This window comes from Nocardia sp. SSK8, assembly GCF_037034205.1.
Classification (GTDB): Bacteria; Actinomycetota; Actinomycetes; order Mycobacteriales; family Mycobacteriaceae; genus Nocardia.
The window spans coordinates 168,738-284,080 of the sequence record NZ_JBAGKD010000005.1 but is presented as its reverse complement, the minus strand read 5'-3'; the positions used below and the strand labels follow the sequence as shown (position 1 = coordinate 284,080).

Genomic DNA, 115,343 nt, shown 5'->3' with positions numbered 1-115,343 from the left:
GGCCCGAAGCAGTGGTCCAGCCCCAGCGCCAGCGCGGCTGTCGCGACGCCTTGACCGCCCAGATCCTTGGCCACCCAATAGCCGATCCAGGCCGAGCGCAGCGCGCCGCGCACGATATTGCCGATCGTCAGCTGACCGCTGAACTGCCCGTCGACCTCGATGACCAACGGGATCATCGCGCCCCGCCGGGCCTCGGCCTTCAGGCTCGTCCACAGCGAGGGCCAGTTGGACGCGTGATTGCGCGCCTCCCAGCTGCCCCGGCCGGTCGGCTCCCAGCGCTCCAGATGGTCGCGGTCGCGCAGCCGGATGCGGCTCCAGGCCGCGGCATCGCGAAAACGCACCGGGCGCAACGTCACCTGGCCACCGGCCACGATCAGCGGGCCGAGCCGGGCGGGCCATCCGGGATGCTGACCGGCCCGGAACACGTTCATCGACTCCACGGTTCAGCCGCGCTGCGCCAGGAACGCGACCCGCACCTCGTCACCGGTGCGGAAATCGGTGTCGTCGGGTTCCACCACGATCAAGCTGTTAGCTTCGGCCAGGGTCGCCAGCAGGTGCGAGGACCCGCTGTTGCCGTTGCCCAGCGGCTGCACCAGGTAGTCGCCGGTGGCCTCGTCGCGCAGCAGCTGCGCGCGCAGATAGCCCTTGCGGCCCGGCATCGAGGACACCGGAGTGATGGTGCGCGCGTTGACGATCCGGCGCATCGGCTGACGACGGCCCAGCGCGATCCGGATCAGCGGACGCACCATCACCTCGAACACCACCAGCGCGCTCACCGGATTCGACGGCAGCAGGAAGGTGGGCACCTCGTCGCGGCCGAGTCGTCCGAAGCCCTGCACCGAACCGGGATGCATGGCCACCCGGTCGACCTCGAGCTCGCCGAGCCCGTCGAGCGCCTCGCGCACCTGCTCGGAGGCCCAGCCACCGACCGCGCCCGCGATCACGACGACCTCCGAGCGCACCAGCTGGCCCTCGACCACATCGCGCAGCCTGCGCGGATCGGCGCTGACGATGCCGACGCGGTTCACATCGGCGCCCGCGTCGCGCGCGGCGGCGGCCAGCGCGTAGGAGTTCACGTCATAGACCTGGCCGGGGCCGGGGGTGCGATCGATATCGATCAGTTCGCCGCCGATGGAGATCACCGACAGCCGGGGTCGTGGGTGCACGAGCACCTTGTCCTGGCCGACGGCGGCCAGCAGGCCCACCTGGGCGGCGCCGATGATGGTGCCCGCGCGCACGGCGACGTCACCGGGCTGCACGTCGTCACCGACGCGGCGCACGTAGTCGCCGGAGCGGACCGGCTCGAACACCTTGATCCGCGCGCGGCCGCCGTCGGTGAAGTCCAGCGGCAGCACCGCGTCGGCGAGGGTGGGCAGGGGGGCGCCGGTGTCGACGCGCACGGTCTGGCGCGGCTGCAACCGGATGGGCTGGCGCGAACCGGCCACCACCTCGCCGACCACCGGCAGGGTGAGGTCGATGAGCTCGCCCTCTTCGTCGCGGACATCGGTGCCCGCGGCGGTGACATCGACACTGCGTACCGCGTAACCGTCGACCGCGGCCTGATCGAAGCCGGGCAGCGGACGTTCGGTGACCACGTCCTCCGCGCACAGCAGTCCCTGGGCCTCGGAAATCGCCACCCGGACCGGCCGGGGCGCGACCGCTGCCGCGGTGACCTTGATCAGCTGATCCTCAACCGAGCGCAATCATGCTCCTGTGTTGTTCGGGTCCCACTCCGGGCTGAGCCGGAAATTCAGCCACTCGCGCAGCTGCGGGCCGTATTCCTCCCGCTCGAGGGCGAAATCCACGGCAGCTCGAAGATAACCGCCCGGGTTGCCCAAATCGTGGCGCGACCCACGGTGGACCACCACGTGGACCGGGTGTCCCTCGGCGATCAGCAGCGCGATGGCGTCGGTGATCTGCAGTTCTCCGCCCGCGCCGGGCTCGATGCGGCGCAGTGCGTCGAAGATCACGCGGTCGAGCAGGTAGCGGCCCGCGGCGGCCAGGGTGGAGGGGGCATCGGCCAGCGCGGGCTTCTCGACCATGCCGCGCACGCGCAGCACGTCGGCCTCGGCGCCGTCGTCGAGGGTCTCCACGTCGAACACGCCGTAGGCGCTGACCTGGTCCTTGGGCACGTCGATGGCGCACAGCACCGAGCCGCCGCGCTCGCGCCGGACCCGGCTCATCGTCTCGAGCACCCCGCACGGGAGCACCAGGTCGTCGGGCAGCAGCACCGCGACGGCGTCCTCGTCGGCGTCGAGCACGGCCTCGGCCTGGGCGACGGCATGGCCCAGACCCAGCGGCTCCTCCTGCACGACCGAGGTGACATCGAGCAGCGCGGGCGCCTTGCGGACCTTCTCCAGCAGCGCGAACTTGCCGCGCTCGGCCAGCGTGCTCTCCAGCACCAGGTCCTCGACGAAGTGCGCGACCACGCCGTCCTTGCCGGGCGAGGTGACGATCACCAGCCGGTCGGCGCCGGATTCGGCGGCCTCGGCGGCGACCAGCTCGATGCCGGGGGTGTCGACCACCGGCAGCAATTCCTTGGGCACCGTCTTGGTGGCAGGCAGAAACCGCGTTCCGAGCCCGGCGGCCGGCACCACCGCGGTGCGGAATCCGGAGGTCTTGTCTGTCATGCGCATACCCTATCCATTCTTGTGCCGTCCGATCGCCGACGTCGCGGCGATCCGGCGTCGGCAAGAGCTTAGGGTGGTCGCTGTGGAGATGCCCGGTGAGCGCACCAAATATGCGTGGCGGACCCGGATCCTGGCCGACCGTGCCCAGCTCGGAGCCACCGAACACGCCGCGGAGGCGGCCGCGCTCGCCGCGCTCACGCCCACTCTGGCCGGGGCGGACGCGGTGGTGTGCGCCTACGTGCCGATCCGCGGCGAACCCGGCGATCTGCGCATGCTCGACGCGCTGCGGGCCGCCGACGCCACGGTGTTGCTGCCGGTCACCGGCGAGCCAGGACCGCTGAGCTGGGCGCGCTACGAGGGCCCCGATTCCCTGCGCGAGGCCCGCTACGGCCTGCTCGAACCGACCACGGCGACGCTGCCGCCGCCGACGGTGGCCGAGGCCACGACGATCCTGGTGCCCGCGCTGGCGGTGGACCGGCGCGGCGTGCGGCTCGGGCGCGGCGCGGGCTACTACGACCGCACCCTCGGGGCGGCGCGGGCGGGCACCCGGCTGATCGCGGTGGTGCGGGATACTGAACTGGTGGACCGGCTGCCGGAGGAACCGCACGACCGCCGGATGGGGTGGGCGCTGACGCCGCACGGCGGGTTGTGCGCACTGCGGCCGTGAGCGCCCTGTTCGACCGGAATGAAAAGGCGATTCGCGACGTTGGCAGTGTCGGCGGTAGAGTGCTAGATCGACGAGACTTGCGGAGGATCCTGTGCCAACTTATTCGTACGCGTGCACCGAGTGTGACAACCGCTTCGACATCGTTCAGTCCTTCTCCGACGACACACTGACGGAATGCCCGCAGTGCTCCGGGAAGCTGCGGAAGCTGTTCAACTCGGTCGGCATCGTCTTCAAGGGCAGCGGTTTCTACCGCACCGACAGCCGGGGTGGCGCGTCCACCGCCAGCGAGCCAGCCAAGTCCACCGCCGACAGCAACGGCAGCAGTAGCTCCGCCGCGTCGAGCGCGGGCACCAGCTCCGCACCGGCCGCCGCCAGCTGATTTCCCGGTTGTCCACAGCCCCGTAGTTATCCACAGGCGGGGCTTTCGGCGGCTTTCCCGGCAGTGCCGATCCCTAGGCTTCGGGCATGACTCGCAGCCTCGCCGATCTCGGCCGTGCCAGCTCCTGGCGCCTCGCCCTCGGTAGCCGCCCCGCCTGGGCCGATGCCCTGCTCGTGCGCCGCGTGCTCGCCGCCCTGCTGGCCGTCACCGCGCTGGCGCTGTTCGTGCGCGGCGACCCCGGTGCCCAGCGGCACCCGGTGGTGGTGGCCGCGCGCGATCTCGCGCCGGGCAGGCTGCTCACCGCCGAGGATCTGCGCCTCGACCAGCACGAATCCCGCTCGCTGCCCGGCGGCGCGGTCGGCGAGACCACCGCCCTGCTCGGCGCCACTCTCACCGGCGCGATGCGCGCGGGCGAGACCTTCACCGATCTGCGGGTGATCGGGCCGCGCCTGGCCGCCGCCGCGGCGGGCAGCGCCGACGCGCGGATCGTGCCCATCCGGCTGGCCGATCCAGCGGTGGCCGAGGTGTTGCGCGCGGGTGACCGGGTCGATGTGGTGGGCGTGGAGGACGCGGGCGCCCCCGGTGCCGCGCGGCCCGCCCGCACCCTGGCCACCGACGCCGCCGTGCTGCTGGTCACCGCGACCGGGGAGCGCCGCTCGGGCGCCGAGCGGGTGGTCCTGGTGGCGCTGGCGAACGAATACGCCGCCGCGGTGGCCGGTGCGTCGCTGCGTACGGCGCTCACCGTCGTCTTACATTGAGAGCGGCCGGGGTCGACCGGCCACACACGCGCGGAAGTTCGCGAGAAATTTGCCGCTGCTGTCGTTAGCATCAGTCAAAAGACCAGCACGACCGTTTCGCATCATTCGACTATGGAGCGCAGCGCCCCCGGCCGGCTCCGGTACGAAGGAGACATCGGCAATGCTCAAAGGGTTCAAAGACTTCCTGCTCCGCGGCAATGTGGTCGATCTGGCCGTCGCGGTGGTCCTCGGTACGGCGTTCGTCGCGATCGTCACCGCGTTCACCGACGGGATCATCAATCCGTTGCTGGCCATGTTCGGCGGGGTCGACGAGCCGGGCTGGGGAATCCAGCTCGACCCGGACAAACCGGCGACCTTCATCGCGATCGGCCCCATCGTCACCGCGGCGATCAACTTCCTGATGATCGCCGTCATCCTGTACTTCGTGCTGGTGCTCCCGGCGACCATGGCCAAGAAGCGGTTCTCCAAGGCCGACGAGAAGCTCACCGAGAACGAGCTGCTCATCCAGATCCGCGACCTGCTCGCCGCCGACCGCGGCGCCGCCTCCAATGGCAAGCACAGCTTCGCGACCGAGCCCGAGCCGAGTGCCGACGGCAAACAAGGACACTGAATTCCCCACGCGCACAGCGGGTTCCGGGGCCTGATCGCCGTGGCGACCAGGCCCCGGACGTTCGCTCAGCCGAGGCTGAACGGCTGACCCCACAGCGTGACCCAGCTGATCACGTTGTCGGTCTCGACCTCCACGCTCACGAACGAGCGGGCCTGGGCGTAGCCACCGCAGCCAGACAGGCCGATGGTCTCGTCGGCCCAGGTCACCGAGCCGGAACCGCCCTGGAAGGCATTGCGGGTCTTGTGGGACTCGTTGCCGTAGTCGTCGGCCATCTCGAGGTCGAGGACATAGAAGGACTTGGACTGGCCGGGGCCCAGGGTGAGCGCGCCACCGCCCAGGCCGACCGCGCTGTCGGCGTCGAAGCCGCCCTCGGTGGACGGACCGCCGCCCGCGATATTGACCTGGCAGCCGACGGTGTAGCCGGGGAAGATCTTGCCGCCGCCCCCACCCGACACCGTCACCTGGGCGCTGCCCGAGACCCACGCGTTGCGGTGCACGGGGGTCGATCCCATGGACGGATTGATGTTCGCGGATTCCCCGACCATGCTGATGTCGACGACGGTGCCGTCGGACAGGGTTTTGGTGATGTGGCCGCCCGGCAGCGGAATGAAGGTGTCGGCGTGCGCCGCACCCGTGGAGAACAGGCCCAGCGCCACACTGGCCGCGGCGGCGAGACCGGCGGCCCGCGCCGCACCGGCGAATTTGATCGTCACAGTTGACCCCTCGAGGGTGAATTCGGTTGAGCTAGCGAGAATGTGGTGACTCGGCCGTACTCAGCCGATGCTGAACGGCATGCCGTAGAGGGTCGTCTTCGAGTAGTGGTCACCGATGATCTCGACGACCGTGTACGACCGTGCCTGGGCATAGCCCGCGCACCCCTGGATCTGGATCTCGGCGTCCTGGTAGTCGACCGAGTAGACACCGGGCTTCAGGATGTCCTTGGAGCTGATCTGGACGAAGCCCACCTCGCCGGGCCCGAGATTCAGGCCGATCGATGCCTCACCGAGCGGACCGTCCATGGTGTCCACGCCGACCGCGGCCTGCGCGCTGATCGCCTCGTCGCCGATGCTCACCTGGCAGCCGACGATGTAGCCCGTATTCAGCTGGGACGCACCATGGGTCGAGGAATTGTTGGAACCGGAGCGGTTGGACGGCCCGTTCCACGGACCCACCTCGCCCTCCGGGGTGACCTGCACATCGGCGCGCGCGGTGCCCGAGACCCAGACCACGCGGCCCGCGCCGTTGGCGGCCATCGACGGGGAGATCAGGGCATGCTCGCCGGTGCGGCTCACCGTGACGCCGGGGCCGCTCTTCTCGCCGTCCGGCAACGGCACGAAGGTATCCGCGTGGGCAGCACCGGTCGACAACAGGCCGATCGTCACGGCCACCGCGGCGCTCGCGCCCCAGGCGCCGCGACGCGTTCGGTTGGTGCGGTTCTCGCTCATTCTTCCCCTCGAGGTGTACGCAAAAGCCGACCTCGACCATCGAGGTCGATATCTGTGTGTTGCGCCCGGTCCCAGCTGGGGTGTGCCACAGGGCAATCACCGCTGGCAACAGAGGAGAGCTCTGCCGGGAGGTCGATCGAGAAAGCTGAAAGCCGCCACAAACATAATGAGCCGACCGGCCGATGTCCAGCGCTATCCGGTTGAAAAGACAACAAAACGGGCCGGTCGCTCGCGCGACCGGCCCGTGATGTGTTCGGGATAGGCGAATCAGCCGAGGCTGAAAGGCTGACCCCACAGCGTGACCCAGCTGATCACATTGTCGGTTTCCACCTCGACGCTGACGAAGGCACGCGCCTGGGCGTAGCCCGCGCAGCCGGACAGGCCGATGGTCTCGTCGGACCAGGTCACCGAGCCGGAGCCGCCCTGGAACTTGTTCGACTTGCCGTGCGACTCCGAGCCGTAGTCGTCGGCCTTCTCGATGTCGAGCACGTAGAACGAGGAGGACTGGCCGGGGCCCAGCGAAAGCTCGCCGCCGGTGTTCACGCCCGCGTCGACATTGCCTTCCCAGTCGCTGCCCAGATCGCCACCGCCGGAGACACCGCCGCCGGAGATGTTGACCTGGCAACCCACGGTGTAGCCGGGGAAGATCTTGCCCGAGCCACCGTCGGAGACGGTGACCTGCGCGGAGCCGGAGACCCAGGCGTTGCGGTGCACGGGGGTGGCACCCATCGACGGGCTGATGTTGGCCGACTCGCCGACCAGGCTGATGTCGACGACGGTGCCGTCGGAGAGGACCTTGGTGATGTGTCCGCCCGGCAGCGGAACGAAGGTGTCGGCGTTGGCCGCACCCGCGGAGAACAGGCCGACGGCCACGGTGGCCGCCGCGCCCACGCCGGCCAGCTTGGCCAGGTTCTTACGGTTGATCATTGATTTCATCCCTCGGGGAGTGAGTTCGCCGTAGCGAGAAGAAGATTCGTACCGATTCGACAGACTCAGCCGATGCTGAACGGCATCCCGTAGAGGGTGGTCTTCGAGTAGTGGTCGCCGATGATCTCGACCACGGTGTACGCCCGGGCCTGCGCGTAACCGGCGCAGCCCTGGATCTCGATCTCCGCGTCCTGGTAGTCGATGGCGTAGGTGCCCGCCTTCAGGATGTCCTTCGAGCTGATCTGGACGAACTTGACCTCGCCCGGGCCCAGGTTGACGCCGATCGAGCCACCCGCGGTCACGCCACCGGTGCTGATCCCGCCGGACACACCGGCGCCGATCGCGTCGTCGGCGATGCTCACCTGGCATCCGACGATGTAGCCGGTGTTCAGCTGGGAGGTGCCGTGGGTGGAGGAGTTGTTGGATCCGGGGCGGCCCGACGGACCGTTCCAGGGGCCGACCTCGCCCTCGGGGGTGTTGGCGACCTCGGCGATCGCGGTGCCCGAGACCCAGACCACGCGACCCGCGCCGTTGGCGGCCATCGACGGGGAGATCAGGGCGTGTTCGGCGGTGCGGGTGATGGTCACTCCGGCAGGGCTGACCTTCTGACCGTCCGGCAACGGTACGAAGGTATCGGCGTTGGCGGCACCGGTCGACAGCAGGCCGAAGGCCACGGCGGCCGCGGCAGCGCCGACGCTCGCGGCGCGGGCGCCACGACGCACACCAGTGGTGCGGTTCTCGCTCATACTTCCCCTCATCAGGTGTCTAACAGCCGGTCTCGACTTTCGAGACCGAACGGGTGGACCTCACAGGCCCAGCTCAGTGTGTCGCCCCTTTGTTGCCGTTGCGTAACCAACTGTTATTTCGGCGATACAGCAGGGGTCGGTGTGGCGGAACCCGAGCCAGGGTTCCATCGGGTGGTTCGACGCACGGAGACGGGTACTGCGGGGGCCGGTAGTGATGGCTCGATGGCGAACATTAAACGCCGCAGAGACGATGCGCCAATGCATGAGTTCATATATTTCTTCGTGACCGGGCCCACAGGTGCGTACATCGCCACATGCTTTGACGTGCATTTATGCATCGGACCCCGGGAGCGTCAAGCGGGGTCGACGAGACTCCACCGAAAGGGACAAAGGGGGCTTATACGACAAAAGACCACGCTTTCGCGTGGTCTCGGGGAATTCGTCACCGCTTCGCAATCACGGCGAATAGCGCAATTCGGTGCGGTTTATTACCGCCCGGTTAACGATGATAACGGAACGGTCACCCGTGGTGCGGGGGCACCTGCCTGCGGAGCCATTCATCGTTGTCGCGAACGGATTCCTCGCCGCGTTCGTCGCCGGTGGTGTCGGGCAGCACGTCACCGAAGATGCGGGCCAGCCGCAGGGCCTCGGCGGCCTTGCGGCGGGCCGCGTCCTGATCCCGCGGTGACGTGCTGTCCGGGCTCGGCATCGAGCTCACTCGTCCAATCCGGAGAGCTCGCCGATGACCTTGCTGGCGAGCGGGCCCAGCGTCGCCATGCCGTCGCGGACGGCCGCGCGGGTGCCCGGCAGGTTCACCACCAGGGTGCTGCCGGAGATGCCCGCGACACCGCGCGAGAGGCCCGCGTCGAGCGAACCCGCCACGCGGCCGGAGGCCCGCAGCGCCTCGGTGATGCCGGGCAGGTCGCGGTCGAGCACCTGGGTGGTGGCCTCGGGGGTGACATCGCGCGGGGACATGCCCGTGCCGCCCACCGAGATCACCAGGTCGACGCCGCCGATCACGGCGGTGTTGAGCGCGTTGCGGATCTCGACCTCCTCGGCCTGCACGCTCACCGAGGCGTCGACCAGGAAGCCTGCCTCGTTGAGCAGTTCGGTGACGAGCGGGCCGAGCGAATCCACCCCGCCATGCGCCGTCCGATCGTCGACCACAACAACCAGTGCACGCCCTGCCACGGGAGCATCGATGTCCATGCTCATCACCGTAGCGCCTACACACGACAGCGCAGCGCTCGAACGCATCATCGGCCCCCCTCCGCCGCGGCGGCGGTGAGCGTGACCTCGACGGTCTTGCTGTTGCCGCCCTGCTCGTCGGTGTAGGTGACCTTCACCTTGTCGCCGGGCTGATGGGAACGGACCGCGGCGATGAGCGCGTCGCCGGAGTCGATGGGCCGGTCGTCGAGGCGGGTGATCACCGCGCCCGCCGGGATACCCGCCGCGGCGGCGGGGCTGTCGGGGGTCACCTCGAGCACGCGGGCCGCGGTGTCCTGCGGACGCAGCTTGATGCCGATCTGCGCGTAGGTGGCCTGGCCGGTCTTGATCAGTTCGTCGGCCACGCGGCGGGCCTGGTCGACCGGGATCGCGAAACCCAGTCCGATGGAACCGCTCTGGGCGCCCGCCGCCTCGCCGCCGAGGCTGGCGATGGCGGTGTTGATGCCGATCAGCTTGCCCTGGCCGTCGACGAGCGCGCCGCCGGAGTTGCCGGGGTTGATCGCGGCGTCGGTCTGGATCGCGTCGATCACCGGGTTCACCTGGCTCGGGGTGCCCTCACCGCTGGTGGAGACCGGGCGGTTGAGCGCCGAGACGATGCCGGTGGTGACGGTGCCCGCCAGGCCAAGCGGGGACCCGATCGCGATCACCGGCTGACCCACCGCGAGTCCGTCGGAGGTGCCCAGCTCGATCGGGGTGAGCCCGGTCTTGCCGCTGACCTTGATGACGGCCAGGTCGGAGACCGGATCGGCGCCGATCATGGTGGCCGGGGCGGTGCTGCCGTCGCTGAAGACGACCTCCATCCTGGCGCCGCTGCCCGCACCCGCGGCCACGTGGTTGTTGGTGAGGATCAACCCGTCCGAGGAGAGCACCACCCCGGAGCCCTCGCCGGAGGCGCGGTTACCCGCGACCTTGATCATCACGACACTCGGCAGCACCCGCTGGGCCACCGCCTGGGTCGACCCGGCCGGGGCATTGGCGACATTGTTGACCGCGGGCTTGGGCGCCTCGAGCGCATTGGTGACGGTGGCGGAATCCGAACCGGTCGCCAGCACGCCGACGGCGCCACCGATGCCACCGCTGACCAGCGCGATCGCCGTCGCACCGGCGATCAGACCCAGCCGCATCGGCTTACGCGGAGCCACCGGGGCGGGCGCGTAGGGGCTCGGATGACCAGCCTGCACCGTGCCACCGAAGCCCTGCGGCGGAACCGTGTATCCCGGCCCGGTGAAGCCCTGCCCGCCCGGCAAGGGGGCAGTGTGCGCCTGCCCCGCGAAACCGGGGTCGCCCTGCTGCGGAGCCACGTACCCCCGGCCCGTGTGCGGGGCCGTGAAGCCCTGGTCGCCCTGGGGCGGCGCGGTGAACGCCTGCTCGGGTGCCGGGTGGGCGGCGTCCGGGCCCTGCGGCGGCGGGGTGTGCGCACCGGGATGGGCATGATCCGGGCCACCCGCTCCGGCACCGGGCTGGTCAGCGGGTCGCTGCTGGGGATCGTCGGTCATGGTTTCAGTCTCCTCACGCTTGCCGACCAGCTTCGCGACGGCTACTGAGAGGCGCCTGAGATCGCGCTTTCAGTTCGCCGAGACTCCGCGCGCTCACATCTCCGCGGCGTCGTCGGGGACGGCCGGTGCCTCACCGGGCAGCACAATGCGCACCAGCGCGCCGCCGCGCGGGGAGGTGTCCACCGCGATGGTGCCACCGTGCTTGGTGACCACCTGCTTGACGATCGCGAGCCCGAGCCCGGAACCGGGCATCGAACGCGAGGCCGTGGTCCGGTAGAACCGCTCGAAGACCAGCTCGCGCTCCCCCGGCGGGATACCGGGACCGGCGTCGCCGACCGACAGCTCCAGCAGTCCCTCGCCGACCGGGCGCATGACGATGCGGACCTCGGCGTCGGGCGGGCTCCACTTGGCGGCGTTGTCGAGCACGTTGAGCACCGCGCGTTCGAGCCCGGCCTCGTGCCCGTAGACGAACCACGGCCGCAGCTCGGCGGCGAAGGTGATGCCGGTGCCGCGGCGGCGGGCCCGTTCCAGCGCGCGCTCGGCCACCTCGCCCAGATCCACCCGCTCGTAGACGGTTTCGGGGGCGTCCTCGCGGGCCAGGTCGACCAGGTCGCCGACCAGGGTGGACAGCTCCTCGATCTGGGCCACCACATCGGCGCGCAGCTCGGCCATGTCCTCGTCGGGCAGTCGCGGCGCGCCGGGGCGGCCCGAGGCGATGAGCAGTTCCATATTGGTGCGCAGCGAGGTGAGCGGGGTACGCAGCTCGTGACCCGCGTCGGCGACCAGACGGCGCTGGCGGTCCCGGGATTCGGCCAGCGCGCGCAGCATGGTGTTGAAACTCTCGGTGAGCCGGGCCAGTTCGTCGTCGCCGGTGACCGGGATCGGGGTGAGGTCGTCGGTGCGCGCGATGCGTTCGGTGGCGGCGGTGAGCCGGGCGATCGGGCGCAGGCCGGTGCGGCCCACCGCGGTCCCCGCCGCGGCCGCCAGCACCACGCCGCAGGCGCCGACCACGAACAGCAGCCAGGCCAGCCGGTCGAGCACCTCGCGGGTGCGGTAGAGCTTCTGCGAGATGATCAGGGTGGCGCCGCTGTGTGTGCGGGCGGCCAGCACGCGCTGGTCCCCGACGGTGCGCAGCGAGGAGTTGAGCTTGCCGTCGGCCACGGCCAGCTCCTGGGTGCCGACCGGCGGAATGGTCTGCTGGGGCGGCATGTAGGGCTTGTGGTCGGCGTAGATCAGCGCCACGCCGACATCGTTGGAGAACAGCCCGGCCAGCACGATCGACTGGAAGCCGAGGGTCTCGAAGTTGTTGTTGATCATGGTGGCCGCGCGCGCCTCGAGCTGGGCGTCGACATCGTCGTAGAGCGAGCGCGCCACCAGCGCGTAGGCGGCGATGGAGGTGACCGCGACGGCGATCAGCACCACCGAGGCGGCCAGTAACGTCACCCGCCAGCGCAGCGAGACCGAGCGGGTCAGCGGCATCGGCGGACGCATCTCGCTCGCGTCGGGCGGGCGGCGCAGGGCCGCGACCGCAGGCTCCTTGTGTGCCATGTCCGCCGCCTACGGAGGGGTCTCGCGCAGCACGTAACCCACGCCGCGCACGGTGTGGATCAGCCGGGCCTCGCCGTCGGCCTCGGTCTTGCGCCGCAAATAACCGATGTAGACCTCGAGCGCGTTGCCGGAGGTGGGAAAGTCGTAGCCCCACACCTCCTCGAGGATGCGGCCGCGGGTGAGCACCCGGCGTGGATTGGCCATCAGCATCTCCAGCAAGGAGAACTCGGTGCGGGTCAGACTGATCGCGCGATCGCCGCGCGCGACCTCCCGGGTGACCGGATCCAGCGACAGATCGGCGAACACCATCGCCTCCGACGCCTCCCCCGCATCCGGGGTTCGGCGGCGCAGCAGCGCTCGTAAACGCGCCAGCAATTCCTCCAACGCGAATGGCTTCGGCAAATAATCGTCGGCGCCCGCGTCGAGACCGGCCACCCGTTCGGAGACCGAATCGCGCGCGGTCAAAACGAGAATCGGCAGATCGTCGCCGGTGCTGCGCAGCCTGCGGCACACTTCCAGGCCGTCCAGGCGCGGCATCATCACGTCGAGCACGAGAGCATCGGGCCTGGCAGCGGTCACTTTTTCCAGGGCGTCCATGCCGTCCACCGCCAGGTCAACGGTGTAGCCGTTGAAGCTCAGGGACCGGCGCAGTGATTCCCGCACGGCGCGATCGTCGTCGACTACCAGAATGCGCATACGACCAGTTTGCCGTGACCGACTGAGAACGCACTGAGAGGGTACGCCGGGGCGGGTCGCCGACGGGATCGGCAGCAGCCCGGCAGCGAACGTTGGAGCTCTTGACAAAGCCTCGCGAATCGTCTTTGTGGCAGCGCATATTCGGCGAAATTCCAGGGGCATGGCCCGGATTGCCGTTGATCACCCAGCACGGTATCTTTCCTGCGGTATAACAAGACCTCCAGTTGGTTCTGCGCTCGCATCGCTCCGCGACCTCCCCGCGCGGGCCGGAGTCACACGTGGAAGCAGAGGCAACGCACGCGGATGGAACCTGCATCGCGCTCCTGGCAATTCAGCCTGTCCAACTGGTCGGTAACGCGCAAGGTCGGTGTGGTGCTGGTGCTGCCGGTGATGCTGGCGACCGGCTTCGCCGTGCTGCGCATCAACAACGAGCTGCAGACCATGACCCAGCTCAGCGCCGCCACCGAACAGGCCACCGTGCTGCGTCCGGTCGTCAAATTCGCCAACGCGACCGAGCAACTCGCCGTCGCCGCGACCGCCAACTGGGGCGCGATCGCCGACCCGCAGACCGACGCCGCGCTCACCACCTATGACCAGGCCCTCGCCGAGGTCCGCAACGCGCTGAGTTCGGCGCGCATCGATCCCACCGTCGCCGCCGACCTCACCGCCGCCACCGCCGCGGGCACCACCCTGCGCGATATCGTGCGCGGCGGCTCGCCCGCGATGGTCAGCGAGCAGACCGACGAGATCGCCGACCGGATCGGCAACGCGCTGGCCAAGACCCCGGTGGTCGAGGACTTCCTCGTGCAGCGCTACTTCCTGCAGCTGACCGCGCTGCACCAGGCCCGCCGGGTGCTCACCAGGGAACGCACCCTGGTCGTGTCGCCGGAGGCCACCAGCACCGCCAGCGCGCGGGCCAGGATGCTCATCGAGTTGGGCTCCGAGTCCACCATGATCAAGACCTACGGCATGATCCTGCCGGAGAACGCGGGCGCGATGGCCTCACTGCTGGACGCGGTGCAGACCCGGATCAGCGTGTTCAGCCAGAACAACGCCGACCCCACCACCAACGCCGCGGTGCTCAACACCCTGCAGGTCAGCGCCGACACCTACAGCGCCACCATCAACAACCTGCTCGACATGGTCGACCGCACCCTCGACGAGAACACCGCCACCGCCCAGACCGCCGCGCTGCGCGAGACCACCCTGGTACTCGGCATGCTGCTGGCCGGTCTGGCGCTGGCCCTTGCGGTGGCGCGCACGCTGGTGGTACCGGTGCGCAGGCTGCGCCGCGACGCGCTCGAGGTCGCGCACGTGAAGCTGCCCGACGAACTCGCCGTGGTGCGCAGCGGCGGGGCCACCCCCGAGATCGCCCCGGTGGGCGTGCATTCCACCGACGAGGTGGGTCAGCTGGCCCGCGCGGTCGACGAGATCCACGAGCAGGCCCTGAATCTGGCCGCCGACCAGGCCCGCCTGCGGCTGCAGATCGGCAACATGTTCGAGACGCTCTCGCGCCGCAGTCAGTCGCTGGTGGAGCAGCAGCTCGCGCTCATCGAGGAGCTCGAGCACGAGGAGGACAACCCCTCCCGGCTGCAGACACTGTTCCGCCTCGACCACCTCGCCACCCGCATGCGCCGCAACGGCGACAACCTGCTCGTGCTGGCGGGCACCGCGCTGCGCCGCGGGCACCTGCCGCCGGTGCCGCTGTCGGACATGCTGTGGAGCGCGGTCTCCCAGGTGGAGGATTACCAGCGCGTCGAGATCGGCAATGTGCCCGACGGCGTGGTCGCCGGTGAGTCCGCGGTCGATATCGAGCACCTGCTCGCCGAGCTGATCGACAACGCGCTGCGCTACTCCCCGCCGAGCACCTCGGTGGCGGTCATCGTCGGGCGCGCGGTGGACGGCGGCTATCTGATCGAGATCACCGACCGCGGCCTCGGCATGTCGGCCGAGGACCTGCAGACCACCAACGACCGGCTCGCCTCCGGTGGTGAGGTCACCATCGAGACCGCCCGCCGGATGGGTCTTTTCGTGGTCGGCAGGCTGGCCAAGCGGCACACCATCACCGTCAGCCTGCGCCGTACCGCCGGGCAGCCCGCCCAGCCCGGCATCACCGCCAGCGTGCACCTGCCCAGCGCGCTGGTCGCGCCGACGCCCGCGTCCTCGGGGCCGCCGACCGGCCCCAACCCGATCGTGCCGACCGGCCCGAACCCGATCGTGCCCAGCGCGATCGGCCCGCACGCGCTGACCCCCGCCGACATCACCGGCCCCAACCCGATCATCGCCCCCGACCTCGCCGGGCCGAACCCACTGCTCCCCTCGGCCACCGGCCCGAACCCACTGCTTCCGTCGGCCACCGGCCCGAACCCGCTGATCCCGTCGGCCGCCACCGGCCCGCACCCGCTGGTCCCCTCCGCCGCGACCGGCCCGCACCCGCTGGTGCCGTCCGCCGCCACCGGCCCGCATCCGCTGGTCCCCCCGGCCGCCCCCGACGCGCACCCGCTGGTGCCGACCGGCCCGCATCCCCTGGTGCCGACCGGCCCGACGCTGGTCCCCCTGGACGCGAACGCCCCGCGCACCGAAGCCGGTCTGCCGCAGCGCCGTCCGGCCGCGGTGCCGCCGCCCCCGCCCGAACCGGTGGCCGCCGAGTCCGACGAACCCACCGGACTGTGGGCCGAACACGAGCACGACACCGACGACCTGCCCGTCCCGGCGGCCCCCGAGCCCGTCCCGGCGGCCCCCGAGCCCGTCACGCTATCCCCCGAAGCCGTCGCGGCGATCCCCGATCCGGCGCGCGCCCCGCGCGGCACCGGCCTGCCGCAACGCCTGACGGCCCCCGCGCGCCCCGAACCAGAACCCGAACCGCAACCTGTCGAGGACGAGCAGGGCCCCGCGACGAGCACCCGGCTGCAGCCGGTGACCGGCGAGGCGCCCACCCCGATCTACCAGCGGATGGTCTCGGAATGGCTGGTCGAACCCGCCACCGCGAGCGACGAATCCGGCGGCAACGGCGCGTCCTCGTGGAGCGCCCCCGGTGACGACGGCTGGTCGGCGGCGGCCAGCGCGGGCAGCCCGCCGACCTCCTCGCGCACCGTGGGCGGTCTGCCGATCCGTAGACCAGGGGCCCAGCTGGTGCCCGGCGGCCTGTCCCCCGCCGAGGAAGCGGGCGCGCGTGATCCCGAGGAGATCCGCAACAACTTGACCCGACATCTCAGCGGCGTTCGCAGTGGCCGCGCCGAGATCCAGCACAACGACGGAGGCCTCGAATGAGCAACGCGCATCCCACGGACGAGAACCTGAACTGGCTGGTCGCCCGCTTCACCCGGGATGTGCCCGGTGTCTCGCACGCGGTGCTCGTCTCCGCCGACGGCCTGCTGCAGGCCACCAGCCCGCACCTGCCGTCGGATCGCGCCGAGCAGCTGGCCGCGGTGACCGCGGGCCTGGCGAGCCTGTCGATGGGCGCGGCGCACCTGTTCGACGGCGGTAAGGTGATGCAGTCGATCGTGGAGATGCAGCGCGGCTACCTGCTGGTGATGAGCGTCGGAAACGGTTCGCACCTGGCGGTTCTGGCCAACAAGAGCCACGACATCGGCCGCATCGGCTACGAGATGGCGTTGCTCGTCGACCGGGTGGGCTCGGCGGTCACCGCCACCGCCCGCTCCGCGGGCTAGGTGAGATGTCGAGTCCCTACGGATCCGAGAACCGGCCGACCACACGGGTCAGGCCCTATGCCCTGACCTCCGGCCGTACCGAACCCGCGATCGCGCTGCCGCTGGAGGCGGTGATCGAAACGGTCTCCTATACCGCACACTTGGAGTGGCCCGCAGGCGATCTGCGGACCGAAATCGTGCGTCTTGGCACACATCGGCTCTCGGTCGCCGAAATAGCTGCATACCTCGGGCGCCCACTGGGTATGGTCCGGGTGATGATCGGTGATCTCGTAGTAGGCGGGATTCTTCGAGTGCATTCGACGCTGACCGAGCAGGCGAGCTACGACGAACGCCGATCACTGATGGAGAGGACTTTGCGTGGACTCCGTGGCCTCTGATGGCATGCGCCCACCGACACCGGACCAGCGCGTCGCGTCGACGAAGATCGTCGTGGCGGGCGGATTCGGTGCAGGAAAGACCACTTTCGTGGGCGCGGTGTCGGAGATCGTGCCACTGCGCACCGAAGCGATGGTGACCCACTTCTCCGACGGCATCGACGATCTCGCCGAGACGCCGGAGAAGGAAACCACCACCGTCGCGATGGATTTCGGCCGCATCGTGCTGCCGGGCAACCTGGTGCTGTACCTGTTCGGCACCCCGGGCCAGAAGCGCTTCTGGTTCATGTGGGACGACCTGATCCGCGGCGCCATCGGCGCGGTGGTGCTGATCGATACCCGCAGGCTGGAGGACAGTTTCGCGGCCGTCGACTTCTTCGAGGCGCGCGGGCTGCCGTTCCTGATCGCGGTCAACCGCTTCCCCAACGCCCCGCGCTTCCCGATCGCCGAACTGCGCGAGGCGCTCTCGGTGCGCGAGGGCATCCCGATCGTCGACATCGACGCGCGCAATGCCGTCGAGGTCCGTCAGGCACTGGCGGCGGTGACCGAATACGCCATCGCCCAGCTCGAGCCGCAGCAGTTCGAGGGGGCGGGCAGGCGTGGTTGACGCGCTCGCCGCGACCGGGGCCGACGCCTTCGGGCGCGGCGGCGGGGTCGCCTGGCTGGCCCCGGCGCTGTCGGTGCTCGGCGCGCTGGTGGCCTTCGCCTGCGTGCGCCATGCCCGGTACTCGATCAAGTTCCGGCTGCTGTGGCTGACCATGGCGGCGGTCTCGCTCGGCGGGGTCGGGCTGTGGCTGGCCAATTCGGTGGCGCTGCTCGGCGTGCAGGTGCACGACAGTCCGGTGCGCTACAGCGCCGCGATCGGTACCTCGGCGCTGGCCATCGCGGTGGTCGGGGTGCTGGCCGGGCTGCTGATCGGCGGCCGCGCACCGCACCTACCGCGGGTGATCGTCGGCGGGCTGACCATGGGCGTGAGCATCGGGTTGTCGACCTATCTCACTCTGGACGCGCTCACGGTGCAGGGCAGTGTCGACGAATCGCTGGGCCTGATCGGGCTGGCCATGCTGGCCGCGATGGCCCTGTGCACCGCCATGCTGTGGGCGTTCGGAGCGGTGCGGCTGGTCGGGCTGCGGGTGCTGGCCTCGGTACTGTTCGCGCTGGGCGTGGCCGGGGTGTACCACCTCGGGGTCGCGGCCCTGGAGTTCTCGATCGATCCCGGAACGCGCGCGCCCGTCGGGCTGCAGCTGTTCGATCTGGTGTTCCCGATGTTCGTGATCGGGGCGCTGGGATTGACGGTCCCGATCACCGCGGTGCTGGTGGCACCGGACCGGCGCGACGCCGCGTCGACCAGCTAACGTCCGGTTTGCCGGAAAATTTGTGGACGCCCGCCCCATTCGCGAAATCTCGCGCGAGCGACCGGATCCGGCCGGAAAACCGCCCCTGAAGTGGCGATGAGCGGGTTCTCCGTCACCGGAGAACCCGCCCTCGTGCACGAGAGTACATACCCGTCCAGGACTCCGCATCAGGTGTTCCGGAATTCTCTTGTGCCAGAAAACAAACCGCGAGTCCACAATTCACTCGCCAGCAATCACCCGGCAAGCTCGTCGACCGCCTCTCGCCAAGTGGCGTGTGTCACACGGTTAACCGGCCGATTGCCCCGAACCCGCCCAGAGCCCCTGAACAGGCACAACAGGGCGCGGGTAAGACCCCTGGACAAGAAGCCCCTGGTCACGCCCCATCCACGGCGCGTTCGGCCACCACACCGGCCCCGGCGGGACTATCGTCGCGGATGGGCGCTTTCGTCTCGCCCAGCACATCCCCGGGTTCGTCCGAAGGAGTTCGTATGGCCGTCAACGTGGTGCTCGACAAAGTTCTCGACAAGGAATTCGAAAACAAGACGCTCGCGGAGATCCTCGCCGCACCGCCGTCGGCCCTGGCCGGGCTGACCGAGGCGCACGACAAGCAGCTGCTCGAGGCGCTCAAGATCAAGACCATCGCCGACCTGGGCAACAACAAGTTCTTCCAGCTCGCGGCGACGCTGGTCGCCCTCGCCGAACGCGAAGGCTGAGAACTCCAGCCAACAGCAACGGCCTGCCGGGTTTCCCCGGCAGGCCGTTGTGGTGTCGGTTCCCCGATCCGGGTTGTCCCCTCCGAAACGGCTCCTCGACTCCGGTGCGGCGCGTCCCTCAGATCCGCGAAGGGTCGATCAGGCCACGTCGCACGGCATTGACGATACGACGTGGCACCCGGTATTCGACACCCGCCACGGTGACCGGAACCAGCTGCGGCACCGCCGCCTTCCACTGCGAACGCCTGCTGCGGGTGTTCGAGCGCGACATCCTACGCTTGGGAACCGCCATGACTCAGCCCTCCTTGCCTGCGCGCGTACGCTTTCCGTACTTGCGCTCGAACTTCTCCACCCGGCCCTGGGTGTCGAGATTGCGATGGGTGCCCGTCCAGAACGGGTGCGAATCCGAGGTCACGTCGACCATCAGCAGCGGATAGGTGTTCCCGTCGGACCACTCGACGGTGCGGTCGCTGGTCGCGGTGGACTTGGTCAGGAACTGCTTGCCGGTGCTCGCGTCCTCGAACACGACCGGGTGGTAATCGGGGTGGATGCCCGCTTTCATGCTGATTCTCCTCGGGGGTTGGTGCGCTCGCTCGCCGTGGCGGGTGCCTCGGCGGGGTCGGCGCAGGGGTCTTCGTGCCAGTCGCCGAAGGGGTCCTCCCACAGCGCGACTCGCTCCGGCGCGCGGTCGACCAGCAGCAGCTCGTCGTCCTCGACCAGGGCCCAGTGCAGGGCGTGCCGGATCTCCGCCGGGTCCACGTCGTGGGCCAGGATCACCAGCGACACATCGCGATCGCCGAAACGGTCGTCCCAGCGCAGCGCGGCCATCGCCCGGCGGTCCGGGTCGGCCCCGGCCTGTTCCTCGGGACTCATCGCGGCCAGCCAGCGCCCGGCGCTGCCCACCCGCAGGCCGCCACCCGCGGACTCCAGCCAGACCACCTGGTCGGGCTGGGTGGCCAGCCAGATCCGGCCGCGCGCGGTGACCACGCCGTCGAAGAGCACATCGAGCGCGTCGTGCAGGCGCACCGGATGGAACGGCCTGCGCGCGGCGAACTCGATGAGCGAGACGCCGCAGTCGGTGGTCAGCGGGGGCTGGCCGCGCAGCAGCGGGGCGTGCGCGTCGAAGACGCGGCCGCGCCGGGAATCGGCGGGCACGCGAGTGAGCAGCGCGCCGATCTCCATGTCGTCGAAGCCGGTCAGCGTGTCGAGCCAGGCCGTCGGTGCCGCGGGGGCGAGCCGGTCGAGCACCGCGCCCAGCCGCTCGCGTTCGAGCGCGTCGACATCGGTGGCCAGCACCACCAGCGCGTCGGCGAACTCGACCTGCCCGACGGCCACCTGGGCGACCGTGCGCTCGTCGTCGGCGGCGGCCAGGCCGCGGTCGGCCAGCGCCTCGTCACCGGTCGCGTCGGCCAGCCACTGCTGCCCGTCCAGGCAGGTCAGCACGGCCTCGATCCGGACATTGCGGCTCGCGGGCCCGTCGACCCGATCGGCCACCCCGGTGACCTCGACGGTCTCGATCGCCTGGCACAGCGCCTCGGCCTCGATGGCCGGGTCCAGCGCCAGCACGATGCGCCGCACCGGCTCGCGCGCGGCGAGCGTGCACAGCATCGGCAGCAGGTCGGCGCGCAGCGTGCACGACACACAGCCGTGCGCCAGCTCGAGCACGGTGGTGGCGACATTGCCCGCGGTGCGCACGGTGCGGCGCACCACGCCTTCGCGCAGTTCGGCCAGGTCGTGGTGCACCACCACGGTGCCCGCGTCCTGGCTCAGCGTCGCCGCGATGTGCTCGACGCCGCTCATGGCGGGTCCGGAGAAGCCAGCCAGCAGCACCACGGGCGTTCTCCGGTCGGACTGGTCCAGCACCCGATACCCCTTTCGATAACGATTTTCATTTACCCGAGGGCCAACGGTACAGTGCGGAATACCTGTTGTCGAAAATGGTTGTCATATCCATGGAGGGAGGTCGCATGTCGGCCCACTGCCAGGTCACCGGTCGCAAGCCCGGGTTCGGGAAAGCCGTCTCGCACTCGCACCGGCGCACCAACCGGCGCTGGAACCCCAACATCCAGCGCAAGACCTACTACCTGCCCAGCGAGGGCCGTCGCATCACGCTGACGGTCTCCGCCAAGGGCATCAAGACCATCGACCGGGACGGGATCGAGGCCGTGGTGGCCCGCATCCGCGCCCGGGGCGACAAGATCTAGGAGCTGATCCATGGCCTCGAAAGCGACCGAACTCCGGCCGATCGTGAAGCTGAAGTCCACCGCGGGCACCGGCTACACCTACGTCACCCGCAAGAACCGGCGCAACGACCCCGACCGCCTGGTCCTGCGCAAATACGACCCCGTCGTGCGCAAGCACGTCGATTTCCGCGAGGAGCGCTGATGGCGAAGAAGTCCAAGATCGCCCGCAACGAGCAGCGCCGCGCCATCGTCGAGCGCTACGCCGCGCGCCGGGCCGAGCTCAAGGAGATCATCCGCAAGCCCGACACCGGCGACGAGCAGCGCGCGGCCGCGCAGGCCGAACTGCGCGCCCAGCCCCGCGATGCCAGTCCGGTACGATTGCGCAATCGGGATGCTGCTGATGGACGGCCACGCGGCCATCTCCGGAAGTTCGGCCTGTCCCGTGTCCGTGTGCGCGAGATGGCCCACCGGGGCGAGCTCCCCGGGGTCCACAAATCGAGCTGGTAAGGAAAACTCCATGGCAGTGAAGCGAGCACCGTCCAAGAAGGCACGCGCCGAGCAGGGCCGCAAGCCGAAGAAGAACCCGCTGATCGCGGCGGGCATCGAATACGTCGACTACAAAGACGTCAACCTGCTGCGCACCTTCATCTCCGATCGCGGCAAGATCCGCAGCCGCCGGGTCACCGGGCTGACCCCGCAGCAGCAGCGACAGGTCGCCGTCGCGGTGAAGAACGCGCGCGAGATGGCGCTGCTGCCCTTCACCACCACGAAGTAGCGCCGACGCGAAAGTGGCCCCGAAGCAAGAGCTTCGGGGCCACTTTCATGTCCAGCGCAACCACCGCGGAGGGAGTCTTACGACCGACCGTTCGCGGCCGGGTCGCCGGTCAGGTGCCGCGGCGTAGGCGACGAAGGAGCAAGCCGCGGTGCCTGACCGGCGGCCCCTAGGGGCCGCGAACCCGCGGCCCCGGCCGCCCATGTCACGGGATGGTCAGGACCTGGCCCGCGTTGATGAGGTCCGGGTTGTCGATACCGGAGGCCGAGGCGATCTCCTGGTAGCGGTTGCCGTCACCGTAGAAACGCTCCGAGATGGCCCACAGGGTGTCGCCCGGCTCGACCGTGTAGGTCTGCGCGGCGGGCGCGGCCGGTGGCTCCTCGGCGACCGGCGCCGCGGCGACGGGCTCCGGGGCGGGCAGCGGGTTGTCGGTGTTGGTGGCGGTGGCCCACGCGACCGAGTCGTCGGTGCCGTAGATCACGACATTGCGGTCGGGCTGGACGACCAGACGCTCGACGTTCTTGCCCACGGTATCGGTCGACCAGACGCGGGCGCCGTCACCCTTGTAGAGGACGAAGTCGCCATCGATCTGCAGGGCCGCGCGCTGCACGTCCTGTCCATGAGTTTGTGCGGCCCACACGACGTTACCGTCGGGCTCGGACAGCACCAGGTTGCCGTCCGGCTGCAGGGCCAGGGTGTACGCACCGCCGGTCAGGGACTGTCCCAGTCCCAGTTCTTCGCCTACGCGCAGCGTGTCGCCCACGTTCGTCCTTTCGAAGATCCAGTTGCAGAGCATCCAACAGAACGATGCTCGCCGTATGCCACGGCGGCGCATCGCAGCCGAATGTAGTCCTCGCAGAGCGGAAATGGGTGAGTTACGCGCACGGTTCGCGCAAAGTTCACTGTGGGCTGGATCGCGTTTAGAATGCCCGCCCCGCGCGCACCCGCGCCGCGTCTAGGCTGATCGCCATGAGAACCGTCGCGCGCACCGCAGCCACCCTGGCCGCCCTCGCCCTGCCCCTCACCGCGTGCGGCACCGCCGATTCCCCGGCCTCCCACCCCGATACGACCACCATCGTCGAGGCACCGGACGCCGCCACCGGCCACCGCTTCACCCCGGACCCCACCATCCTGGAGCCCCACCCGCTCCCCGCGGATTCGTGGACCCGCCTGAGCGACAACACGATCGGCGTCAACTTCCAAACCGGCAACCCCCAGTGCTACGGCATCGACGCCACCGTCACCGAATCCCCCGACGCCGTCACCATCACCCTCCGCGCGGGCTCCCGCGCCGACGCCGCAGGCAAAATGTGCACCATGAACATCATCTTCGGCACCGTGGAACTCCCGCTGGAGTCCCCGCTCGGCTCCCGGCAGGTCCTCGGCACCGTGTAGAACGCCAACGGGTGCCGCACCAGGCTGGTGCGGCACCCGTTGACGTGGTCGGATCAGTGCGCGAAGTGGCGGGCGCCCGTCAGGTAGAGGGTGACGCCTGCTTCCTTGCAGAGTTCGACGGTGTCCTTGTCGCGGATCGAGCCACCGGGGTGGACGATGGCGCGCACGCCCGCGGCCACCAGGATCTGGGGGCCGTCGGAGAACGGGAAGAACGCGTCGGAGGCGGCGACGGAACCGGTGGCGCGGTCACCGGCACGCTCGACGGCGAGCTTGCAGGAGTCGACGCGGTTGACCTGGCCCATGCCGACGCCGACGGCGGCGCCGTCGTTGGCCAGCAGGATGGCGTTGGACTTCACGGCACGGCAAGCGCGCCAAGCGAATTCGAGGTCGGCCAAGGTGGTGGCGTCGGCCGGGTCGCCCGCGGCGAGGGTCCAGTTGACCGGGTCGTCGCCCGCGGCATCGAGGACGTCGCGGTCCTGCAGCAGCGCGCCGCCGCTGATCGGGCGCAGCTCCACGCCCTTGCGCTGCGGCGGTTCGGCCACGAGCACGCGCACATTCTTCTTGCGCTGCAGCACTTCCACCGCACCGGGCGCGTACCCGGGCGCCACGATGACCTCGGTGAAGATCTCGGCGACCTGCTCGGCCATCTCCACGCTGACCTCGCGGTTGGCCGCGATCACGCCGCCGTAGGCGCTGACCGGGTCGGTGGCGTGGGCCTTGCGGTGCGCCTCGGCGATATCGGCGCCGATGGCGATGCCGCACGGGTTGGCGTGCTTGATCACCGCGACGGCGGGCTCGTCGAAGTCGAAGGCGGCGCGCCAGGCGGCGTCACCGTCGGTGTAGTTGTTGTACGACATCTCCTTGCCGTGCAACTGCTCCGCCTGCGCGATGCCCACGGTGCCGTCGTTGCTGGTGTACAGCGCGGCGGCCTGATGCGGGTTCTCGCCGTAGCGCAGCACCGCGGCGCGCTCCCAGGAACCGGCGACCCAGCCGGGGAACTGCTCGGTCTCCTCGGCGACGGCGGGCACGGCGACCGAGCCCATCCAGCTCGCGACGGCCACGTCGTAGCTCGCGGTGTGCTGGAAGGCCTTGGCGGCCAGCGCGGTCCGCTCGGCGAGGGTGAACCCGCCGGACTTCACGGCGGCGAGCACGTCGTCGTAGTCGGTGACGTCGACGACCACACCCACCGACGGGTGGTTCTTGGCGGCGGCACGCACCATCGACGGCCCGCCGATATCGATCTGCTCGACACACTCGTCGACGCTGGCGCCACTGGCCACGGTCTGGGTGAACGGGTAGAGGTTCACCACCACCAGCTGGAACGCCTCGACACCCAGTTCGACGAGCTGCTCGACATGCTCGGGACGGCGGGTGTCGGCCAGGATGCCCGCGTGCACGCGCGGATGCAGCGTCTTGACGCGGCCGTCGAGGGTCTCCGGGAACCCGGTCAGCTCCTCGACCTTGGTGACCGGAATACCCGCCTCGGCGATCTTGCCCGCGGTCGAGCCGGTCGACACCAGTTCCACGCCCGCGGCGTGCAGTCCGGTGGCCAGCTCGACGAGCCCGGTCTTGTCGTAGACGCTCACCAGCGCCCTGCGGATCGCCTTACGTTCACTCACCGGCGTGCTCGCTCATCTGGAATTTCTGCCTTTCGTCCGTCGGAGACAATGCCTCGGGTCGCGACGGCGGCGATGACCTCCGCCAGCAACCGTCGCTCGACAACCTTGATGCGCTCGTGCAGGGTGGCCTCGTCGTCGCCGGGCAGCACCTCGACCGCCTCCTGCGCCAGGATCGGGCCGGTGTCGACGCCCCCGTCGACCAGGTGCACCGTGCAGCCGGTGACCTTGGCGCCGTAGGCGAGCGCGTCGCGCACCCCGTGCGCGCCGGGGAACGCGGGCAGCAGCGCGGGATGGGTGTTGATGAACCGGCCGCCGAACCGCTCGAGGAACGCGGGGCCGACGATCTTCATGAACCCGGCGGACACGACCAGATCGGGCCGGAAGGCGTCGACGGCCTCGGTCAGCGCGTGGTCCCAGGCGGCGCGGTCGGGGAAATCCTTGACCGCGACACGGAAGTGCTCGATGCCCGCGGTCTCGGCGTGGTCGGTGGCCTGGCAGACCCGGTCGACACCCACCGCGACGATCTTCGCGGGGTAGCCGGGCTCGCGCGCGGCGGCCAGCAGCGCGTTGAGCAGCGAGCCGGTGCCCGAGGCGAGGACGACGACGGTGGCCGGGGTCCCTGCGGGCTTCCACGGGGCGAACGAGGACGTCAGCGCTCTACTCCTGCGTGTGGTCGGATGGCGGCGATCGGCGATACCGCCGGGTCGAGCTTAACGACCGGTGGTCGTGTCACCTTCCGGCAGGTCCGCCTCGACCACCTCGGCGTCGACGATCTCCGCGTTGGGCTCGGTGGTGGAGCCGGGGGCGGCGATGCTCACCTCGACCTCGTCGTCGATGTCCTCGACGAGCTCGGCGTCGAGTTCGACGGCGGGATCGGCGTCGGCATAGGTGTCGTCGTCGTGGTCGGTGTCGTCGGGGTCCGCGTCGTCCTCGTCGTCGTAGAAGTAGTCGTCCTCGTCGTAGTAGTCGTCGTAGTCGTCTTCGTCGTAGTCCTCGACCGGCGCGGCCGGGGCCAGGAAGCGGCGGGCGAAGACCATGCCGACGAAACCGCCGAAGCCGAACCAGGTCACCATCAGCGGGACCAGCATGAGCAGGTCGACCCCCACCCAGCCGACGGCGCCGAGCTGACCGCTGCCGAGCGCGGCGAGCACCAGGAACGCCAGCGTGGACAGGCCAGCGGAGGTGAGCGTCGCCCACGGGGCGCCGGGGCGGTCGTCGCTGGTGCGGCCGAGTTCGATGCCGCCGAGCACGCCCACGGCGAGCGGGACCAGCAGCAGCGCGGGCCACCAGGCCGAGGCCGGGCCCTCGGGCACCGGGATCAGCGCGGGCACCGCGGGCAGCTGACCACCGCCGACCCCGAACAGCCCGACCGACCCGGTCCCGAACTGCACGGCGGCACCACACAGCAGACCGGCCGCGGCGATCACCACATTCGGCAGATACAGCAGCGAGAGCAGGCTCATGCCGAGCACATCGGTGACGTTGTGCGCCTGCTGATAGGTCCCCTCGAAGCGAGACAGGTGGGCGAACAGCGAGATCACCGTGGCCAGCGCGGCACAGCCCAGCATCCGCAACACGGTGCGCCGGGCGGCCCGCGCGCCCAGCACGGCCCACTCCGGGATCTCCACCGGCAGCAGGTCGCATAGCGCGGGCCAGGCGCGGCTCGCGATCCCGGCGGCCGCCGCGCCCAGGTACAGCACGATCACCCAGCCGAAGGCCGAGATCGGCCCGGGCCGTTCCAGCGGGGTGACACCCGCGGCGTCCCCGGTGACGGCCAGGCACACCGCCGTCATCAGCAGCGGCCCGGCGAGCACGGCACCGGCCAGCCAGGCCAGATCGATCGGTTGCGGCCGATTCGGCACCGCCCGTGCGCATTCGCGGGCCGCCAGCCAGACCAGCAGCGCGGTGGGCACCAGCGGCAGCAGACCCAGCGTGGTGCGGCCGACGGTGAGCGGAATCTGATGGGCGGCGAGCCAAGTGGCCCCGACCGCGCCGGGCGCGCTGGTGAGCTCGGTCTCGGTGGTCAGCATGACCACCAGCACGAGCGTCACCGTAGCAGCCAGCGCGCAGATCGTCGGCCGGGCGGCGACCAGCAGCAGCGCCCGCGCGCGCTCGGGCGAGGGTGTCCACCAGCCAGGTTCGCGACCGGGCGGCGGTGCGGCGTCCTCGCGGCCGAGCGACCCGGAAGTCCGGCGCACCAGGGCGTTACTACGGGAGCTCATGACAATTCAGCGTGGCAGCTTCCCCGGCGGGCGCGGGTCAGGCGCGCCGCGAGCCCACAGGCACTGACCTGTGGGCTCGCGATCGCGGTCCTGTGCCACCCGCGGCGGCCGTGCGTATTCGGGCATACCCGGCGCGTCCGTACACCGAGGCCGGGCATGCCCGCGGTGTCTACTTCTGGTCGTCGTTCGGGCGGAACGCGGTGGTGGCGTCGGCCGCCGGGTCGGCAGTCTGCTCGCCACCGAACGGCTGACCCGCCGCGGTGCCCGGCTGCGCGGCCGGAGTGCCCGGCTGCGCACCGTAGGACGCACCGCCGAACGCCTGCTGCTGACCCGGCTGCTGGCCACCGAAGTTCTGCGTGGCGCTCTCGTCGGGACGCGGCTGCTGCGGGGCGGCGCCGTAGGGCGACTGCTGCTGCGGCGCACCGTACTGCTGGCCGTAGGGCGACTGCTGCTGCGGCTGCTGGCCGTAGGACGGCTGACCCGGCTGACCCGGCTGCTGGCCGTAGGACGGCTGCTGGGCCTGCGGCACCGACGGCTGGCTCTGCTGGCCGTAGGGCGACTGGGTGGGGTACTGACCACCGGTCGAGGGCTGGCCGTAGGCCTGCTGCTGCCCGTACTGCTGCTGCCCGGGCTGGCCGTAGCCGCCCTGCTGGCCGTAACCCTGCTGGCCGTACTGGCCGTACTGACCCGGCTGCTGCTGCGGCTGAGCCGGTTTCGGCGCGGGCACCTTGATGATGCCGAGACCGAACAGCAGCGCCAGCACCAGCAGCACCGCGACGATGAACGACAGCGCGGTGATGACGTAGGAGCCCCACTGCAGCTCGGTGCCGTCGCCCGCCTTGATCAGCGACACGACGATGCCCGCGAACCCGGCCACGGCGGCGGCCGCCGCCACACCGAGCGCATTCTGCTTGGGTAGCAACGACAATCCGGCCAGCAGCGCGGCCAGCAGCACCAGCGTGGCGTTGGCCGAGCCGGTGGTCTCGAAGATGGACGCGGTCTCGGTGGTCTTGAGCAGGGTGATGCCCACGAACGGCGCGAAACCGAGCAGGAACGTCACCACACCGAGTCCGGCGGCGGCCGCGGTCAGGAGGAAGGGCAGGCCCTTGGTCTCCGCGCCGTCGGCGGTCGATGGCGCAGCCGCGGCGGCTCCGGTGCTCGGGCCCTGGCTGGGCGCGGCGGGTGTCGCGGGTGCGTTGTACCCGGAGCCCCCGGTCGGGTATGACATGTCGTCGTCTCCTTGTCGAGTCGTGCGCATCGGTCGCGTCGAACTGACTGGTGGTGATCCGGTCTTGACGCTACTGCACGCGCTGTCCCGGGTCATCACCAACCGATCGGCCTGTGGATAAACCGCGGCCTGTGGATGAATCGACGAAGGCCGCCTCCCGTAAACCTGGGAAGCGGCCTTCGTAGGTGTGAAATCCGTCAGGCGGTGTTCAATTCGCCTGTCCCGGGGGCCCTACGTGGTTACGCAAGCTACCGCCTCCGGGCCCCGACCGGATCAGGCGGAGGCGATGGACGCCTTCTCCAGGATCTCGCGGGCCAGCGCGGCGGTGGCGGACGGCGTCTTACCGACCTTCACACCGGCGGCCTCGAGGGCCTCCTGCTTGGCCTGCGCGGTACCGCCGCCGGAGGAGACGATGGCGCCCGCGTGGCCCATGGTCTTGCCCTCGGGCGCGGTGAAACCGGCGACGTAGCCGACGACCGGCTTGGTCACGTTGGCCTTGATGTAGGCCGCGGCGCGCTCCTCGGCGTCACCACCGATCTCGCCGATCATCACGATGATCTTGGTCTCCGGGTCCTTCTCGAACGCCTCGATGGCGTCGATGTGGGTGGTGCCGATGACCGGGTCGCCGCCGATGCCGATCGCGGTCGAGAAACCGAAATCGCGCAGCTCGTACATCATCTGGTAGGTCAGGGTGCCCGACTTCGACACCAGGCCGACCGGGCCCTTGCCGGTGATGTTGTTCGGGGTGATGCCGACCAGCGCCTCGCCCGGGGTGATGATGCCGGGGCAGTTCGGGCCGATGATGCGGGTCTTCTCGCCCTTCTCCACGTTGTAGGCCCACGCGTAGGCGGAGTCCTGCACCGGGATGCCCTCGGTGATGACCACGAGCAGCGGGATCTCCGCGTCGATGGCCTCGATGATGGCGTCCTTGGAGAAGGCGGGCGGCACGAACGCGATGGAGGTGTCGGCGCCGGTCTTCGCCATGGCCTCGGCCACGGAAGCGAACACGGGCAGCTCGATCTCGTTGCCGTCCTTGTCCGTGTGGGTGACCGTGGTGCCTGCCTTGCGGGCGTTGACACCACCGACGACGTTGGTGCCCGCCTTCAGCATCAGCGCGGTGTGCTTGGTGCCCTCGCCGCCGGTGATGCCCTGGACGATGACCTTGTTGTCCTTGTTCAGGAAGATGGACATGTCAGTGTTCCTTACTTGGCGGTGAACGCGAGTTCGGCGGCCTTGTCGGCGCCTTCGTCCATGGTCTGGGCCAGGGTCACCAGCGGGTGGTTGGCGTCGGCGAGGATCTTGCGACCCTCCTCGACCTTGTTGCCGTCGAGACGGACGACCAGCGGCTTGGTGGCCGCGTCACCGAGCACCTCGAGGGCGCCCACGATGCCGTTGGCGACCGCGTCGCACGCGGTGATGCCGCCGAAGACGTTGACGAACACGCTCTTGACCTGCGAGTCACCCAGGATGACGTCCAGGCCCGCGGCCATCACGGCCGCCGAGGCGCCGCCGCCGATGTCGAGGAAGTTGGCGGGCTTCACGCCGCCGTGGTTCTCGCCCGCGTAGGCGACGACGTCCAGGGTCGACATGACCAGACCGGCGCCGTTGCCGATGATGCCGACCTCACCGTCGAGCTTGACGTAGTTGAGGTCGTTCTCCTTGGCCTTGAGCTCGAGCGGGTCGGTCGCGTCGACATCGGCGAACTCGAGGTGGCCGGGCTGGCGGAACTCGGCGTTCTCGTCCAGGGTGACCTTGCCGTCCAGGGCGAGGATCTCATCCTGCGGCGTGCGCACCAGCGGGTTGACCTCGACCAGGGTGGTGTCTTCCTTGGTGAAGACCTCCCACAGCTTCTGGATGGTCACGGCCGCGGCGTCGAGCACGTCGGCGGGCAGGTGGCCCTGCTCGGCGATCGAGCGGGCGAAGGCCAGGTCGACACCCTTGACGGCGTCCACGGGGACCTTGGCGAGGCGCTCGGGGGTCTTCTCCGCGACCTCTTCGATCTCCATGCCGCCCTCGACCGAACACATGGCCAGGTAGGTGCGGTTGGAGCGGTCGAGCAGGAAGGAGATGTAGTACTCCTCCGCGATGTCCTTGGCCTCGGCGACCAGGAGCTTCTTGACGATGTGGCCCTTGATGTCGAGACCGAGGATGTTCTGCGCGTGGGTGAACGCGTCGTCCGGGGTGGCCGCGTACTTGACGCCACCCGCCTTACCACGGCCGCCCACCTTGACCTGCGCCTTGACCATCACCGGCTTGCCGATTTCCTCGGCGATCGCGCGCGCTTCTTCGGCCGTGTCGCAAACCCGGCCCTCGGACGAAGGCACTCCGTGCTTAACGAAGAGCTCCTTCGCCTGATATTCGAAGAGATCCATGTACTCACCGTCTCGTCTGCGTTGCTATGACAACGTCTTTGTTGGCGGCCCGACGTCGGTAGCGGGTCGGGTCGGACTCTAACCAGTCACATGGAGGGCCAATCGGCCACATTCATCCTAAGTGGCGCAGGTCACGACCCCTAACGGGAGGTCGGGAAAACCGCCGGTCAAGGCTACTGGCGAGTAGTTTTCGGCCGATTTCGGGCGCCGTGGCAGGTCGGGCCCGGTAAAGCCGGAGCGACCCGAGATCTACTACGTTACGTCGTCGACAGACCTCACCCGGAGAGGTCGAAAACGGTGAGATATCCAGTTGCGTTACAGTGACGAATCTCACAGGTAGGTGTAGGTTTCCGACCAGCGCTTGCCACCCTGCAATCGCTTCGTTACCGTCAATGCGGTCGAAGTCACAACCAGGTCACGACAACCAGGTCACGACTGGCAGGTCAGGACTGAGGAGGACGACAAGCTTGAGGCACTTCAGCACTCGCTTGGCACAGCCGTCGGCGATTCGGCGCAGCCGATGAACCACCGCTCCACCTTCTCGCTCGACGATCAGCCCCACTCCGGCCATCGCTACCGGTACACCGACGAGTTCACCTCGCATCCGCAGGCCCGGCGCGCCCCCGCGCAGCCCGAAACCGCGTGGCCGCAGACCGATTCGTGGCGCGCCCAGAACACCTGGTCCGACGGCTCGGCCTGGACCCCCGCCGAGGACGAGTGGACCGCGGACGAGTCCGACTCCTACGACTCCGGCACCTACAGCAGCGCCACCTGGGAGCCCGCCGCCTCCGACGGCGCCTACGCCGATCCGCCCGAAGCCCACCGCACCGAGCGCCGTGGCGGCGCGCACCGCGTACCCGCCCCGCCCACCGCGCTCAAGGGCCGCGCCGCGGTCATCGCCGTCGCCGCGGGCGCGGTCGTCGCCGCGGGCCAGGCCGCGATGGCCTCGCCGCAGCAGCCCGACCACGGCGTCGACTACGAGGCCGCGGGCCAGATCCACGAGATCGCCGCGCAGTCGATGAACACCGCGGGCCTCGACGAGCAGGGCAACGCGCCGCAGGTGCTCGACGCCACCACCGTGGCCGACAAGAACGAATTCGGCGACATCCTCGCCAAGGGCGCGAAGTTCGCCGAAGATCTGGCCGCCCAGGAGTCCGCCAAGCTGCGGCCGCTGTTCGCCAAGTTCGCCGCGGGCAGCTACACCTCCGGCTTCGGCGCACGCTGGGGCGTCCAGCATCTCGGCATCGACGTCGCGGGCCCGATCGGCACGCCGATCTACACCGTCGCCGACGGCACCGTCATCGAGGCGGGCCCGGCCTCCGGCTTCGGCATGTGGGTGCGCGTGCTGCACGACGACGGCACCATCACCATCTACGGCCACATCGACACCGCCACGGTCTCCGCGGGCGAGCGGGTGCTGGCTGGCGACCAGATCGCCACCATGGGCAACCGCGGCTTCTCCACCGGCCCGCACTGCCACTTCGAGGTATGGCTCAACGGCACCGACAAGATCGACCCGGTCCCGTGGCTGGCCACCCGCGGCATCAGCCTGGGCTACCAGCGCGACTGACGGCGAGGTGACCAGCGGCACCCTTCCCAGTGCCGCTGGACCCGATTAGCGTTCCAGTCATGGCTGGTACGACGAAGTACACGCAGTTCATCGCTCTCCCACCGGAATCGGTGTGGAGTGTGCTGGGGGATCTCGAGCAGTGGCCCGAGTGGAATCCGGGAGTGCGCTCCGTGCGGATGCACGGACCGACAGCCCTCGGGGCGACCGGCGACTACCTCCCCCAGGGCGAGGTGGCGGCCAGGGTGCACGGCCGGTTCGGAAAACCGTTCACGGTCACGGTGTTCGAGCCCGAGCGCGAGCTGAGCATCGAACAGCCCGAACCCGCCGGAACCATGCACCTCACCTGGCGTCTCACCGCGCGTGACGGCGGCACCGAGCTCACCCAGGAACTACGCTTCACCGGACCGTCCGCCGCGGCCGCGCGCACCGTGGTCCGGCCCTACATCGAAACCGCTGCGCGGGTGAACTTCTCACGCCTGGCCCGGCTGGCCGGACTGGCGCCCGCCGACGACGCGCTCACCGCCGTCATCGCCGGTGGCACCGGTGCGCTGGGTCTCCAGATCGCCGCCGACCTCACCTGCCGTGGACACCGTGTCACCCTGTTGACCCGCCGTCGCAACCCCGCCCTGCCGTTCCGGCAGACCGAATGGGACGGCCGCTCGGTCGGCGCATGGGCCGACGAGCTGCGCGAACCGGGCCGTCTCGCGGTGATCAACCTCGCGGGCAAGCTAGTCGACTGCCGACCGACCGAACGCAATGTGGCCGAATTGCGCTCCAGCCGTGTCGATTCCACCACCGCCTTGGTCGCGGCCGCCGGATTGCGCGACACCCCGGTCGACTACTGGATCCAGGCCAGCACCACCGCCATCTGGTCCGACGCGGGCGAAACCCACTGCACCGAAAGCACTCCCCTGCCCAATGGCCTACCCCAGATGACCGGTGTCGCCCAGCCCTGGGAGGAAGCCTTCGATCCCGCGCGTGCCGCGCACTGGACGATCCTGCGCACCTCCATCGTGCTCGACCCCGACGCCCCCGCCCTCAAACGTCTCACCCAGCTCACCAAGGCGGGCCTGGGCGGCCGCGTCGGCCCCGGCGTTCAGTGGTTCAGCTGGATCCACATCGAGGACTGGCTGGCGCTGGTCCGCGCGGGCCTCGGCCTGGATCCCGAAGTCACCCTGCCCGACGGCATCCTGGTCGCCGCCACCGAGAACCCGGTCCGCAACACCGAACTCATGGCCACCCTGCGCCGCGCCCTCCGCCGCCCACCGGCCCCACCCACCCCGGCGGCCATGCTCACCGTCGGCGCCGTCGTCCTGCGCACCGACCCCGCCCTCGGCCTCACCGGCCGCCACGCCACCTCGGAAATCCTCCCGAAAACCGCCTTCACTTTCCGCTACCCCACACTCACCGAGGCCATCGACGACCTGCTCCCCAGCCGCGACCCGCGTCCCTAATGAGCGGTCTCGGGAGCTCGGCTACCGAGCTCCCGACATCTCTCACAGTTTGACGATGGTGCGGCTGAATTGCGGAATCAGGCGGATCTTCCCGGCGGAGCCGAAGTCGATGGTGACGGTGGCGACCGGGCCGACCCCATCGACGGCGACCACCCGGCCGAGGCCGTACTTGTCATCGCTGACACGGTCACCCACGGCGAGCACCAGCCCGGTGTTGTTGCGCTTGACCCCGCCGCCGGGGGCAGGCCTGCGTTCGCCGCTGCCGCCGCGCACACCCGGACGCTGATCCCAGCCGTCGCCTCGGGTCCAATCCCGGTCGAACCCACTGTCCTCACCGCGACGGCGACCACGCTGCACCGGCGACACCACCGGTTCCAGCCGTCGCCAGTCCAACAGGTGCTGCGGGATCTCCTGCAGGAAGCGCGATTCCGGGTTCGACACCGGTTGACCCCAGCCGGACCGCACCACCGCGCGCGAGAGGTAGAGCCGCTGGCGGGCCCGGGTGATGCCGACGTAGGCGAGGCGGCGTTCCTCAGCCAGCTCGGCCGGATCGCCCAGCGCGCGCATGTGCGGGAACTGACCGTCCTCCCAGCCGGTCACGAAGACCACCGGGAACTCCAGGCCCTTGGCGGTATGCAGGGTCATCATGGTGACCACGCCGCTGCCCTCGTCCGGGATCTGGTCGGTATCGGCCACCAGCGAGACCCGTTCGAGGAACGCGGCCAGTGATCCCGGCTCGGGTTCCCCGTCGGCGGCCTCGGGCAGCAGCCCTTCCTCGCGCGCGGCCTCGGCATTGTTGAACGCTTCGGAGCTGAATTCCCTGGCCACGCTGACCAGTTCGTTCAGGTTGTCCAGCCGGGCGCCGTCCTGCGGATCGTCGGACGCCTCCAGCTCGGCGCGGTACCCGGTGCGGTCGAGTACCGCGTCCACCACATTGCCCACATCGGGGTACTCGCTGTCGGCGCGCGCGCCCGCCGCGCGGACCTCCTCGAGCAGCTCTAGGAAGCCCGCGATGGCGCGCTGCGCACGAGTGTTGAGCAGGGCCACCTTGCCGTCGGCGGCGTCGCGCAGCGCGGCGGCGAAACCGATATCGCGCTGTTCGGCGTGCACCGCCACGCAGGCCTCGGCCCGGTCGCCGATGCCGCGGCGCGGGGTGTTGAGAATGCGGCGCAGGCTCACCGCGTCGTCGGGGTTCTCCAGCACGCGCAGGTAGGCCACCACATCGCGGACTTCTTTGCGCTCGTAGAACCGCACGCCGCCGACCACCTTGTACGGCAGCCCCATCCGGATGAAGATCTCCTCGAGCGCGCGGGAGTTGTTGTTGGTGCGATAGAACACCGCGACATCGCCGTAGCTCGCGTCGCCCGCGTCGACGAGCCGGTCGATCTCCTTGGCGACGAAGGCCGCCTCGTCGTGTTCGTTGTCGGCGACATAGCCGGTGATCAGCTCACCCTCACCGGAATCGGTCCACAGCTTCTTGTCGCGCCGGTTCTCGTTGCGCGCGATCACCGCGTTGGCGGCGGAGAGGATGTGCTGGGTGGAGCGATAGTTCTGTTCCAGCAGAATGGTTTCCGCGTCGGGGAAATCGCGTTCGAATTCCTCGATATTGCGGATGGTGGCGCCGCGGAAGGCGTAGATCGACTGGTCGGCGTCGCCCACCACACACAGCTCACCCGGCGCGACGGCGTGCTCGTCCTCGCCCGCGCCGTGCCCGACCAGCTCACGCACCAGCACGTACTGGGCGTGGTTGGTGTCCTGGTACTCGTCGACCAGCACGTGCCGGAACCGGCGCCGGTAGTACTCGGCCACCTGCGGATGGTTCTGCAGCAGGGCGACCGTCTCGCCGATCAGGTCGTCGAAGTCCAGTGCGTTGGCCGCGCGCAGGCGCTTCTGGTACTCGGCGTAGACGCGGGCGACCAGGGCGGGCAGTTCGGTGTCGTCGGCCTCAGCGTCGGCGGCGGCCTTGGCCGGGTCGATCAGCTCGTTCTTGAGGTTGGAGATGGCGGTGGCGAGCAGCCTGGCCGAGTACTTCTTGGTGTCGATGTCGAAATCGCGGCTGATCATCGTGAGCAGCCTGCGCGAATCGTCGGCGTCGTAGATCGAGAAATTGGAATTCAGGCCGGGCAGCAGCGCGGCCTGCATCCGCAGAATGCGCACGCAGCTGGAATGGAACGTCGAGACCCACATGCTGGCCGCGCGCGGACCGACCAGCCCCGCCACCCGCTCCCGCATCTCGGCGGCGGCCTTGTTGGTGAAGGTGATGGCCAGGATCTGCCCGGTCTGCACACCCCGGGCGGCGAGCAGATAGGCGATGCGCCGGGTGAGCACCGCGGTCTTGCCCGAGCCCGCCCCGGCCACGATCAGCAGCGGCGAACCCGCGTGCACCACGGCCGCGCGCTGCTGCGGATTGAGGCCATCGAGCAGCCGCTCGGTCTCCTCCGCGCGGCGCTGTTCGCGCTCCTTGCGCCGCTGCTCCTGCTCGGCGCTGTGCCGGGCCGCGGCCTCGGCCAAGCCGCCCCCGGACGTGGTGGCGCCACCGCCCTCCCGATGCGGTAGCGCGGTACCGCCCGGGGCGGCTGCGGGTTCGCTGGGATCGGCGGCTGAGGCGTGGGGAGCGACCGTGATATCCATCGTCTGTCCACGCTACCGGCGGGCACCGACACGCGGCGAACTGCCACCGGCGCGGTGAACCCTCGGTGAACCTTCTCAGGTAATTCACAAACACAACTGTTTTGCATACCTACCGGCCCGTGGCAGACTGGGGCTGATGGTCTGGCCTGTGATCCGATATCGTGGTGAGTGGCCAGGCTGTTCGCGCACTTCCGGGGGGATCAGATACCGCCCGTCGGGAAAGTTTCAGGGTGAAGGAACAGATCGGGTAACAGGGCGTCGCGTCCGACCGATCCAAGTTCTGACACGAGGAGATGAATGATGAGCACCCCTGCTACGACGACCGGGTCCGATTCGGCGCTGCCGCAGTCCGAGGCCGAGATCGAAAAGCTTCGCCTCGAGATCGACCAGCTCGACGCCACGATCCTCGCCGCCATCAAGCGACGCAGCGAGATCTCCCGGATCATCGGCCGCACCCGGATGGCCTCCGGCGGTCCGCGCCTGGTCCACAGCCGGGAGATGAAGGTGCTCGAACGCTTCAGTGAGCTGGGCCAGGAGGGCCACACGCTGGCCATGCTCCTGCTCCGCCTCGGTCGCGGCCGTCTCGGCCGCTAGACCCCACACACCACGCGGCGAGTCTCCAGCTCGTCGCTTCCGAAAGGCCGCCCCGGGTGCGACACCATCCCCGGGGCGGTACTTGTTTTCCGGCTCAGCTCAGCGCGATGTACTTCGTGTCCAGGTACTCCTCGATGCCCTCGGTGCCACCTTCGCGCCCGAACCCGGATTCCTTGACCCCGCCGAACGGGGCCGCCGGATCGGAGATGACCCCGCGGTTCACTCCGACCATGCCCGTCTCCATCGCCTCCGCGATGCGCAGGGCCCGGTCCAGATCCCGCGTGTAGACGTAGCTGACCAGCCCGTACCGGGTGTCGTTGGCGGCCGCGACGCCTTCCTCCTCGGTGTCGAAGGCGACGATCGGCGCCACCGGCCCGAAGACCTCCTCGCTCAGGATCCGCGCCTGGGACGGCACGTCCGCGAGCACGGTCGCCGGATAGAACCAGCCGGGCCCGCCGGGCACCTCGCCACCGAGCAGCACCTTCGCGCCCGCGCCGACGGCGTCGTCGACCAGATCGCTGACGATCTCGCGCTGATCCTCGCTGACCAGCGGCCCGAGCGTGGTCGACGGATCGGCCCCCGGCCCCAGCACCACGCTGTCCGCCATCGCGGCCACCAGCTTCTCGGTGAACTCCGCGACCACCCCGCGCTGCACGTGGAACCGGTTGGCCGCGGTGCACGCCTCGCCGCCGTTGCGCAGTTTGGCCAGCATGGCGCCCGCCACCGCGGCGTCCACGTCGGCGTCGTCGAACACCACGAACGGCGCGTTGCCGCCCAGTTCCATGGAGGTGCGCAGCAGCCGGTTCGCCGAGGCGGCCACCAGCTTCTTGCCGACCTCGGTGGACCCGGTGAAGGTGAGCTTGCGCAGGCGCGGATCGTCGATCAGCGGGCCGGTGACGGCCCCGGAACGACTCGTCGTGACCACCGACAGCACCCCGTCCGGCAGCCCGGCCTCGCTGCACAGCTTCGCCAGCGCCAGCATGGTCAGCGGGGTGGCCGAGGCGGGCTTGACGACCATCGTGCAGCCCGCCGCCAGCGCGGGCCCGATCTTGCGGGTGCCCATGGCCAGCGGGAAGTTCCACGGCGTGATCGCCAGACACGGGCCCACCGGCTGCTTGTGCACCATGATCCGCCCGGTTCCCGATGGCGCGTGCAGGTAGCGCCCGTGCACCCGCACCGCCTCCTCGCTGTTCCAGCGGAAGAACTCGGCGCCGTAGCGCACCTCGTTGCGGCTCTCCGAGAGCGCCTTGCCCATCTCCAGGGTCATCAGCAGCGCGAACTCCTCAGCCCGCGCGGTGAGCTGCTCGAAGACCCGGCGCAGGATCTCGCCGCGCTCGCGCGAGGGGGTCGCCGCCCAGGCCGGACCCGCCGCGACGGCCGCGTCCAGCGCGCGCATCGCGTCCTCGGGCGTGGCGTCGGCGACCTCGGTGAGCACCGATCCGTCGGCCGGATTGTGTACCGCGAAGGTCCCTCCCCCCGTGGCCTCGACCGGTCCGGAACCGATCCACAAACCCTTCGGCACGAATTCGAGTACGTCGCGTTCAGACACCATGCCGCCAGCCTAAGCCGCCCCCGGGGACATACACATCGAACACACACAACCGCGGTCCCGATGAGCGAACGACGCGGGGCCGCGCCGAACCCGACGCGGTACCCTCGCTTGCGTGAGCAGCGACATCACCGCGTCGGCGGCCTGGCAGGCACTGCACGACCATCATCGCACCGTCGCGCCCGTACACCTGCGACAGCTGTTCGCCGACGATCCGGCGCGCGGCCGCGAGCTGACCGTGCGGGTGGCCGATCTGCACATCGACTACAGCAAGCACCGCGTGACCCGCGAAACCTTGCGCCTGCTGGTCGATCTCGCCGAGGCGGCCGGAGTGCCGCGACGCCGCGACGAGATGTACGCGGGCGCGCACATCAACACCTCCGAGGACCGCGCGGTCGGCCACATCGCCCTGCGGCTGCCGGTGGGCGACCAGCTGTGCATCGACGGCGCCGACGCCGACGCCGCCGTGCACGAGGTGCTGGACCGGATGGGCGAGTTCGCCGATTCGGTGCGCGCGGGCAAGTGGGTGGGCGCCACCGGCCAGCGCATCCGCACCGTGGTCAATATCGGTATCGGTGGGTCCGATCTGGGCCCCGACATGGTCTATCGCGCGCTGCGCCACTACGCCGACGCCGAGATCGAGGCCCGGTTCGTCTCCAATGTCGACCCGGCCGACCTGGTCGCCAAGCTCACCGGGCTCGACCCGGCCACGACGCTGTTCATCGTCGCCTCCAAGACCTTCTCGACCCTGGAGACGCTCACCAACGCCACCGCCGCGCGGCGCTGGCTGGTGGCCGCGCTCGGCGAGGACGCGGTGGCCAAGCATTTCGTCGCGGTGTCGACCAATGCCGAACGGGTCGCCGAATTCGGCATCGACACCACCCACATGTTCGGTTTCTGGGATTGGGTCGGCGGGCGCTACTCGGTGGATTCGGCCATCGGCCTTTCGGTGATGGTGACCATCGGCAAGGAACAGTTCGCGGAGTTCCTCGGCGGAATGCACGCCGTGGACCGGCATTTCGCGACGGCGCCGCCCGCCGAGAACGGTCCGGTGTTGCTGGCCATGCTCGGCATCTGGTATTCGAATTTCTTCGGCGCGGAATCCCGTGTGGTGCTGCCGTATTCGAACGATCTGGGCCGATTCCCGGCATATCTCCAGCAATTGACGATGGAGTCCAACGGCAAATCGGTGCGCGCCGACGGCACCCCGGTGACCTCCTCGACCGGCGAGATCTTCTGGGGCGAACCGGGCACCAACGGCCAGCACGCCTTCTATCAGCTGCTGCACCAGGGCACCCGGCTGATCCCGGCCGACTTCCTCGGCTTCGCCCGCTCCACCGACGACCTGCCCACCCGCGACGGCACCGGCAGTATGCAGGACATCCTGATGAGCAACCTGTTCGCGCAGACCAAGGTGCTCGCCTTCGGCAAGACCGCCGAGGAGATCGCCGCCGAGGGCACCGACCCGAAGCTGGTGCCGCACAAGGTGATGCCCGGCAACCGGCCCAGCACCACGATCCTGGCGCCGGAGCTCACGCCCGCGACGGTGGGTCAGCTGATCGCGCTCTACGAGCACCAGGTGTTCGTCGAGGGGATCGTATGGGGCATCGACAGTTTCGATCAGTGGGGTGTAGAGCTGGGTAAGCAGCAGGCGCTGGCGCTGGCCCCGCTGCTGAGCGATCCCGGCGAGCCCGCCTCGGCGGGTGATTCCTCCACCGACGAGCTCATCGGCTGGTATCGGGCGCATCGCCGCTGACCGGGCGGTGCGCGCGGGCGGCCTCGGTGGCCTCCTCGATCCGGTTGGTCACGCTGGAGGTGATGATGGTGACGAAGGTTCCCAGCACCACCAGGTCGAAGACCACCTGCACCATGGTCGCGATGCGCGCGGCCTGGCCGACGGCGTGCACGTCGCCGTAGCCGATGGTGCCCAGCGTGGCCAGCGTGTAATAAAGCGCGTCGGTGCGGGTCACCAGGCCGGTGAACTGGTCGGGGTCCTGTTCCTGTAGCCGGAAGTAGTACAGCGCGAACACCACGCAGACGATGCAGACCAGCAGGAGCACGCCGTCCACGCGGCCGCCCGCCGTCGCGGGCGCCCGCAGGAAGTGGTCGACCCGGCGCCAGACCAGCCACGCCAGCCCGACCACACCGACCACGAACGTGACCACCCCGACCACCCGGCCCGGCCACGCGTCGAGCTCGAAGATCCAGGCCACCGGCACGCTGTAGTACAGCAGCAGCGCGCACAGCGCGGCGGCGCCGTTGCGCAGTACGTGTCCGGGCAGGGCGGCCATCCGAGGGCGCGTCATCGTTCCATGATCACCGGTCACCGCGCGTTTTCCGGGGATCCCGCGCCGGTCAGCCGAACAGGTAGCCGGTGCCCGCGGCGGTCAGCACGTGGTCGGCGCGCGGCCTGGTGCGGGCCACCAGATCCGCATTGCGCAGATCGCTGTCGGTGACCTTGGTCTTCGCGTCCGCGGGTGTCCGCCCGCCGAGGACATGCCGATCGAACAGCCGGGTGGTGAGGACCTCGCGCGGGGCGTCGAGATACCAGCACGCGTCGAGCAGCTCGCGCACCGGCGCCCACCCCGGCGCCTCGGCATCGGTCACCAGCAGATAGTTGCCCTCGATCACGACGACCCGCTCGTCACCGATGCGGACACCGTCCGCGGTGGGCTCGTCGATCGCCCGGTCGAACAGCGGCCACGACACCGGCTCGCCGACGGGCGCCGCCCGCAGCGCGCGCAGATCGGCGACGAACCCGGCCGCGTCGAAGGTGTCCGGCTCGCCCTTGCGGGCCAGCGCACCTCGTTCCCGCAGCGTCGCGTTCCGCAGGTGGTAGCCGTCCATCGGCGCCACCACCGCGGGCTCGGGCAGTGCCGCGCAGAGCCGTTGCGCCAGTGTCGACTTCCCGGCGCCCGGCGGCCCGGCGACGCCGAGCAGCACCCGCTGACCAGCTCGCGCGGACACCGGAATCCGCTGGGCCAGTTCACCCACCGTCAGAACCTCGTCCACCCGCGCCACCGCCCGAGCCTATCGCCGTCAGGTCGGTCCGTGCCCACGGCCGCGATGCTGTGCCCTAGGGCAGGTCGACGAAGGCCCGCTCGATGATGGCGCCGGTGTTCGCGCCGACCGGCAGGGTGCCGAAGGCGATGCCCCAGTCGGCGCCGAGGCGGGTGGCGCAGAAGGCGTCGGCGACGGCCGGGTGGCCGTGCCGGACCAGCTGAGCGCCTTGCAGGACCAAAGCCATCAGTTCCACCACGCGGCGGGCGCGGTATTCGATATCGGACAGGTCGCTGAGTTCCTTGCCGACGCGGTCGATGGCGTCGTCGAGGCGCGGGTCGGCGCCGCGGGCCAGCCCGACCTCGGCGAAGTAGGCCTCCACCGTCTCGGGCTGACGCCCCATGGCGCGCAACGCGTCCAGCGCCGCCACATTCCCCGAGCCCTCCCAGATCGACATGAGCGGGGCCTCGCGATACAGCCGCGGCATGCCCGATTCCTCGGCATAACCGTTGCCGCCCAGGCATTCCAGCGCCTCGGCGGCGTGCGCGGGGGCACGCTTGCACACCCAGTACTTGGTGATGGCCAGCGCGATCCGGCGCAGCGCGGCCTCGGCCGGGTCGCTGCCCGCGCGGTCGGTGGCCCCGGCCAAGCGCATCATCACGGTGGTGGCGGCGTCGGACTCGATCACCAGATCGGCCAGCACATTGCGCATCGCGGGCTGGTCGACGAGCTCGGCGCCGAAGGCTTTCCGGTGCCGGGCGTGGTGCACGGCGGCCACCGCGCCCATCCGCATGCCGGTGGCCGAGCCGATCACGCAGTCCAGGCGGGTCATATTGACCATCTCGATGATCGTCTTCACGCCCGCGCCCTCGGCCCCGACGAGCCAGCCGGTGGCGTTCTCGTACTCGATCTCGGAGGAGGCGTTGGACTTGTTGCCGAGCTTGTCCTTGAGCCGCTGGATGCGGATCGGGTTGCGGGTGCCGTCGGGCAGCACGCGCGGCAGCAGGAAACACGACAGGCCGCCGGGGGCTTGGGCGAGGGTGAGGAACATGTCCGACATGGGCGCGGAGGTGAACCACTTGTGGCCGATCACGCGGTAGGAGCCATCGGGCCGCGGGGTGGCGGTGGTGGTGTTGGCCCGCACGTCGGAGCCGCCCTGCTTCTCCGTCATCGACATGCCCGCGATGAGACCGGCCTTGGTGGACGGTTCGCGCAGGCCGAATTCGTAGGTGCGCGAACCGAGCAGCGGCTCGTAGCGGGCGGCGAGTTCGGGGTTGTGGCGCAGGGCGGGGACGACGGCGTAGGTCATCGAGATCGGGCACATGTGGCCCGCTTCGGCGGCACCCCAGGTGAAGAACTTGGCCGCGCGGGCGGTGTGCGCGCCGGGACGCTCGTCGAGCCAGGGCGAACCGTGCAGGCCGTGCCGCACGGCGACGGTCATCAGATCGTGCCAGTGCGGGTGGAATTCGACCTCGTCGACGCGATGACCCCACCGATCGTGGGTGTGCAGCACCGGCGGGTACTCGTTGGCGAGCCTGCCCCACTCCTGCGCCGCGACGGCACCGGCGAGCACGCCGAGCTCGCGCACCTCGGCCTCGGCCCAGCCCGCGCCCTCGCGGTGCAGGCCCTCGATCAGCGCGGGGTTGCGCGCGGCGTCGAAGGGGACGAGCGGGGGAACCTGATTGAACACTTCATGGGTCGACACAGCCGACTCTCCTTCGCCTACAACGATTCCGGCCGCGCGCCCAGTGCGCGCACCGCGAATGCGACCAATTCGGGGATGACGGTTTCCGCGCGCGGGGTGTCGGCCAGCGGACCGACCAGCACCTCGCCGATCGCACCGACCAGCGCGGCCGCGCTCAGATGCGAATCCTGCGGTGGCAGTTGCCCGTCGGCGACGCCGAGGGCGATGGCGTTCTCGAACGTCGCGGTGAAAGCGCGGCGGAACTCCAGGCGTTGCGCGTCGACGGCGGGGTCGACCGGTTCGGCCAGCAGGACGTAGGCCAGCTTCGGGTTCTTCAGCGCGCGCCCGGCGAAGGTCTCCACCGCCGCGCTCACCCGCTGCACCACCTCGCCCTTGGCCACCGCGGCCCGTACCGCGTCGACCTCCCGGGCCACCACCGTCTCGAACACCGCGGCTACCAGCGCGGCCTTGTTCTCGAACTGCTTGTAGACGGTGCCGGTCGCGATGCCCGTCTCCTGCGCGACCGCGGCCATCGAGAGACCCGCGAACCCGTCGCGCGACAGCACGCGGGTGGCGGCCTGCACGATGAGCGCGCGTTGCGCGTCGAGGCGGGCCTGTACGGCGGGGGTCCTGCGGTACACCATGCAAGAAGTGAACCACTGATTCACCCCTTCACGCAAGGGGTGGCCGTCCCCCGATGTCGTACTGTCGGCCCATGCGCACCGACCACCCGGCCCACCGCTGATGGACCGCCTCACCGTCGTCGACGAGATCTTCCTGCGCACTCACCGCGACCTGGGCACCCCCATCGCCCTCCAGGGCCTCTGGCGCATCCCCGACCCCATGTCCCCCACCCTCCTGTCGGCCATCCACGACCAGCTCCGCACCGGCCCCCTCGGCCGCCGCGTGCTCCGGCCCCGCGTCCCCGGTGCCCGCCGAGCCTGGCGACCGAACACCCGAGCCCACCCCCTCGACCTGCACGGTTTCCCGCCCCCAGCGGACATCCACACCAATCCCGGACTCGACCACCCGCTCCGAGAGGACGCGATCCTGCCTTGGGCCGACACTCTCGGAACCGGCCTCGACCCCGAGTACGGCCCCGGCTGGCGCCTCTCGGCGGCCCGGCTCCACGATGGCGGCACCGTCGTCGCCCTCACCTGCTCGCACGCATTGGCCGACGCCCGGGGGCTCATCCACGCCGTCGCCGCGGCTCTCGACGACCTCACCACCGACGCCACCACCGGCGACCCACTCCGCCAGTCGATGCGGAGTTCCGGTCGCTCAGACTGGGCCGATGCCTGGTCCCAGTGGTCGACGGTCATCACCGGAACCGCCCGGGCCCTGCGGCAGGGCATCCCGAAACCGCCCGCGGCGGCAGCTCCCGATCACCTGCCGGGACGGGCCGTACACGGCACGCTGCTCACCTTCGACGCCGCCGAATGGGACAGCATCGCAGCGGAATCCGGCGGTACGCCGAACAGCCTGTTCATCCACCTCGTCGCGAACATCCTGTGGGAGAACGGTTTCCCGCATCCGGTGATCACCGCCAGCCTCCCGGTGGACACCCGCGACGAACCGCGCGTCGACAACGATCTCGCCGTGACCGCCATCGATATCGTCCGCACCGACACCCCAGCGACTCTGCGCGCCAAGGCCCGCGACGCCTATCTACGCCGGATGACCAGCCCCGCCGGTCTCCCGGAGGAGATCCTCCAGGTGATCCCCGACCGCTGGGCGCACGCCCTCAGCAAGGGCGCCGGTGAGCGAGACATCCTGTGCTCCAATATCGGAACCCTCCCCGACACCCTCCGCACGGTGGGCCCGCACCACTGCGACCGCGTCGCCGCCCGCGCCATCCACCCCAACCTCCGCGACTTCCCCCGCACCCAGCTCTCGGGCTATCTGTCCCGCCTGGCCGACACCTACACTCTCGCCCTGGTCAGCCTCTCCGCCCACCCGGAAACCCTCGCCGACGCGATCTCCCGCGCCTGCCACACCACGGGCCCCACACCCAACCACTGGTGACCTGAACAGCCGATCACCACGCTCGGTCAGGTCGCTGTCATGCCGGTGAGCAGCGCGCGCAATCCCCAGACGAACTGGTCCACCGAGTTCCAGGCCGCGATCTCGTCGAGGTGCGCGGCGGTGCGGGGCCAGCGCCGGGAATCCAGCCCGGCCAGGGTGGCGCGGCGCTGGGCGATGCGCTCGGATTCCGGTGCGAGCGGCGGTTTTCCGTCGGTGGTCGCCACTTCCAGGGCGACCGCGCCGAGCACCTGGATGATCACCGCGTACACCCCGTGCGCGCGCGTCGCGAGCGGTAGACCGCCGCGTGCCAGGCAGCCGAACAGCGCCTCGCCCACATCCAGGGCGGCGGGTCCGTCCATCGGTCCCGACATCATCAGCGAGGCCACCGCCGGGTGGTCGAGCAGCTGATCGCGCAGGCCGAGGGCGAATTGGATCACCGCCGCGGTCCATTCCACGCCGTCGTCGCCGAGCGGGCCCAGTGGCACGGCCGCGAGCACCCGGTCGATCACCGCCCGTTCCAGCGCGGCCCGGCTGGCGACGTAGGTGTACACCGCGTTCGGGTTCACGCCGAGGCGCCCGGCCACCGCGCGGATCGACAGCGCGCGTGGTCCGCCCTCGTCCAGCAGTGCCAGCGCCGTGTCGACGACCTGTTCCGCGGTGAACGAGCGCCGCGTCGGCCGCGGCGCACCGGCGCCCTGCTCGGCCGACCTCGCCTCCGTCATGCGTCGGACTGTACTGATCCGCACCCGCCACGCCGCGCACCCACATTCGGCGCCCAGCGTGTCGTCAGGGCGTGATGCCCAGGCGCGTCGCCAGCCACGGGAGCTGGTCGCGCAGCCCCCGCGCCCAGACCCCGAAGCTGTGCCCGCCGGGTACCAGCTCGAGCCGCACATCCATCCCGGCCTCCTCGGCCGCCTGATACATGCGCTCGACCTGCGGCCGGTAGATGTCGTCGTCGGCGCCCACCACGAACGCGCCCGCGGAATCCGGGTAGGTGCGCGAGTGCAGCAGGTCGAGGGGGTTCACCCGGATGAATGCCTCGGCGTCGCCGCCGAAGGCCGCGTCGACGGTGCGCTGCCGGTTCCCGAGGGTCGGCTCGTCCTGGCCGGACAGGTCGAGGAAGGTGGGGTACACCTCGGGCGCGTTGGTCGCCAGCTGCAAGGCGCAGGTGCCGCCGTAGGACAGGCCGCCGACCGCCCAGGCGCGCGGGTCGGGATCGATCTGGAGATTCCGCTTCGTCCAGGCGGGCACGTCGACGGACAGATAGGTGGCGACCTTGCCCAGCCGCGAGTCCATACACAGCGGATTGGCCAGCTGGGAACCGGTGCCGTCGGCGACGACGACCACCGGCGCGAGTCCCCCGTGCTGCCGGGCGAAATCGTCCATGGTCCGCACCAGCTGCCCGCCGACGAGCCAGTCCTCCGGCGCCCCCGGTTCCCCGGCGAGCAGCACCAGCACCGGCAGCAGCGGCCGTGGATCGGCGAAATAGGCTGGGGGAAGGTAGATCTCGGCCCCGCGAGCCTCGAAGCCGGAGGCCGTCGGCGGAATGGACGCGGTGAGCACCCGGCCCCGGTCGGGCAGACCGCCGGGGTCCGACCACACCGTGGTCAGCGGCCGCCCACCGACCACGTGCGCGGCCGTGGTCAGCTCGCTCGCGTCGACCCTGGTCACCTCGTCGACGCCGAACACCGAGCCCACCGTCGGATAGGACTCGTACTCGAGATTGATCCGCACGCCGACCGCGACGAGCACCAGCGCGGCGGCGAGCACGGTCACCAGTGCCGTGGTGAGCTTGCGGCGCACCAGGATCCGGGGCACCACGAACAGCACCGCGGCGATCGCGATTCCGATCAGCACATACACCGAGACCGCGATCGGGTCCGGAAACGGCCGCCACAGCTCCTCCACGATCAGATACAGCGCGGCCGTCAGCACCGCCGCGACGAGCAGCACGATCGGCACCGTGACGGTGACGTAGCGCCGCGAGCGGGGGAACAGCAGCCACAGCCCGGCTGATACGCCGAGAACGGTCATGGTCACCGGAAGCCACCCGGTGAGTAACGACAGATCGGTGAATTTCGCCATCGCTGACCTCCACTGATGCCCGATCGCTCTCGATGGACGTACCGTACACAGACGACTTCACCGCGCCCGTGCGGCGCACTCGCAGCAAAGGGTGGATCGATGGACGAGAACGCAGCCGCCGCCGACCAGCCCTCGTCACGCCCGCTCGCCGCCGCGGGCGCGATCCTGCGCCGGGCGCCGTTCACCTCCGGCTTCCTCGCGCTGGTCGCCGTGCTCGGACTCGGGACCGGCGGCCTCTGGCACCGCCTCGACGCGCGATCCTGGTTCGCCGACATCGCCTACGGCTGGCTCCCCCTGACAGAGGGCAAGTGGTGGACGCCGTTGTCGGGCTGGTTCTTCGGGCTCACGCCGCTCCAGTACCTGATGATGGCGGTGTTCTTCGCCGTCGCGGTCGGCTGGACCGAAACCCGTCTCGGCACCGCGCGCACCGCGCTGGTCTGCCTGACCGGTCAGCTGATCGGTGTGCTGGGCGCGTCGGTGGCGGTCGGGCTGCTCGCGCACACCCACCTGGCCTGGGCCGACCGGCTGGCCGAGGTCCGCGATGTCGGCTTCACCACCGCGGCGATCGCGGCGCTGGCCGCGGTCTCGGCGAGTCTGCGGTCGCCGTGGCGCCTGCGCCTGCGGGCCGGGCTGGTGGCCTATGTGGCGATCACCTTCCTGTTCGAATCGACCTTCGCCGATCTGATGCACCTGATCGCCATGCTGGTCTGGTTGCCGCTGGGCGAGCGGTTCTTCAGCCGCACCGAACACGGCTTCTGGCCGCGCACCCGGCGCGAGGTGCGCATGCTCGCCTTCGCCGGGCTGCTGGTGATCGCCGCGGTCTCGGTGACGGTGTACTTCTTCCCCAGCGAGACCCTGCTCGGCCCCACCGGCGACGAACGCGGCTCGGGCTGGAGCACGCTACTCACCGTCGCGGTGATCGCGATCGTGGCCGATCAGCTGCGCAAGGGCCATCGCTGGGCCTGGTGGGTCACCGTCGCCTACGGCACCCTGCACGTGGTCGTCACGCTGATCCTGCTCGGCGTGGCCATGGGTACCGACTACGCGACCACCGGCGCGGTCACCGTCGGCACCGCCCTGCTGTGGGCCGGGGAACTGGCCCTGCTCTACGGCGGCCGGGGCGCCTTCCGGGTTCCCGCCCGCCGCACCATCACCGAGGGCGCGTTCGCGGGCACCGACCCCGGCACCGCCGTGCGCGAACTGCTCACCCGCTACGGCGGCGGCACCATGTCGTGGATGACGACCTGGCCGGAGAACAAGTACTGGTTCGCCGCGGACGGCGAGCGCTGCGTCGCCTACCAGCGGCACGCGGGCACCGTCATCGCGCTGACCGACCCGCTCGGCCCGCCGGAACTGCTCCCCGATACTCTCGCCCGCTTCGCCGACCGCTGCGAGTCCGACGGCCTGGTGCCGTGCCTGTTCTCCACCACCGGCACCGTGGCCGAGCTCGCGGGCGAACTCGGCTGGCGCAGTACGCAGATCGCCGAGGACACCCTGGTCGACCTGCCCCAGCTCGAGTTCAAAGGCAAAGCGTGGCAGGACATCCGCTCGGCCATCAACAAGGCGAACAAGGAGGGCATCACCTTCCGCCTGGTCCACCTGGCCGAGGAGCCGTTCGCCGTGCTCGCCCAGGTGCGGGCGATCTCCGAGGAGTGGGTCGGCGAAAAGGGCCTGCCGGAAATGGGATTCACGCTCGGTGGCGTGGAAGAAGCCCTCGACCCGGCGGTGCGGGTCGGCCTGGCGATCGACGGCGAGGGCAGCGTGCACGGTGTCACCTCGTGGCTGCCCGTCTACGCGGCGGGCGGCGAGATCCGGGGCTGGACCCTGGACGTGATGCGCAGGCGCCCCGATGGCTTCCGCCCGGTGGTGGAGTTCCTGATCGCCTCCGCCGCGCAGGCCTTCAAAGAGGAAGGCGCCGAGATCATCTCGCTGTCGGGCGCGCCGCTGGCCCGCAGCGCCGGGACCGAAGGCACCGAACCGATCGATCGATTACTCGAAGGGCTCGGCGCCGCCATGGAGCCGTACTACGGCTTCCGGTCGCTGCACGCGTTCAAGGCCAAGTTCCAGCCGCGCCACGAACCGGTGTACCTGTGCTATCGCGACGAGGCCGACCTGCCCCGCATCGGCATCGCGCTGACCCGGGCCTATCTCCCCGAGGCATCGGCCAAGGACCTGATGGCGCTGGGTAGCCGCTGAGCACTCTCAGCTGACCGGTATCGCATCCGCCCCTCGCGCACCCGCGGCGACCGCGCGGCCCCGGTTCGCGGACAACGCCTGCCCGATCCGCTCCGTCACCTCGGCCGGGACCGCGATGCCCGGTTCCAGATCGCCCGCGGACACCGCCTCTCCCCACATCTGGCGCAGTGGGACAACTCCCGCCCACACCCCGCCATTGGCGATGTCCGCCGCGTCGTCGTTGGGCCCACCGGCGCGGACCTTCACCGAGGCTTCGGTGAGGTCGAGCGCGAGCACCATGGTCGCCGCCATCTCCTTGCGGTTCGGCGGCCGCACCCGATCCCAGGACCCCGGCGCCGCGTGCTCCACGATCGCCCGCAGCGCGCGGACCCGCTCGTCCTCGTCGGTGACCAGCACCGCCCGGCCGCGCACCACCGCCGAACGGTAGTTCATCGAGAAGTGCATGGCCGAGCGCGCGTACACCACCCCGTCGACGTGGGTCACCGCCACCGAGATGTCGGTGTCGAGCGCGGCGCGCAGGTTGCCCGCGCCGGTGGATCCGTGCAGGTAGAGGGTGTCACCGTCGCGGCCGTAGGCGGTCGGCAGCACCACCGGGGAGCCGCCCAGCAGCACCCCGAGGTGGCAGACCAGGCCCGCGTCGAGCACGGCGTCCAGGGCCGCCCGGTCCGTGACGCCGCGTTCTTTGATGCGGGTCAGGGTGCTGCGCGGGGTCGGGGAAAGGGCGGGCCGGGTGTCGTGCGTGGTCATAAGATGAGCTTCGCCGACGAAGTGGACCGTGAGTAGATCCAATTCACCGGAATTCTAACAGGCCAATTCGAGGTGACCCATGCTCGACGAACTCCCGATCCCGCTGGACCGCGCCGCGCCCGAACCGCTGTCGGTGCAGGTCGCCGATGCCCTGCGCGCCGCCGCCACCAGCGGGATGCTGCGGGTGCACGACCGGTTGCCGTCCTCGCGGGCGCTGGCCCGGCAGCTCGGCGTCAGCCGGGCCGTGGTCGCCGCCGCCTACGACCAGCTGCACGCCGAGGGCTGGCTGGACGGCAGACGCGGCTCGGGCACCTACCTCAGCACCGCGCCCGCTCCCGTACCGCCCGGCGCCGATCCGGCCGAGCACCCCGACCCCGCCGCGAGCCTGCTCGATCTCGGCCCCGGCGCGCCCTGTGTCGAGGCGCTGGACCCGGCGGCCTGGCGCCGGGCCTGGCGCGCGGCGGGCGACGATCCCGGCCCCGCCCGCAAGGACCGGTCCGGCGAGCCGATGTTCCGGAGCGCGGTCGCCGAACACCTGCTGCGGCATCGCGGTCTCGCCGCCGCGAGCACCTCGGTGGTGCTGGCCACGGCGGGCACCAGCGCGGCGGTGGGCGAGCTCGCGGCCGCGCTGCTGTGCCCGGGCGACCGGGTCGCCATGGAGGACCCCGGCTATCAGCGTTCCGTTGGCGCGCTGGCCGCCGCCGGGATCGAGGTCGTCGCGGTGCCCGTCGACGGTGACGGTCTGCGCGTCGACCTGATCCCACCCGACGTGCGCGCCGTGTATTGCACACCGGCACACCAGTTCCCGCTCGGCGCCCGGATGCCCGCCACCCGGCGCGTCGAACTGATCGAATTCGCCAGGGCGGCGGGCATCTTCGTCATCGAGGACGACTACGACGGCGAATTGCGTTACGACACCGCACCCTTGCCGCTGCTCGCCGCGATGGCCCCCGATGTCGTCGTGCACTTGGGCACCACGAGCAAGATCATCGCCACCACCCTCGGTGTCGGCTGGCTGGTCGCCCGGCCCGAGATCACCGACGCCGTGCTGGCCCACCGCGAACGCACCGGCACCGCGCCCGGCCCGGCGGGCCAGCGGGTACTGGCGGCCTTCGCCCGGCACGGCGACCTGGCCCGGCATCTGCGCAGGCTGCGCCGGGTGGTGCCGCCGCGCCGCGCCCTGGTCGTCGACGCGCTCGCCCGCCACGCGCTGCCGGTGGTCGGTGACGACGCCGGATCGCACCTGGTGGTCGAGCTCGCCGATGCCGCAACCGAGCGGCGCGCCGTGACCGCCGCCCAGGCCCGCGGCGTGCTGCTCGACGGCCTGGCCCGCCACCACCTCGGCCCGGCACACCGCTTCGGCGTCGCGCTCGGCTATACCGCGCTCGACGCCGCCGAGCTGGCCGAAGCCGTCCCGATCGCCGCCGAATGCCTCGCCGCGGCCCGGCGCACCGCGCCCACGCGGTCGTAGCATGGACGCCAGACCCCGCGCGGGTCGCTGTTCGCCCGGTACTACCCCTCCGAACATCGAAGTGGTGAGCACATGACCGAACAAGACATCCTGGCGCGTATCAAACAGCTCGTCGACGACGAGCACGAACTGCGGGCCAAAGCGTCCGCGGGCGCGATCGATCCGGTGGCCGAACGTCAGCAGCTCGCCCAGCTCGAGGTGATGCTGGATCAGGCCTGGGACCTACTGCGTCAGCGCCGTGCCCGGGTCGACGCCGCCGAATCCCCCGAGGACACCGAGATGCGCCCGGCCCGTGAGGTCGAGGGCTATCTGCAGTGACCGACGCCGACTACGACGTCATCGTCCTCGGCGCCGGACCGGCCGGTGAGAACGCCGCCGCCTACGCCATCGCGGGCAGCGACCGCACCGCCGCCCTGGTCGAACACCAGCTCTTCGGCGGCGAATGCAGCTACTGGGCGTGTATGCCCAGTAAGGCGCTGCTGCGGCCGGGCGCGGTGCTGCGGCTGGCCCAGGAGATGCCCGGGGTGACCGCGAGCGGCCCGCAGGTGGCCGATGTGCTGGCCCGGCGCGATTCCTTCGTCCACGGCTACGACGACGAATCCCAGGTCGACTGGGCGAAATCCGCCCGGATCGACCCGATCCGGGGCACCGGCGCGCTGGCCGGGGACCGCCTGGTCGAGGTCGCCACCACCGACGGGACGCGGATGCTGCGCGCCCGGCACGCGGTGGTCGTGGCCACCGGCACCACCGCCATGATCCCGGACATTCCCGGCGTGCGCGAGGCCCTGCCGTGGACCTCCCGCGACGCCACCGCCCTGGCGATCGTGCCGCGCCGGGTGGCCATCATCGGCGGCGGTGTGGTGGCCTGCGAGGCCGCCACCTGGCTGGCCGAACTGGGCGCGCAGGAGGTGACCCTGCTGGTGCGCGGCGACCGGCTGCTGCCGCGCGCCGAACCGTTCGCCTCCGAACTCGTCCTGCGCGGCCTGCGCGACACCGGCGTGGTGACGGTCCGCCTGCACACCGAACCGCAGCTGGTCTCGCGCCGCGACCCGGTGGACACCGGGGTCGGCCGCATTCACGGCGGCCCGGTCACCCTCGTCCTCGCCGACGGCGAACTCGAGGTCGACGAACTGGTCGTCGCCACCGGCCGCGCACCGGCCACCAAGGCCCTCGGGCTCGACACCGTCGGTCTGCCCCCCGGCTATCTCGAGGTGGACGACCAGCTCACCGTGCGCGGCGTCCCCGGTGACTGGCTCTACGCCGTCGGCGATGTGAATCACCGCGCGGCACTGACCCATATGGGCAAGTACCAGGCCAGGGTGTGCGGTGACGTGATCGCCGCCCGCGCCGAGGGCAGACCGCTCGACAGCCCCCGGTTCACCGCGAGCGCCGACCACCAGCAGATCCCACAGGTGGTCTACACCGCGCCGGAACTCGCCTCCGTCGGCCTGACCGAGCACGAGGCCCGCACCAGCGGACACACCGTGGACACCGTCGAACTGGATATCGAGGTCGCGGGCACCGCGCTGGCCCGCGACGACTTCCATGGCCGGGCCAAACTCGTCGTCGACACCGCCGCCGACCGGCTGCTCGGCGCCACTTTCGTCGGCCCCGAGATGGGCGAGCAGCTGCACGCGGCCACCATCGCCATCCTGGGCCGGGTGCCGATGGAGACGCTGTGGCACGCGGTGCCCGCCTATCCGACGGTCAGCGAGTTCTGGCTGCGGCTGCTGGAGGCGTGGCGGCAGCGCGCTATTTGAGCAGCCGCGACATCCGCCGGTCGGCGAGGACCTTGCCGCCGGTCTGGCAGGTGGGGCAGTACTGGAAGGAGCGCTCCGCGTAGGACACCTCGCGCACGGTGTCCCCGCAGACCGGGCATTTCTCGCCGGTGCGCGCGTGCACCCGCATCCCGGAGCGCTTCTCGCCCTTCAACCGGGCCGCGTCCTGCCCCACCGAGCGCCGCACCGCGTCGAGCAGCACCTCGCGCATGGCGGTGTAGAGCTGCGAGATCGTCTCCGCCGACAGGGTTTTCGTATTCGCGAAGGGCGAGAGCTTCGCGGTGTGCAGGATCTCGTCGGAGTAGGCGTTGCCGATCCCGGCGAGCAGGGTCTGGTCGACCAGGGCGGTCTTGAGCCGCTGCGAGGTGCCGGTCAGCAGGGCGGCGAACTCGTCCTCGGTGACGGCCAGCGCGTCCGGCCCCAGCCGCGCGATCCCGTGCACCAACTGCGGGTCCTCGACGACATAGACCGCAAGCCGCTTCTTGGTGCCCGCCTCGGTCAGGTCGATCGCGGGCGTCGCGCCCTCGGGGGTGAAGAAGTGCACCCGCAGGGCCAGCGGGGATTTCCCGCCCGGCTTCGGCGGCAGCGGATTCGGCTCGTCGACCCAGCGCAGCCAGCCCCCGCGCGAGAGATGCGTGATCAGCCAGAGTCCCCCGCAGTCCATCCCGAGGAACTTGCCCCACCGCCCGGCCCCGGTGACATCGCGGCCGGACAGCGCCGTCACCGGCGGATCGAAGGTCTTCACCGCACTCAGCGCGGCCACGTCGACCCGGCCGACCACCGCGCCGACGGCATGGTCACGCAGAAACTGCGCTAACGCCTCTACCTCGGGTAGCTCCGGCACGAGCTGAGTCTATTGGAGCGCTGGCGCGCTCGAGTCGCGGCCCCTAGGGGCCGCCGGTCAGCGCTCGAGACTCGCCTTCGGCATGCGCTTCGAGCGCTGACCGGCGACCCGGCCGCGACCGGCGCTGCGCGCCGCCGCTCCTCGGGGTCGCGGGTGCGGGGCCGGGGGTGTGCGGTCGTGGCGGCTTACCCTGCTCGCAACAGGTAGACGTCCATGATCCAGCCTTTGGCCTCGCGGAGTTCCACGCGGCGCGCCACGATCTGTTTCTCGACCTCGCGCAGCGGCCCCTCGATCAGCGTCTCGTCGGGCATGCCCAGGTAGGCGCCCCACCAGATGTGGAGGTCGTCGCCGGGGACCTCGGTGAACGAGCAATCGCCGTCGAGCATCACCACCGTCGAGCCGGAACCCAGGCCCTCCTCGCGCAGGCGGCGCCCGGTGGTGACGTGCACCGGCTCGCCGATGCGGTGCAGCACCATCCGGTGGCGGGCGGCCAGCGCGGCCACGCTGGTGACGCCCGGGATCACCGCGTAGTCGAACGCGCTGTTTCCCCGCGCCAGCACGTGCTCGACCATCCGCAGGGTGCTGTCGTAAAGGGCCGGATCGCCCCACACCAGGATCGCCCCGGTGCCCTCGACCTGGTTGAACGCGGCTTCGAGCAGTTCGGCGCGGCGCTCGTGCCAGTCCCGCACGACGCCGGTGTAGTCGGCGGGGGTGCGGTCGCGCGGCGGATCGGTGATCTCGATGATCCGGTGCGGCCCGTCGACGTGTTCGGCCAGGATCGCGGTCCGCACCTCGACCAGTTCCCGCTTCTCGTCCCCCTTGCCGATCACGAAGAACGCCTCGGCCCGTCGCATGGCCTTGACCGCCTGCATCGTCACCTGGTCGGGGTCGCCCGCGCCGATGCCGATCACGTAGAGCTTGCGCATACGCGGAGAGCTTGCCAGGTGGCCGGGCACGTAGACTCGGCAGCCGTGGCCACCCCTGATACGCAGTACGAGGATCTGCTCCGGCACGTGCTCGCGAACGGCACCCCCAAAGCCGATCGCACCGGCACCGGCACCCGCAGCATCTTCGGTCATCAGCTGCGCTACGACCTGTCCACGAGCTTCCCGCTGATCACCACCAAGCGGGTGCACATGAAGTCCATCGCCTACGAACTGCTGTGGTTCCTGCGCGGCGACTCGAACGTGTCCTGGTTGCGGGAGCACGGGGTGAGCATCTGGGACGAATGGGCCGACGCCGAGGGCGAGCTGGGCCCGGTCTACGGGGTGCAGTGGCGCTCTTGGCCCACCCCCGACGGCACCCACATCGACCAGATCTCCCAGGTCCTGCACACCCTGCGCACCGACCCGGACTCGCGCCGGATGATCGTGTCGGCCTGGAATGTCGCCGATCTGGACAAGATGGCGCTCGCGCCCTGCCACGCTTTCTTCCAGTTCTACGTGGCCGACGGCAAGTTGTCGTGCCAGCTCTACCAGCGCAGCGCCGACCTGTTCCTCGGCGTGCCGTTCAATATCGCCAGCTACGCCCTGCTCACCCTGATGGTGGCCCAGCAGACCGAGCTCGAGCCCGGCGAGTTCATCTGGTCCGGCGGCGACGTGCACATCTACGACAACCACGTCGACCAGGTCCGCGAGCAGCTCACCCGCGCGGCCTACCCGTTCCCGCGGCTGCACCTGCGGCCCGCGGCGAGCCTGTTCGACTACACCTACGAGGACATCGAACTGTCCGGCTACCGCCACCACCCACCCATCAAGGCGCCGGTGGCGGTGTGACCCGCGGGATCGGGCTCATCTGGGCCCAGGCGAACAACGGCGTCATCGGCATCGACAACACCATCCCCTGGCGCGTCCCCGAGGACATGGCCGCCTTCAAGAACACGACCATGGGCCACCCCGTGATCATGGGCAGACGCACCTGGGACTCCCTGCCCCCCGCGTTCCGCCCCCTGACCGGACGCCGCAATATCGTCGTCACCCGCCAGCCCGGCTGGGCGGCCGAGGGCGCCGAACGCGCGGGCTCGGTCGAAGAGGCCCTGACCCTGACCGGCGACACCGACACCTGGATCGCCGGGGGCGGCGAGATCTACCGCGCCGCACTCCCTTTCGCGACGATCCTGCAGGTCACCGAGATCGACACCACCGTCCCCGGCGACGCCTTCGCCCCACCCATCGGCCCGGAATGGCACGCCCCACCCACCGACTGGCAGCTGTCGAAAACCGGCCTGCGCTACCGCATCCGCCACTACACCCGCGGCTGACAACATCCGGCTAACGGTCCGGGCAAAACGGCCGATCCCGGGTGGGGTCTCGGGCATACTCCTCGATACCAGCCCGCGAGAAGCCCGCGAAAGGCGCGTTGCCATGGACAAGAAATCGCTGACCGCGGTGGCCCGCCAGCAATTGAAGCTGGCCGCCACCTCGACGAGTGGCCGGAGTTCGCAGACCGTCATCGGCGGTCACACCCATGCGCTGCGGCAGACCGTCGTCGCCCTCACCGAGGGGCAGAGCCTCGCCGAACACGACAACGCGGGCGATGTCACCATCCAGGTCCTCACCGGCACGCTGGTGCTGATCGCGGGCACCGACGAGTGGAAGGGTTCGGCGGGCGATCTGCTGGTCGTCCCCCGGGCCAGGCACAGCGTCAAGGCCATCGACAATGTGGCGTTCCTGCTGACCGTCGCCAAGTAGGACACACCCGGGCGCTGACCGAAGCTGTCGGTAGCGGCCCGTACGCTGGACCGCATGGGTGAGCCACAAGCGGTCCTCGATCCACTCTCGCCTGCCGCGATCTTCCTCGTCGCCACCATCGACGAGGGCGGCGAGGCCACCGTGCGCGATCTGCTGTCGGATATCTCCGGTTTACGCCGTTCGGTCGGTTTCCGGGTGCCCGGCGAGGGTCTGACCTGCATCACCTCGATCGGCTCCGCGGCCTGGGACCGGCTGTTCACCGGGCCCAAACCCGCTGAGCTGCACGAGTTCCCGGGCTACAACGGCCCCGTGCACAGCGCCCCGGCCACCCCGGGCGACCTGCTGTTCCACATCAAGGCCGAAACCCAGGGCGCCTGTTTCGAACTCGCCATGGTGATCGGTGCCCGGTTGCGGGGCGCGGTCACGGTCGTCGACGAGACCGTCGGCTTCCGCTATTTCGAGCAGCGCGATCTGCTCGGCTTCGTCGACGGCACCGAGAACCCCGAGGGCCGCGCCGCCGCCTCGGCCGCCCTGATCGGCGACGAGGACCCCGATTTCTCCGGCGGCAGCTACGTCATCGTGCAGAAGTACACCCACCCCCTCGACCAGTGGAACGCGCTGAGCATCGAGGAGCAGGAGCGGGTCATCGGGCGCACCAAGCTCGGCGACTACGAACTGCCCGACGACGTGAAACCCCCGAACTCGCATGTCGCGGTGAACACCCTGGTCGACCCCGACGGCACCGAACGCCAGATCCTGCGCGCCAATATGCCCTTCGGCACCGTCGGCACCGACGAGTTCGGCACCTACTACATCGCCTACGCGGCCACCCCCAGCGTCACCGAGCGCATGCTCGAGCGCATGTTCCTCGGCACCGAGGACGCGGCCTACGACCGCATCCTCGATTTCTCCTTCGCCGTCACCGGCACCCTGTTCTTCACCCCCACCGCCGAGTTCCTCGACGACCTGCCCGAGGCACCCCAGTCTGTCGCCGCCGAGGAGGGCTCCGACGAGCTGGCCGAATTCGTCCCGGTGGAACAGGCCAACGCCGCCGCGGCGGCAGCGTCATCGAACGGCTCACTCGGCATCGGCACGATGAAAAGGAGTATCTGAATGAACAACCTGCATCGCGAACTCGCGCCGATCAGCGGCGAGGCGTGGGAGGCCATCGAGGAGGAGGCCACCCGCACTTTCAAGCGGCACATCGCCGGGCGCCGCGTGGTCGACGTGTCCGGTCCGCACGGCACCGCGTACTCCGCGGTCGGCCTGGGCCGCACCACCTCGATCGCGGCACCGGGCGAGGGGGTGCAGGCCCGCCAGCGCCTGGTCGCCCCGCTGGTCGAACTGCGGGTGCCGTTCACGCTCTCGCGGCAGGAGCTCGACGATGTCGAGCGCGGCGCGCAGGACGCCGACCTCGACCCGGTGAAGGACGCGGCCAAGAAGATCGCCTTCGCCGAGGACCGCGCGATCTTCGAGGGCTACGCGGCCGCGCAGATCACCGGTGTCCGGGCGGCGGCCTCGAATGCCTCGATCGCGGTGCCCAGCGATGTGCTGGCCACACCGGAGGCCATCGCCCAGGCGCTCACCGAGCTGCGCCTGGCCGGTGTCGACGGCCCGTATTCGGTGCTGCTCAGCGCCGACCTCTACACCGAGGTCAGCGAGACCTCCGACCACGGCCACCCGGTCCGCACGCATATCGAGCGGCTGCTGCCCGAGGGCGAGATCATCTGGGCTCCGGCCATCGACGGCGCCTTCGTGCTCACCACCCGCGGCGGCGACTTCGATCTGCGGATCGGCCAGGACCTGTCCATCGGCTATCTGTCGCACGACGCCGACACCGTGCGGCTCTACTTCCAGGAGAGCCTGACCTTCCTGGTCAACACGGCGGAGGCGGCGGTCGCCCTCGACGCCTGAGACACACCCGGTGACCGGGCGGCGCGGTTCTGCCAGAATCGGGTCAGTCCGGTCGGCGGGTGCCGGGGCCGGTCACGAGGGAGGTCGCATGTCCGCGGTACGGGCCGGTGTGGTGCCGGCGTCGCGAAGCCTGCTCTACTGCGCGGTCGGCGCGCTGGTCGCCACCGGGATCGTGGGGCTGTGCCTGGCGATGTTCGGGATCAACCGGCTGTTCGCGTGGATCCTGCTGGGTGTCGCGGCGGGCATCGGTGTGGGCGCGGCGCTGTTCACCCGCGATGTGGTGGAGCTGACCGACCACTCGATCTCGGTGCGTGCCCCCTTCCGCGCGGCGACCGTGCCGTGGGAGCGCGTCGTGGGCGGCCGCTTCACCCTCGACGAGCACGCCCGCTGGGCCTTGGCCCTCGACCTCAACGGCGGAACCTCCGACGAGCTCGTGCTGCTGTCCATCCCGCCGGTCGTCGGCCCGGTTTCCGGCGCCTACGACATGCGCAAACGCGAGCAGGTCAGGGAGATCCGGGAGTTGCTGCGGATCAAGCGGATTCCCATCACCGTGCTGCCGGAGATCGCGGCCGCGCTCAGCGAGCACTGGCAGATCGCGCCGCCGACCGCGCGCTGACCGCGCTGACCGCACGGCGGCCGCGGGCTCAGTCCGCCTCGGCGCCGATCGCGCCGACCCGGGCGAGCAACGCCTCGGCGGCCCCCCGGACCGGCGCGGGATCATCGACCTGCCCGGCGATGCGCACGATCGCGTCCGGGATGACGTATTCGGTCTCGGCACCGGCCGTCCCCACGTCGGAGCGGATGCCGATCACGGTCTCGACCAGCCGGAACGGCAGGATTCGCGCGTCGGCGGAGATCCCGGCCGCCGTCGCGGCATCGGCGGCCAGCCGCTCATAGTGCGCGCGCAGTTCGTCGCGCCGCTGCCGGAACTCCGCGAATCGCTCGGTGCGCAACTCGGGCAGCTGGTACAGCGCGCCGAGATTCCAGCGCGCGGTGCGTAACTGCCGCACATCGAACAGCGCCAGGGCGTAGAGCTTGGTCACCGCGTCCTCGGGTTCGTCACGCATGCGCCGCACCAGTTCGGCCGGGCCCGCGATGGTCGCGGCCAGCAGCGCGTCGAGGATGTCGTCCTTGGCCGCGAAGTGGTGATACAGCGAGGCCTGGCGGATACCGACCGCGTCGGCCACCGCCCGGGTCGAGGTCTTGGCATAGCCCCGGGTGGTGAACAGCTCCGCCGCCGCGTCGAGGATCTCCGCGCGCGGCGTGGTCCCCTGCCTGCGCCGCTGTTCCAGCCGGGGTCGCCCGGGACCGAGGTTAGCCACCGAGTGATTCTGTCATCGGCCGTGACGGCGGCCGCGCCGGGCACCTCACCAGCGCCGATGCCGCGTGGTCGAATTCCTGTCACTCGACAGAAACGTGGGCAACGCAGAAGTAACCGGAGGCCGCACAGCCGATACACGCACGACACCGTTCGAGCGATCGCGCACGCAAAACTATCGACTGATAGATATTTGGCCGCACCGCCGAAGGACACCGACATGGCCACGACTCTCGATACCCCCGCCATCCCACCCGGAACCGGCCGCGACGGCGCCGATCTCGCCCAGTTCGGCTACGAGCCCGTGCTGCACCGCAAGCTGGGCCGCTACGCCTCCTTCGCGGCGGGCTTCTCGTTCGTCTCGATTCTCACCACGATCTTCCAGTTCTTCGGGTTCGGTTACGGATTCGGCGGCGCCGCCTTCTTCTGGACCTGGCCGCTGGTGTTCGCCGGTCAATTCCTGGTGGCGCTGAACTTCGCCGAACTCGCTGCCCGGTACCCGATCTCGGGCTGCATCTATCAGTGGTCGCGACGGCTGGCCGGGGGCCTGGTCGGCTGGTTCGCGGGCTGGATGATGGTGCTCGCGCAGGTCGTCACGGCCGCGGCGGCGGCGATCGCGCTGCAGGTGGTGCTGCCCTCGATCTGGAGCGGCTTCCAGCTCATCGGCACCGACACCGCGCTCACCTCGCGCGACGGCGCGATGAACGCCGTGCTGCTGGGCAGTGTGCTGCTGGTGGTCACCACCACGATCAATGTGATCGGCATCGATCTGATGTCGAAGATCAATTCGATCGGCGTGACGGTCGAGATCATCGGCGTGCTGGCGATCATCGCGCTGTTCTTCACCAGCGCCGAGCGCGGTCCTGACGTGGTCCTGCACACCGACCAGGCGGCACCCGGCCCGTACTGGGCGGCCTTCCTGGTCTCCGGCCTGATGGCCGCGTATGTGATGGTCGGATTCGATTCCGCCGGTGAGCTTTCCGAGGAGACCAAGAACCCGCGCAAGGTGGCGCCGCGCACCATCCTGCTGGCGCTGTCGATGTCGGCGCTCGGTGGCGGGCTCATGCTGCTGGGCGCGCTGATGGCGGCGCCGAGCCTGTCCGATGGTGAATTGGCCTCGGGCGGACTGGCTTACGTCATCACCGCCAAGCTCAACAGCCCGGCGGGTACGGTCCTGCTCGGGTGCGTGGCGGTCGCGGTGATCGTATGCACCCTGGCCATCCAGACCGCGGGGTCGCGGCTGATGTTCTCGATGGCCCGCGACGGCAAACTGCCCTTCGCCCAGGCACTCTCGACGGTGCACCCGCGCTTCGGCACGCCCGTCTGGCCCGCCGTGGTGATCGGCGCGCTGGGCATCGGCCTGCTGGTGCTGAACCTGGGCAACCCCGCCATCTTCGCCACCCTGGCCAGCGTCTGCATCGTCAGCCTGTACCTGGCGTACCTGCTGGTCACGATCCCGCTGCTGGTGCGCCGAATCAAGGGCCTACCCGCGACGGACGACCCGACACTGTTCACCCTGGGCCGCTGGGGCGTCCCGATCAACGCGCTCGCGGTGGTGTGGGGCATCGCCATGGTGATCAACCTGGCCTGGCCGCGCCCCGAGGTCTACACCCCCGAGGGCGGCAGCTGGTGGCAGCTGTGGGCCGGTCCGCTGTCGGTGCTGGTCATCCTCGCGACGGGCGCCATCGTCTACCGCTTCGTGGTGGCGACCGCCGACCCGGCACCCGCCATCGAACCCACCCCTGCCGCCGCGTAGCCGAACGCGGCCGCCCGTCGGCAATAGCGGCACCACCCCCAGTCTGCCCAACCCGCTCGAGCGCGAGCAGCGTTGTTCGCCAAGGAGATCGCGATGACCAGTACCCAGTCCACCGAGGGCGCACGCGCCCATGCGCGCGCCCAAGCCGCCGCCGCTACTCTCGCGCGGCCCGATGTCCCCACTGACGTCGACCCGGCGACAGTCGTTCTCGCCCAGCGCATCCCGTCCGGTGGATACGCGAATGTCGTGCTGGGCCGGGGTACCCGGGTCCGGCTGGCCGACCCGTCCGGCAGCACCTGCGCGCACCTGTTCCTGCTGCGCGCGGGGGCACCGTGGGAGCGGCTCAATGTCGCCGACACCGTGAAGGTGCCGTGGCAGGCGTACCTGGGCGCTGGGCATCCCCTGCTCTCCGATCAGGGCCGGGTGCTGGCCACCGTCCTGACCGATACCTCCGGCCACCACGACACCCTCTGCGGCCCGAGCGCCGAAGGCCGCCGCCAGTTGCACCTCGCCGGTGCCAAGCAGGGCCTCGAACCGCGCGACATCGGCCCGTCGATCTCACTGTTCCGCGGTGTCCGGGTCGAGGCAGACGGTGGTCTCGTCCCGACCGGGAACGCGCAGCCGGGGGCCGCGGTCGAGCTGCTGATCCACCTCCCGGTGACGCTGCTGGTCGCCACAGCCACCCACCCGCTCGACGACCGCCCCGTCGGCGAGCTCGACCTGGTGGCCTGGCCCTCCCCCGCCGACCTCGCCACCCTGCCCAACGACGACCCGGAATACCGACGGGCCGTGGACAACACCGAAGCCGCCTGGGCGGCCGCACTGAGCTCGGAGGTTTCGGCATGACCGCCACCACCCGCACCGTCGTCCTGGACGAGACCGTTCCCGCGCAGGCGCCGTGGTCGGCGATCGTGCGCGCGGGCGACCAGCTCGAGATCATCGACCTGCACGGCAACCAGGCGGTCGACTGCCTGCTCTACTCGGCCGCCGACCACACCGACCGCTACAGCGCCCAGGCCACCGTCGCCGCCCAGCGCAGCATCTTCCTGACCACCGGCAGCGTGCTGCTGACCGAGGCGGGCACCCCGCTGATGACCGTGCTCGCCGACGAGGTCGGCAATCACGACACCATCGCGGGCGCCTGCTCCCAGGAATCCAACACCCTGCGCTACGGCCACCACACCCGCCACCAGCACGCCTGCGTCGAGAACTTCCTCACCGCCGCTCTCGAATGGGGTCTGGGCAAGCGCGATCTGGTCTCGAATATCAACTGGTTCATGAATGTCCCGGTCGAGGCCGACGGCACCCTCGGCATCGTCGACGGCCGCTCGGCCCCCGGCAAGAAGGTCACCCTCCGCGCCGAGATCGACACCCTGGTCCTGGTCTCCAACTGCCCCCAGATCAACAACCCCTGCAACGGTTTCGACCCCACGCCCGTGCGCATGGTGGTGACGCGATGAGCCTTACCGCCGAAACCACCGCCACGACGAAAATGGGCCCGCCCGCGGGCGATACACCGGACACCAGCGTTTCGGCGCACACCCCAGGTCCCGTCGCGCAGACATCCTCCCGCTACATCGAGGTCGTACGACCCGGCATGCAGACCACTGTGCAGGATTGGCCGGGTCGAATCGGCTACTGGCACATCGGTGTTCCACCCTCCGGCCCGATGGACGACCTGTCATTCCGGCTCGGCAATCGGGTCCTCGGCAATCCCGAGAGCGCGGCCGGACTGGAGTGCACGCTCGGCGGCCCCGCGCTGCGGTTCACCGAGGCGACCTGGGTGTGCGTCACCGGCGCCGTCGCCGACGTGCGCGTAGACGGGCAGCCGGTCGAACAGTGGCGCACCGTCGAGGTCCCTGCCGGTGGCCTGCTCGATGTGGGCGCGATTCGCGGCCCCGGCATGCGCACCTACATCCTGATCTCCGGCGGCATCGCGGTCGAGCATTTCCTCGGCAGCGCGGCCACTTTCACGCTCGGCCGATTCGGCGGCGGCACCGGCGCGGCTTTGCGCCCACACGTCACATTGCCACTCGACGCGCCGAACACCCGCCTGGCACCGGCCGTCCCCATGTCCGACATTCCCGCCTTCGGCCGCCGCTGGGAACTCGCCGTCACCGAGGGCCCGCACGGCGCCCCGGAGTTCTTCACCCGCACCGACTTCGACACCATCCTCGGTACCGACTACGAGGTGCACTTCAACTCCGACCGCACCGGCGTCCGCCTGATCGGCCCCAAACCGGAGTGGGCCCGCACCGACGGCGGCGAAGCGGGCTTGCACCCGTCGAACATCCACGACAACGCCTATACGATCGGCGCGCTCGACTTCACCGGCGACACCCCGATCCTGCTCGGCCCCGACGGCCCCAGCCTCGGCGGCTTCGTCTGCCCGGTCACCGTGGTGGCCGCCGAACGCTGGAAGCTCGGCCAGCTCACCCCCGGCGACACCGTGCGCTTCGTGGCCGTCCGCGCCGAACACGCCGCGCCCGCAGGCGAACTCGGCTCCGCCCGCCGGGCCTCGTTCGCCACCGTGCTCTCGGCGGGCCGCGACGGCGACGACGGCATCCTGCGCCGCACCGACGCCGACGACGAGACCGCCGTGACCTACCGCCGCCAGGGCGACGACGGCGTCCTGGTCGAATACGGCGCCCTCACTCTCGATCTCGGCCTGCGGGCCCGCGTGCACGCCCTGCATCAGCACCTCGTCGCCGCCCGGCCGCGCGGCGTCGTCGAACTCACCCCGGGCATCCGCTCACTCCAGATCCGCGTCGACCCCGCCGTCCTGCCCATCCCCCGGCTGCTCGACCTGCTCGCCGAAGCCGAGACCCTGCTCCCCGACTCCGACCACCTGGTGGTCCCGAGCCGAACCGTCCACCTGCCGCTGTCCTGGGACGACCCGTCCACCCGCGAGGCCATCACCCGGTACATGCACGGCGTGCGCGCCGATGCCCCCTGGTGCCCATGGAACATCGAGTTCATCCGCCGGATGAACGGCCTGGCCTCGGTCGAGGACGTCCACCGCACCGTCTTCGACGCCGAATACCTGGTCCTGGGCCTGGGCGATGTATATCTGGGCGCTCCCGTGGCCACGCCCACCGATCCCCGGCACCGCCTGGTCACCACCAAATACAACCCGGCGCGCACCTGGACGCCCGAGAACGCTGTCGGCATCGGCGGCGCCTACCTGTGCATCTACGGCATGGAGGGCCCCGGCGGCTACCAATTCGTCGGCCGCACCACCCAGGTCTGGAACCACCGCGCCCGCCCCACCGGCACCGCGGGCCCCGGCGTCGACCACTTCGACAGCGAAACCCCGTGGCTGTTGCGCTATTTCGACCGAATCCGCTGGTATCCGGTCGAAGCCGACGAACTCCTCGACCTCCGCGCGGATTTCGCGACGGGCAAGGTGGACGTCACCGTCACCGACGGCGAGTTCCGCCTGGCCGACTACCGCCGCTTCCTCGCCGACAATGCCACCGACATCGAGAACTTCCGCGCCGTCCAAGCCGAGGCCTTCGCCACCGAACGCCAATCCTGGCGCACAGCAGGAGAACTCACCGACTGACGGCTGAGCCGTCCCCACCGGTTCGCGCGTCGGCGAGCGCCGCCGGATTCGTGACGTCGCGAATGATGCGCAACCCGGTGACCAGCCCCGCGAGCTGCTCCGGTGTCAGCAAGCCGGTCAGCCAGCGGTCCAGCGCGGCCAGATAGTCGGGCAGCACCTGTTCGAGGCGGCGGACCCCCGCCTCGGTGAGCGCCGCGTACGCACTGCGCCGATCGGCGGGATCGGCCTGCCGCTCCACCAGCCCGGCCTTGGTCAGCCGGTCGACGAGCCTGGTCACCCCGCTGGTGGACAGCGCGGTCTGCGTCGCCAGATCCGACATCCGCAGCCTGCGCTCCGCCGACCTGCTCAGCCGCATGAGCGCATTGAGGTCGAGCCCGGACAGGCCGTGGGCGCTCCAGACGGGGTCGAGTTTCGCGAGGAGGCCGCTGTTCGCCTCGAAGAGCAGACCCGCACTGGTCAGCCGCGGATCGTCGAACAGTTCTTGCACGGACATGCGTTTCGATGGCAACTCGCCAGCACCGTCATCGCGCCGGGCGCGGACCTGGAGAGCGATCCGATCGATTTGCCGGTCGACGCGGGAACGGACCTGCTGCTGAGCCTGTACTTGCCCGAGCCCACCGGCCCGGCGACCTTCTCGCACCAGCCGGGCGAGATCACCTATGTGACCACCGGCGACCACACCGATGACACAGAACTCCCTGCGGCACAGGAAGTTCCGGCCCGATTCTTCGTCACCGGCGTCGACGTCCTCGCCCCCGCCGATACCCCGGTGGCCGTCGCGCTGGGTGACTCGTGGTTCGAAGGCTTCGGGACCACCCCGAGTACCAACCGCCGCTCCGTCGACGCGCTCAACGCCCGGCTCCGGAACGGCTGGGTAGTCAACAATGGCATCTCCGGAAACCGCCTCACCGCGACCGAGATCGGCGAATCCGGCACCGCCCGTGCCGATTCCGACGCATTCACCGTCCCCGGTGTCACCGATGTGCTGCTGAACTTCGGTATCAACGATCTGATCCTCGGCGCCCAGGCCGGACAACCCCCGGCCACCGCCGAGGAACTGATCGCCGCCTTCACCGACCTGGCGACCCGCGCGCACGCCGCGAACCTGCGCGTCCACGCCGCCACCATCGGCCCCTACGCGGGCTGCGTCTACCCGGGCATGCCACTGCTGGAAACCCAGCCCGTCCGCGCCGCCGTCAACGAATGGTTGCGCACCACCGAGGTTTTCGACTCGGTCTTCGATGTCGATCGCGCGGTGGCCGACCCCGCCCGCCCCGACTACCTGCGCCCCGAATTCGACAGCGGCGACGGCATGCATCTCAATGACGCCGGTGCCGCCGCGATGGCGGCGACGGTCACCACCCTGTTCGGGCGAACGCTCACGGCATGACCGCGGCGACCGCCTCGATCTCGATGAGCGCGCCCTCGACCGCCAGGCCGGAGACGAAGGCGAAGGTGATGGCGGGCGGATGCGGGGTGCGCTCCCAGGCGGCTCCGAAGGCGGCGAAGCCGTCCTGCAAGCTCTCCCCTTCCTTGATGAGCAGATTCCACTTGACCACGTCGGCGGGCTCGGCACCGGCGGCGACCAGGCAGGCCCGCAGGTTGACCAGGGTCTGGCGGACCTGCGAGGCGAGGTCCGGGCCGACGACCCGGCCGGTGGCGTCGACCCCGTTCTGTCCGCCGATGTAGATCAGGTCGGCACCGGCGGGGACCCGCACCACCTGGGAGAAGGCCGGGTTGCTGTGCAGGGTGTCGGGATTGAGGTACGTCGCGATTGCCATGAACCTACGGTAACCAGTTAAACTGGTGTCATGCAAGAGCGAAAGTCTCTCCCGCCCGCCGTGCGCCGCCGCTTCCAGACCGGTCGCCCGTGCCTGGACCTGGTCCACACCGGCGGGGAGGGCGAGCTGGCGGTCTGGGAGATCGTGCACACCAGCGAGGACCTGGGACGCTGGTTGAGCGTCATCCTCGAGATCCCCGGCATCACCGCCGAGGACGCCGATCTCACCGCTTTCCGCACGCTCCGCGCGGCACTGTCCCGCAGCGCCTTTGGCCAAGCGGCAGGAACTCCGTTGTCCCCCAACGACATCGACACCATCAACAGCGCCGCGACCGAACGCCCACTGACCCCCCGGCTCGGCCCCGCCCTGACGCTGGACTACCCCGACCCCACCGCCAAGGCAGCCCTGTCCACCCTCGCCCGCGACGCCATCGACCTGTTCGCGAGCCCCCTGGCCACCCGCATCCGCGTCTGCGCCTCGGAAACCTGTGGCCTGCTCTTCGTCGACGCCTCCCGCCCCGGCCGCCGCAAATGGTGCTCGATGGACCGCTGCGGCAACCTCAGCAAGGTCGCCAGATACCGGGAGTCACACTCCGGCGAACCGGGCGCCTAGCGACCGTCAGAGTCCGTACTTGCGAACGAAATCCTCGGTGAGATCGATCGCGGGCAGCCCGTGATCGGACGCACTGGTGTCCACCGCGGTCTCCTCGATCAACCGCTCAGGCTCCGGCGGCAACTGCCGCCACTGCGCCCGCGGATCAACCTCGTCACCATGCTGAGCTGTCATCACGCCCCCTTTCACCACCCAGAGTAGACGACGGTCTCCCCCGAGGCATGCCACCGGCCCCCGTACCAGTCGATCGAGCCGGAAGCCACCATGAGATCGGGGATCGGCTCGTCGTCACCGATGAGAACACCGACACCGTCGAGGACCACGCGGTCGGGTGGCACAACGGCGTCGAGAACACGGGTGAGCCGTTTGATCAGCCATTGGTGCATGGGCTTCGGCGCGGCATGCACGACGAGCTGACCATTCAGCACCTCATATCGCAGACCGTCATCGGGCATCTCGTCGAGATCGGCGGCGGTCCAGCAGTCGGAACGAGGCAACGGCATCGGTACACCTCCGACCTCGTCGAATACACCGCGCGCCGCCCGCGACGGTTGTGTCGAGTCCAGCGGCTGACGCTCGCCTACCAGGGGCGACCTGGTAGGCGAGCGGTGGCGGCTATTCCGCGACGATCACCGTGACCTCGCCGTCGGCGGCGTCGGTGGCGTCACCGGCGACCACGAACCAGTGGGTGACCTCCCCGTCGGCCAGGTCGTCGGCGACCTCGCCGTCGGGCAGCACCGACAGGGCGCCCGCGGTGGACGCGGCCAGGAATTCCTGGACGGCGGCCGGGCCGGAGGCATGGGTGGTGTAGGTGGTGCACTCGTAGTCGATGCCGTGTTCGTCGCGGAGGCGTTCGGCCAGCGACAGCGCGGCGCTCTGGGTGAGCGTCGTGGTGGTCTCGCCGGTGGCCAGGACGAAGGCGGGGTGGTCTTCGGACAGCGGGCGGGCGCGGTCGGCGTAGGAGACGGGATGCGATGCCGCGGCGGCGATCTCGTCTTCGATGTCGGCGAGCACCAGCCACTGGCCCGCCACCCCGGCGACGGGTTCGGCGCTGATGCCGAACTCGGCGCCCGTGGCGGCGATCTCCACACCGGACAGTTCGCCAGCGAAAAGCACGGCGGCCCCGGCCTTCTGGACCGCCCAGGCAGCCAGCACCGAATCCACACCGCGCGGCAGCGAGACGGCCACCACGTCACCGGGTCCGGCGCCGCGCGAGATGAGCACGCGGGCCAGCTGCGAGGACTTGCGATCCAGTGCGCTGTAGGCGATTTCGCTGTCGCCGCGCAGCAGGGCGGGCGCCTGCGGATCGGCTTCGACGACCTCGGCGAGCACCTTGGCCACCGTCTGCGCGCCGACACCGGTGGCGACCGGAGCCGACACCGCCGCGGTCACCCCGGATTCGGCGAGCAGCTGGGCGCGTTCGCCCGCGTCGAGGATGTCGATGTTGCCGACCAGCCCGTTCGGGTTGTCCAGCAGCTCGTCGAGCACCCGCAGCAGGCGCGCGGACAGAGTGCGGACCTCGTCCTCGGTGTAGGTGCTGTGCAGGTAGCGCAGGGTGATCTCGATGGTCGACTCGGCCATCACCACCAGCGTGAGCGGGTAGTGGGTGGCGTCGTCGAGGCCGACACCGGTGACCTGCATGCCGTCGATCGAGCTCGCCGCGGTGACGGCGTCCTTGTCCATCGGGTAGGACTCGAACACCAGCAGCGTGTCGAATGCCGCCCCGGCACCGGCGACGCGCTGGATGTCGGACAGGCCCACGTAGTGGTGGCTGAGCAGGTCGGCCTGTTCGGCCTGCACCCGCTTGGTCAGCTCCTCCGCGCTGATCCGGTCGTCGATCTGGATGCGCACCGGCAGGGTGTTGATGAACAGGCCGACCATCGACTCCACGCCGGGCAGTTCGGCCGGGCGGCCGGACACGGTCGCGCCGAACACCACGTCGTCGCGGCCGGTCAGGCGGCCGACGACGATGCCCCACGCGGTCTGCAGCAGCGTGTTCACGGTGACGCCGAGCTCACCGGCGTGCTTGCTCAGCGCCCTGGTGCGGTCGTTGTCGATCTCGACGACGACCTTGCCGATCTCGTAGCGCTCCTCGGTGCGCGGCGCGGGCGCCAGCTGGGTGGGGCCGTCGACCCCGGCCAGCGCCTCGGCCCACACCCGCAGCGACACGTCGCGATCCCAGCCCGACAGGAAGGACAGGAAGTTGCGGTAGGAGGCCACGCGCGGCAGCGCGGTGAGGTCACCGTGCACCGCGTAGAGCACCAGCAGGTCGCGCATGAGCAGCGGCATGGACCAGCCGTCGATCAGGATGTGGTGCACCGTGATCGCCAGGTGCGACTGCCCCTCGCCGGTCTTGTACAGACCGAAGCGGATCAGCGGCGCGGTGGCCATGTCGAACTGGTTCGCCCGGTCGGCGACCAGCAGTTCCTGCATGCGCGGCACGCGCTCGGCCTCGGGCAGGTCGGTCAGGTCGACCTCGCGCCACGGCACCTCGAGCTCCGACATCACCACCTGCACCGGCTGACCGGCCGAGTCGGTGACGAACGCGGTCCGCAGGTTCGGGTACCGGTCGAGCACGGCCTGGGCCGCGCGGCGCAGGCGTTCGGTGTCGAGCGTGCCGGTCAGGTCGAGCACGGCCTGCACGGTGTAGACGTCGACGGTCGCCGAGCTGAGCATGGCGTGGAACATCAGGCCCGCCTGCAGCGGCGAGAGCGGCCAGACCTCGGCGAGCTCCGGGTAGTCGCCTTCCCACAGCTCGAGGTCGGTCTGCTGCACCCGCACCAGCGGCATGTCGGACGGGGTGAAACCGCCCGCGTCGGCGCGCTGCGCGTGGGTGGCCAGCGCGGTGAGCGCGGCCACGAACAGGTCGGCGAACTCCTGGGCCTGCTCGGCGGTCAGCAGGCCGGTCGGGAACGCGATGTTCGCGCCGAGCTGCGGGCCGTCGTCGCCGTCGTTGACGATGGCGTTGATGTCCAGCGTCGCGTTGGCGGGCATGTCCAGGTCCATCTCGGCGTCGAGCTGACCCAGATCGGCCACCGGCACCCAGCCCAGTTCGGCCAGTTCGGCCGGGATCTCACCGGCGGTGGCGCGACCGAGGTAGTTGAAGCTGATCTGGCCGACGCTCGGCAGCTCGGCGCCCTCGGCGGTCAGGTACTTGACCATGCCGTAGCCGATGCCCTTGTCGGGCACCGCGAGCATCTGTTCCTTGACCGCCTTGATCACGGTGCCGAGCACGGCGCCACCGGCGAAGGCGTCGTCGAGATCGGCACCGGCCAGGTCGAGCCGGACCGGGAAGGCGGTGGTGAACCAGCCGACGGTGCGCGAGAGATCCGCACCGGCGACGATCTCCTCCTGGCGGCCGTGGCCCTCCAGCTTGATCAGCGCCGCCGTACCGGATTCGTCACCACGCCACCGGGATACGGCCAGCGCGAGCGCGGTGAGCAGACCATCGTTGACACCACCGTGGTACAGGCCTGGGATGGCCGTGAGGACCGCGTCGGTGACCTCCGGCGACAGGGTGACCTGCACCCGGTCGACGGTGGCGAAGGTGTCGACCTTCGGATCGAAGGCCCGCGCACCGAGCTGCGGGTCGACCGTGGCCGAGACCTCGCGCCAGAACGGCAGTTCCGCGCGCCGCTCGCCCGCCTGCTCGACCAGGCTGTGGGCCCAGCGCCGCATGGACGTGCCGTTGGCGGGCAGCGCCACCGGCTGACCGGCCGCGATCTGACCCCAGGCCATGCCCAGGTCCGGGATCAGGATGCGCCAGGACACACCGTCGATGACGAAGTGGTGGCCGACGATGAGCAGCGCGTCGCGACGGCGCGGGCCGCCGGTGTTCTCGCCGAAGGCGAACCAGACGAACTGCACCATGGCGGCGTTCGCGGGATCGAGCCTGCCCATGGCCTCGTCGTATTCGACACTGGCCAGCTTGGACAGCTGCTCGTCGGAGACCTCACCCGGCACCTCGACCCGGCGCACCAGCGCGGCCACATCGACCTCCCCCGGCGCCAAAGCCTCGAAGACCCACCCGTTCTCGCTGTCGCGAGCGACCCGCGAACGCAGCACATCGTGGTGGTCGAACACCGCGCCGATGGTCGCGTGCAGGACCTCGTCGGTGAGGTTCTCCGGCAGACGCAGCACCATCGACTGGGAGAACCGGTCGTAGGTGGAGCCGCTCGCCAGGATCTGGCGCATGATCGGCAGCATCGGGATGTCACCGACACCGCCGCCCGCCAGTTCTTCCAGCACGATCTGATCCGCGTCACCCGCGAGGACGGCCACCTCGGCCAGACCCGCGACGCTGCGCTTCTCGAACACATCGCGCGGCTTGAACAGCACGCCACGGTCCTTGGCCCGCGAGACCAGCTGGATGGACAGGATCGAGTCACCGCCGAGGGCGAAGAACGAATCGTCCAGGCCGACCGCGTCCACACCGAGCACCTCGGCGAAGACGGTGGCGATGATGGCCTCGACTTCGCTGGTGGGCGTGCGGAATTCGCGCGGGGCGAGCACCGGCTCGGGCAGGGCGCGGCGGTCGAGCTTGCCCGCGGGGGTCAGCGGGATCTCGTCGAGCACCATGACCGCGGCGGGCACCATGTGCGCGGGCAGCTGCTGGGCGGCGTAGTCGACCAGCTCGGCCGGGTCGGCGGCCGCGCCCGGGGTGGCCCGGACGTAGGACACCAGGATGGTGGCGCCCGCGTCGGTGGTGCGGCCGATGGTGGCGGCGAACTCGACGTCGTCGTGCGCGGTGAGCACCGCGTCGATCTCGCCCAGTTCGATGCGGAAACCGCGGACCTTCACCTGGAAGTCGTTGCGGCCCACATACTCCACGACGGCCTTGCCGTTGACGGTGCGCCAGGCGACCACGTCACCGGTGCGGTAGAGCCGCTCGCCGTCGCCGTACGGGCTGGCCACGAAACGCTCGGCGGTGAGGCCGTGGCGCGCGTGGTAGCCGCGGGCCAGCGGCACGCCGCCCAGGTACAGCTCACCGGCCACGCCCTCGGGGACCGGGCGCAGGCGGTTGTCGAGCACATACACGGTCGCGCCCGCGATCGGCCCACCGATGTTCATGGTGTCGCCGGGCAGCAGCGGGTCGGACAGGTTGGTCGCGATGGTCGCCTCGGTCGGGCCGTAGGCGTTGTAGAACCGGTGCCGCGCCGGGTCGGTGTCCGCGCTGTGCCAGTTCGCCACCAGGTCGACCGGGGCCTTGTCGCCACCGACGATCAGGGCTTCCAGTCCGGCCAGCGCGGCCGGTTCCATCGACGCCGCGACCAGCGGGGTGAGGAACACGTGGGTCAGCCGCTCACCCACGATGATCTCAGCCAGTTCCTCGCCGCCGACCACGCCGACCGGCGTGATGACCAGCGCGCCCGCCGAGCCGACGGCCAGCAGGAACTCGAGGATCGAGGCGTCGAAGGACGGCGAGGCGAACGCCAGCGTGCGCGCGTCCTTGCCGAGCCCGAACTGCGCCACTTGGGCGGCGGCGAAGTTGGCCACACCCGTGTGGCTGACGACGACACCCTTGGGCAAACCTGTCGAACCCGAGGTGTAGATCATGTACGCCGGGTTGGCCGCCCGCACCGCACCGTGGCGGTCCGCGTCGGTGATCGGCGCGGCGGACTGCTCGGCCGCCTCGGTGTGCAGGGCCTTGTCGTCGAGCACCAGCCACTCGCCCGACGCGGGCGCGGGCAGGTGCCCGGCCTCGGCGGACACCGTGATGCCCAGTGCCGCACCCGAATCCGTCATCATGTGCGCGATGCGCTCGGCCGGGTACTTCGGGTCGACCGGCAGGAACGCCGCGCCCGACTTGATCACGGCCCAGATGGCGAGCGTGGTCTCCAGCGACCGCTGCATGGCGATGGCGACGACCGTCTCCGGTGCCGCACCGCGCGCGATGAGTACGCGGGCCAGCCGCGAGGAGGCCACGTCCAGATCGGCGTAGGTCAGCGAGCGGCCGACACCGGGCGCGATGATGGCCTGACCGTCCGGGTTGGCCGCCACGGCCTGGGCCAGCAGCTCGGGCAGCGTGCTCGTGGACGCGGCGGGACCGCCGGTGCGGGTGAGCAGTTCGGTGCGCTCGGTCGCGTCGAGGAGTTCGAGATCGCCGACCGGGGTGGTGGTGTCGGCGACGACCTCGGCGAGCAGACGCTGGAAACGCTGCGCGAACTTCTCGACCGTGGACTGATCGAACAGGTCACTGGCATAAGAGAACTCGGCGTAGGCACCGGCCTCGTCACCCGCGCCCGCCTCGCGGACGGTGAGCAGCAGGTCGAACTTGGCGGTGTCGACATCGAAGTCGACGGCCGAGACCGACAGTCCGGGCAGCTCGAAGCCCGCCTCGGGCAGGTTCTCGAACGACAGCGCCACCTGGAACAGCGGGTGCCGCGCGGTGGAGCGCTCCGGGTTGAGCAGTTCCACCAGGCGCTCGAACGGGATGTCGGCGTGCGCGAAGGCGGCCAGGTCGGCGTCCTTGGCCTGGGTGAGCAGCTCGGCGAAGCTGTCCTGCCCGTGCACCTGGGTGCGCAGAGCGAGGGTGTTGACGAACATGCCGATGACGTCGTCGAGTTCGGCCTCGCCACGTCCGGCGATCGGGGTGCCGACGACGATGTCCTCGGTGCCCGACAGCCGCGCCAGGAAGACCGCGAGGGCGGTGTGCACGACCATGAACAGCGTCGCGTTCTGCTCGCGGGCGATGGCGGAGAGCCCGGCGTGGATCTCGGTGGAGATCGGGAACAGCACCCGGCCACCGGCGAAGGACTGCGTGCTCGGACGCGGCCGGTCGAGGGGCAGGTTCAGCTCGTCCGGCACCCCGGCGAGGGCACGCTTCCAGTAGTCGGCCTGCTGGGAGACCAGGCTGGTCTCGTCGGCTTCGGAACCGAGCACCTCGCGCTGCCAGATGCTGAAGTCGGCGTACTGCACCGGCAGCGGCGCCCAGCCCGGCCGTTCCCCGGCGGCGCGGGCGGCGTAGGCCACCATCACGTCGCGGGTCAGCGGGGCCATGGACCAGCCGTCGGCGCTGATGTGGTGGGCGACGAAGACGAGGACGTACTCCTGCTCCGCGACGCGCATCAGCTTGGCGCGCAACGGAACTTCGTCGAGCACGTCGAAGCCGGTACCGATCAGCGCCGCGATCTCGTCGCGAACCCGTTCGGGGGCAACGGTTTCCGGAGTCAGGTCCGGAACATTGCCCTCGACCGGCAGGATCACCTGGTGCGGGGTGCCGTCGGTCATCGCGGCGCGACCGGCGGGCGCGGAGGCGGTAGCGGAGCGTGACCACGCAGCGCCCTCGGGAGCGCCGCCATCGAACACCGGGTACACCGTGCGCAGGGTCTCGTGCCGCGCGAGCACATCGGCGACGGCGAGTTGCAGCGCCTCGACATCCAGCGCGCCCGTCAGGCGGACGGCGACCGGGATGTTGTTCACCGCGGAGCTGGTGTCGAACTGGTTGAGGAACCACATGCGCTGCTGCGCGAGCGACAGCGGCACCTGGGCCGGACGCGGTCCGGCGACCAGCGCGCGCCGCCCACCGGCACCCGCGCCCTGCTCGACCTTCACCGCGAGCCCGGCGACCGTGGACGCCTCGAACAGCAGGCGCACCGGCACCCGGCTGTCCAGGGCGGCGCCGAGGCGGGCCGCGACCTGGGTGGCCAGCAGCGAGTTGCCGCCGAGGGCGAAGAAGTCGTCGTCGGCGCCGACGCGTTCGGCACCGAGCACATCCGCGAACACGCCCGCCACGATCTCCTCGATCGGGGTGGACGGCGCGCGGAACGCCTGGGCCTCGAACTCCGGTTCCGGCAGCGCCTTGCGGTCGAGCTTGCCGTTGACGTTCAGCGGCAGCGCGTCCATGACCACGAACGCGGCGGGCACCATGTACGACGGCAGGCCCTCGGCCAGCGTCGACTTCACCTGGGCCACCTCGATTTCCGCGATGCGACCGGCGGGCGCGGAGGCGGTAGCGGAGCGTGACCACGCAGCGCCCTCGGGAGCATCGCCATTCGACACAGCGCCCACCAGGTACGCGACGAGGCGGTCGCCGGTGCGCGGGTCGGACTTGGCGATCACGGCGGCCTGCGCGATCTGCGGCAGCGCCAGCAGCGCGGCCTCGATCTCCCCGAGCTCGATACGGAAGCCGCGGATCTTCACCTGGAAGTCGGTACGGCCCCGGTAGTCGAGTTCGCCGTTGTGCCAGGCCACCAGGTCACCGGTGCGGTACATGCGGGTACCGGGGGTGAACGGGTTGGCGACGAAACGATCGGCGGTCAGGTCGGGGCGGCCGAAGTAACCGCGCGCGAGCTGGGCGCCCGCCAGGTACAGCTCACCGGCGACACCGTCCGGGACCGGGCGCAGGCGCGCGTCGAGCACATAGACCTGGCTGTTCCACTCGGGTACACCGATGGAGACCGAACCCTGGTCGGCCGCGCCCACGCGATGCGAGGTGATCGAGACCGCGGCCTCGGTGGGGCCGTACAGGTTGAACAGCTCGGTGCGCGGGAACGACGTGCGCACCCGCTGGGCCAGCGCACCGGGCAGTGCCTCACCGATGGCGAGGATCCGCCACAGCGAATCGGGCATCCCGGCGGCCAGCAGCGCGTCCAGCATCGACGGCACCACGTGCAGCGTGGTGACCCACTCGCGCGACATCAGCTCGTTCAGGTACGCCGGATCGCGATGGCCCTCGGCCGAGGCGATCACCAGGCGGCCACCGCAGACGGCGGCCGACCAGAACTCCCAGACCGAGAGGTCGAAGGTGGCGGCGGTCTTGAGCAGTACCGCGTCGGCGGCGTCCATGCCGAATTCGACCAGCTTCCACTGCAACTGGTTCGCGATGGCGCCGTGCGGCACGGCGACACCCTTCGGACGGCCGGTCGAACCGGACGTGAAGATCACGTAGGCGGTGTGCGCCGGACGCAGCGGCTCGGTGCGCTCAGCGTCGGAAATCGTGGCGGCGCTGACGGATTCGAGATCGAGGTCGTCGATGCGCACCAACGGCGCGACCTCGGTGTCGAACTCGGCCTCGGCGTTGGTCAGCACGCAGACCGGTGCCGCCGTCTCGAGGATGTAGTTCGTGCGCTCGGCCGCCTGATCGGGGTCGACCGGCACGTACGCGCCACCGGACTTGGCCACGGCGTACATGGCGACGATCAGGTCCACCGAGCGGCGCAGGGCCAGCGCGACCCGCGCCTCCGGGCCGACACCCAGCGAGATCAGATGGCGGGCAAGGCGGTTGACTCGAGCGTCGAGTTCGGCGTAGGTGAGCTGGCTGCCGTCGTCGGTGACCAGGGCGGTCGCCTTCGGGTCGGCGGCCACGCTCGCGTCGAGCAGCGAGACCAGGGTGGCCTCGGTGTCGACGCGCTGCGCGGTGGCATTGCGGCCGTCGAGCAGCTGGGCGCGCTCGGCCGGGGCGAGCAGTTCGATATCGCCGACGGCGGTGCGCGGGGTGTCCACGATGGCGCCGAGCAGGCGGACGAACCGCGCCACGAAACCTTCGACCGTGGCGTGGTCGAACAGGTCGGTGGCGTAGGTGAAGATGCCCGAGATGCCTTCGGGCTCACCGGCGTCGCCGTAGCGGTCGGTGGCGATGAGGTGCAGGTCGAACTGCGAGAGCTGCGAGTCGATATCCAGACCGGACACCGTCAGGCCGGGCAGTTCCAGGGTGGCGCGGCTGAGGTTCTGGAACGACAGACCGACCTGGAACAGCGGGTGGCGCGCGGTGGAGCGGACCGGGTTGAGCACCTCGACCAGGCGCTCGAACGGCACATCGGCATTGGCGAACGCGGCGATGTCGTCCTCGCGCTGGCGGGCCAGCAGCTCGGTGAACGCCTCGCCGCCGTCGACCTTGGTGCGGAACACCAGGGTGTTGACGAACATGCCGATCATGTCGTCGAGAGCGGCCTCGCCGCGACCGGCCATCGGGGTGCCGATGGCGATGTCGTCGGTGCCGGACAGGCGGGCCAGCAGGACCGCGAGGGCGGTGTGCACGACCATGAACAGCGTGGCGCCCTCGGCGCGGGCGAGTTCGACCAGCGCGCGGTGGGTGTCGGCGTCGATCCGCACGTCGACCTTGCTGCCCGCGAAGGTCTGCACGGCCGGGCGCGGGCGGTCGGCGGGCAGGTCGAGCTGGTCGGGCAGGTCCGCGAGGGCCTGCTTCCAGTGCGCGACCTGCTTGGCCGCCATCGAGTCCGGATCGTCCTCGCTGCCGAGCAGTTCGCGCTGCCAGATGCTGTAGTCCGCGTACTGCACGGCCAGCGGCGCCCAGCCGGGCTCCTGGCCGGTGGCGCGGGCGGCGTAGGCGGTCATCAGGTCGCGGGTCAGCGGGGCGACCGAGGAGCCGTCGCCGGAGATATGGTGCACGACCAGGGCCAGGACGAACTCGTCGCTGTTCTCGACCCGGAACAGCGCGACCTTCAGCGGCACCTCGACGGTGACGTCGAAGATGGTCGACATCAGTTCCGCGACAGCCGATTCCAGTTCATCGGCGGCGACGGTGCGTTCCAGCAGTTCCGGCGCGGCCTGCGCGGGCGACAGGATCACCTGTGCCGCACCGGCTTCGGTCTGCGGGTAGACGGTGCGCAGGATCTCGTGGCGCGACACCAGGTCGGTGATGGCGGCGCGCAGCGCGGCCACGTCGAGATCGCCGGTGAGGCGCACCGCGACGGGCACGTTGTAGGCCGCCGACTGGGTGTCGAAGCGGTTGAGGAACCACATGCGCTGCTGGGCCAGCGAGAGCGGGATGTGCTCCGGGCGCGGGCCCGCGGTGAGCGCCTTGCGGTCGCCGGTCTCGGCGTGCTGCTCGATCCGCTGGGCCAGCGCGGCCACCGTGGACGCCTCGAACAGCAGGCGCACGGGGATGCGGGTGTCGAGCGCCTCGCCCAAGCGGGCGGCGACCTGCGTCGCGAGCAGTGAGTTACCGCCCCAGGCGAAGAAGTCGTCATCGAGGCCGAAGCGCTTGTCGGCGTCCAAGCGCAGGACCTCGGCGAAGGTGGCGGCCACCAGCTGTTCGCTCGGGCTGACCGGTGCGCGGAACACGGCCTTCTCGACCTCGGGCTCCGGCAGGGCCTTGCGGTCGAGCTTGCCGTTGGCGTTCAGCGGCAGGGCGTCGAGCTGGAGGAACACGGTCGGGACCATGTAGGACGGCAGTTCGGCGGCCAACGCGGCACGCAGGGCCAGCTTGTCGATGCCAGCGGTTTCGGCAGCGGCATCCGTCGCCGCGCCACCATCGGCCACGACGTCAGCACTCGCGACGGCACCGGATGCGGCGACCACGTAGGCGACCAGACGGTCACCGACCACCGGATCGGTGTGCGCGAGGACCGCGGCGGAGGTGATGCCCGGCTGACGCAGCAGCGCGGCCTCGATCTCGCCGAGCTCGATCCGGAAACCGCGGATCTTCACCTGGAAGTCGGTACGGCCCCGGTAGTCCAGTTCACCCTCGGCGTTCCAGGCCACCAGGTCACCGGTGCGGTACATGCGCTCGCCGGACGCCGAGAACGGGTCGGCGACGAACCGGTCGGCGGTCAGATCGGCACGGCCGTAGTAGCCGCGCGCCAGCTGGGCACCGGCGAGGTAGAGCTCGCCCGAGACACCGACCGGCACCGGCCGCAGGCGCGAATCCAGCACGTAGACACGGCTGTTCCACTCCGGCGCACCGATCGAGACCGACACCTTGTCGGCGTCGGTGACCGCGTGACTGGTGATCGAGACGGCGGCCTCGGTCGGGCCGTACAGGTTGAACAGCGCGGCGGTGTTGCCGGTGCGGAAGCGCTGCGCGGTGGACGCGGGCAGCGCCTCACCGATGGCCAGCACCCGGCGCAGCGTGCGCGGCAGCGCGGCACCGGATTCGGTGAGCAGCGCGTCGAGCATGGACGGCACCACGTGCAGCGTGGTGACGCCGGTGGAGCGCATGAGGTCGTTGAGGTAGGCCGGGTCGCGGTGCCCGTCGGCGGTGGCGACCACCAGGCGGCCACCCGCGACGGCGGCGGTCCAGAACTCCCAGACCGAGAGGTCGAAGGTCGCGGCGGTCTTGAGCAGCACCGCGTCATCGGCACCGATGCCGAATTCGGCCGTCTCCCACAGCAACTGGTTGACGATCGCGCCGTGCGAGACCGCCACGCCCTTCGGCTTGCCGGTCGAGCCGGACGTGAAGATCACGTACGCGGTGTTCGCGGGCAGCAGCTCGCCGCGCTCGGTGATCGCCGTGGCGCTCACGCCGCTCAGGTCGAGCTCGTCGAGAACGACCACTTCGGCTGCCGCCGTGCTGAATTCGGCACTCGCCGTGGTCAGCACGACCGCGGGCGCGGCCGTCTCCAGGATGTAGTCGGTGCGCTCGGCGGGCTGATCGGGATCGATCGGCACGTAGGCGGCGCCCGTGCGGGCCACCGCGTACATGGCGATGATCAGCTCGGCGGAGCGGCGGATGGCCAGCGCCACCCGGTCCTCGGTACCGATCCCGAGCGAGATCAGGTGCCGCGCGAGGCGGTTGACCTCGGCGTCGAGCTCGGCATAGGTGAGGGTCGCGTAGCGAGTCGATGAGGGGTGGTGGTCGGGCGACGGGTGGGCCAGCTCCCGGCGACCGGCGACGACGTCGCCATCGGCGAACCCGGCAGTGCCATCGGCGGCCAGACCGCTTCGCTCCGCCGAGAGGCCGACGGACCGCGCGGCATCGTCGGGTGTAGCGCCGTCAGGCAGGTCGGCGACCAGCGCGGCGTCGCCGAAGGCAATGCCGTCGGACCCGTCGACGACGAGCGCGATCGCATCGGGGGTGGCGGCGACCGTCGCGTCGAGCAGCGACACCAGCGTGGCATCGGCGTCGACCGCGTGCGCGGTGTCGTTCCAGGCGGTGACGATCCGGTCGGATTCCGGCGCGGTGAGCAGGTCGATGTCACCGACCGGGATGCTCGCGTCGGCGGCGACCGCGTCGAGGACCAGCAGGAAGCGGTCGGCGAAGCTCTGGACCGTCGCCTCGTCGAACAGGTCGATGGCGTAACCGAATTCGGTGACCAGCTGGGCGGGCGCGCCGTCGTCGGTGTAGCGGTCGTAGAGGGTGACGTGCAGGTCCGTCTTGGCCAGCTGCGAGTCGTAGTCCACGGCGCTGACGGTGAGGCCGGGCAGTTCGAAGGTGGTGTCGGCCAGGTTCTGGAACGACAGGCCCACCTGGAACAGCGGGTTGCGCGCGGTGGAGCGCACCGGGTTGAGCACCTCGACCAGGCGCTCGAACGGCACGTCGGCGTTGGCGAAGGCTTCCAGGTCGCGTTCGCGCACGTCGGCGAGCAGTTCGGCGAAGGTGGCGCCGGTGTCGACGGCGGTGCGGAACACCAGGGTGTTGACGAACATGCCGATCAGGTCGTCGAGTTCGCGTTCACCACGGCCCGCGATCGGGGTGCCGACGGCGATGTCGTCGGTGCCCGACAGGCGCGCGAGCAGCACCGCGAGGGCGGCGTGCACGACCATGAACAGCGAGGCGTTGTTGGCGCGGGCCAGCTCGTGCAGGGCGGCGTGGCGCTGCGGGTCGATCTCGAAGCGAATCGCCTTGCCCTGGAACGACTGCGCGGGCGGGCGCGGCCGGTCGGCGGGCAGTTCGAGCTGGTCGGGCAGCCCCGCGAGGGCCTTGCTCCAGTACGAGACCTGCTTGGCGGCAAGCGATTCCGGGTCGGTCTCGTCGCCGAGGACCTCGCGCTGCCACAGCGCGTAGTCGGCGTACTGCACCGGCAGCGGCGCCCACTGCGGCGCCTCGCCCTGCACGCGGGCCACGTAGGCGGCCATGATGTCGCGCGCCAGCGGACCCATGGAGGAGCCGTCGGCGGAGACGTGGTGCACGGTGAACGCGAGCACGTGGTCGGTCTCGTTCAGTTCGAACAGCGCGACCTTGAGCGGCACCTCTTCGGTGACGTCGAAGGTGGTCATCGCGAACTCGATGACAGTGCCTAGCAGGTTCGCCTCGTCGACCTGGATGTGGTGCACCACGGCCCGGCTCTGCGAGACGGGCAGGATCACCTGGTGCGGGCCGTCGGCCGAGCGCGGGTAGGTGGTGCGCAGCATCTCGTGCCGGGCGAACACATCGCCGATGGCCTGTTCGAGCGCGGGCACGTCGAGGTCGCCGGTGAGGCGGACCGCGAGGGGGATGTTGTCCACCGCGGAGGTGGAGGTGTCGAACTGGTTGAGGAACCAGTAGCGCTGCTGGGCCGGGGACAGCGGGATGATCGCGGGCCGCTCCCCCGCCGTCAGGCGCGGACGGGTCCGCGAACCGGCATTGTGCTCGGCGCGGGCGGCCAGCGCGGCGACCGTGGACGCCTCGAACAGGTCGCGCACCGAGAGCTGGGTGTCCAGGGCCGCGCCGATACGGGCGGTGACCTGGGTGGCCAGCAGCGAGTTGCCACCGAGTTCGAAGAAGTCGTCGTCGGCGCCGACGCGGGTCACCCCGAGCACGTCACCGAAGGTGCCCGCCACGATCTCCTCGATCGGGGTGGACGGGGCACGGAACACCTTGGCCTCGAACACCGGCGCGGGCAGCGCCTTGCGGTCGAGCTTGCCGGAGGCGTTGAGCGGGAAGGCATCCAGCACCACGAAGGCAGTGGGCACCATGTAGGTCGGCAGCGCGCCGCCCAGTTCGGTGCGCACGGCATCGAGGTCGATGCTCGCACCCGCCCCCGGGATCAGGTAGCCGACCAGTTGGTCACCGAGGCGCTCGTCGGAGCGGACCACGACCACCGACTGGGCGATGGACGGCAGCGCGGTGAGCGCCGACTCGATCTCGCCCAGCTCGATGCGCAGACCGCGCAGCTTCACCTGGAAGTCGGTGCGGCCCAGGTATTCCAGCTCGCCATCGGCGGTCCAGGCAACGAGGTCGCCGGTGCGGTACATACGGGCACCGCCTGCGGGCCGGGAGGCGGTAGCGGAGGGTGACCCCGCAGCGTCCTCGGCGACCCCGCCGTCGAACGCGGCGGCGAACGGGTCGGCGACGAAGCGGTCGGCGGTCAGGTCGGGGCGGGCGACATAGCCGCGCGCCAATTGCACACCGGCCAGGTAGAGCTCGCCGGGCACGCCGACGGGCACCGGGTGCAGACGCGAATCCAGCACGTACACCTGGGTGTTGAAGACCGGGGCACCGATCGGCACCGAGGTGGTGTCGGCGTCGGTGACCTCGTGGAAGGTGACGTCGACCGCGGCCTCGGTGGGGCCGTACAGGTTGTGCAGCGCGGCGCCGGTGAGGGCGCGCAGACGCTGGGCGGTGGGCGCGGGCAGCGCCTCACCCGAGGCGAAGACCAGGCGCAGGCTGCTGCTGATCGCCCGGCCGTCGGCCATCGCGAGGGCGGCGGACTCGGCCAGCTCGGCCACGAACACCGACATCATCGACGGCACGAAGTGCGCCGTGGTGACACCCTCGGCCGCGATGATCGCGGCCAGGTAGGCCGGGTCACGATGACCGTCGGGCTTGGCGACGACCAGGCGCGCGCCGATCTGCAAGGGCCAGAAGAACTCCCACACCGACACGTCGAACGTGGCGGGCGTCTTCTGCAACACCACATCGTCGGCGGTGAGACCGTAGGCGGCCTGCATCCACACCAGACGGTTGACGATCGCGCCGTGGCTCACCGCCACGCCCTTCGGGCGGCCGGTCGACCCCGACGTGAAGATCACGTACGCGGTGTTCTCCGGACGCAGCGGGGCGATCCGCTCGGCATCGGTGACCGGCGCGTCGGAGTACTCCGACAGATCCAGGTTCTCGATGTGCAGCGCCGTGGTGGCGCCCGCGTCGAATTCGTCGGCGGCCGTGGTCAATACGCACACCGGCGCGGCGGTCTCGAGCACGTAGTGGGTGCGCTCGGCCGGGTGGTCGGGGTCCAGCGGCACGTACGCGCCACCGGCCACGCTCACCGCGTACATGCCGATCACCAGGTCCAGCGAGCGGCGCATGCCGAGCGCGACCATGGTGTCCGGGCCCACGCCCTGGGCGATCAAGTGACGGGCCAGGCGGTTCACCTTCGCGGTGAATTCACCGTAGGACAGACTCGTCCCCTCGAAGGTGAGGGCGACCGCGTCGGGGCTGGTCAGCGCCTGTGCCTCGAACATCGACACCAGCGTGGCGGTCTCGTCGACCGGGTGCGCGGTGGCGTTCCAGTCGGTGAGTACCCGGCGGCGTTCGGCCGGGGCCAGCAACTCGACCTCACCGACCGCACGCTCGGGCGCGGCGACGACGGCCGTGAGCATCCGCACCAGGCGCTCCGACAGCGCGGCGACGGTGGCGGCGTCGAACATGTCGGTGGCGTAGGCGAATTCGGCGGCCATGCCGTCGGTGGAACCGTCGGGACGGTGCCGGTCGGCCAGATTCAGGTGCAGGTCGAACTTGGCGGTGACCACGTCCAGGGGCACCCCGGCCACCTCGAGGCCGGGCAGTTCGAAGGACGCCTCGCCGGTGTTCTGGAACGACAGCATCACCTGGAACAGCGGGTGCCGTGCCTGCGAGCGGGCCGGGTTGAGGATCTCGACCAGGCGCTCGAAGGGCAGGTCGGCGTGGCCGAAGGCGGCCAGGTCGTGCTCGCGGGTCTGGGCGAGCAGGCCGGTGAACGGCTGGGCCGGGTCGACCGCGCTGCGCAGCACCAGGGTGTTGACGAACATGCCGATGGCGTCGTCGAGCACCGCTTCACCGCGACCCGCCACGGCGGTGCCGATGGCGATGTCGTCGCTGCCGGACAGCCGCGCCAGCAGGGCCGCGAAGGCCGCGTGCACGACCATGAACAGGCTGGCGCCGTGTTCGCGGGCCAACGCGGTGAGTCCGGCGGTGAGCACCGGGTCGATCGAGAACTCGTGCACGCCACCGCGATTGGAGGCCACGGCGGGGCGCGGCCGATCGGTGGGCAGGTCCAGCTGATCGGGCAGTCCGGCCAGCGTGCGCGACCAGTAGGCCACCTGCTGGGCGATCATCGAGGACTCGTCGGTCTCCGAGCCGAGGGTCTCGCGCTGCCACAGCGCGAAGTCGGCGTACTGCACCGGCAGCGGCGCCCAGCCCGGGGCCTGGCCGCGCGAGCGGGCGGCGTAGGCGAGCATCACGTCGCGGGCCAGCGGGCGCACCGACCAGCCGTCACCGGAGATGTGGTGCACCACGAAGACCAGCACGTGAGTATCGGGGTGCGAGCCGTCCATCGAACCGGCGATGCGGAACAGCGCGGCGTGCACCGGCACCGCGGCGGTGACGTCGAAGCCGGTGAGCACCAGCTCGCTGATGCGCTCGCGCAGTTCGTCCTCGCCGACCGTGATCGGGTCGAGCGTGACGGGCGCCTCGCCGACCGGCAGCACCACCTGCACACCGTGGCCTTCGGCGGTCTCCGGGTAGACGGTGCGCAGCACCTCGTGCCGCTCGACCACGTCGGCGACGGCCTGACGCAGGGCGTCCACGTCGAGGTCGCCGGTGAGGCGGACCGCCAGGGGGATGTTGTTGACGGCGGTGGCGCTGTCGAAGCGGTTGAGGAACCACATGCGCTGCTGGGCCAGCGAGAGCGGGATCTGCTCGGGGCGCGGTCCGGCGACGAGTTCGCGGCGGCTGCCGCTGCCCGCGTGGGTCTCCACCTTGGCGGCCAGCGCGGCCACCGACGGCGCCTCGAACAGCACGCGCACGGGGACGCGGGTGTCCAGAGCGGCACCGAGGCGGGCGACGACCTGGGTGGCGATGAGCGAGTTGCCGCCGAGGTCGAAGAAGTCGTCGTCCAGGCCGACGGCGCGATCACCGGTCAGGCCGAGCACCTCGGCGAAGGTGGCGGCGACGATCTCCTCGATCGGCGTACGCGGCGCGCGGAACTCGCGGGCCTCGAACACCGGGTCGGGCAGGGCACGGCGGTCGAGCTTGCCGTTGGCGCTCAGCGGCATGGCGTCGAGCACGACGAACGCGGCGGGCACCATGTAGCTCGGCAGCTGCGCGGCCAGATGCGTACGCAGCGCGTCGATTTCGACGGTCTCGCCGGTCGCGGGCACCACATAGCCGACGAGCTGGTCGCCGGTGCGGGCATCCGAGCGCACGACCACGACAGCCTGCGCGACGCTGCGGTGCGCGGTGAGCGCGGCCTCGATCTCGCCGAGCTCGATGCGCAGACCGCGCAGCTTCACCTGGAAGTCGGTGCGGCCCAGGTAGGTGATGACGCCGTCCGCGTCGCGGCGCACGAGGTCACCGGTGCGGTACATGCGGGCGCCGCCAATACCGAACGGGTCGGCGACGAAGCGGTCGGCGGTCAGATCGGCGCGGCCGAAGTAGCCGCGCGCGAGCTGGGCACCGGCCAGGTACAGCTCACCGGCGACACCGGGCGCGACCGGGTGCAGACGCGAATCCAGCACGTAGGCCCGCGAATTCCAGACCGGGGCGCCGATCGGGACCGCGCCGTCGACCTGGTCGGCGACCGGGCCGTGGGTGGCGTGCACAGTGAACTCGGTGGGGCCGTACAGGTTGAACAGCGCCGCGTCGCTCACCTTGCGCAGGGCCAGCACCGCGTCGGAGGTGAAGGCCTCACCGGCGATCAGCAGGGCCCGCAGCGAGGACAGAGCTCCGCCCTGCATCGCGGTGTTGTCTTCGCCGTGCTCCCGGGGCTCTGCGTGGTCACGCTGCGCTACCGCCTCCGAGCCCGTCGCTCGCACGGCAGTGGCATCGATGCTGCCAGCGAATACGGTGAGCATCGAGGGCACGAAGGAGGTCATCGTGACCCGGTGCGCCGCGATGACATCCGCGAGGTACTGCGGATCGCGGTGCCCGTCCGGGCTCGCGACGACCAGACGGCCGCCGGTGCTCAGCGGGCCGAACAGCTCCCACACGGACACGTCGAAGGTGGCGGGGGTCTTGAACAGCACCACGTCGTCGGCACCGATGCCGTATTCGCCGGTGATCCAGCGGATCTGGTTCACCACCGCCGCGTGCGGCACGGCGACGCCCTTGGGGCGGCCGGTCGAACCGGAGGTGAAGATGACGTAGGCCGGGTGCTGCGGGCGCAGCGGGGCGAGGCGCTCGGCGTCTGTGACCGGGGACGCCGAGTACGCCGAGAGATCGAGCGCGTCGATCACCAGGGTCAGCGGGCCACCCTCGGCAGCACGGCGGACCGGCGCGGCGGGTTCGGCGGGGACAGCGGACGAGCTGTCACCCAGCCCGAATCCGTCGCGGGTGGTGGTGAGGACGACCACCGGCGCGGCTGTCTCCAGCACATACGCGATGCGATCCGCGGGCTGGTCCAGATCCAGCGGCACGTAACCGCCACCGGCCTCCTGCACCGCGTACGCGGCGACGACCAGGTCGATGCCGCGGCGCAGGCCCAGCGCGACCAGGGTCTCCGGGCCGACACCAGATTCGATCAGGCGATGCGCCAAACGGTGCACGCGCGCGCCGAATTCGGCGTAGGTGAGGGTCTCACCGGTGGCCGGGTCGACCAGGGCGACCGCGTCCGGGGTGGCCGCGGCCTGGCGGGCGAACTCGTCCACCAGGGTGCCCGCGCCGGGCAGCGCGTGCGCGGTGTCGTTGAATCCGCGGACGGCCAGGCCGGTTTCGACCTCGTCGAGCAGGTCGATATCGCCGACGGCGCGGCCGGGGGCGGCGGCGATCTCGGTGAGCAGGCGCGCGAATCGGGCGCCGAAGCGGTCCATGGTGTCGGCGTCGAAGAGATCGGTGGCGTAGATCAGCTCGGCGACGATGCCCGAAGGCGCGTCGGCGGGCTTCTCGGTGAGCACGACCTGGAGGTCGAACTTCGCCACATCGATCGGCAGGTCAACTCCGCTGACCGTGAGGCCCGGCAGTTCGAGGCTGGTCTGGGCGGTGTTCTGGAAGGCCAGCATCACCTGGAACAGCGGATGACGTGCCTGCGAGCGGGCCGGGTTGAGAATCTCCACCAGGCGCTCGAAGGGCAGGTCGGCATGGCCGAAGGCGGCGATATCGCTCGCCCGGACCGCGCCGAGCAGGTCGGTGAAGCTCGCCTCACCCTCGATCTCGGTGCGCAGCACCAAGGTATTGACGAACATGCCGATCAGGTCGTCGAGAGCGCGCTCGCCACGGCCCGCGATCGGGGTGCCGATGGCGATATCGGACTCACCGGACAGCCGCGACAGCAGCACGGCCAGGGCGGCGTGGGCGACCATGAACAGCGTCGCGCCCCGGGCGCGGGCCAGGTCGGCGAGCGCGGCGTGGGTGGCGGCGTCGATCTCGAAGGTGTGGGTGGCGCCGCGGCCGCTGGCGATCGCCGGACGCGGCCGGTCGGCGGGCAGGTCCAGCTGTTCGGGCAGGCCGCGCAGCTGCTCGCCCCAGAAGGCGATCTGCTGGGCGATCACCGAGGACGCATCGTCCTCGTCGCCGAGCACCCCGCGCTGCCACAGCGCGAAGTCGGCGTACTGCACCTCGAGCGGACGCCAGGCGGGCTCGGCGCCCTCGACGCGGGCGCTGTAGGCCGTCATCACGTCGCGGGTGAGCGGGCCCATGGAGAAGCCGTCGGAGGAGATGTGGTGCACCACGAGCGCGAGGACGTGCTCGGTGGGGCTCACCTCGAACAGCGCGGCCCGGAACGGCACCTCGGCGGTGACGTCGAAGGCCGTCAGCACCAGCGCCGAAAGCCGTTGCGGCAGATCGGCGGTGGTGGTCTCGATCGGCGCCAGGTCCGGGATGACCTTGCCGGTGGGCACGATCACCTGGTGGCCCGCGCCGCCGACCTCCGGGTAGTAGGTGCGCAGCGACTCGTGCCGGGCGAGCACGTCGGCCACGGCCACCTGCAGCGCCTGCCGGTCCAGCAGCCCCGACAGCCGCACAGCGGCCGGGATGTTGTCGACCGCGGACTCCGGGTCGAAGCGGTTGAGGAACCACATGCGCTGCTGGGCCAGCGACAGCGGCACCCGGGCGGGGCGCTGCTGCGGGACCAGCGGGGCGCGGCGTTCGGTGCCGGAATGGGTCTCGGCCCGCGCGGCCAGCCCGGCCACGGTGGATGCCTCGAACAGCTCGCGCACGCCGATATCGGTCTCCAGCGCGGCCGACAGGCGCGCGGCCACCTGGGTGGCGGTCAGCGAGTTGCCGCCGAGGGCGAAGAAGTCGTCGTCGAGGCCGACCCGCTCCAGGCCGAGCACGTCGGCGAAGGTGGCGGCGACGATCTCCTCGACCGGGGTGGTCGGGGCGCGGAACACCGCGGCCTCGAACACCGGCGCGGGCAGCGCCTTGCGGTCCAGCTTGCCGGAGGCGTTGAGCGGGAACTCGTCGAGCACCACGATGACCGCGGGCACCATGTAGGCGGGCAGGTTGGCGCCCAGTTCCTCGCGGGCGTCCTCGATGTCGACGGTGCGGCCGGTCGCCGGGATGACGTAGGCGACCAGCTGATCACCGGTGTGCTGGTCCCCGCGCACCACGACCACCGACTGGGCGACCTCGTCGAGGCCGGTCAGCGCCGCCTCGATCTCGCCCAGCTCGATGCGCAGACCACGCAGCTTCACCTGGAAGTCGGTGCGGCCCAAGTACTCCAGCTCACCGTGCTCGGTCCAGGCGACGAGGTCGCCGGTGCGGTACATGCGCTCGCCGTCGGTGCCGAACGGGTCGGCGACGAAGCGATCGGCGGTCAGGTCCGGCCGGGCGACGTAGCCGCGCGCCAGCTGGGTGCCCGCGAGGTAGAGCTCACCCGCGACACCCACCGGGACGGGCCGCAGGCGCGCGTCGAGGACATAGACCTGCGTGTTGAACACCGGGGCGCCGATCGGGACGGTGTCCACATCGGTGTCGACGACCTCGTGGAAGGTGACGTCGACCGCAGCCTCGGTCGGGCCGTACAGGTTGTGCAGGGCCGCGCCGGTGAGCTCGCGCAGGCGGTGCGCGGGCTTGGGCGGCAGCGCCTCACCGGAGGCGAAGACCATGCGCAGCGACTCGCAGCGGGCCGCGGCGGCGTCGGCCACGAACACCGCGAGCATCGAGGGCACGAAGTGGGTGACGGTGACGCCCTCGGCCCGGATGATCTCGGCCAGGTAGGCCGGATCGCGATGACCGTCGGGCTTGGCGACGACCAGACGCGCACCGATCTGCAAGGGCCAGAAGAACTCCCACACCGACACGTCGAAGGTGGCGGGCGTCTTCTGCAACACCACGTCCTCGGCGGTGAGACCGTAGGCGGCCTGCATCCACACCAGACGGTTCACGATCGCCCCGTGGCTCACGGCAACGCCCTTCGGGCGGCCGGTCGAACCGGAGGTGAAGATGACGTAGGCCGTGTTCGACGGACGCAGCGGCGCGACACGTTCGGCGTCGGTGACGCGGGTGTCGGCGTAACCGGCCAGGTCGAGCAGGTCGATGCGCACCTGCGCGGTGTCGATCTCCAGGTCGGTGCCCGAGGTGAGCACACACACCGGATCGGCGGTCGCCAGAATGTATTCCGTGCGCTCGGCCGGGTGATCGGGGTCCAGCGGCACGTAGGCACCACCGGCCACGGTGACGGCGTACATGCCGACGACCAGGTCGATCGAGCGACGCATGCCCAGGGCCACATAGCTTTCCGGGCCGACGCCACGGTCCACCAGCCAGCGGGCCAGGCGGTAGACCCGCTGACCGAACTCGGCGTAGGACAGACTCGTCCCCTCGAAGCTCAGCGCGGTCGCGTGCGGAGTCGCGGCGAGCTGGGTCTCGAACAGCGAGACCAGGGTGGCCCGCTGGTCGACCTCGTGCGCGGTGGCGTTCCACTCGCGCACCACCAGTTCGCGTTCGGCGGCGTCGAGCAGTTCCAGATCACCCACGGCCACATCGGGTTCGGTGGTGATAGCGGTGAGCACCCGGATCAGGCGCTCGGCGATGCGGTGCACGGTGGCCGCGTCGAACAGGTCGCTCAGGTAGCCCGCGCGAATGCGCAGCTGGGTGTCGAGCTGGGCGATGAGCGAGAGCGGGTAGTGGGTGGCGTCGGCGGCGTCCAGGCCGGTGACGGCCATGCCGTCGATATCGGCGGCCTGGGCCTTGATGCCCTCGGCGTCGACCGGGTAGGACTCGAAGACCACCAGCGAGTCGAACAGGCCACCGATGCCCGCGGCGGACTGGATCTCGGCCAAGCCGATGTAGTGGTGGTCGAGCAGGTCGGCCTGCTCGCCCTGGGTGCGGGTGAGCACCTCACGTACCGATTCGGCGGCGTCGAAACGCACCCGGACCGGGACGGTGTTGATGAACAGGCCCACCATGGATTCCACGCCGGACAGCTGGGCGGGGCGGCCGGAGACGGTGGTGCCGAAGAGCACGTCGTCGCGGCCGGTCATCCGGCCGAGCACGATCGACCAGGCGACCTGCAGCACGGTGTTCGGGGTGACGCCGAGGTCGGCGGCCAGTGCGACCAGGCGGGCCGTGGTCGGCTCGTCGAGGTCGAACAGGTACTCCTGGGACAGCGCCGCGATCTCGCGACCGGCCTCGGGACGGGCCAGCAGGGTCGGCTCGGTGACGCCGCGCAGGGCGTCGGACCAGGCCGCCACCGACACCGCATGATCCTGCTGGGCAACCCATTCCAGGAAGTGCCGGTAGGAGCGCTGGGCAGGCAGCGCGCTGGCGTCGCCGTGCAGGGCGTAAAGGGCGAGCAGGTCCCGCATGACCAGCGGCGTGGACCAGCCGTCGAGCAGGATGTGGTGGTTGGACACCGCGAAGCGCCACTCGTCCTCGGCGATCCGGATCAGCGTGAACCGGATCAGCGGGGGCGCGGCGAGGTCGAAGCGGGCGGTGCGGTCGGCCTCGACCAGGTCGGCGAACTCGCCCGTGTCGATGCGGTCGTGCTCGGTCCACGACACCGGGGTGTGGTCGAGGACGATCTGCACGGCATTGCCGTCGTGGTCGGTGACGAAGGCGGTGCGCAGGGTCTCGTGCCGGTCCAGCAGGGCCTGGGCGGCGGCGCGCAGACGGGTGGCGTCGACGCGGCCGGTGAGCGTGAGGACCGCCTGGGCGGTGTAGACGTCGACCGAGCTCGCGGCCAGCCGGGCGTGGAAGAACAGACCGGCTTGCAGGGCGGCCAGCGGCCACACCTGGGTCAGCTCGGGGTAGCGCTTCTCCCAGATGTCGATATCGCGCTGGGTGGAGCGCACGAGCGCGAAGTCGGACGGCGTGTGGCCGCCCGCGTCGGCCGAGTTGGCGTGCCGGGCAACGGCTTCCAGCGCGGTGACCCACAGGTCGGCGAACTCGCGCACCTCGGCGGCGGCGAGCAGCGTGCTCGGGTAGCCGATATTGGCGCTGAGCTTGTCGCCGACGACGATCGCGTTGACATCCAGGGGTGCCATGGCGGGCATGTCGGCGTCGTAGGCGCCGCCCAGGGCGGCCAGCTCCGGCGCGGGGATCCAGCCGAAACCGCGCAGGGCGTCGGGCACATCGCTGTCGGCGACCCGGCCCAGATAGTTGAAGCTGATCTGACCGGGCAGCTCGGTGGGCAGCTCGGCGGCGGTGTCGGCGTTGAGGTACCGCAGCAGGCCGTAGCCGATGCCCTTGTCGGGCACCGCGAGCAGCTGCTCCTTGACGGCCTTGACCGCCTGCCCCAGCGCGGGGCCACCGGCGAGCGCGGCGTCGATATCGATCCCCGCCAGGTCGAGGCGGACCGGGAAGATCGCGGTGAACCAGCCGACCGTGCGCGAGAGATCGGCGCCGGGCGCGACCTCTTCCTCACGGCCGTGGCCTTCCAGGCGCACCAGCAGCGCGTCACTGTCCGGACGGGGCGCGGTGGAGCCATTGCCCAGTGCCGAACCCGCGGCGGCCGTGCCGACCCGCCCCGCGCGCCACTTGGCCGCGGCGAGCGCGAGCGCGGTCAGCAGACCATCGTTGACGCCACCGTGGAACAGTGCGGGCACGGTGGTGAGCAGGGCCTTGGTGACCTCGGCGGACACCTCGACCGGCAGCTTCTCGATGACACCGGAGACGTCGACAGCCGGGTTCATCGGCCGCTCGGTGAGCAGCGGGTCCGGGGTCGCGACGACCTCGCGCCAGAAGTCCAGCTCGGCGGTGCGTTCGGCGGTACGAGCCTCGTCGGCCAAGGCGTGCGCCCAGGCGCGCATGGAGGTGGCCGGGGCGACCAGCTCGGGGGTCTGACCGGCGGACAGCTGACCCCAAGCGGCGACGAAGTCGGGCACCAGGATGCGCCAGGAGACGCCGTCGACTACGAGGTGGTGCGCGACGACGATCAGGCGCCCGGCGCGGGTGGCCTTCGCCGCAGCCGCGCTCTCGGCGCCGGACGCCACCGCTGCGTCCCCGGTGGCGGACAGTGCGTCGCCCGACGACACCGCGGCGCCACCGGTGGTGGGCAGCGAAACCGCAGGCGCGTCGGCAACGCCGTCAGCGTCCGCGGGCAGCGAGGCAGACGTGCTCGCGGTCGGCTCCAGCCACACGAACCGCACGACCACGCCGGTGGCGGGATCGAGCCGGTCGAGGCTGGTATCCAGTGCGGCGGCGGCGATCTCGACCAGCTGGTCGTCGGTGGCGTCGGCCGGGAAGGTGGTGTGGTCGATGAGCGCGGCGGCGTCGACCGTGCCCGCCGGGGCGGTGGTGACCACCCAGCGCCCGTCGACCTGGTGCAGGCGCGCGCGCAGCATGTCGTGGCGGTCGATGACCGCGCCGACGGTGGCGGCGATGCCCGCGCGGTCGATGCCGACCGGCAGTTCCAGCGCCATGGTCTGGTTGAACCGGCCGAAGGAGCCGGAGCGCTCGGCCATGAACCGCACGACCGGGGTCAGCGGCATCTCACCGACGCCGCCACCCGGCAGCTCGGCCAGGGTGATCGCGGAAGCGGCTGCCACATCGGCGGTTTCGGCCACGGCGGCCAGCCCAGCGACGGTGCGCTGTTCGAAGACGTGGCGCGGGGTGAAGAGTACGCCACGGGCCTTGGCCCGCGAGACCAGCTGGATGGAGACGATCGAGTCGCCGCCGAGGGCGAAGAACGAATCGTCCACACCCACCCGCTCCACGCCGAGCACCTCGGCGAAGACCTCCGCGATGGTGTGTTCGATCGGGGTGCGCGCGGCGCGGAAGGTGACCTCGGTGGCGAACACCGGTTCGGGCAGCGCCTTGCGGTCGAGCTTGCCGACCGGGGTCAGCGGCACGTGGTCGATCACCATGATCGACGAGGGCACCATGTAGGCGGGCAGGCGTTCCTCGACGTGCGCGGTGAGCGCCGCGACATCGATCGAATGCCCCGGCGCGGCAACCACATACGCGACCAGCGAGACCGCGCCCGCGGTGCTCTTGTGGCCGAGGGTGGTGGCGAAGTCGACGGTCTCGTGCGCGGCCAGCGCCGAGTCGATCTCGCCCAGTTCGATACGGAAGCCACGGATCTTGACCTGGAAGTCGGAGCGGCCGACGTATTCGACGGTCCGGTCGGCGGTCCAGCGGACCACGTCACCAGTGCGGTACATCCGCTCCCCCGGCACGAACGGGTCGGCCACGAAGCGGTCGGCGGTCAGGCCGGGGCGGGCATGGTAGCCGCGCGCCAGCTGGATGCCCGACAGGTACAGCTCACCCGCGACACCCACCGGAACGGGCTGGAGCTGGGCGTCCAGGATCAGCGAACGCATACCGCGCGTCGGGCCACCGATGGTGACCAGCTCGCCCGGGGTCAGCGCGGCGCTGATATTGGTCATGATCGTGGTCTCGGTGGGGCCGTAGCCGTTATGGAAGGCACGAATCGTGCCGTCCGCCAACGGAACCGCCCACTTGCTCACCAGATCGGCAGGCACCGCCTCACCACCGGCCACGAGCACGCGCAGCGAATCCAGGCCGCTCGGGTCGAAGGTGGCCAGGGCGGCGGGGGTGATGAAGGCGTGGGTGACCCGCTCGGCGCGGATCAGCTCGGACAGTTCGTCACCGCCGTAGACGCCCGGCGGCACGACCACCAGGGCACCGCCACGGGCCAGTGCCAGCAGCAGCTCCAGGATGGAGGCGTCGAACGAGGGCGAGGCGAAATGCAGTGCGCGCGAATCGGAGTCGAGGGCGTAGCGCTTGGCCTGCTCCTCACCGAAGTTCGCCAGACCGGCGTGGGTGACCACGACGCCCTTGGGCACACCGGTCGAACCGGAGGTGTAGATGACGTAGGCGGGCTGCTCGGGACTGGTCTCGCGGACCAGTTCCGAATCGGCGATCGGGCCGCTGTCGAAGCGAGCGAGGTCGAGATCGTCGAGCACCAGCCAACCGGCCGCTGGCGCGTCCGTGGCCGGGCCGTCGAGTACGGCCTCGGACGCCTGCGCCCCAGCCCGCGCGTGCGGAGTGGATCCGCCGTCGGCACGCTCAGCGGGCGAGGAAGCACCCGTGGCGAGCGGCGCGATGTCGGGCAGGCCGCTCAGCACCGACGCGACGGTGATACCCAGCGGCGAACCGGAATCGGTGACCATGTGCGCGATGCGGTCGGCGGGGTAGGTCGGGTCGACCGGGACGAAGGCAGCGCCGGTCTTGGCGACAGCCCACGCGGCCAGCACCGAATCGGCCGAACGCGGGATACCGATCGCGACGAGGTCCTCGGCGCCGATGCCCTCGGCGATCAGCAAGCGCGCCAAGCGGTTCGAGCGCTCATCCAATTCGGCGTAGGAGAGAGCTGTCCCCTGGAACACGACGGCATCGCCGGTCGGGTTCTGGGCGACGGCCTCGGCCAGCAGGGTGCGCAGGGTGCGCGCGGGCACCGGCGGTTCGCCGACCCGGAACACCAGGTCGGCCCGCTCGGCGGCATCGAGGACATCGATCGCGCCGACGGTCACCGACGCGTCGGCGGCCACGGCCGCCAGCACGCGCTCCCAGCGGGTGGCGATGGTGTCGACGGTGGCCTCGTCGAACAGTTCGGTGGCGTAGTTCAGGGCCAGCGCCATCCCGCCGCTGCCGGGTTCGCCCAGCTCGGAGAGGGTGAACTGCAGGTCGAAGCGGGCGACGCTCTCCTCGAGGTCGAGCGCCGAGACCGCCAGGCCGGGCAGTTCCAGGGTGGTGCGGTCCAGGTTCTGGAAGGCCAGCATCACCTGGAACAGCGGGTTGCGCGACTGCGAGCGCTCCGGCGCGAGGAGTTCCACCAGGCGCTCGAAGGGCACATCGGCATTGCCGTAGGCGTCGAGGTCGGTCTTGCGGGACTGCTCGAGCAGGTCGGTGAACGACTCGCCGGGGCGCACGCCGGTGCGCAGCACCAGGGTGTTGACGAACATGCCGACCAGGTCGTCGAGGGCCTGCTCACCACGGCCCGCGATGGGCGTGCCGACGGCGATGTCGTCGGAGCCGGAGAGCCGGGCCAGCAGCACCGCCAGCGCGGTGTGCATGACCATGAACAGCGAGGTGCCCTGGCGGCGGGCCAGCTCGTCGAGCTCGCCGATCAGTTCCGGCGACAGCTCGCGGTGCACGGTGGCGCCGCGATGCGAGGCGATGGCCGGGCGGGCGCGGTCGAAGGGCAGGGTGAGTTCGTCGGGGACACCGGCGAGCTGGGTCTGCCAGTAGCCGACCTGGCGCGACATCAGCGAGTCGGTGTCGTCCTCGGTGCCGAGTACCGCGCGCTGCCAGATCGCGAAATCGGCGTACTGCACCGGCAGCGGCGCCCAGCCGGGCGCGGTGCCCTGGGCGCGGGCGGTGTAGGCCAGCATCACGTCGCGGGTCAGCGGCGCGATGGAGAAGCCGTCGGCGGCGATGTGGTGGACCACCACGACGAGGACGTGCTCGTCCGCGGCGTGACCGGCGGGCCCGGAGGAGGTAGCGGAGCGTGACCACGCAGGGCCCTCGGGAACGCCGCCGTTCAGCACAGCACTCGCCCGGAACAGGCGGGCGCGCAGCGGAACCTCTTCGGCCACATCGAATCCGGCGGAGGCGAACTCGGTGACGGTCTCGAACAGCCGCTCCGGCGCGACGGTGACCGGGCGCAGGTCCAGCGACATGCGTTCGGCCGCGACGATCTGCTGCACCGGGGTGCCGCCGTGCTCGGGGTAGCGGGTGCGCAGTGACTCGTGCCTGCGCACCAGGTCGGCCAGCGCCAGGGCCAGCGCCTCGGTGTCGAGGGCGCCGGTGAGGCGGATTGCCACTGGCAGGTTGTAGGCGGCGGAGGTGGTGTCGTACTTGTTGAGGAACCACATGCGCTGCTGCGCGAACGACAGCGGCACCAGTTCACCCTCGGTGCGCTCGCGGGCGACCAGCGCCGCGCGAGCGGTGCCGCCGGTGTGCGATTCCACCCGGGTCGCGAGGGCTTCCACGGTGGAGGCCTCGAACAGCGCGCGCACCGGCACCGTGGCACCCAGCGCCGCGCCGATGCGGGCGACCACGCGGGTGGCGATGAGCGAGTTGCCGCCGAGGTCGAAGAAGTCGTCGTCGACGCCGACCCGGTCCAGGCCGAGCACCTCGGCGAAGACCGCGGCCACGGTCTCCTGCACCGGCGTGACCGGGGCGCGGAAGGCACGCGCCTGCACCGCGGGGGCGGGCAGGGCACGGCGGTCCAGCTTGCCGTTGACGGTCAGCGGGATCCATTCCAGGCGGACCAGGGCCGCCGGAACCATGTACGCGGGCAGCTGTTCGGCCGCCCCGCTGCGCACGGCGTCGAGGTCGGGCTCGGCCTCGCCGTCGGCGACCACATAGGCGACGATGCGCTGGTCACCCGGCTGGTCCTCGCGCACGATGACCGCGGCCTGGGCGATGCCCGGCTGGGCCAGCACGGCGGCCTCGATCTCGCCGAGCTCGATGCGGAAACCGCGCACCTTGACCTGATCGTCGGCGCGGCCCAGGTATTCGAGTTCGCCGAAGCGGTTCCAGCGCGCGAGGTCACCGGAGCGGTAGAGCCGCGACCCGGCCTGGTTCGGGCCCGCGAGCGGGTTGGCGACGAAGCGGGTGGCGGTGAGATCGGGGCGACCCAGGTAGCCGCGCGCCAATTGCGGTCCGGCGACGTACATCTCGCCCGCGACACCCACCGGCACCGGCCGCAGCCGGTTGTCGAGCACGTACACGCCCAGGCCCGCGATGGCCCGGCCGACGACCGAACCGGCCGCGGCGGCAATGGTTTTCGCGTCCAGCGCGCGGAACGACACGTGCACCGTGGTCTCGGTGATGCCGTACATGTTGACCAGCGTCGGCGAGCTGTCGCCGTGGCGGGCCACCCAGTCCGACAGGCGGCGGAGTTCCAGCGCCTCGCCACCGAAGACCACATAGCGCAGCGCCAGCGGCGCCAGGTCGGGTCCGGCGTTCCGGTCGGCCTCGGCGAGCTGGTAGAACGCCGACGGGGTCTGGTTGAGCACGGTGACCTGCTCGACGCGCAGCAGTTCCAGGAACTGCTCGGGCGAGCGGGAGGTGTAGTAGTCCACCACGATCAGCGAGCCGCCGAACAGCAGCGGACCCCACAGCTCCCACACCGAGAAGTCGAAGGCGTAGGAGTGGAACAGCGTCCACACATCGCGCGGGCCGAAGCCGAAGTCGCGATCGGTATTGGCGAACAGCCGCACCACATTCCGGTGCGCGACCGCGACGCCCTTGGGGCGGCCGGTCGAGCCGGAGGTGTAGATGACGTAGGCGACATTGTCCGGCGAGAGCGGCGCGATGCGGTCGGCGTCGGTGATCGGCAGATCGTCGGCGTCCTCGACATTGCCGGTCTCCACGGCGAACCCGTCGAGCACCACCGAGGGCAGGTGGCCGGGCACGGTCACCTGGACGGTGGAGTCGAGCACCACGCTGGTGGGCCGGGAGTCCTCGAGCACGTAGGCGATGCGCTCGGCCGGGTAGGTCGGGTCGACGGGCACGTAACCGGCGCCGGTCTTGACCACGGCGAGCAGCGCCACGACCAGGTCCAGCGAGCGCGGCAGGATCACCGCGACCAGCGATTCCGGTCCGGCGCCGTCGGCGATCAGCCTGCGCGCCAGCACATTCGCGCGCCGGTCGAGCTCGGCGTAGGTCAGCGACTCGACACCGAACTTGGCGGCGATGCGGTCCGGGTAGGCCACCGCGGCGGCGTCGAACAGGTCGACCAGCGTGGTGTGCTTGTTGCCGAACAGGCCGCGGCGGTGACCCGCCGGGGTGGTGGCGTCGTGCACGACAGGCAGACCGATGGCGTCGGCACCGGAGGACACCCAGCGCTGGGCGACATCGCGCTGTTCGGCCTCGCCGAGCAGGTCGATATCGCCGACGATCACGTCCGGGTTCTCCGCGACGCTCCGCAGGACGCGCACCAGGCGGTCACCGAACGCGGCGACGGTCTCGGCGTCGAACAGATCGGTGGCGTAGTTCCAGGACAGCGCCAGCGAGCCGTCGGCGGCCTCGCCCACGGTGAGCTGCACGTCGAATTTGGCTGTGCCCGGGTCGAAGTCGACGACATCGAGGTCGAGGCCCGGCAGTGCGACGGTGCCCGCGTCGGCGGCGGTGGCCGCCTCGAAGGTGAGCGCCACCTGGAACAGCGGGTGGTGCGCCTGCGAGCGGGTGGGGCTGAGCACGTCGACGAGGCGCTCGAAGGGCACGTCGGCATTGGCGAAGGCCGACAGGTCGACCTTGCGGACCTGATCGAGCAGGTCACCGAAGCTGCCGCCGAGGTCGACCTCGCTGCGCAGCACCAGGGTGTTGACGAACATGCCGACCAGGTCGTCGAGCGAACGCTCGCCGCGCCCGGCGATCGGGGTGCCGATGGCGATATCGGTGCTGTTGGACAGGCGCGCGGCCCAGGTGGCCAGCGCCGCGTGCATCACCATGAACAGCGTGACGCCCCGGGCCTTGGCGATCTCGGTGAGCGCCCGGTGCAGGGGCGCGTCGACCGAGAAGCGGTACAGGTCACCGGCATTGGTGGCGATCTCGGGGCGCGGCCGGTCGGCGGGCAGCTCGAGCTGGTCGGGCAGATCGCGCAGCTGCTCGGTCCAGTAGCCGAGCTGGCTCGCCGCGACCGACTCCGGATCGCTCTCCTCGCCGAGCACCTCGCGCTGCCACAGCGTGTAGTCGGCGTACTGCACCTCGAGCGGCGCCCACGCGGGCACCTCGCCGCGGGCGCGTTCGGTGTAGGCCACCACGACATCGCGCAGCAGCGGGCGCAGCGAGAAGCCGTCACCGCTGATGTGGTGCATGACGAGCACGGCAACGTGGGTCCGCTCGTCGATGCGCAGCAGGCTCGCGCGGAAGGGCACCTCGCGGGTGACGTCGAAGTGCACGCTCGCCAATTCCACCACGCGGGCGACCACGTCACCGGCGGCGACCGGCTGCGCGGGTAGCGCGAAGCGGACCTCGTCGGCGGGCAGGATCTGCTGGTAACCAGCGCCTTCCATTTCGGGATAGAAGGTGCGCAGCGACTCGTGCCGCGCGGTCACATCAGCGATGGCGGCTTCCAGCGCGGCCACGTCGAGCTCGCCGGTGAGGCGGATGGCCACCGGGATGTTGTTGACGGCGGTGCGGTTGTCGAAGCGGTTGAGGAACCACATCCGCTGCTGGGCCTGCGAGAGCGGCACCAGCTCGGGGCGCGTCCGGGCGGCGAGCGGGACGCGCCCGCCGCGTCCGGTGGCGGTCTCCACCCGCGCGGCCAGCGCGGCCACGGTCGAGGCCTCGAACAGCGCGCGCAGCGGCACCTGGGTGTCCAGGGCCTCGGACAGGCGCGCGGCGACCCGGGTGGCGATCAGCGAGTTGCCGCCGAGCTCGAAGAAGTCGTCGTCGAGGCCGACCTGACCGGCGCCGAGCACCTCGGCGAAGGTGGCGGCCACGATCTGCTGGACCGGGGTGACCGGCGCCTGGAAGGTGCGCGCGGCGAACACCGGCGCGGGCAGCGCCTTGCGGTCGAGCTTGCCGGAGGCGTTGAGCGGGAAGGCATTCAGCACCACGTAGGCGGCGGGCACCATGTACACCGGCAGTTCGGCACCAAGAGCGTCCTTGACCGCGTCGGTGTCGACGGTGGCACCCTGCTCCGGGATGACGTAGGCGACCAGCTGATCGCCGGTGCGCTCGTCGGCGCGGACCACGACCACCGACTGGGCGATGGACGGCAGCGCGGTGAGCGCGGACTCGATCTCACCGAGTTCGATGCGCAGACCGCGCAGCTTGACCTGGAAGTCGGTGCGGCCCAGGTATTCCAGCTCGCCGTCCGGGGTCCAGGTGACCAGGTCACCGGTGCGGTACATGCGCTCGCCGGGTGCGAACGGGTCGGCGACGAAGCGGTCCATGGTGAGGTCGGGGCGGCCGACATACCCGTGGGCCAGCTGCACGCCCGCCAGATAGAGCTCACCCGCGACACCCACCGGCACCGGCCGCAGCCGCGAATCCAGCACGTAGAGACGGGTGTTGAAGACCGGGGCGCCGATCGGCACGGTGTCGAGGTCGGCGTCGGTAACCTCGTGGAAGGTGACGTCGACGGCGGCCTCGGTGGGGCCGTACAGGTTGTGCAGGGCGGCGCCGGTCAGCTCGCGCAGACGCTGCGCGGTGGGCGCGGGCAGCGCCTCACCGGAGGCGAACACATTGCGCAGCGAGACACACTCGGCGGCAAGGGGTTCGGTGACGAACACGGCCATCATCGACGGCACGAAGTGCACCGTGGTCACCTGCTCGGCGGCGATGAGCCGGGCCAGGTAGGCCGGGTCGCGGTGGCCGTCGGGCTTGGCTACCACCAGGCGCGCGCCGACCTGCAAGGGCCAGAAGAACTCCCACACCGACACGTCGAAGGTGGCGGGGGTCTTCTGGAGGACCACGTCGTCGGCGGCCAGGCCGTAGGCGGCGTGCATCCACACCAGGCGGTTGACGATGGCCGCGTGGCTCACCGCCACGCCCTTCGGGCGGCCGGTCGAGCCCGAGGTGAAGATGACGTAGGCGGTATTGCCCGAGCGCAGCGGACGGTGCCGGTCGACATCGGTGACCGGCTCGGCCGAGTGGCCGGACAGGTCCAGCTCGTCGATGCGCACCTCGCGCCCGGCGGCGGCGGGCAGGCTCTCGCCGGAGGTGAGCACGCACACCGGCTGGGCGGTGTCGAGGATGTGCTCGATGCGCTCGGCCGGGTGATCGGGGTCCAGCGGCACGTACGCGCCACCGGCGGCGGAGACCGCGTACATGCCGACCAGCAGGTCGATCGAGCGGCGCATGCCCAGGGCCACATAGCTTTCCGGGCCGACACCCGCGTCCTTGAGCCAGCGCGCCAGTTGACGCACCCGGCCCGCGAACTCGGCGTAGGACAGACTTGTCCCCTCGAAGGTGAGGGCGGTCGCGTCGGGGGTGCGGGCGACCTGGGCCTCGAAGAGGGCGTGCAGGGTGGCCGGGTCGTCCTCGCTGGGGGTACTCAGCGCGGCGTCGGTAGCGAATTCGGTGTCGTTCCAGCGGTCGAGCACCAGGGTGCGCTCGGCCGGGTCGAGCAGTTCGATGTCACCGACGGCGGCCGCGGGATCGGCCACGATGGCGGTGAGCACGCGCAGCAGGCGCGCGCCGAAGGTCGCCGCGAAGCTCGCGTCGAAAAGGTCGGTGGCGTAGACGAGTTCGGCATCGAGGTGGCTGTCGTCGTCGGCCGGGACCTCGCTGAGCGCGAGTTGCAGGTCGAACTTGGCGGTGTGCTGGTCGATGCCCAGCTCGGAGACCGTCAGGCCGGGCAGTTCCAGGGTGGTGCGACCCAGGTTCTGGAACGAGAGCATCACCTGGAACAGCGGGTGCCGCGACTGCGAGCGCGCCGGGTTGAGCACCTCGACCAGGCGCTCGAACGGCACGTCGGCGTGCGCGAAGGCGGCCAGGTCGCGTTCGCGGACCTGGGTGAGCAGCTCGGTGAACGAGGCGGCCGGGTCGACCTCGGCGCGCAGCACCAGGGTGTTGACGAACATGCCGACCAGGTCGTCGAGCGCCTGCTGACCACGACCGGCGACCGGGGTGCCGATGGCGATGTCGGCGGTGCCGGACAGGCGGGCGAGCAGCACGGCGAAGGCGCTGTGCACCACCATGAACAGGGTGGTGCCGCGCTGGTGGGCCAGCTGGTTGAGCGCTTCCACGAGCTCGCCCGGCACCTCGAAGCGGTGCGTGCCCGCCTGGTAGGTGGCCTGCGCGGGCCGCGACTTGTGGCCGAGGCGCAGCTCGTCGGGCAGGTCGGCCAGCGCGTCGCGCCAGTGGTCGAGCTGCTCGGAGATCAGCGAGGTGGGGTCGTTCTCGTCGCCGAGGGTCTCGCGCTGCCACAGCGCGTAATCGACGTACTGCACCTCCAGCGGCGGCCAGCCCGGCTCGGCATTGGCGGTGCGCGCGACGTAGGCGGTCATCAGGTCGCGCACCAGCGGGCGCAGCGAGAAACCGTCGGCGGCGATGTGGTGGACCACCATCACCAGCACGTGCTCGCGTTCGCCGAGCTCGTAGACGCGCAGGCGCACCGGCGCGGCGGCGGTGACATCGAAACCGCGACGGGCGAACTCGTAGAGCGAGATCGCCATATCGGTCTCGTCGGCCTCGATCAGTTCCACATCGGGAATCGAGACCGCAGCCGCGAGGACCTTCTGGTAGGCCGTGCCGTCGTGCGACGGGTACACCGTGCGCAGCGACTCGTGCCGGGCGATCACATCGGCGACCGCGCCGCGCAGGGCGGGCAGGTCGAGCAGGCCCTGGAGGCGCACCGCGACCGGGATGTTGTAGGTCCCGGAGTCGCCGGAGTCGGCCAGGTCGAAGCGGTTGAGGAACCACATGCGCTGCTGCGCGAGCGACAGCGGCGGGTGCTCGGGACGCTGCCGCGCGGTGAGCTCGGCGCGCAGACCGGTGCCCGCGTGCGATTCCACCCGCGCCGCCAGCGCGCCGACGGTGGGCGCCTCGAACAGGGTTCGCACGCCGACCTCGGCATCGAGGGCCTTGCTCAGGCGCGCGGCCACCTGGGTGGCGACCAGCGAGTTGCCACCGAGGGCGAAGAAATCGTCGTCCACGCCGACGCGGTCGGCGCCGAGCAGTTCGGCGAAGATCTCCGCGACGATCTCCTCGATCGGTGTCGAGGGCGCGCGGAACACCTTGGCCTCGAACACCGGCGCGGGCAGCGCCTTGCGGTCGAGCTTGCCGGAGGCGTTGAGCGGGAAGGCATCCAGTACCACCAGCGCCGAGGGCACCATGTACGCGGGCAGTTCGGCGGTGATCCCCGCCTTCACCGCGGCCACGTCCAGGCCCGAATCCGGTTCGGGCACCACGTAACCCACGAGCTGATCGCCCGCGTGCGCGTCGGCGCGCACGACCACGACCGACTGGGCGACACCCGGCTGGGCCAGCAGCGTGGCCTCGATCTCGCCGAGCTCGATGCGCAGGCCGCGCAGCTTCACCTGGAAGTCGGTGCGGCCCAAGTAGTTCAGTTCGCCGTCGCGGGTCCAGGTGACGAGGTCACCGGTGCGGTACATGCGCGACCCGGCCTGCCCGTACGGGTTGGCCACGAAGCGGTCGGCGGTGAGGTCGGCGCGGTTGAGATAGCCGACGGCGAGCTGTTCGCCCGCCAGATACAGCTCACCCGCGACACCGGGGGCAACCGGGTGCAGCCGCGAATCCAGCACGAACACCCGGGTGTTCCACACCGGGCGGCCGATCGGCACCGACTCCACATCGGCGTCGACGACCTCGTGATAGGTGACGTCGACCGCGGCCTCGGTGGGGCCGTACAGGTTGTGCAGGCGGGCACCGGTCAGCTCGCGCAGGCGCTGCGCGGTCGGCGCGGGCAGCGCCTCACCGGAGGCGAACACCTGACGCAGCCGCACCGCACTGCCGTTGCCGTTGTTGCCCAGTGTCGAGACGAACACCGACAGCATCGACGGCACGAAGTGCGCGGTGGTGATGCCGCGTTCGGCGATGACCTGCGCGAGATACACCGGATCGCGGTGCCCGTCGGGCTTGGCGACGACCAGGCGCGCGCCGGTCTGCAAGGGCCAGAAGAACTCCCACACCGACACGTCGAAGGTGGCGGGGGTCTTCTGCAGCACCGCGTCGGCGGCGTCGATCGGGTACTCGTGCTGCATCCACAGCAGGCGGTTCACGATCGCCGCGTGATCGACGGCCACACCCTTGGGGCGGCCGGTCGAACCCGAGGTGAAGATGACGTAGGCGGTATTGGTTGCCCGCAGCGGGCGGGTGCGCTCGGCGTCGGTGATCGGCGCTGCGCTGAAATCGGCGGGCAGCTCGATGTTCTCGACGGCCAGCACGGTCGCGCCGTCGGCCTCGAACCCGTCGCGACGGCTGGTGAGCACCAGTCGCGGCTGCGCGGTCTCGAGGATGTGGCCGATCCGGTCGGCGGGCTGGTCCGGGTCCAGCGGCACGTAGGCCGCACCGGTCTGGAGCACCGCGTACATGGCGACGACGAGTTCGGTGGAACGCCGGATGGCCAGTGCCACATGCGAACCCGGGCCGACGCCCTCGGCGATGAGCTTGCGGGCGATGCGGTTGGCGCGCTCCTGCAGCTCGCGGTAGCTCAGTTCCTCGTTCTCGAAGACCAGCGCGACCGCGTCGGGGGTGCGCTCGACCTGCGCGTCGAACAGCGAGACCAGGGTGGCCTCCGGCACGGCACGGGCGGTGTCGTTCCAGTCGACGAGGACCTGCGCGTGCTCCTCGGGCGCGAGCAGATCGATGTCACCGACGGCCACTTCGGGATCGGCGACGATGGCGGCGAAGATATTGTCCAGGCGCCGCGCGAAGGCGGCGATGGTGGATTCCTCGAAAAGGTCCAGCGCGTAGGAGAACTCGGCGGACATGCCGCCTGCCTCGCCGTCGGTGTCCTGCACCTCGGTCAGCGTGAGCTGCAGGTCGAACTTGGCCAGCTGGGAGTCGTAGTCGATCCCGCTGACCGACAGGCCGGGCAGTTGCAGCGAGGCCTGCTTGTTGTTCTGGAACGACAGCATCACCTGGAACAGCGGGTGACGCGCCTGCGAACGCGGCGGGTTGAGCACCTCGACGAGCCGCTCGAACGGCACGTCGGCGTGCGCGAACGCCTGCAGGTCGGTCTCGCGGGCCTGGTCGAGCAGGGTGGCGAACGGGGTCGCGCCCTCGACCTGGCTGCGCAGCACCAGGGTGTTGACGAACATGCCGACCAGGTCGTCGAGGGCCTGGTCGCCACGGCCCGCCACCGGAGTGCCGATGGCGATGTCGCTGGTGCCGCTGGCGCGCGCCAGCAGCACGGCCAGCGCGCTGTGCATGACCATGAACAGCGAGGCGTTGTAGCGGCGGCCCAGTTCGACCAGGGCGCGCTGGGTGTCACCGGAGATGACGAAGCTGTAGGTGCCACCGCGATAGGTGGCCACCGGCGGACGCGGGTGATCGGCCGGGAGCACCAGCTCGTCGGGCAGGTCGGCGAGTTCGCGGGCCCAGTAGTCGATCTCGGAGGAGATCAGCGACTTGGGGTCGTCCTCGGAGCCGAGCACCTCGCGCTGCCAGAGCGCGTAATCGGCGTACTGGACCGGCAATTCGGCCCAGGTCGGCGCCTCCCACGAGGTGCGTGCCGCGTAGGCCACGATGACATCGCGCGACAGCGGCGCCATCGACCAGCCGTCGGCGGAGATGTGGTGCACCACCATGCCGAGCACGTACTCGGTCTCGCTGATCTCGAAAAGCCGTGCGTGCAGCGGCACTTCGCTGGTCACGTCGAAGGCCATCGAGGCCAGGTCGATCAGGTGGTCGATGAGGTTGTCCTCGGTGACCCGGTACGGGGTCAGGTCGGGGACGATCTGCGCGGCGTCGAGCACCACCTGCACCGGGCCGTTGCCCGATTCGGGGAACACGGTGCGCAGCGACTCGTGCCGGTCGATCACGTCGATAACGGCGACCTGGAGCGCGGCCACATCGAGCTCGCCGGAGAGCCGGATGGCGACCGGGATGTTGTTGACCGCCGAGGCGGTGTCGAAGCGGTTGAGGAACCACATGCGCTGCTGGGCCAGCGACAGCGGCACCAGGTCGGGCCGCTCCCGCGCGACCAGCGCCTTGCGGGCACCGTCCCCGGCCTGCGACTCCACCCGCGCGGCCAGTGCCGCGACGGTGGGCGCCTCGAACAGCATGCGCACGGGCACCCGGGTGTCCAGGGCGATGCCGATGCGCGAGGCCACCTGGGTGGCGATCAGCGAGTTGCCGCCGAGCTCGAAGAAGTCGTCCTCGACACCGACCCGGCTCAGCTCGAGCACGTCGGCGAAGACCTGAGCGACGATCTGCTCGATCGGGGTGGTGGGCGCGCGGAATTCACGCACCTCGAACACCGGCGCGGGCAGCGCGCGGCGGTCGAGCTTGCCGTTCACGGTCAGCGGGATCGCCGCCAGCACCATGATCGACGAGGGCACCATGTACGCGGGCAGGCGCTGGGCGACATGGTCGGTCAGCGCGGACACGTCGATCGAACTGCCCGGCACGGCAACGACATAGGACACCAGCGAGGTGCTGCCGCCCTTGTTCTTGTGGCCGATGCTCACCGCGAAGTCGACGGTCTCGTGCGAGGCCAGCGCCGAGTCGATCTCGCCCAGCTCGATGCGGAAACCGCGCACCTTGACCTGGAAGTCGGAGCGGCCGACGTACTCGACATTGCGGTCGGCGGTCCAGCGCACCACGTCACCGGTGCGGTACATCCGCTGCCCGGGCGCGTACGGGTTGGCGACGAAACGATCCGAGGTCAGCGCGGGGCGCGCGTGGTAGCCGCGCGCCATGCCGACGCCGCCGATGTAGAGCTCACCGGCCACGCCCACCGGCACCGGGCGCAGGCGGTCGTCGAGGATCAGGGTGTGGACGCCACGGATGGGTCCACCGATAACGACCCGCTCCCCCGGGATCAGGCCCTCGGACAGGTTGGAGGCGATGGTGGTCTCGGTCGGGCCGTAGACATTGCCGAGCATGCGGCGCGAGCCGTCGGGCAGCGGCACCGCCCACTTGGTGACCAGCTCCGGCGGCACCGCCTCACCACCGGCGGCGAGCACCCGCAGGTGATCGAGGCCGCGGGCGTCGAAGGTGGCCAGCGCGGCCGGGGTCACGAACGCGTGGGTGACCTGCTCGGTGATGAGGATGTCGCGCAGTTCCTCACCGCCGTACACACCCGGCGGCACGACCACCAGGGTGCCGCCGCGACCCAGCGCGAGCAGCAGCTCCAGCACCGAGGCGTCGAATGACGGCGAGGCGAAATGCAGTGCGCGGGTGCCGGAGTCGAGCGAGTACAGGTCGATCTGCTCGGCGCAGAAGTTGGCGACGCTGGCATGGGTGACCACGACGCCCTTGGGCACACCGGTGGAACCGGAGGTGTAGATCAGGTACGCGGGCTGCGCGGGGTCGGTCGGGCGGACCAGTTCGCGCGGGGCCAGCGGGGCGTCGGAGATGTCGTCGAGATCGATGTCGTCGATCTCGAGCCAGCGCACGGTGTCGGGTACCTCGCCGATCTCGGCGCTGACCGTGATGCCAACGGACACACCGGCATCGGCGATCATGTGCGCGATACGGTCGGCCGGGTAGTTCGGGTCGACGGGCACGAACGCGGCACCGGTCTTGGCGACCGACCACACCGCCAGCACCGACTCCAGCGAGCGCGGCACGGCCACGGCGACGAAATCCTCGGCGCCGAGGCCCTGCTGGATCAGCAAGCGCGCCAGCTGGTTCGAGCGGCGATCCAATTCGCCATAGGACACAGCTGTCCCCTCGAACACCACGGCGGTGGCCTCGGTGTCGAGCGCGGCCTGGGCCATGAGCTGCGGCAGGGTGCGCGCGACGGCGGCGGGGGCGCCGTAACGGGTGACCAGGTCGGTGCGTTCGGCGTCGTCGAGGACGTCGATGGCGCCGACGGTGACCGCCGGGTCGGCCAGGATGGCGTCGAGCACGCGCCGCCAGCGCAGCAGCAGCTCTTCGACGGTGGCCTGGTCGAACAGGTCGACGGCGTAGGTGAGCACGCCGGTCAGGCCCGAGAGCGAGCCGGTGGTGGTGTGCTCCTCGGTGAGCGTCCACTGCAGGTCGAACTTGGCCATGTCGACCTCGACCTCGTCGGCGCTGACCGTGAGACCGGGCAGCTCCAGCGTGCCGTGCGACATCTCCTGGAACGAGAGCACCACCTGGAACAGCGGGTGGCGCGCCTGCGAGCGGGAGGGGTTGAGCACATCGACGAGCCGCTCGAACGGCACATCGGCATTGGCGAAGGCCGACAGGTCGGTCTCGCGGGTGCGCGCGAGGAACTCGCTGAACGGCTGGGCCGGGTCGACATCCGAGCGCAACACCAGGGTGTTGACGAACATGCCGATCAGGTCGTCGAGGGCCTGCTCACCGCGTCCCGCGATGGGCGTGCCGACGGCGATATCGGTGGTGCCGGACAGGCGCGCGAGCAGCACGGCCAGCGAGGCGTGCACCACCATGAACAGGGTGACGCCATTGGCGCGGGCCAGCGCGGCGAGCTGGGCGTGGGTCTCGGCGTCGATGTCGAAGCCGACGCGCGCGCCACGGAAGCTCTGCTGCTGCGGGCGCGGACGGTCGCTGGGCAGGTCCAGCTGGTCGGGCAGGCCGTCGAGAGTGCGCTGCCAGTAGTCGAGCTGACGCGCGGCCATCGACGCGGGATCGCTTTCGGCACCGAGCAATTCGCGCTGCCACAGCGTGTAGTCGCGGTACTGCACCGGCAGCGGCGTCCACGCGGGCGCCTGCCCGGCCGAGCGGGCCAGGTAGGCGGTGGCCACGTCGCGGGCCAGCGGGCCGAAGGAGAAACCGTCGGCGGCGATGTGGTGGACGACGAAGGCGACGGCGAATTCGGGTGTGCCGTTGGTTGTGCCGCCGGTGACCTGGTAGATCCGCACGCGGATCGGCAGTTCCAGGGTGACGTCGAAGCCGGTGGAGGCGAAGTTGATGAGTTCGTCGTGCAGCAGCGACTGGTCGATCGGGGTCACCGTGATGCCCAGGTCGAACTCGTCGGCGCCGAGCACCTGCTGGAACCCGCCGTCGGCGTCCGGGAAGACGGTGCGCAGCGATTCCTGGCGCACCACCACGTCGTCGAGCGCGGCGATCAGCGCGTCGACCTCGACGCGGCCCTTCATCCGCACCACGAACGGCAGGTTGTAGGTCGGTGCGGTGGGGTCGAACTGGTTGATGAACCACATCCGCTGCTGGGCCAGCGACAGCGGCACCTGGTCGGGGTGCGGCAGCGCGACCAGCGCGGGACGGCTCTCGGAAATGTCCGCGGGCGTGACGGATTCGGCCCGCGCGGCCAGTCCGGCCACGGTCGGGGTCTCGAACAGCGCGCGCACCCCGAGCTGGATGCCGAAGGCGGCGCCGATGCGGGCCACCACCTGGGTGGCGACCAGCGAGTTGCCGCCGAGTTCGAAGAAGTTGTCGTCGGCGCCGACGCGTTCCTGGCTGAGCACATCGGCGAAGATGCCCGCCACGATCTGCTCGGACGGGGTGCGCGGGGCGCGGAAATCGCCTGCGGCGGCACTGAACACGGGCTCGGGCAGGGCCTTGCGGTCCAGCTTGCCGGAGGTGTTGAGCGGGAAGGCGTCGAGCACCATGATCGACGCGGGCACCATGTAGCTGGGCAGCTTCTCGGCGACGAAACGGGTGAGCGTCGCCGGGTCGGCGGACTGGCCCGGCGCGGGCACCACGTAGGCGACCAGCTGCTGGCCGGTGGCGGTGTCGACCACCAGCACGGCGGCCTGGCTCAGGGTCGGGTGGGCCAGCAGGTCGGTCTCGATCTCACCGAGCTCGATGCGCTGACCACGGAACTTCACCTGGAAGTCGGTGCGGCCGATGTATTCCAGAACGCCCTGAGCGTTCCAGCGCACCAGGTCACCGGTGCGGTACATGCGCTCGCCGGGGCCGCCGACCGGGTTGGCGACGAAGCGGTCCGAGGTCAGGTCGGGGCGGCCGCGGTAGCAGCGCGCCAGCTGACGACCCGCCAGGTACAGCTCGCCCGGGGCGCCGATCGCGGCCGGGCGCAGCCGCGAATCCAGCACGTAGACTTCGACATTCCACTCGGGGATACCGATCGGCACCGTGACGGTGTCGGCCTCGGTGGCCTCCCAGTAGGTGACCGAGACCGCGGCCTCGGTGGGGCCGTACAGGTTGTGCAGCCCGGCGGTGGAGATCGCGCGCAGACCGGCGGCGGTCTCCGGCGGCAGCGCCTCACCGATCACGAAAACCGCACGCAGCGTGGCACATTGGGCCTGGGTGGCGTGCGCGACGAAGACCGTCAGCATGGACGGGACGAAGTCCGTCACGGTGACGCCGTGGCGGGCGATCATGTCCGCGACGTAGAGCGGGTCGCGATGACCGTCCGGCGAGGCGATAACCAGCTTGGCGCCGACCATCAGCGGCAGGAAGTAGCCCCACAGCGACACGTCGAAGGTGGTGGCGGTCTTCTGCAGGTAGACGTCATCGGCGGTCAGCGCGTACTCGTCGAGCATCCACAGCTCTTGGTTGACGATCGCGTGATGGGTGACGGCCACGCCCTTGGGGCGGCCGGTGGAACCCGAGGTGTAGATGACGTAGGCGGTGTTGTCCGGGCGCAGCGGCGCGAGCCGGTCGGCGTCGGTGACCGGGGTGTCGGCGAAGGCGGCGGTGTCGAGGGTGTCGATCTCGACACGGGCCACCGTCTCGGGCAGGTCCAGGTCGTCACCGGTGGTGGTCAGCACGCAGACCGGTGCCGCGGACTCGAGGATGTAGGCAGTGCGGTCGGCCGGGTGGTCCGGGTCGATCGGCACGTATGCGCCACCGGCGCGCAGCACGGCGTGCATCCCGATGACCAGGTCCAGCGAGCGGCGCATGCCGAGCGCGACCAGCGATTCCGGGCCGACGCCGTCGGCGATCAGGAACCGGGCCAGGCGGTTGACCCGGGCGCCGAACTCGGCGTAGGTGAGGGTCTCGCCCTCGAAGTCCAGGGCGATGGCGTCCGGGGTGCGCGGGATCTGCGCGTCCAGCAGCGCGGGCAGGGTGGTGGCGGGGACCTCGTGCGCCGAGTCGTTCCACTCGGTCAGCGAGCGTTCCAGCTCGGCGGTGCCGGTGACCGGCAGCCGCCAGACCGGCAGCGCGGCGTCGGCGGCCAGGAAGCGCTCGAAGAACTCGAGGAAGCGGGCGTGGTGGGTGGCCGCCTCGGCCGCGGTGTAGAGGTTGGGGTTGGTCTCGAAGTCGATGTGCGAGCGGGTGCCGCCGTGCGACTGGTAGAAGTTGACGCCCAGGTCCTCGATCGAGCCGGTGGACAGCACATTGAGGGTGCCGTCCATCTCGCCGAAGCGCAGCGCGTTGTCGAAGAGCATGATGTTGACCCACGGGCCGAAGAACTCCGTGGCGACCATGCCGTCACCGGCGGAATCGCGGCGGATGTCCTCGTGGCGGTAGCGCTGGTGGCGCAGCGCGCCGGAGACCTCGGTGGTGACCGCGCGCAGCAGTTCGGCCACGGTGGTGTCGTGGCCCACGCGCAGGCGCAGCGGCACGATATTGGAGGTCACACCGCCCGAGCGGCGCATCACGGCGGTGGTGCGGCCGGTGACCGGGAGGCTGAGGATCACGTCCTCGGTGCCGGTGATCTGGGCCAGGTAGGCCGCGAAACCGGCGATGAGCAGCGGCGCGGAGGTGGTGTCGTGCCGGGCGATGGCCTCGCCGAACACCGCGTCCTGGGCCGGGCTCAGCGCCGCGCTGGTGACATCGTTGACCGGCGAGGGCGGCGCGGAGCGGCCGGTGAGGCTGCTGCCCTCTTCCAGGCCCTCGACGCGCTGGGCCCAGTGCGCCTTGTCGGATTCGAAGCGGGAGCTGTCGCGGTAGGCGATCTCCGACTCGTAGAGGGCGCGCAGATCGGTGGCCTTGTTGGCCGGGGCCTCCACGCCGGTGACGGCCGCGGTGTAGAGCTGTGCCGTGCGGTTGACGAAGTTGTTGGCGCCGAAACCGTCCAGCACGATGTGGTGGACGCGGGCGTACCAGTACCAGCGGCCGTCCTCGAGCTGCAGCGCGGCGGCCTGGACCAGGCGGTCGGCGACGATGTCGAGCGGGCGGCTGTACTCCTGGCGCATCCACTCGGCGGCGGCGGCCTCGGGGTCGGCCTCGCCACGCAGGTCGACATAGATCAGGGTGTCGTCCTGGGTGAGGTCGACGGTCTGCATCGGTTCGCCGTCGATCTCGACGACGCGCAGGAAGCCCGACTGCTGCTCGGCGGCGGCCTCGGAGCTGACCCGCTCGAGCACCGCGACGTCGAGGTCGCCGCGCAGATCGACATACTGGGCGATATTGATCGGCACCTGTGGGTCGACGTGCTGCGCGTACCAGATACCCAGCTGTGCGGGCGAGAGCGGGAAGTACTCCTCGCCGTTTCCGCCGAAATCCAGCCGGTCCAACCCAAACCTCGCTTCCGGAACACCCGTTCAGGCGCTCCCCGACGACACCGGAACGCAGGCGCCTCAGCCGAACCAGCGTGGCGCCTGCGTCTCGGGTTCAATTCTCGAAATCAATCAGGCAAAAAATGTCCATTGGCACTATCTGTCGGCCCGGCCGATCTTGTTACATGGCTGAGACCATGCTCGTGATCGACGGCCCGGCAGCGCCGGTGTGCTCTTCGCAAACCATCGCACCAATCTACCGGTGAGGTCGCCCGGCAACCAACCACGTCCATAGCCGCACGACATAGCCCCTGGTAAACCGAGAGCGGCCGGTTAGCTGACGCTTGTCTGGACGATCACATCCCCACGCGAGCCCCCTCGCGCCACCGCCGATGAGTTGTGGATCACAGCAACTAGGTGCCGGAGACGGGCACCCGACGACCGGCATGCCCCGCACAGACGACCCTTCCGGCGGCCAATCGGTAGCCAATAGGGCGCTGATCCGTCCAGGGCATCGATTCGACAGCCTTATTCTGCAAGCACTAGCCTGCACTGCCAGGGAGTTTTCAGAAGGAAGCAGGAAGTTCGCATGTTCACCACCCGTTCGCTGATGTTGGCGACAGCCCTTGCGGGATGCACCGCAATCGGGGCCGTCACGGCGACCACTGCCGACGCCGCCCCGGTGGTTCCCCCCGAGCCTGGGCCTGCCACCAGCTACTTCATGGGTGACTCGCTCAACTGCTTCATCGACGTGCGGCTGACGATCGAGGACCAGCCCGACGGCAGACAGGCTGCTTTCGTCGAACCGCTGGGAATCCGGTCGACCGTTCCGGGGTTGCCCGCGCCAACGCACTGCTCGGCCACCCTGGGCGCGACGTGGAACGATCAGCAGAACCCGATGATGCGGTTCGGGTCGGTGCGCGTCGACGCGGCGCCCGATCGCACCGATCGGGCACGGATGGACTTGGATGTGCAGCCGGGCTCTCAGTGGACGAGCCTGAGCTATATTCCCGCCGCGACGATTCTGGCCTCCTACGGCGCCTTTCCGGCGATGTCCACCTGGGTCACTCACGGCACCCTGCCCGCCTGACGGCCGAGTTCTACCCGGCCTGTCCCCGCGCCCGGGCCGGGTCGTAGAGGTGGGACTGGGTGCAGGAGATCGACGGGGTGAGGGCTCGGCCGACGAGGATGACGGCGGCCTGGCGGAGGTTGGCGGCCTCGGCCTGGTCTGCGATGTCGGTGAGGGTGCCGCGCAGAATCCGTTGCTCGGGCTGGCTGGCTCGGTAGACGACCGCGACCGGGCAGTCGGCGCCGTACTCGTCGGCCAGTTCCTCCGCGAGGCCGCGGATGCGGGTGATGGCCAGGTGCAGGACGAGGGTGGCACCGGTGGCGGCGAAGTTCGTCAGCGCCTCGCCCGGGGGCATCGCCGTGGAGCGGGCCTGGGTACGAGTCAGGACGACTGATTGGACTACTTCGGGCACTGTCAGTTCGGTGCCGAGGAGGGCGGCGGCCGCGGCGTAGGCGGGGACGCCGGGGGTGATGTCCCACGGGACGCCCGCGGCGTCGAGGCGGTGGGTCTGTTCGGTGAGGGCCGAGTAGATCGACGGGTCACCCGAGCAGAGGCGGGCCACGTCCTGCCCGGCCGTGTGGGCGGCGACGAGCCGTTCGATGATCTGATCCAGGTCGAGGTGCTGGGTATCGATCAATTCGGTGCCCGGCGCGCAGTGCGCGAGGACCTCGGGGTCGAGATAGGTGCCCGCGTAGAGACAGACCGGGCTCTCGCGCAGCAGCGTGACCGCGCGCACCGTGAGCAGGTCGGCCGCGCCGGGGCCCGCCCCGATGAAATGCACCGTCATGGGCGCGAGTCTACGGTCGACGGTCGCGTCCCGGCCCGGCGGTGCGGACCGCTGGTCAGCGCATTGCGCCGACCGGAAGCCGGTGGAG

Annotated in this window: 77 protein-coding genes (1 of these 77 only partly in view); 37 read left to right on the top strand and 40 right to left on the bottom strand. The window is 70.5% G+C overall.

Annotated elements, in window-relative coordinates; translation table 11 throughout:
- The 3 genes in view from WA675_RS12480 to WA675_RS12470 are tightly spaced (at most 12 nt apart) and all read right to left on the bottom strand, a layout consistent with a single transcriptional unit that may run on beyond the window.
- On the bottom strand, positions 1 to 431 hold the 5' portion of the coding sequence (locus tag WA675_RS12480; protein WP_278261351.1) for a GNAT family N-acetyltransferase. 220 nt of this gene lie to the left of the window's left edge; only the first 431 of its 651 coding nucleotides appear in the window; it begins with the start codon at positions 429 to 431; its stop codon lies beyond the left edge, outside the window.
- 12 nt (positions 432 to 443) lie between these two features.
- Positions 444 to 1,703, bottom strand: coding sequence for a molybdotransferase-like divisome protein Glp (gene glp, locus WA675_RS12475; protein WP_336084401.1), 1,260 nt, complete (start codon positions 1,701 to 1,703; stop codon positions 444 to 446).
- Positions 1,704 to 2,630, bottom strand: coding sequence for a UTP--glucose-1-phosphate uridylyltransferase (locus WA675_RS12470; protein WP_336084400.1), 927 nt, complete (start codon positions 2,628 to 2,630; stop codon positions 1,704 to 1,706). It lies immediately after the preceding gene.
- Between the two features lie 88 nt (positions 2,631 to 2,718).
- On the opposite strand from WA675_RS12470, the gene WA675_RS12465 reads away from it, so the two are divergent.
- The 4 genes from WA675_RS12465 to mscL all read left to right on the top strand — a co-directional run bounded on the left by WA675_RS12465 (position 2,719) and on the right by mscL (position 5,044).
- A complete protein-coding gene (locus WA675_RS12465; RefSeq protein WP_336084535.1) occupies positions 2,719 to 3,297 on the top strand; it encodes a 5-formyltetrahydrofolate cyclo-ligase in 579 nt (192 codons plus the stop codon).
- A 91-nt stretch (positions 3,298 to 3,388) separates the two neighbouring features.
- Positions 3,389 to 3,676: an FmdB family zinc ribbon protein gene (locus WA675_RS12460; protein WP_336084399.1), complete on the top strand. Its 288-nt coding sequence runs from the start codon at positions 3,389 to 3,391 to the stop codon at positions 3,674 to 3,676.
- An 86-nt stretch (positions 3,677 to 3,762) separates the two neighbouring features.
- Complete coding sequence (locus tag WA675_RS12455) at positions 3,763 to 4,434, top strand: SAF domain-containing protein (RefSeq protein WP_336084398.1); 672 nt, start codon at positions 3,763 to 3,765, stop codon at positions 4,432 to 4,434.
- A gap of 160 nt (positions 4,435 to 4,594) precedes the next feature.
- Complete coding sequence (gene mscL / locus WA675_RS12450) at positions 4,595 to 5,044, top strand: large conductance mechanosensitive channel protein MscL (protein ID WP_336084397.1); 450 nt, start codon at positions 4,595 to 4,597, stop codon at positions 5,042 to 5,044.
- 65 nt (positions 5,045 to 5,109) lie between these two features.
- On the opposite strand, the gene WA675_RS12445 is transcribed toward mscL, so the two are convergent.
- From WA675_RS12445 to WA675_RS12405, 9 genes are all read right to left on the bottom strand, one after another.
- Positions 5,110 to 5,757 (bottom strand): MspA family porin, encoded by a 648-nt coding sequence (locus WA675_RS12445; protein WP_336084396.1) that lies wholly within the window; start codon positions 5,755 to 5,757, stop codon positions 5,110 to 5,112.
- A gap of 60 nt (positions 5,758 to 5,817) precedes the next feature.
- Positions 5,818 to 6,489, bottom strand: a complete 672-nt coding sequence (locus tag WA675_RS12440; RefSeq protein WP_336084395.1) for an MspA family porin — start codon at positions 6,487 to 6,489, stop codon at positions 5,818 to 5,820.
- A 267-nt stretch (positions 6,490 to 6,756) separates the two neighbouring features.
- Positions 6,757 to 7,416, bottom strand: coding sequence for an MspA family porin (locus tag WA675_RS12435; protein WP_336084394.1), 660 nt, complete (start codon positions 7,414 to 7,416; stop codon positions 6,757 to 6,759).
- A 65-nt stretch (positions 7,417 to 7,481) separates the two neighbouring features.
- Complete coding sequence (locus WA675_RS12430; protein WP_336084393.1) at positions 7,482 to 8,162, bottom strand: MspA family porin; 681 nt, start codon at positions 8,160 to 8,162, stop codon at positions 7,482 to 7,484.
- Positions 8,163 to 8,682: 520 nt separating this feature from the next.
- Positions 8,683 to 8,871 carry a hypothetical protein gene (locus WA675_RS12425; RefSeq protein WP_336084392.1) on the bottom strand — a complete coding sequence of 63 codons (189 nt, stop codon included), beginning with the start codon at positions 8,869 to 8,871 and terminating at the stop codon, positions 8,683 to 8,685.
- A 5-nt stretch (positions 8,872 to 8,876) separates the two neighbouring features.
- On the bottom strand, positions 8,877 to 9,422 hold the full coding sequence (locus tag WA675_RS12420; protein ID WP_442945613.1) for a MogA/MoaB family molybdenum cofactor biosynthesis protein: 546 nt from the start codon (positions 9,420 to 9,422) through the stop codon (positions 8,877 to 8,879).
- The gene (locus WA675_RS12415; protein ID WP_336084390.1) at positions 9,419 to 10,885 is read right to left on the bottom strand and encodes a S1C family serine protease; all 1,467 of its coding nucleotides are present in this window, start codon (positions 10,883 to 10,885) and stop codon (positions 9,419 to 9,421) included. The genes WA675_RS12420 and WA675_RS12415 overlap by 4 nt, the downstream gene beginning before the upstream one ends.
- A gap of 93 nt (positions 10,886 to 10,978) precedes the next feature.
- Complete coding sequence (locus WA675_RS12410; protein ID WP_336084389.1) at positions 10,979 to 12,433, bottom strand: HAMP domain-containing sensor histidine kinase; 1,455 nt, start codon at positions 12,431 to 12,433, stop codon at positions 10,979 to 10,981.
- Positions 12,434 to 12,442: 9 nt separating this feature from the next.
- On the bottom strand, positions 12,443 to 13,129 hold the full coding sequence (locus WA675_RS12405) for a response regulator transcription factor (RefSeq protein ID WP_336084388.1): 687 nt from the start codon (positions 13,127 to 13,129) through the stop codon (positions 12,443 to 12,445).
- A 303-nt stretch (positions 13,130 to 13,432) separates the two neighbouring features.
- Between WA675_RS12405 and WA675_RS12400 the strand changes: the two genes are divergently transcribed.
- From WA675_RS12400 to WA675_RS12375, 6 genes are all read left to right on the top strand, one after another.
- A complete protein-coding gene (locus tag WA675_RS12400) occupies positions 13,433 to 16,399 on the top strand; it encodes an ATP-binding protein (RefSeq protein WP_336084387.1) in 2,967 nt (988 codons plus the stop codon).
- Positions 16,396 to 16,800, top strand: a complete 405-nt coding sequence (locus WA675_RS12395; RefSeq protein WP_019049250.1) for a roadblock/LC7 domain-containing protein — start codon at positions 16,396 to 16,398, stop codon at positions 16,798 to 16,800. The genes WA675_RS12400 and WA675_RS12395 overlap by 4 nt, the downstream gene beginning before the upstream one ends.
- Before the next feature lie 5 nt (positions 16,801 to 16,805).
- Positions 16,806 to 17,177, top strand: a complete 372-nt coding sequence (locus WA675_RS12390; RefSeq protein ID WP_278261366.1) for a DUF742 domain-containing protein — start codon at positions 16,806 to 16,808, stop codon at positions 17,175 to 17,177.
- A 4-nt stretch (positions 17,178 to 17,181) separates the two neighbouring features.
- A complete protein-coding gene (locus tag WA675_RS12385) occupies positions 17,182 to 17,781 on the top strand; it encodes a GTP-binding protein (protein ID WP_278261890.1) in 600 nt (199 codons plus the stop codon).
- The gene (locus tag WA675_RS12380) at positions 17,774 to 18,529 is read left to right on the top strand and encodes a hypothetical protein (protein ID WP_336084386.1); all 756 of its coding nucleotides are present in this window, start codon (positions 17,774 to 17,776) and stop codon (positions 18,527 to 18,529) included. The genes WA675_RS12385 and WA675_RS12380 overlap by 8 nt, the downstream gene beginning before the upstream one ends.
- A 488-nt stretch (positions 18,530 to 19,017) precedes the next feature.
- Positions 19,018 to 19,242, top strand: a complete 225-nt coding sequence (locus WA675_RS12375; RefSeq protein ID WP_336084385.1) for a hypothetical protein — start codon at positions 19,018 to 19,020, stop codon at positions 19,240 to 19,242.
- Positions 19,243 to 19,360: 118 nt separating this feature from the next.
- Here the strand turns inward: WA675_RS12375 and rpmF are convergent, their stop codons facing one another.
- The 3 genes from rpmF to mrf are packed head-to-tail and all read right to left on the bottom strand — an operon-like array spanning position 19,361 to position 21,105.
- Complete coding sequence (gene rpmF / locus WA675_RS12370; protein ID WP_278261369.1) at positions 19,361 to 19,534, bottom strand: 50S ribosomal protein L32; 174 nt, start codon at positions 19,532 to 19,534, stop codon at positions 19,361 to 19,363.
- Positions 19,535 to 19,537: 3 nt separating this feature from the next.
- Positions 19,538 to 19,804, bottom strand: coding sequence for a type B 50S ribosomal protein L31 (locus WA675_RS12365; protein WP_336084384.1), 267 nt, complete (start codon positions 19,802 to 19,804; stop codon positions 19,538 to 19,540).
- Positions 19,801 to 21,105: a ribosome hibernation factor-recruiting GTPase MRF gene (gene mrf, locus WA675_RS12360; RefSeq protein ID WP_336084383.1), complete on the bottom strand. Its 1,305-nt coding sequence runs from the start codon at positions 21,103 to 21,105 to the stop codon at positions 19,801 to 19,803. The genes WA675_RS12365 and mrf overlap by 4 nt, the downstream gene beginning before the upstream one ends.
- Positions 21,106 to 21,209: 104 nt before the next feature.
- On the opposite strand from mrf, the gene rpmB reads away from it, so the two are divergent.
- From rpmB to rpsR, 4 genes are read left to right on the top strand one after another with little or no spacing between them, the layout of a single operon-like run.
- Positions 21,210 to 21,446, top strand: a complete 237-nt coding sequence (gene rpmB, locus WA675_RS12355) for a 50S ribosomal protein L28 (protein ID WP_019049258.1) — start codon at positions 21,210 to 21,212, stop codon at positions 21,444 to 21,446.
- Between the two features lie 10 nt (positions 21,447 to 21,456).
- Entirely contained in the window at positions 21,457 to 21,627 is a 171-nt protein-coding gene (gene rpmG, locus WA675_RS12350) for a 50S ribosomal protein L33 (protein WP_278261372.1), read from the top strand.
- Complete coding sequence (gene rpsN / locus WA675_RS12345) at positions 21,627 to 21,932, top strand: 30S ribosomal protein S14 (protein ID WP_336084382.1); 306 nt, start codon at positions 21,627 to 21,629, stop codon at positions 21,930 to 21,932. The genes rpmG and rpsN overlap by 1 nt, the downstream gene beginning before the upstream one ends.
- A 10-nt stretch (positions 21,933 to 21,942) precedes the next feature.
- Entirely contained in the window at positions 21,943 to 22,200 is a 258-nt protein-coding gene (gene rpsR, locus WA675_RS12340; protein WP_067979995.1) for a 30S ribosomal protein S18, read from the top strand.
- 202 nt (positions 22,201 to 22,402) lie between these two features.
- On the opposite strand, the gene WA675_RS12335 is transcribed toward rpsR, so the two are convergent.
- Positions 22,403 to 22,960, bottom strand: coding sequence for a LysM peptidoglycan-binding domain-containing protein (locus WA675_RS12335; RefSeq protein WP_336084381.1), 558 nt, complete (start codon positions 22,958 to 22,960; stop codon positions 22,403 to 22,405).
- Between the two features lie 206 nt (positions 22,961 to 23,166).
- Here WA675_RS12335 and WA675_RS12330 point away from each other — a divergent pair, with 206 nt between their 5' ends.
- A complete protein-coding gene (locus WA675_RS12330; RefSeq protein ID WP_336084380.1) occupies positions 23,167 to 23,592 on the top strand; it encodes a hypothetical protein in 426 nt (141 codons plus the stop codon).
- A gap of 53 nt (positions 23,593 to 23,645) precedes the next feature.
- Here WA675_RS12330 and purH read toward each other — a convergent pair whose 3' ends face one another.
- The 6 genes from purH to sucC all read right to left on the bottom strand — a co-directional run bounded on the left by purH (position 23,646) and on the right by sucC (position 31,033).
- On the bottom strand, positions 23,646 to 25,211 hold the full coding sequence (purH, locus tag WA675_RS12325; RefSeq protein WP_336084379.1) for a bifunctional phosphoribosylaminoimidazolecarboxamide formyltransferase/IMP cyclohydrolase: 1,566 nt from the start codon (positions 25,209 to 25,211) through the stop codon (positions 23,646 to 23,648).
- The gene (gene purN / locus WA675_RS12320; protein ID WP_336084534.1) at positions 25,208 to 25,864 is read right to left on the bottom strand and encodes a phosphoribosylglycinamide formyltransferase; all 657 of its coding nucleotides are present in this window, start codon (positions 25,862 to 25,864) and stop codon (positions 25,208 to 25,210) included. The genes purH and purN overlap by 4 nt, the downstream gene beginning before the upstream one ends.
- 57 nt (positions 25,865 to 25,921) lie before the next feature.
- Positions 25,922 to 27,433, bottom strand: a complete 1,512-nt coding sequence (locus tag WA675_RS12315) for a cell division protein PerM (RefSeq protein WP_336084378.1) — start codon at positions 27,431 to 27,433, stop codon at positions 25,922 to 25,924.
- 169 nt (positions 27,434 to 27,602) lie between these two features.
- The gene (locus WA675_RS12310) at positions 27,603 to 28,661 is read right to left on the bottom strand and encodes a DUF5336 domain-containing protein (protein WP_336084377.1); all 1,059 of its coding nucleotides are present in this window, start codon (positions 28,659 to 28,661) and stop codon (positions 27,603 to 27,605) included.
- Positions 28,662 to 28,934: 273 nt separating this feature from the next.
- On the bottom strand, positions 28,935 to 29,852 hold the full coding sequence (gene sucD, locus WA675_RS12305) for a succinate--CoA ligase subunit alpha (RefSeq protein WP_336084376.1): 918 nt from the start codon (positions 29,850 to 29,852) through the stop codon (positions 28,935 to 28,937).
- 11 nt (positions 29,853 to 29,863) lie between these two features.
- Positions 29,864 to 31,033 (bottom strand): ADP-forming succinate--CoA ligase subunit beta, encoded by a 1,170-nt coding sequence (gene sucC / locus WA675_RS12300; protein ID WP_336084375.1) that lies wholly within the window; start codon positions 31,031 to 31,033, stop codon positions 29,864 to 29,866.
- 520 nt (positions 31,034 to 31,553) lie between these two features.
- Here sucC and WA675_RS12295 point away from each other — a divergent pair.
- Together WA675_RS12295 and WA675_RS12290 are read left to right on the top strand one after the other, a co-directional pair.
- Positions 31,554 to 32,603, top strand: a complete 1,050-nt coding sequence (locus WA675_RS12295; RefSeq protein WP_336084374.1) for a M23 family metallopeptidase — start codon at positions 31,554 to 31,556, stop codon at positions 32,601 to 32,603.
- A 59-nt stretch (positions 32,604 to 32,662) separates the two neighbouring features.
- Entirely contained in the window at positions 32,663 to 34,057 is a 1,395-nt protein-coding gene (locus WA675_RS12290; RefSeq protein WP_336084373.1) for an SRPBCC family protein, read from the top strand.
- A 42-nt stretch (positions 34,058 to 34,099) separates the two neighbouring features.
- On the opposite strand, the gene pcrA is transcribed toward WA675_RS12290, so the two are convergent.
- Complete coding sequence (gene pcrA, locus WA675_RS12285) at positions 34,100 to 36,688, bottom strand: DNA helicase PcrA (protein WP_336084372.1); 2,589 nt, start codon at positions 36,686 to 36,688, stop codon at positions 34,100 to 34,102.
- A gap of 300 nt (positions 36,689 to 36,988) precedes the next feature.
- Here pcrA and WA675_RS12280 point away from each other — a divergent pair, with 300 nt between their 5' ends.
- Positions 36,989 to 37,282 (top strand): chorismate mutase, encoded by a 294-nt coding sequence (locus WA675_RS12280; RefSeq protein WP_022566231.1) that lies wholly within the window; start codon positions 36,989 to 36,991, stop codon positions 37,280 to 37,282.
- Between the two features lie 94 nt (positions 37,283 to 37,376).
- Here the strand turns inward: WA675_RS12280 and WA675_RS12275 are convergent, their stop codons facing one another.
- Complete coding sequence (locus WA675_RS12275) at positions 37,377 to 38,834, bottom strand: NAD-dependent succinate-semialdehyde dehydrogenase (RefSeq protein WP_336084371.1); 1,458 nt, start codon at positions 38,832 to 38,834, stop codon at positions 37,377 to 37,379.
- 112 nt (positions 38,835 to 38,946) lie between these two features.
- Here WA675_RS12275 and pgi point away from each other — a divergent pair, with 112 nt between their 5' ends.
- Positions 38,947 to 40,587: a glucose-6-phosphate isomerase gene (gene pgi / locus WA675_RS12270; protein ID WP_336084370.1), complete on the top strand. Its 1,641-nt coding sequence runs from the start codon at positions 38,947 to 38,949 to the stop codon at positions 40,585 to 40,587.
- Here the strand turns inward: pgi and WA675_RS12265 are convergent.
- From WA675_RS12265 to WA675_RS12250, 4 genes are all read right to left on the bottom strand, one after another.
- Positions 40,556 to 41,137, bottom strand: coding sequence for a potassium channel family protein (locus WA675_RS12265; protein WP_336084369.1), 582 nt, complete (start codon positions 41,135 to 41,137; stop codon positions 40,556 to 40,558). The two genes, pgi and WA675_RS12265, sit on opposite strands and share 32 nt — an antisense overlap.
- 49 nt (positions 41,138 to 41,186) lie before the next feature.
- The gene (locus tag WA675_RS12260; protein ID WP_336084368.1) at positions 41,187 to 41,843 is read right to left on the bottom strand and encodes a nucleoside/nucleotide kinase family protein; all 657 of its coding nucleotides are present in this window, start codon (positions 41,841 to 41,843) and stop codon (positions 41,187 to 41,189) included.
- A 64-nt stretch (positions 41,844 to 41,907) separates the two neighbouring features.
- Positions 41,908 to 43,536 carry an acyl-CoA dehydrogenase family protein gene (locus WA675_RS12255; protein WP_336084367.1) on the bottom strand — a complete coding sequence of 543 codons (1,629 nt, stop codon included), beginning with the start codon at positions 43,534 to 43,536 and terminating at the stop codon, positions 41,908 to 41,910.
- A 17-nt stretch (positions 43,537 to 43,553) separates the two neighbouring features.
- Positions 43,554 to 44,159, bottom strand: a complete 606-nt coding sequence (locus WA675_RS12250; protein WP_336084366.1) for a TetR/AcrR family transcriptional regulator — start codon at positions 44,157 to 44,159, stop codon at positions 43,554 to 43,556.
- 100 nt (positions 44,160 to 44,259) lie between these two features.
- Here WA675_RS12250 and WA675_RS12245 point away from each other — a divergent pair, with 100 nt between their 5' ends.
- Positions 44,260 to 45,540, top strand: a complete 1,281-nt coding sequence (locus tag WA675_RS12245; protein WP_336084365.1) for a hypothetical protein — start codon at positions 44,260 to 44,262, stop codon at positions 45,538 to 45,540.
- A 26-nt stretch (positions 45,541 to 45,566) separates the two neighbouring features.
- On the opposite strand, the gene WA675_RS12240 is transcribed toward WA675_RS12245, so the two are convergent.
- Together WA675_RS12240 and WA675_RS12235 are read right to left on the bottom strand one after the other, a co-directional pair.
- Positions 45,567 to 46,262 (bottom strand): TetR/AcrR family transcriptional regulator, encoded by a 696-nt coding sequence (locus tag WA675_RS12240; protein WP_336084364.1) that lies wholly within the window; start codon positions 46,260 to 46,262, stop codon positions 45,567 to 45,569.
- Between the two features lie 64 nt (positions 46,263 to 46,326).
- Complete coding sequence (locus tag WA675_RS12235; protein ID WP_336084363.1) at positions 46,327 to 47,625, bottom strand: alpha/beta hydrolase; 1,299 nt, start codon at positions 47,623 to 47,625, stop codon at positions 46,327 to 46,329.
- 99 nt (positions 47,626 to 47,724) lie between these two features.
- On the opposite strand from WA675_RS12235, the gene WA675_RS12230 reads away from it, so the two are divergent.
- Positions 47,725 to 49,821, top strand: a complete 2,097-nt coding sequence (locus WA675_RS12230; protein WP_336084362.1) for a bifunctional lysylphosphatidylglycerol flippase/synthetase MprF — start codon at positions 47,725 to 47,727, stop codon at positions 49,819 to 49,821.
- 6 nt (positions 49,822 to 49,827) lie between these two features.
- Here WA675_RS12230 and WA675_RS12225 read toward each other — a convergent pair whose 3' ends face one another.
- Positions 49,828 to 50,568, bottom strand: a complete 741-nt coding sequence (locus WA675_RS12225; RefSeq protein ID WP_336084361.1) for a pyridoxamine 5'-phosphate oxidase family protein — start codon at positions 50,566 to 50,568, stop codon at positions 49,828 to 49,830.
- A 79-nt stretch (positions 50,569 to 50,647) separates the two neighbouring features.
- Between WA675_RS12225 and pdxR the strand changes: the two genes are divergently transcribed.
- The 3 genes from pdxR to WA675_RS12210 all read left to right on the top strand — a co-directional run bounded on the left by pdxR (position 50,648) and on the right by WA675_RS12210 (position 53,799).
- A complete protein-coding gene (gene pdxR / locus WA675_RS12220) occupies positions 50,648 to 52,039 on the top strand; it encodes a MocR-like pyridoxine biosynthesis transcription factor PdxR (RefSeq protein ID WP_336084360.1) in 1,392 nt (463 codons plus the stop codon).
- Between the two features lie 72 nt (positions 52,040 to 52,111).
- Entirely contained in the window at positions 52,112 to 52,357 is a 246-nt protein-coding gene (locus WA675_RS12215; protein ID WP_336084359.1) for a DUF2630 family protein, read from the top strand.
- Positions 52,354 to 53,799, top strand: a complete 1,446-nt coding sequence (locus tag WA675_RS12210) for a dihydrolipoyl dehydrogenase family protein (RefSeq protein WP_336084358.1) — start codon at positions 52,354 to 52,356, stop codon at positions 53,797 to 53,799. Before WA675_RS12215 ends, WA675_RS12210 begins: the two co-directional genes overlap by 4 nt.
- Here the strand turns inward: WA675_RS12210 and WA675_RS12205 are convergent.
- On the bottom strand, positions 53,792 to 54,661 hold the full coding sequence (locus WA675_RS12205) for an Fpg/Nei family DNA glycosylase (RefSeq protein ID WP_336084357.1): 870 nt from the start codon (positions 54,659 to 54,661) through the stop codon (positions 53,792 to 53,794). The two genes, WA675_RS12210 and WA675_RS12205, sit on opposite strands and share 8 nt — an antisense overlap.
- A 185-nt stretch (positions 54,662 to 54,846) precedes the next feature.
- Positions 54,847 to 55,587, bottom strand: a complete 741-nt coding sequence (gene cobF, locus WA675_RS12200; RefSeq protein ID WP_336084356.1) for a precorrin-6A synthase (deacetylating) — start codon at positions 55,585 to 55,587, stop codon at positions 54,847 to 54,849.
- Positions 55,588 to 55,632: 45 nt separating this feature from the next.
- Between cobF and WA675_RS12195 the strand changes: the two genes are divergently transcribed.
- The 6 genes from WA675_RS12195 to WA675_RS12170 all read left to right on the top strand — a co-directional run bounded on the left by WA675_RS12195 (position 55,633) and on the right by WA675_RS12170 (position 59,881).
- Positions 55,633 to 56,436, top strand: a complete 804-nt coding sequence (locus WA675_RS12195) for a thymidylate synthase (protein ID WP_336084355.1) — start codon at positions 55,633 to 55,635, stop codon at positions 56,434 to 56,436.
- The gene (locus tag WA675_RS12190) at positions 56,433 to 56,921 is read left to right on the top strand and encodes a dihydrofolate reductase (protein WP_336084354.1); all 489 of its coding nucleotides are present in this window, start codon (positions 56,433 to 56,435) and stop codon (positions 56,919 to 56,921) included. Before WA675_RS12195 ends, WA675_RS12190 begins: the two co-directional genes overlap by 4 nt.
- A 103-nt stretch (positions 56,922 to 57,024) precedes the next feature.
- Complete coding sequence (locus WA675_RS12185) at positions 57,025 to 57,351, top strand: cupin domain-containing protein (protein ID WP_336084353.1); 327 nt, start codon at positions 57,025 to 57,027, stop codon at positions 57,349 to 57,351.
- Positions 57,352 to 57,405: 54 nt separating this feature from the next.
- Positions 57,406 to 58,464 (top strand): Dyp-type peroxidase, encoded by a 1,059-nt coding sequence (locus tag WA675_RS12180; RefSeq protein WP_336084352.1) that lies wholly within the window; start codon positions 57,406 to 57,408, stop codon positions 58,462 to 58,464.
- Positions 58,465 to 59,265 carry a family 1 encapsulin nanocompartment shell protein gene (locus tag WA675_RS12175; RefSeq protein ID WP_336084351.1) on the top strand — a complete coding sequence of 267 codons (801 nt, stop codon included), beginning with the start codon at positions 58,465 to 58,467 and terminating at the stop codon, positions 59,263 to 59,265.
- Between the two features lie 88 nt (positions 59,266 to 59,353).
- Positions 59,354 to 59,881, top strand: coding sequence for a hypothetical protein (locus WA675_RS12170; protein WP_336084350.1), 528 nt, complete (start codon positions 59,354 to 59,356; stop codon positions 59,879 to 59,881).
- Between the two features lie 28 nt (positions 59,882 to 59,909).
- Here WA675_RS12170 and WA675_RS12165 read toward each other — a convergent pair whose 3' ends face one another.
- Entirely contained in the window at positions 59,910 to 60,587 is a 678-nt protein-coding gene (locus tag WA675_RS12165; RefSeq protein ID WP_336084349.1) for a TetR/AcrR family transcriptional regulator, read from the bottom strand.
- 216 nt (positions 60,588 to 60,803) lie between these two features.
- On the opposite strand from WA675_RS12165, the gene WA675_RS12160 reads away from it, so the two are divergent.
- The 4 genes from WA675_RS12160 (at position 60,804) to WA675_RS12145 (ending at position 65,904) form a co-directional block, all read left to right on the top strand.
- Complete coding sequence (locus WA675_RS12160) at positions 60,804 to 62,339, top strand: amino acid permease (protein ID WP_336084348.1); 1,536 nt, start codon at positions 60,804 to 60,806, stop codon at positions 62,337 to 62,339.
- A 93-nt stretch (positions 62,340 to 62,432) separates the two neighbouring features.
- Positions 62,433 to 63,185 carry a DUF1989 domain-containing protein gene (locus WA675_RS12155; RefSeq protein WP_336084347.1) on the top strand — a complete coding sequence of 251 codons (753 nt, stop codon included), beginning with the start codon at positions 62,433 to 62,435 and terminating at the stop codon, positions 63,183 to 63,185.
- Positions 63,182 to 63,799: an urea amidolyase associated protein UAAP2 gene (locus tag WA675_RS12150; protein WP_336084346.1), complete on the top strand. Its 618-nt coding sequence runs from the start codon at positions 63,182 to 63,184 to the stop codon at positions 63,797 to 63,799. Before WA675_RS12155 ends, WA675_RS12150 begins: the two co-directional genes overlap by 4 nt.
- Before the next feature lie 137 nt (positions 63,800 to 63,936).
- Positions 63,937 to 65,904, top strand: coding sequence for a 5-oxoprolinase/urea amidolyase family protein (locus WA675_RS12145; RefSeq protein WP_442945612.1), 1,968 nt, complete (start codon positions 63,937 to 63,939; stop codon positions 65,902 to 65,904).
- Here WA675_RS12145 and WA675_RS12140 read toward each other — a convergent pair.
- Positions 65,894 to 66,397: a MarR family winged helix-turn-helix transcriptional regulator gene (locus tag WA675_RS12140; protein ID WP_336084344.1), complete on the bottom strand. Its 504-nt coding sequence runs from the start codon at positions 66,395 to 66,397 to the stop codon at positions 65,894 to 65,896. The two genes, WA675_RS12145 and WA675_RS12140, sit on opposite strands and share 11 nt — an antisense overlap.
- On the opposite strand from WA675_RS12140, the gene WA675_RS12135 reads away from it, so the two are divergent.
- Entirely contained in the window at positions 66,386 to 67,294 is a 909-nt protein-coding gene (locus WA675_RS12135; protein ID WP_336084343.1) for a GDSL-type esterase/lipase family protein, read from the top strand. The two genes, WA675_RS12140 and WA675_RS12135, sit on opposite strands and share 12 nt — an antisense overlap.
- On the opposite strand, the gene WA675_RS12130 is transcribed toward WA675_RS12135, so the two are convergent.
- Positions 67,284 to 67,685 carry a RidA family protein gene (locus WA675_RS12130; protein ID WP_336084342.1) on the bottom strand — a complete coding sequence of 134 codons (402 nt, stop codon included), beginning with the start codon at positions 67,683 to 67,685 and terminating at the stop codon, positions 67,284 to 67,286. The genes WA675_RS12135 and WA675_RS12130 overlap by 11 nt on opposite strands.
- A gap of 30 nt (positions 67,686 to 67,715) precedes the next feature.
- Here WA675_RS12130 and WA675_RS12125 point away from each other — a divergent pair, with 30 nt between their 5' ends.
- Complete coding sequence (locus WA675_RS12125) at positions 67,716 to 68,297, top strand: CGNR zinc finger domain-containing protein (RefSeq protein ID WP_336084341.1); 582 nt, start codon at positions 67,716 to 67,718, stop codon at positions 68,295 to 68,297.
- A gap of 6 nt (positions 68,298 to 68,303) precedes the next feature.
- On the opposite strand, the gene WA675_RS12120 is transcribed toward WA675_RS12125, so the two are convergent.
- The 3 genes from WA675_RS12120 to WA675_RS12110 form a co-directional block, all read right to left on the bottom strand.
- Entirely contained in the window at positions 68,304 to 68,471 is a 168-nt protein-coding gene (locus WA675_RS12120) for a hypothetical protein (RefSeq protein ID WP_336084340.1), read from the bottom strand.
- A gap of 11 nt (positions 68,472 to 68,482) precedes the next feature.
- The gene (locus WA675_RS12115) at positions 68,483 to 68,800 is read right to left on the bottom strand and encodes a Uma2 family endonuclease (RefSeq protein WP_336084339.1); all 318 of its coding nucleotides are present in this window, start codon (positions 68,798 to 68,800) and stop codon (positions 68,483 to 68,485) included.
- A 112-nt stretch (positions 68,801 to 68,912) separates the two neighbouring features.
- Positions 68,913 to 113,417, bottom strand: a complete 44,505-nt coding sequence (locus WA675_RS12110; protein WP_336084338.1) for a non-ribosomal peptide synthase/polyketide synthase — start codon at positions 113,415 to 113,417, stop codon at positions 68,913 to 68,915.
- Between the two features lie 571 nt (positions 113,418 to 113,988).
- Between WA675_RS12110 and WA675_RS12105 the strand changes: the two genes are divergently transcribed.
- Positions 113,989 to 114,489: a hypothetical protein gene (locus WA675_RS12105; protein ID WP_336084337.1), complete on the top strand. Its 501-nt coding sequence runs from the start codon at positions 113,989 to 113,991 to the stop codon at positions 114,487 to 114,489.
- Between the two features lie 10 nt (positions 114,490 to 114,499).
- On the opposite strand, the gene cobM is transcribed toward WA675_RS12105, so the two are convergent.
- Entirely contained in the window at positions 114,500 to 115,255 is a 756-nt protein-coding gene (gene cobM, locus WA675_RS12100) for a precorrin-4 C(11)-methyltransferase (protein ID WP_336084336.1), read from the bottom strand.
- Positions 115,256 to 115,343 lie beyond the last annotated feature (88 nt).

Coding starts and splice junctions, on each gene's coding strand:
- WA675_RS12175 (WP_336084351.1), top strand. CDS start 58,465: ATGAACAACCTGCATCGCGAACTCGCGCCGATCAGCGGCGAGGCGTGG.
- WA675_RS12405 (WP_336084388.1), bottom strand. CDS start 13,129: ATGCGCATTCTGGTAGTCGACGACGATCGCGCCGTGCGGGAATCACTG.
- WA675_RS12420 (WP_442945613.1), bottom strand. CDS start 9,422: ATGATGCGTTCGAGCGCTGCGCTGTCGTGTGTAGGCGCTACGGTGATG.
- WA675_RS12250 (WP_336084366.1), bottom strand. CDS start 44,159: ATGGTGTACCGCAGGACCCCCGCCGTACAGGCCCGCCTCGACGCGCAA.
- WA675_RS12180 (WP_336084352.1), top strand. CDS start 57,406: ATGGGTGAGCCACAAGCGGTCCTCGATCCACTCTCGCCTGCCGCGATC.
- rpmF (WP_278261369.1), bottom strand. CDS start 19,534: ATGGCGGTTCCCAAGCGTAGGATGTCGCGCTCGAACACCCGCAGCAGG.
- WA675_RS12465 (WP_336084535.1), top strand. CDS start 2,719: ATGCCCGGTGAGCGCACCAAATATGCGTGGCGGACCCGGATCCTGGCC.
- WA675_RS12455 (WP_336084398.1), top strand. CDS start 3,763: ATGACTCGCAGCCTCGCCGATCTCGGCCGTGCCAGCTCCTGGCGCCTC.
- WA675_RS12185 (WP_336084353.1), top strand. CDS start 57,025: ATGGACAAGAAATCGCTGACCGCGGTGGCCCGCCAGCAATTGAAGCTG.
- pcrA (WP_336084372.1), bottom strand. CDS start 36,688: ATGGATATCACGGTCGCTCCCCACGCCTCAGCCGCCGATCCCAGCGAA.
- WA675_RS12155 (WP_336084347.1), top strand. CDS start 62,433: ATGACCAGTACCCAGTCCACCGAGGGCGCACGCGCCCATGCGCGCGCC.
- WA675_RS12390 (WP_278261366.1), top strand. CDS start 16,806: ATGTCGAGTCCCTACGGATCCGAGAACCGGCCGACCACACGGGTCAGG.
- cobF (WP_336084356.1), bottom strand. CDS start 55,587: ATGCGCAAGCTCTACGTGATCGGCATCGGCGCGGGCGACCCCGACCAG.
- WA675_RS12365 (WP_336084384.1), bottom strand. CDS start 19,804: ATGAAAGCGGGCATCCACCCCGATTACCACCCGGTCGTGTTCGAGGAC.
- WA675_RS12170 (WP_336084350.1), top strand. CDS start 59,354: ATGTCCGCGGTACGGGCCGGTGTGGTGCCGGCGTCGCGAAGCCTGCTC.
- rpmB (WP_019049258.1), top strand. CDS start 21,210: ATGTCGGCCCACTGCCAGGTCACCGGTCGCAAGCCCGGGTTCGGGAAA.
- rpsN (WP_336084382.1), top strand. CDS start 21,627: ATGGCGAAGAAGTCCAAGATCGCCCGCAACGAGCAGCGCCGCGCCATC.
- WA675_RS12400 (WP_336084387.1), top strand. CDS start 13,433: ATGGAACCTGCATCGCGCTCCTGGCAATTCAGCCTGTCCAACTGGTCG.
- rpsR (WP_067979995.1), top strand. CDS start 21,943: ATGGCAGTGAAGCGAGCACCGTCCAAGAAGGCACGCGCCGAGCAGGGC.
- WA675_RS12140 (WP_336084344.1), bottom strand. CDS start 66,397: ATGTCCGTGCAAGAACTGTTCGACGATCCGCGGCTGACCAGTGCGGGT.
- WA675_RS12235 (WP_336084363.1), bottom strand. CDS start 47,625: ATGGCGAAATTCACCGATCTGTCGTTACTCACCGGGTGGCTTCCGGTG.
- WA675_RS12395 (WP_019049250.1), top strand. CDS start 16,396: ATGAGCAACGCGCATCCCACGGACGAGAACCTGAACTGGCTGGTCGCC.
- WA675_RS12315 (WP_336084378.1), bottom strand. CDS start 27,433: ATGAGCTCCCGTAGTAACGCCCTGGTGCGCCGGACTTCCGGGTCGCTC.
- WA675_RS12215 (WP_336084359.1), top strand. CDS start 52,112: ATGACCGAACAAGACATCCTGGCGCGTATCAAACAGCTCGTCGACGAC.
- WA675_RS12245 (WP_336084365.1), top strand. CDS start 44,260: ATGGACCGCCTCACCGTCGTCGACGAGATCTTCCTGCGCACTCACCGC.
- WA675_RS12430 (WP_336084393.1), bottom strand. CDS start 8,162: ATGAGCGAGAACCGCACCACTGGTGTGCGTCGTGGCGCCCGCGCCGCG.
- WA675_RS12385 (WP_278261890.1), top strand. CDS start 17,182: ATGCGCCCACCGACACCGGACCAGCGCGTCGCGTCGACGAAGATCGTC.
- WA675_RS12330 (WP_336084380.1), top strand. CDS start 23,167: ATGAGAACCGTCGCGCGCACCGCAGCCACCCTGGCCGCCCTCGCCCTG.
- sucD (WP_336084376.1), bottom strand. CDS start 29,852: ATGTCCATCTTCCTGAACAAGGACAACAAGGTCATCGTCCAGGGCATC.
- WA675_RS12150 (WP_336084346.1), top strand. CDS start 63,182: ATGACCGCCACCACCCGCACCGTCGTCCTGGACGAGACCGTTCCCGCG.
- mscL (WP_336084397.1), top strand. CDS start 4,595: ATGCTCAAAGGGTTCAAAGACTTCCTGCTCCGCGGCAATGTGGTCGAT.
- WA675_RS12410 (WP_336084389.1), bottom strand. CDS start 12,433: ATGGCACACAAGGAGCCTGCGGTCGCGGCCCTGCGCCGCCCGCCCGAC.
- WA675_RS12435 (WP_336084394.1), bottom strand. CDS start 7,416: ATGATCAACCGTAAGAACCTGGCCAAGCTGGCCGGCGTGGGCGCGGCG.
- WA675_RS12240 (WP_336084364.1), bottom strand. CDS start 46,262: ATGACGGAGGCGAGGTCGGCCGAGCAGGGCGCCGGTGCGCCGCGGCCG.
- WA675_RS12120 (WP_336084340.1), bottom strand. CDS start 68,471: ATGACAGCTCAGCATGGTGACGAGGTTGATCCGCGGGCGCAGTGGCGG.
- WA675_RS12105 (WP_336084337.1), top strand. CDS start 113,989: ATGTTCACCACCCGTTCGCTGATGTTGGCGACAGCCCTTGCGGGATGC.
- WA675_RS12425 (WP_336084392.1), bottom strand. CDS start 8,871: ATGCCGAGCCCGGACAGCACGTCACCGCGGGATCAGGACGCGGCCCGC.
- WA675_RS12290 (WP_336084373.1), top strand. CDS start 32,663: ATGGCTGGTACGACGAAGTACACGCAGTTCATCGCTCTCCCACCGGAA.
- WA675_RS12230 (WP_336084362.1), top strand. CDS start 47,725: ATGGACGAGAACGCAGCCGCCGCCGACCAGCCCTCGTCACGCCCGCTC.
- sucC (WP_336084375.1), bottom strand. CDS start 31,033: ATGGATCTCTTCGAATATCAGGCGAAGGAGCTCTTCGTTAAGCACGGA.
- WA675_RS12440 (WP_336084395.1), bottom strand. CDS start 6,489: ATGAGCGAGAACCGCACCAACCGAACGCGTCGCGGCGCCTGGGGCGCG.
- cobM (WP_336084336.1), bottom strand. CDS start 115,255: ATGACGGTGCATTTCATCGGGGCGGGCCCCGGCGCGGCCGACCTGCTC.
- rpmG (WP_278261372.1), top strand. CDS start 21,457: ATGGCCTCGAAAGCGACCGAACTCCGGCCGATCGTGAAGCTGAAGTCC.
- WA675_RS12310 (WP_336084377.1), bottom strand. CDS start 28,661: ATGTCATACCCGACCGGGGGCTCCGGGTACAACGCACCCGCGACACCC.
- WA675_RS12375 (WP_336084385.1), top strand. CDS start 19,018: ATGGCCGTCAACGTGGTGCTCGACAAAGTTCTCGACAAGGAATTCGAA.
- WA675_RS12265 (WP_336084369.1), bottom strand. CDS start 41,137: ATGACGCGCCCTCGGATGGCCGCCCTGCCCGGACACGTACTGCGCAAC.
- WA675_RS12125 (WP_336084341.1), top strand. CDS start 67,716: ATGCAAGAGCGAAAGTCTCTCCCGCCCGCCGTGCGCCGCCGCTTCCAG.
- WA675_RS12415 (WP_336084390.1), bottom strand. CDS start 10,885: ATGACCGACGATCCCCAGCAGCGACCCGCTGACCAGCCCGGTGCCGGA.
- WA675_RS12130 (WP_336084342.1), bottom strand. CDS start 67,685: ATGGCAATCGCGACGTACCTCAATCCCGACACCCTGCACAGCAACCCG.
- WA675_RS12295 (WP_336084374.1), top strand. CDS start 31,554: ATGAACCACCGCTCCACCTTCTCGCTCGACGATCAGCCCCACTCCGGC.
- pdxR (WP_336084360.1), top strand. CDS start 50,648: ATGCTCGACGAACTCCCGATCCCGCTGGACCGCGCCGCGCCCGAACCG.
- WA675_RS12115 (WP_336084339.1), bottom strand. CDS start 68,800: ATGCCGTTGCCTCGTTCCGACTGCTGGACCGCCGCCGATCTCGACGAG.
- WA675_RS12160 (WP_336084348.1), top strand. CDS start 60,804: ATGGCCACGACTCTCGATACCCCCGCCATCCCACCCGGAACCGGCCGC.
- WA675_RS12280 (WP_022566231.1), top strand. CDS start 36,989: ATGAGCACCCCTGCTACGACGACCGGGTCCGATTCGGCGCTGCCGCAG.
- WA675_RS12470 (WP_336084400.1), bottom strand. CDS start 2,630: ATGACAGACAAGACCTCCGGATTCCGCACCGCGGTGGTGCCGGCCGCC.
- WA675_RS12225 (WP_336084361.1), bottom strand. CDS start 50,568: ATGACCACGCACGACACCCGGCCCGCCCTTTCCCCGACCCCGCGCAGC.
- WA675_RS12145 (WP_442945612.1), top strand. CDS start 63,937: ATGCAGACCACTGTGCAGGATTGGCCGGGTCGAATCGGCTACTGGCAC.
- WA675_RS12275 (WP_336084371.1), bottom strand. CDS start 38,834: ATGGTGTCTGAACGCGACGTACTCGAATTCGTGCCGAAGGGTTTGTGG.